The 110,482-nt window shown below is 33.1% G+C and carries 109 protein-coding genes, 1 tRNA gene, 2 pseudogenes and 1 riboswitch (1 of these 113 only partly in view); of the genes and pseudogenes, 60 read left to right on the forward strand and 52 right to left on the reverse strand.

The window, feature by feature from the left end; genetic code table 11:
* The 7 genes from UMM65_RS06540 to UMM65_RS06570 all read left to right on the forward strand — a co-directional run.
* A protein-coding gene (locus UMM65_RS06540; protein ID WP_321975690.1) for a RagB/SusD family nutrient uptake outer membrane protein crosses the window boundary here: on the forward strand, window positions 1-838 show its 3' portion. 698 nt of this gene lie to the left of the window's left edge; 838 of the gene's 1,536 nt are visible here — the last part of the coding sequence; its start codon lies off the left edge, out of view; it ends in the stop codon at window positions 836-838.
* A 207-nt stretch (window positions 839-1,045) separates the two neighbouring features.
* A complete protein-coding gene (locus UMM65_RS06545; protein WP_321975691.1) occupies window positions 1,046-1,759 on the forward strand; it encodes a FadR/GntR family transcriptional regulator in 714 nt (237 codons plus the stop codon).
* A gap of 188 nt (window positions 1,760-1,947) precedes the next feature.
* Window positions 1,948-3,252, forward strand: a complete 1,305-nt coding sequence (locus UMM65_RS06550) for an MFS transporter (protein ID WP_321975692.1) — start codon at window positions 1,948-1,950, stop codon at window positions 3,250-3,252.
* A gap of 57 nt (window positions 3,253-3,309) precedes the next feature.
* Entirely contained in the window at window positions 3,310-4,074 is a 765-nt protein-coding gene (locus UMM65_RS06555) for an SDR family NAD(P)-dependent oxidoreductase (protein ID WP_321975693.1), read from the forward strand.
* 24 nt (window positions 4,075-4,098) lie between these two features.
* Window positions 4,099-5,145, forward strand: a complete 1,047-nt coding sequence (locus UMM65_RS06560; RefSeq protein ID WP_321975694.1) for a sugar kinase — start codon at window positions 4,099-4,101, stop codon at window positions 5,143-5,145.
* Between the two features lie 13 nt (window positions 5,146-5,158).
* Window positions 5,159-6,376, forward strand: coding sequence for a 6-phosphofructokinase (locus tag UMM65_RS06565; protein WP_321975695.1), 1,218 nt, complete (start codon window positions 5,159-5,161; stop codon window positions 6,374-6,376).
* A 15-nt stretch (window positions 6,377-6,391) separates the two neighbouring features.
* Window positions 6,392-7,060: a bifunctional 4-hydroxy-2-oxoglutarate aldolase/2-dehydro-3-deoxy-phosphogluconate aldolase gene (locus UMM65_RS06570; protein WP_321975696.1), complete on the forward strand. Its 669-nt coding sequence runs from the start codon at window positions 6,392-6,394 to the stop codon at window positions 7,058-7,060.
* Window positions 7,061-7,437: 377 nt separating this feature from the next.
* Here the strand turns inward: UMM65_RS06570 and UMM65_RS06575 are convergent, their stop codons facing one another.
* From UMM65_RS06575 to UMM65_RS06605, 7 genes are all read right to left on the reverse strand, one after another.
* On the reverse strand, window positions 7,438-8,514 hold the full coding sequence (locus tag UMM65_RS06575) for a DUF5074 domain-containing protein (protein ID WP_321975697.1): 1,077 nt from the start codon (window positions 8,512-8,514) through the stop codon (window positions 7,438-7,440).
* Between the two features lie 112 nt (window positions 8,515-8,626).
* A riboswitch (cobalamin riboswitch) is annotated at window positions 8,627-8,837 on the reverse strand.
* Window positions 8,838-9,115: 278 nt separating this feature from the next.
* Window positions 9,116-9,189, reverse strand: a tRNA-Arg gene (locus UMM65_RS06580).
* Between the two features lie 229 nt (window positions 9,190-9,418).
* Window positions 9,419-9,658, reverse strand: coding sequence for a putative signal transducing protein (locus UMM65_RS06585; protein ID WP_321975698.1), 240 nt, complete (start codon window positions 9,656-9,658; stop codon window positions 9,419-9,421).
* A 34-nt stretch (window positions 9,659-9,692) separates the two neighbouring features.
* Window positions 9,693-9,848, reverse strand: coding sequence for an SsrA-binding protein (locus UMM65_RS06590; RefSeq protein ID WP_321975699.1), 156 nt, complete (start codon window positions 9,846-9,848; stop codon window positions 9,693-9,695).
* 67 nt (window positions 9,849-9,915) lie between these two features.
* On the reverse strand, window positions 9,916-10,794 hold the full coding sequence (locus UMM65_RS06595; protein ID WP_321975700.1) for a TonB-dependent receptor plug domain-containing protein: 879 nt from the start codon (window positions 10,792-10,794) through the stop codon (window positions 9,916-9,918).
* Window positions 10,795-10,868: 74 nt separating this feature from the next.
* The gene (locus UMM65_RS06600) at window positions 10,869-11,531 is read right to left on the reverse strand and encodes a M56 family metallopeptidase (RefSeq protein WP_321975701.1); all 663 of its coding nucleotides are present in this window, start codon (window positions 11,529-11,531) and stop codon (window positions 10,869-10,871) included.
* A gap of 4 nt (window positions 11,532-11,535) precedes the next feature.
* Window positions 11,536-11,898, reverse strand: a complete 363-nt coding sequence (locus UMM65_RS06605) for a BlaI/MecI/CopY family transcriptional regulator (RefSeq protein ID WP_321975702.1) — start codon at window positions 11,896-11,898, stop codon at window positions 11,536-11,538.
* 142 nt (window positions 11,899-12,040) lie between these two features.
* Here UMM65_RS06605 and UMM65_RS06610 point away from each other — a divergent pair, with 142 nt between their 5' ends.
* The 4 genes and pseudogenes from UMM65_RS06610 (at window position 12,041) to UMM65_RS06625 (ending at window position 16,437) form a co-directional block, all read left to right on the forward strand.
* Window positions 12,041-12,994: a calcium/sodium antiporter gene (locus tag UMM65_RS06610; protein WP_321975703.1), complete on the forward strand. Its 954-nt coding sequence runs from the start codon at window positions 12,041-12,043 to the stop codon at window positions 12,992-12,994.
* 127 nt (window positions 12,995-13,121) lie between these two features.
* A complete protein-coding gene (locus tag UMM65_RS06615; protein ID WP_321975704.1) occupies window positions 13,122-15,305 on the forward strand; it encodes a glutamine synthetase III family protein in 2,184 nt (727 codons plus the stop codon).
* 438 nt (window positions 15,306-15,743) lie between these two features.
* Window positions 15,744-16,052: pseudogene (locus UMM65_RS06620) on the forward strand (M20/M25/M40 family metallo-hydrolase); the annotation flags it as partial.
* A gap of 73 nt (window positions 16,053-16,125) precedes the next feature.
* The gene (locus UMM65_RS06625; protein ID WP_321975705.1) at window positions 16,126-16,437 is read left to right on the forward strand and encodes a rhodanese-like domain-containing protein; all 312 of its coding nucleotides are present in this window, start codon (window positions 16,126-16,128) and stop codon (window positions 16,435-16,437) included.
* A 101-nt stretch (window positions 16,438-16,538) separates the two neighbouring features.
* On the opposite strand, the gene UMM65_RS06630 is transcribed toward UMM65_RS06625, so the two are convergent.
* Both UMM65_RS06630 and alaS read right to left on the reverse strand, forming a co-directional pair.
* Entirely contained in the window at window positions 16,539-17,477 is a 939-nt protein-coding gene (locus UMM65_RS06630; RefSeq protein ID WP_321975706.1) for a GSCFA domain-containing protein, read from the reverse strand.
* Window positions 17,478-17,495: 18 nt separating this feature from the next.
* Window positions 17,496-20,135: an alanine--tRNA ligase gene (gene alaS, locus UMM65_RS06635; RefSeq protein ID WP_321975707.1), complete on the reverse strand. Its 2,640-nt coding sequence runs from the start codon at window positions 20,133-20,135 to the stop codon at window positions 17,496-17,498.
* A 122-nt stretch (window positions 20,136-20,257) separates the two neighbouring features.
* Here alaS and UMM65_RS06640 point away from each other — a divergent pair, with 122 nt between their 5' ends.
* From UMM65_RS06640 to UMM65_RS06685, 10 genes are all read left to right on the forward strand, one after another.
* Window positions 20,258-21,229 (forward strand): M23 family metallopeptidase, encoded by a 972-nt coding sequence (locus UMM65_RS06640; RefSeq protein WP_321975708.1) that lies wholly within the window; start codon window positions 20,258-20,260, stop codon window positions 21,227-21,229.
* Window positions 21,229-21,558: a MerR family transcriptional regulator gene (locus UMM65_RS06645; protein WP_321975709.1), complete on the forward strand. Its 330-nt coding sequence runs from the start codon at window positions 21,229-21,231 to the stop codon at window positions 21,556-21,558. The genes UMM65_RS06640 and UMM65_RS06645 overlap by 1 nt, the downstream gene beginning before the upstream one ends.
* Window positions 21,559-21,575: 17 nt before the next feature.
* A complete protein-coding gene (locus UMM65_RS06650) occupies window positions 21,576-22,190 on the forward strand; it encodes a LemA family protein (protein ID WP_321975710.1) in 615 nt (204 codons plus the stop codon).
* 190 nt (window positions 22,191-22,380) lie between these two features.
* Window positions 22,381-22,818 carry a TPM domain-containing protein gene (locus tag UMM65_RS06655; protein ID WP_321975711.1) on the forward strand — a complete coding sequence of 146 codons (438 nt, stop codon included), beginning with the start codon at window positions 22,381-22,383 and terminating at the stop codon, window positions 22,816-22,818.
* 55 nt (window positions 22,819-22,873) lie between these two features.
* The gene (locus UMM65_RS06660) at window positions 22,874-23,926 is read left to right on the forward strand and encodes a 2Fe-2S iron-sulfur cluster-binding protein (protein WP_321975712.1); all 1,053 of its coding nucleotides are present in this window, start codon (window positions 22,874-22,876) and stop codon (window positions 23,924-23,926) included.
* 18 nt (window positions 23,927-23,944) lie between these two features.
* Complete coding sequence (locus tag UMM65_RS06665; protein ID WP_321975713.1) at window positions 23,945-24,619, forward strand: LysE family translocator; 675 nt, start codon at window positions 23,945-23,947, stop codon at window positions 24,617-24,619.
* 270 nt (window positions 24,620-24,889) lie between these two features.
* Complete coding sequence (locus tag UMM65_RS06670) at window positions 24,890-26,677, forward strand: hypothetical protein (protein ID WP_321975714.1); 1,788 nt, start codon at window positions 24,890-24,892, stop codon at window positions 26,675-26,677.
* Window positions 26,674-27,510, forward strand: coding sequence for a hypothetical protein (locus UMM65_RS06675; protein WP_321975715.1), 837 nt, complete (start codon window positions 26,674-26,676; stop codon window positions 27,508-27,510). Before UMM65_RS06670 ends, UMM65_RS06675 begins: the two co-directional genes overlap by 4 nt.
* Window positions 27,511-27,620: 110 nt before the next feature.
* Entirely contained in the window at window positions 27,621-28,454 is an 834-nt protein-coding gene (locus UMM65_RS06680; protein WP_321975716.1) for a hypothetical protein, read from the forward strand.
* Window positions 28,451-28,600: a hypothetical protein gene (locus UMM65_RS06685; RefSeq protein ID WP_321975717.1), complete on the forward strand. Its 150-nt coding sequence runs from the start codon at window positions 28,451-28,453 to the stop codon at window positions 28,598-28,600. Before UMM65_RS06680 ends, UMM65_RS06685 begins: the two co-directional genes overlap by 4 nt.
* Window positions 28,601-28,620: 20 nt before the next feature.
* On the opposite strand, the gene dut is transcribed toward UMM65_RS06685, so the two are convergent.
* The 4 genes from dut to rplU form a co-directional block, all read right to left on the reverse strand.
* Window positions 28,621-29,052 (reverse strand): dUTP diphosphatase, encoded by a 432-nt coding sequence (dut, locus tag UMM65_RS06690; protein WP_321975718.1) that lies wholly within the window; start codon window positions 29,050-29,052, stop codon window positions 28,621-28,623.
* On the reverse strand, window positions 29,049-30,500 hold the full coding sequence (locus UMM65_RS06695) for a lipopolysaccharide biosynthesis protein (RefSeq protein WP_321975719.1): 1,452 nt from the start codon (window positions 30,498-30,500) through the stop codon (window positions 29,049-29,051). The genes dut and UMM65_RS06695 overlap by 4 nt, the downstream gene beginning before the upstream one ends.
* Before the next feature lie 291 nt (window positions 30,501-30,791).
* Window positions 30,792-31,052: a 50S ribosomal protein L27 gene (gene rpmA / locus UMM65_RS06700; protein ID WP_321975720.1), complete on the reverse strand. Its 261-nt coding sequence runs from the start codon at window positions 31,050-31,052 to the stop codon at window positions 30,792-30,794.
* Between the two features lie 40 nt (window positions 31,053-31,092).
* The gene (gene rplU / locus UMM65_RS06705; protein ID WP_321975801.1) at window positions 31,093-31,803 is read right to left on the reverse strand and encodes a 50S ribosomal protein L21; all 711 of its coding nucleotides are present in this window, start codon (window positions 31,801-31,803) and stop codon (window positions 31,093-31,095) included.
* A 250-nt stretch (window positions 31,804-32,053) separates the two neighbouring features.
* On the opposite strand from rplU, the gene UMM65_RS06710 reads away from it, so the two are divergent.
* Together UMM65_RS06710 and UMM65_RS06715 are read left to right on the forward strand one after the other, a co-directional pair.
* Window positions 32,054-32,434, forward strand: coding sequence for a heavy-metal-associated domain-containing protein (locus UMM65_RS06710; protein WP_321975721.1), 381 nt, complete (start codon window positions 32,054-32,056; stop codon window positions 32,432-32,434).
* Between the two features lie 88 nt (window positions 32,435-32,522).
* Window positions 32,523-32,807: a hypothetical protein gene (locus tag UMM65_RS06715; RefSeq protein ID WP_321975722.1), complete on the forward strand. Its 285-nt coding sequence runs from the start codon at window positions 32,523-32,525 to the stop codon at window positions 32,805-32,807.
* A 51-nt stretch (window positions 32,808-32,858) separates the two neighbouring features.
* Here UMM65_RS06715 and UMM65_RS06720 read toward each other — a convergent pair whose 3' ends face one another.
* The 5 genes from UMM65_RS06720 to mutY all read right to left on the reverse strand — a co-directional run bounded on the left by UMM65_RS06720 (window position 32,859) and on the right by mutY (window position 37,645).
* Entirely contained in the window at window positions 32,859-33,920 is a 1,062-nt protein-coding gene (locus tag UMM65_RS06720) for a COX15/CtaA family protein (protein WP_321975723.1), read from the reverse strand.
* A 121-nt stretch (window positions 33,921-34,041) separates the two neighbouring features.
* Window positions 34,042-34,608, reverse strand: coding sequence for a gliding motility lipoprotein GldD (gldD, locus tag UMM65_RS06725; protein ID WP_321975724.1), 567 nt, complete (start codon window positions 34,606-34,608; stop codon window positions 34,042-34,044).
* Complete coding sequence (locus UMM65_RS06730; RefSeq protein ID WP_321975725.1) at window positions 34,592-35,908, reverse strand: gliding motility-associated protein GldE; 1,317 nt, start codon at window positions 35,906-35,908, stop codon at window positions 34,592-34,594. Before UMM65_RS06730 ends, gldD begins: the two co-directional genes overlap by 17 nt.
* A gap of 21 nt (window positions 35,909-35,929) precedes the next feature.
* Window positions 35,930-36,382, reverse strand: coding sequence for a single-stranded DNA-binding protein (locus UMM65_RS06735; RefSeq protein ID WP_321975726.1), 453 nt, complete (start codon window positions 36,380-36,382; stop codon window positions 35,930-35,932).
* A 225-nt stretch (window positions 36,383-36,607) separates the two neighbouring features.
* Entirely contained in the window at window positions 36,608-37,645 is a 1,038-nt protein-coding gene (gene mutY, locus UMM65_RS06740) for an A/G-specific adenine glycosylase (protein WP_321975727.1), read from the reverse strand.
* A 146-nt stretch (window positions 37,646-37,791) separates the two neighbouring features.
* On the opposite strand from mutY, the gene UMM65_RS06745 reads away from it, so the two are divergent.
* Both UMM65_RS06745 and UMM65_RS06750 read left to right on the forward strand, forming a co-directional pair.
* The gene (locus tag UMM65_RS06745) at window positions 37,792-38,082 is read left to right on the forward strand and encodes an HU family DNA-binding protein (protein ID WP_117879720.1); all 291 of its coding nucleotides are present in this window, start codon (window positions 37,792-37,794) and stop codon (window positions 38,080-38,082) included.
* 264 nt (window positions 38,083-38,346) lie between these two features.
* Window positions 38,347-39,885, forward strand: coding sequence for a ribonuclease E/G (locus tag UMM65_RS06750; protein WP_321975728.1), 1,539 nt, complete (start codon window positions 38,347-38,349; stop codon window positions 39,883-39,885).
* Window positions 39,886-39,964: 79 nt separating this feature from the next.
* Here UMM65_RS06750 and UMM65_RS06755 read toward each other — a convergent pair whose 3' ends face one another.
* On the reverse strand, window positions 39,965-42,232 hold the full coding sequence (locus tag UMM65_RS06755) for a hypothetical protein (protein WP_321975729.1): 2,268 nt from the start codon (window positions 42,230-42,232) through the stop codon (window positions 39,965-39,967).
* A gap of 231 nt (window positions 42,233-42,463) precedes the next feature.
* Here UMM65_RS06755 and UMM65_RS06760 point away from each other — a divergent pair, with 231 nt between their 5' ends.
* Entirely contained in the window at window positions 42,464-42,937 is a 474-nt protein-coding gene (locus UMM65_RS06760; protein WP_321975730.1) for a regulatory protein RecX, read from the forward strand.
* Between the two features lie 4 nt (window positions 42,938-42,941).
* Here UMM65_RS06760 and UMM65_RS06765 read toward each other — a convergent pair whose 3' ends face one another.
* The 4 genes from UMM65_RS06765 to UMM65_RS06780 form a co-directional block, all read right to left on the reverse strand.
* A complete protein-coding gene (locus UMM65_RS06765) occupies window positions 42,942-43,436 on the reverse strand; it encodes a DUF6646 family protein (protein WP_321975731.1) in 495 nt (164 codons plus the stop codon).
* 284 nt (window positions 43,437-43,720) lie between these two features.
* Window positions 43,721-44,581, reverse strand: coding sequence for a cupin-like domain-containing protein (locus UMM65_RS06770; RefSeq protein ID WP_321975732.1), 861 nt, complete (start codon window positions 44,579-44,581; stop codon window positions 43,721-43,723).
* Between the two features lie 80 nt (window positions 44,582-44,661).
* Window positions 44,662-48,123, reverse strand: a complete 3,462-nt coding sequence (locus tag UMM65_RS06775; protein WP_321975733.1) for a T9SS type A sorting domain-containing protein — start codon at window positions 48,121-48,123, stop codon at window positions 44,662-44,664.
* 119 nt (window positions 48,124-48,242) lie between these two features.
* Complete coding sequence (locus tag UMM65_RS06780; RefSeq protein WP_321975734.1) at window positions 48,243-48,797, reverse strand: hypothetical protein; 555 nt, start codon at window positions 48,795-48,797, stop codon at window positions 48,243-48,245.
* A 147-nt stretch (window positions 48,798-48,944) separates the two neighbouring features.
* Here UMM65_RS06780 and UMM65_RS06785 point away from each other — a divergent pair, with 147 nt between their 5' ends.
* Together UMM65_RS06785 and UMM65_RS06790 are read left to right on the forward strand one after the other, a co-directional pair.
* Window positions 48,945-49,898: an NAD-dependent epimerase/dehydratase family protein gene (locus UMM65_RS06785; RefSeq protein WP_321975735.1), complete on the forward strand. Its 954-nt coding sequence runs from the start codon at window positions 48,945-48,947 to the stop codon at window positions 49,896-49,898.
* A gap of 77 nt (window positions 49,899-49,975) precedes the next feature.
* Complete coding sequence (locus UMM65_RS06790) at window positions 49,976-50,581, forward strand: thioredoxin family protein (RefSeq protein ID WP_321975736.1); 606 nt, start codon at window positions 49,976-49,978, stop codon at window positions 50,579-50,581.
* 22 nt (window positions 50,582-50,603) lie between these two features.
* On the opposite strand, the gene truB is transcribed toward UMM65_RS06790, so the two are convergent.
* From truB to mce, 5 genes are all read right to left on the reverse strand, one after another.
* Window positions 50,604-51,302 (reverse strand): tRNA pseudouridine(55) synthase TruB, encoded by a 699-nt coding sequence (gene truB, locus UMM65_RS06795; RefSeq protein WP_321975737.1) that lies wholly within the window; start codon window positions 51,300-51,302, stop codon window positions 50,604-50,606.
* Window positions 51,302-52,099 (reverse strand): undecaprenyl-diphosphate phosphatase, encoded by a 798-nt coding sequence (locus UMM65_RS06800; protein ID WP_321975738.1) that lies wholly within the window; start codon window positions 52,097-52,099, stop codon window positions 51,302-51,304. Before UMM65_RS06800 ends, truB begins: the two co-directional genes overlap by 1 nt.
* 2 nt (window positions 52,100-52,101) lie before the next feature.
* Window positions 52,102-52,353 carry a DUF3098 domain-containing protein gene (locus UMM65_RS06805; RefSeq protein WP_321975739.1) on the reverse strand — a complete coding sequence of 84 codons (252 nt, stop codon included), beginning with the start codon at window positions 52,351-52,353 and terminating at the stop codon, window positions 52,102-52,104.
* A gap of 5 nt (window positions 52,354-52,358) precedes the next feature.
* On the reverse strand, window positions 52,359-53,237 hold the full coding sequence (locus tag UMM65_RS06810) for a cell division protein FtsX (protein WP_321975740.1): 879 nt from the start codon (window positions 53,235-53,237) through the stop codon (window positions 52,359-52,361).
* A 125-nt stretch (window positions 53,238-53,362) separates the two neighbouring features.
* The gene (mce, locus tag UMM65_RS06815; RefSeq protein WP_321975741.1) at window positions 53,363-53,770 is read right to left on the reverse strand and encodes a methylmalonyl-CoA epimerase; all 408 of its coding nucleotides are present in this window, start codon (window positions 53,768-53,770) and stop codon (window positions 53,363-53,365) included.
* A gap of 160 nt (window positions 53,771-53,930) precedes the next feature.
* Between mce and rbfA the strand changes: the two genes are divergently transcribed.
* The 9 genes from rbfA (at window position 53,931) to UMM65_RS06860 (ending at window position 62,049) form a co-directional block, all read left to right on the forward strand.
* Window positions 53,931-54,323: a 30S ribosome-binding factor RbfA gene (gene rbfA, locus UMM65_RS06820; protein ID WP_321975742.1), complete on the forward strand. Its 393-nt coding sequence runs from the start codon at window positions 53,931-53,933 to the stop codon at window positions 54,321-54,323.
* A 1-nt stretch (window position 54,324) separates the two neighbouring features.
* Window positions 54,325-55,524 carry an ABC transporter permease gene (locus UMM65_RS06825; RefSeq protein ID WP_321975743.1) on the forward strand — a complete coding sequence of 400 codons (1,200 nt, stop codon included), beginning with the start codon at window positions 54,325-54,327 and terminating at the stop codon, window positions 55,522-55,524.
* Between the two features lie 120 nt (window positions 55,525-55,644).
* The gene (gene msrA / locus UMM65_RS06830) at window positions 55,645-56,139 is read left to right on the forward strand and encodes a peptide-methionine (S)-S-oxide reductase MsrA (RefSeq protein ID WP_321975744.1); all 495 of its coding nucleotides are present in this window, start codon (window positions 55,645-55,647) and stop codon (window positions 56,137-56,139) included.
* A 30-nt stretch (window positions 56,140-56,169) separates the two neighbouring features.
* Window positions 56,170-56,631 (forward strand): carboxymuconolactone decarboxylase family protein, encoded by a 462-nt coding sequence (locus UMM65_RS06835; protein ID WP_321975745.1) that lies wholly within the window; start codon window positions 56,170-56,172, stop codon window positions 56,629-56,631.
* Between the two features lie 52 nt (window positions 56,632-56,683).
* Entirely contained in the window at window positions 56,684-57,193 is a 510-nt protein-coding gene (locus UMM65_RS06840; protein WP_321975746.1) for a peptide-methionine (S)-S-oxide reductase, read from the forward strand.
* Window positions 57,194-58,339: an ergothioneine biosynthesis protein EgtB gene (gene egtB / locus UMM65_RS06845; protein ID WP_321975747.1), complete on the forward strand. Its 1,146-nt coding sequence runs from the start codon at window positions 57,194-57,196 to the stop codon at window positions 58,337-58,339.
* A complete protein-coding gene (locus tag UMM65_RS06850; RefSeq protein ID WP_321975748.1) occupies window positions 58,340-59,281 on the forward strand; it encodes an L-histidine N(alpha)-methyltransferase in 942 nt (313 codons plus the stop codon). It begins immediately after the preceding gene.
* A 138-nt stretch (window positions 59,282-59,419) separates the two neighbouring features.
* Window positions 59,420-59,638: a hypothetical protein gene (locus UMM65_RS06855; RefSeq protein WP_321975749.1), complete on the forward strand. Its 219-nt coding sequence runs from the start codon at window positions 59,420-59,422 to the stop codon at window positions 59,636-59,638.
* Between the two features lie 29 nt (window positions 59,639-59,667).
* On the forward strand, window positions 59,668-62,049 hold the full coding sequence (locus UMM65_RS06860; RefSeq protein ID WP_321975750.1) for a GAF domain-containing protein: 2,382 nt from the start codon (window positions 59,668-59,670) through the stop codon (window positions 62,047-62,049).
* Between the two features lie 4 nt (window positions 62,050-62,053).
* Here the strand turns inward: UMM65_RS06860 and UMM65_RS06865 are convergent, their stop codons facing one another.
* Entirely contained in the window at window positions 62,054-63,247 is a 1,194-nt protein-coding gene (locus UMM65_RS06865) for a Pycsar system effector family protein (protein WP_321975751.1), read from the reverse strand.
* A gap of 185 nt (window positions 63,248-63,432) precedes the next feature.
* On the opposite strand from UMM65_RS06865, the gene UMM65_RS06870 reads away from it, so the two are divergent.
* The 3 genes from UMM65_RS06870 (at window position 63,433) to UMM65_RS06880 (ending at window position 72,273) form a co-directional block, all read left to right on the forward strand.
* Window positions 63,433-67,128, forward strand: coding sequence for a metallophosphoesterase (locus UMM65_RS06870; protein ID WP_321975752.1), 3,696 nt, complete (start codon window positions 63,433-63,435; stop codon window positions 67,126-67,128).
* Window positions 67,129-67,386: 258 nt separating this feature from the next.
* Window positions 67,387-70,983 (forward strand): metallophosphoesterase, encoded by a 3,597-nt coding sequence (locus UMM65_RS06875; protein WP_321975753.1) that lies wholly within the window; start codon window positions 67,387-67,389, stop codon window positions 70,981-70,983.
* 84 nt (window positions 70,984-71,067) lie between these two features.
* Window positions 71,068-72,273: a Pycsar system effector family protein gene (locus UMM65_RS06880; RefSeq protein WP_321975754.1), complete on the forward strand. Its 1,206-nt coding sequence runs from the start codon at window positions 71,068-71,070 to the stop codon at window positions 72,271-72,273.
* 163 nt (window positions 72,274-72,436) lie between these two features.
* Here UMM65_RS06880 and UMM65_RS06885 read toward each other — a convergent pair whose 3' ends face one another.
* Entirely contained in the window at window positions 72,437-73,237 is an 801-nt protein-coding gene (locus tag UMM65_RS06885; protein ID WP_321975755.1) for an SdiA-regulated domain-containing protein, read from the reverse strand.
* Window positions 73,238-73,390: 153 nt separating this feature from the next.
* Between UMM65_RS06885 and UMM65_RS06890 the strand changes: the two genes are divergently transcribed.
* The 3 genes from UMM65_RS06890 to UMM65_RS06900 all read left to right on the forward strand — a co-directional run bounded on the left by UMM65_RS06890 (window position 73,391) and on the right by UMM65_RS06900 (window position 75,816).
* Window positions 73,391-73,993, forward strand: coding sequence for a DUF2652 domain-containing protein (locus UMM65_RS06890; RefSeq protein WP_321975756.1), 603 nt, complete (start codon window positions 73,391-73,393; stop codon window positions 73,991-73,993).
* A 114-nt stretch (window positions 73,994-74,107) separates the two neighbouring features.
* On the forward strand, window positions 74,108-74,992 hold the full coding sequence (locus tag UMM65_RS06895) for a DUF6268 family outer membrane beta-barrel protein (protein ID WP_321975757.1): 885 nt from the start codon (window positions 74,108-74,110) through the stop codon (window positions 74,990-74,992).
* A 5-nt stretch (window positions 74,993-74,997) separates the two neighbouring features.
* Window positions 74,998-75,816, forward strand: coding sequence for a phosphatase PAP2 family protein (locus UMM65_RS06900; RefSeq protein WP_321975758.1), 819 nt, complete (start codon window positions 74,998-75,000; stop codon window positions 75,814-75,816).
* A 13-nt stretch (window positions 75,817-75,829) separates the two neighbouring features.
* On the opposite strand, the gene dusB is transcribed toward UMM65_RS06900, so the two are convergent.
* Window positions 75,830-76,822, reverse strand: a complete 993-nt coding sequence (gene dusB / locus UMM65_RS06905; protein WP_321975759.1) for a tRNA dihydrouridine synthase DusB — start codon at window positions 76,820-76,822, stop codon at window positions 75,830-75,832.
* Between the two features lie 172 nt (window positions 76,823-76,994).
* Here dusB and UMM65_RS06910 point away from each other — a divergent pair, with 172 nt between their 5' ends.
* The gene (locus UMM65_RS06910) at window positions 76,995-77,906 is read left to right on the forward strand and encodes a YihY/virulence factor BrkB family protein (RefSeq protein WP_321975760.1); all 912 of its coding nucleotides are present in this window, start codon (window positions 76,995-76,997) and stop codon (window positions 77,904-77,906) included.
* Between the two features lies 1 nt (window position 77,907).
* On the opposite strand, the gene UMM65_RS06915 is transcribed toward UMM65_RS06910, so the two are convergent.
* Entirely contained in the window at window positions 77,908-78,339 is a 432-nt protein-coding gene (locus UMM65_RS06915) for an MgtC/SapB family protein (protein WP_321975761.1), read from the reverse strand.
* Between the two features lie 320 nt (window positions 78,340-78,659).
* On the opposite strand from UMM65_RS06915, the gene UMM65_RS06920 reads away from it, so the two are divergent.
* The 3 genes from UMM65_RS06920 to UMM65_RS06930 all read left to right on the forward strand — a co-directional run bounded on the left by UMM65_RS06920 (window position 78,660) and on the right by UMM65_RS06930 (window position 80,406).
* Window positions 78,660-78,899 carry a DUF7218 family protein gene (locus UMM65_RS06920; RefSeq protein WP_321975762.1) on the forward strand — a complete coding sequence of 80 codons (240 nt, stop codon included), beginning with the start codon at window positions 78,660-78,662 and terminating at the stop codon, window positions 78,897-78,899.
* Window positions 78,900-78,919: 20 nt separating this feature from the next.
* On the forward strand, window positions 78,920-79,936 hold the full coding sequence (locus UMM65_RS06925) for an AI-2E family transporter (RefSeq protein ID WP_321975763.1): 1,017 nt from the start codon (window positions 78,920-78,922) through the stop codon (window positions 79,934-79,936).
* Window positions 79,937-80,019: 83 nt separating this feature from the next.
* The gene (locus UMM65_RS06930) at window positions 80,020-80,406 is read left to right on the forward strand and encodes an arsenate reductase family protein (protein ID WP_321975764.1); all 387 of its coding nucleotides are present in this window, start codon (window positions 80,020-80,022) and stop codon (window positions 80,404-80,406) included.
* Between the two features lie 34 nt (window positions 80,407-80,440).
* Here the strand turns inward: UMM65_RS06930 and UMM65_RS06935 are convergent, their stop codons facing one another.
* The 11 genes and pseudogenes from UMM65_RS06935 to UMM65_RS06990 form a co-directional block, all read right to left on the reverse strand.
* The gene (locus tag UMM65_RS06935) at window positions 80,441-81,799 is read right to left on the reverse strand and encodes an NAD-dependent succinate-semialdehyde dehydrogenase (protein ID WP_321975765.1); all 1,359 of its coding nucleotides are present in this window, start codon (window positions 81,797-81,799) and stop codon (window positions 80,441-80,443) included.
* Window positions 81,800-81,803: 4 nt separating this feature from the next.
* Window positions 81,804-83,094: pseudogene (locus UMM65_RS06940) on the reverse strand (DUF2254 domain-containing protein).
* A gap of 76 nt (window positions 83,095-83,170) precedes the next feature.
* The gene (locus UMM65_RS06950) at window positions 83,171-83,572 is read right to left on the reverse strand and encodes a VOC family protein (protein ID WP_321975768.1); all 402 of its coding nucleotides are present in this window, start codon (window positions 83,570-83,572) and stop codon (window positions 83,171-83,173) included.
* Between the two features lie 24 nt (window positions 83,573-83,596).
* Window positions 83,597-84,133, reverse strand: a complete 537-nt coding sequence (locus UMM65_RS06955) for a DUF421 domain-containing protein (RefSeq protein WP_321975769.1) — start codon at window positions 84,131-84,133, stop codon at window positions 83,597-83,599.
* Window positions 84,134-84,150: 17 nt separating this feature from the next.
* Entirely contained in the window at window positions 84,151-84,453 is a 303-nt protein-coding gene (gene hpf / locus UMM65_RS06960; protein ID WP_321975770.1) for a ribosome hibernation-promoting factor, HPF/YfiA family, read from the reverse strand.
* A gap of 99 nt (window positions 84,454-84,552) precedes the next feature.
* The gene (locus UMM65_RS06965) at window positions 84,553-85,563 is read right to left on the reverse strand and encodes an App1 family protein (RefSeq protein ID WP_321975771.1); all 1,011 of its coding nucleotides are present in this window, start codon (window positions 85,561-85,563) and stop codon (window positions 84,553-84,555) included.
* Between the two features lie 172 nt (window positions 85,564-85,735).
* The gene (pdeM, locus tag UMM65_RS06970) at window positions 85,736-86,395 is read right to left on the reverse strand and encodes a ligase-associated DNA damage response endonuclease PdeM (RefSeq protein ID WP_321975772.1); all 660 of its coding nucleotides are present in this window, start codon (window positions 86,393-86,395) and stop codon (window positions 85,736-85,738) included.
* A gap of 4 nt (window positions 86,396-86,399) precedes the next feature.
* Complete coding sequence (locus tag UMM65_RS06975) at window positions 86,400-88,853, reverse strand: ligase-associated DNA damage response DEXH box helicase (RefSeq protein WP_321975773.1); 2,454 nt, start codon at window positions 88,851-88,853, stop codon at window positions 86,400-86,402.
* Window positions 88,850-90,439, reverse strand: a complete 1,590-nt coding sequence (locus UMM65_RS06980) for an ATP-dependent DNA ligase (RefSeq protein ID WP_321975774.1) — start codon at window positions 90,437-90,439, stop codon at window positions 88,850-88,852. Before UMM65_RS06980 ends, UMM65_RS06975 begins: the two co-directional genes overlap by 4 nt.
* Complete coding sequence (locus UMM65_RS06985; RefSeq protein ID WP_321975775.1) at window positions 90,436-91,452, reverse strand: ligase-associated DNA damage response exonuclease; 1,017 nt, start codon at window positions 91,450-91,452, stop codon at window positions 90,436-90,438. Before UMM65_RS06985 ends, UMM65_RS06980 begins: the two co-directional genes overlap by 4 nt.
* A gap of 213 nt (window positions 91,453-91,665) precedes the next feature.
* Entirely contained in the window at window positions 91,666-92,667 is a 1,002-nt protein-coding gene (locus UMM65_RS06990; RefSeq protein WP_321975776.1) for an endonuclease/exonuclease/phosphatase family protein, read from the reverse strand.
* Window positions 92,668-92,959: 292 nt separating this feature from the next.
* Here UMM65_RS06990 and UMM65_RS06995 point away from each other — a divergent pair, with 292 nt between their 5' ends.
* Window positions 92,960-94,033, forward strand: coding sequence for a DNA topoisomerase IB (locus UMM65_RS06995; RefSeq protein WP_321975777.1), 1,074 nt, complete (start codon window positions 92,960-92,962; stop codon window positions 94,031-94,033).
* Between the two features lie 140 nt (window positions 94,034-94,173).
* On the forward strand, window positions 94,174-94,626 hold the full coding sequence (locus UMM65_RS07000) for a ferritin-like domain-containing protein (RefSeq protein WP_321975778.1): 453 nt from the start codon (window positions 94,174-94,176) through the stop codon (window positions 94,624-94,626).
* 68 nt (window positions 94,627-94,694) lie between these two features.
* Here UMM65_RS07000 and UMM65_RS07005 read toward each other — a convergent pair whose 3' ends face one another.
* Window positions 94,695-95,723, reverse strand: coding sequence for a helix-turn-helix transcriptional regulator (locus UMM65_RS07005; RefSeq protein ID WP_321975779.1), 1,029 nt, complete (start codon window positions 95,721-95,723; stop codon window positions 94,695-94,697).
* A gap of 219 nt (window positions 95,724-95,942) precedes the next feature.
* Between UMM65_RS07005 and UMM65_RS07010 the strand changes: the two genes are divergently transcribed.
* Both UMM65_RS07010 and UMM65_RS07015 read left to right on the forward strand, forming a co-directional pair.
* Window positions 95,943-96,104 carry a DUF1328 domain-containing protein gene (locus tag UMM65_RS07010; protein ID WP_321975780.1) on the forward strand — a complete coding sequence of 54 codons (162 nt, stop codon included), beginning with the start codon at window positions 95,943-95,945 and terminating at the stop codon, window positions 96,102-96,104.
* 103 nt (window positions 96,105-96,207) lie between these two features.
* Window positions 96,208-96,393, forward strand: coding sequence for a hypothetical protein (locus UMM65_RS07015; protein WP_321975781.1), 186 nt, complete (start codon window positions 96,208-96,210; stop codon window positions 96,391-96,393).
* Between the two features lie 89 nt (window positions 96,394-96,482).
* Here UMM65_RS07015 and UMM65_RS07020 read toward each other — a convergent pair whose 3' ends face one another.
* Entirely contained in the window at window positions 96,483-97,022 is a 540-nt protein-coding gene (locus UMM65_RS07020) for a hypothetical protein (protein WP_321975782.1), read from the reverse strand.
* A 158-nt stretch (window positions 97,023-97,180) separates the two neighbouring features.
* On the opposite strand from UMM65_RS07020, the gene UMM65_RS07025 reads away from it, so the two are divergent.
* From UMM65_RS07025 to UMM65_RS07055, 7 genes are all read left to right on the forward strand, one after another.
* Window positions 97,181-97,741: a helix-turn-helix domain-containing protein gene (locus UMM65_RS07025; protein ID WP_321975783.1), complete on the forward strand. Its 561-nt coding sequence runs from the start codon at window positions 97,181-97,183 to the stop codon at window positions 97,739-97,741.
* A 9-nt stretch (window positions 97,742-97,750) separates the two neighbouring features.
* Window positions 97,751-98,194, forward strand: a complete 444-nt coding sequence (locus tag UMM65_RS07030; RefSeq protein ID WP_321975784.1) for a response regulator — start codon at window positions 97,751-97,753, stop codon at window positions 98,192-98,194.
* A gap of 6 nt (window positions 98,195-98,200) precedes the next feature.
* On the forward strand, window positions 98,201-100,369 hold the full coding sequence (locus tag UMM65_RS07035) for an ATP-binding protein (protein ID WP_321975785.1): 2,169 nt from the start codon (window positions 98,201-98,203) through the stop codon (window positions 100,367-100,369).
* Window positions 100,370-100,630: 261 nt separating this feature from the next.
* Window positions 100,631-100,768, forward strand: coding sequence for a hypothetical protein (locus UMM65_RS07040; protein ID WP_321975786.1), 138 nt, complete (start codon window positions 100,631-100,633; stop codon window positions 100,766-100,768).
* The gene (locus tag UMM65_RS07045; RefSeq protein WP_321975787.1) at window positions 100,768-100,938 is read left to right on the forward strand and encodes a lmo0937 family membrane protein; all 171 of its coding nucleotides are present in this window, start codon (window positions 100,768-100,770) and stop codon (window positions 100,936-100,938) included. The genes UMM65_RS07040 and UMM65_RS07045 overlap by 1 nt, the downstream gene beginning before the upstream one ends.
* Window positions 100,939-100,963: 25 nt before the next feature.
* Window positions 100,964-101,992, forward strand: a complete 1,029-nt coding sequence (locus UMM65_RS07050) for a helix-turn-helix domain-containing protein (RefSeq protein ID WP_321975788.1) — start codon at window positions 100,964-100,966, stop codon at window positions 101,990-101,992.
* A gap of 184 nt (window positions 101,993-102,176) precedes the next feature.
* Complete coding sequence (locus UMM65_RS07055; RefSeq protein ID WP_321975789.1) at window positions 102,177-102,347, forward strand: lmo0937 family membrane protein; 171 nt, start codon at window positions 102,177-102,179, stop codon at window positions 102,345-102,347.
* A gap of 103 nt (window positions 102,348-102,450) precedes the next feature.
* On the opposite strand, the gene UMM65_RS07060 is transcribed toward UMM65_RS07055, so the two are convergent.
* The 7 genes from UMM65_RS07060 to UMM65_RS07090 all read right to left on the reverse strand — a co-directional run bounded on the left by UMM65_RS07060 (window position 102,451) and on the right by UMM65_RS07090 (window position 109,701).
* Window positions 102,451-102,645 carry a hypothetical protein gene (locus tag UMM65_RS07060; RefSeq protein WP_321975790.1) on the reverse strand — a complete coding sequence of 65 codons (195 nt, stop codon included), beginning with the start codon at window positions 102,643-102,645 and terminating at the stop codon, window positions 102,451-102,453.
* 411 nt (window positions 102,646-103,056) lie between these two features.
* The gene (locus UMM65_RS07065; protein WP_321975791.1) at window positions 103,057-104,802 is read right to left on the reverse strand and encodes an FAD/NAD(P)-binding protein; all 1,746 of its coding nucleotides are present in this window, start codon (window positions 104,800-104,802) and stop codon (window positions 103,057-103,059) included.
* Window positions 104,803-104,820: 18 nt separating this feature from the next.
* On the reverse strand, window positions 104,821-105,639 hold the full coding sequence (locus tag UMM65_RS07070; protein WP_321975792.1) for an MOSC domain-containing protein: 819 nt from the start codon (window positions 105,637-105,639) through the stop codon (window positions 104,821-104,823).
* Between the two features lie 107 nt (window positions 105,640-105,746).
* Window positions 105,747-105,932, reverse strand: a complete 186-nt coding sequence (locus UMM65_RS07075; RefSeq protein WP_321975793.1) for a CsbD family protein — start codon at window positions 105,930-105,932, stop codon at window positions 105,747-105,749.
* 147 nt (window positions 105,933-106,079) lie between these two features.
* Window positions 106,080-106,838, reverse strand: coding sequence for a TIGR03915 family putative DNA repair protein (locus UMM65_RS07080; RefSeq protein ID WP_321975794.1), 759 nt, complete (start codon window positions 106,836-106,838; stop codon window positions 106,080-106,082).
* A complete protein-coding gene (locus UMM65_RS07085; protein WP_321975795.1) occupies window positions 106,838-108,094 on the reverse strand; it encodes a putative DNA modification/repair radical SAM protein in 1,257 nt (418 codons plus the stop codon). Before UMM65_RS07085 ends, UMM65_RS07080 begins: the two co-directional genes overlap by 1 nt.
* 59 nt (window positions 108,095-108,153) lie before the next feature.
* A complete protein-coding gene (locus tag UMM65_RS07090; protein ID WP_321975796.1) occupies window positions 108,154-109,701 on the reverse strand; it encodes a hypothetical protein in 1,548 nt (515 codons plus the stop codon).
* Between the two features lie 258 nt (window positions 109,702-109,959).
* On the opposite strand from UMM65_RS07090, the gene UMM65_RS07095 reads away from it, so the two are divergent.
* Both UMM65_RS07095 and UMM65_RS07100 read left to right on the forward strand, forming a co-directional pair.
* Window positions 109,960-110,121, forward strand: coding sequence for an SRPBCC family protein (locus UMM65_RS07095; RefSeq protein WP_321975797.1), 162 nt, complete (start codon window positions 109,960-109,962; stop codon window positions 110,119-110,121).
* 49 nt (window positions 110,122-110,170) lie between these two features.
* A complete protein-coding gene (locus UMM65_RS07100; RefSeq protein WP_321975798.1) occupies window positions 110,171-110,380 on the forward strand; it encodes a hypothetical protein in 210 nt (69 codons plus the stop codon).
* Window positions 110,381-110,482: the final 102 nt, after the last annotated feature.

Below are 110,482 nucleotides of genomic sequence, written 5' to 3' on the forward strand. Positions count from 1 at the left end.
TAAAGCTAAAGAAGTGATTACTAACAAGGGAACTTATGACGTAGATTTAGATCCTGATTTCCAGACTTTATTTAATGCTAATAAAATAGATGCTTCTAAAGAGCCAATCTTTGTGTTAGATTATAATAATGTCGAAGCTCCCGATAATGCTTATGACCAAACCGCTCCTATGACAGGTATTAGAGGTGATGATGATGGTGCTGGTGGAGGCTGGTCAGTTGCAACTCCCACCATGGCCGTGTACGACTCTTTTGATCCAGACGATTATAGAACGCGTGTTAGTTTCCAAACAGAGGCTTTAATAAATGATGTTACAGTAGATTATACTAATTTTCAAAGTAGCGGACACGAGCATGCTGTTAATTCACCGTACATAGCTAAATACTTACGTTTTCCAGGAGAATATGCTCGTGGAAATAAAAGAGCAACAAGCCATAATTATTCAATGTTACGTTATGCGGAGGTATTACTAATTGCTGCAGAAGCGGGTGTAGAAATTGGTGCGGCAGATGCAGTTAATTTCCTTAATGAAGTAAGGGGAAGAGCTAGAAATGGTGGCGAATCCACAAATGGAGGATATGTTCCAGTAACTGTTCCGCCAAGTGCAGTTCCTGCAGACCTTTCATCAATAACAGTTAACGATGTATTGGAAGAGCGTAGAATAGAACTCGCTTTTGAAGGTAAAAGATGGTATGATATAAAAAGAAGACAGTTAGGAGACGTAGTATTTAGTGCTTCTGGTTACGAAGGAGCAAAACCAGACTGGAATGCTTCGGTAGACTATGATACTCCAATTCCACAAGATGAGATAGATAGAAACCCTAATCTTGCCAACTAGTCATTAATAAATTTAGTTACTAGGGTATAATTAGGAATAGAAAATATTATTTGAGTTAGTTTAATTTAGGTTTTTACCGACTCCAATAGGGTCGGTAAAATCTAAATTTTAAAAGAAACTAATTAAACATTGATTAGCTGATATTTTTTTTATAAATTTAACTGGAAAAATTGGTTAACCAGTTTAAATAATAAAAATACACAATACATGAATTTAGAAGTAATTACTAAAAATGATAATCAAGAAGTTTTAAACACTATCATTTCTAAAATAAGGGATCTTATTAATTATAAAAATTTAGAACCTGGTGAGAAATTGCCATCAGAGAGAATGTTATCTGAAAAGTTCGGTGTAAGTAGAAGTAATGTAAGAGAAGCGATTCAGAAACTGGAATTTTATGGATTATTAAAATCCATACCTCAAAGTGGAACATTTGTAGCAAATATAGGTGTTACTGCTATGAACGGAATGATTGATGATATTCTAAGTTTGCAAGAACCAGACTTTAAGTCATTAGTAGAAACTAGGATTTTGTTGGAATTAAAAACGGCTGGATTGGCTTCGACAAGAAGATCTAAGAAAGATTTGGTAAAAATTAAAGAGGCATTAGATGCCTATTCCGAAAAAGTAATGGTAGGTGAAGATGCCGTTCAGGAGGATTTACTATTTCATTTAGCTATAGCACAGGCCAGTGGTAACAGTACGTTAAATACCTTAATGTTAATTATAACACCTGAGATTATCACCAATTTCGAAAAACATCATGTTTGCGATGAAAACCAAGCATTTTTAGGAATACAGGAGCATACAGATATTTATAACGCAATTAAAGATCAAAACCCAAAATTAGCAAAACAAAAAATGAAAGGCCATTTTAAAATGTTATATCAATATTGTTATAATGGCAAAGAAGAAATATAGCTAAGGCAAAATGCACGATTTGTCTTTAGAAAATATTTTAAATGGAAGTAGAGCATAGTTCGAGTTCTTATCAGAGTTGAGCTCTACTATAATATTGCTTATTTTTTCCGCAAGCTAAAAATTTAATTTAGAGTTTGTCAATTTATTATATAAAGTAATAATCGGTGCAAGAAAAAAAATAACTAAATATGAAACTAAAAGGATTAAGATGGTGGGTAGTAGGATTTGTAGCTTTGGCAGCAGTTATAAACTATATAGATAGGCAGGCTTTTGGAGCCTTATGGCCTGATATAGCTAAAGATTTATTTCCCGAAATGGATGCAGATGGTCATAAGGCAATCTATGGTACCATATCAGTTGTATTTATACTATCGTACGCTGGTGGTCAAGCCCTTTTCGGTAAAATTTTTGATTGGATAGGTACCAGACTTGGTTTTGCTCTTTCAATCGGTGTATGGTCTATAGCTACCATGTTACATGCATTTGCCCAAGGAGTACTCAGTTTTTCAATCTTTAGGTCAATATTGGGTATTGCAGAAGCTGGTAACTGGCCAGGAGCTGCAAAAGCCAATGCAGAGTGGTTTCCAACTAAGGAACGTGCACTTGCTCAAGGAATCTTTAATTCTGGAGCAGCGATAGGAGGTATAGTAGCTTATCCAGTAATTGGGTTGTTAGCTGTATATTTCGATTGGAAGGCTATATTTATAGTCGTTGCAGTACTTGGTTTTTTATGGCTTCTGCCTTGGTTATTCGTAGTAAAGGCACCGCCAAAAACACACCCTTGGTTGACAGATAACGAAAAAAAATATATTCTTTCGGGTCAAAGAAATCAAGATATTGATGAGGATGGTAATTATGATGAAGGTTATACGCCAGACACTAGTCAATTGCTTAAACATAAAGAAAGTTGGGGAGTAATCATAGCCTCTGCAGCCATTGACCCTATCTGGTGGCTTTTTATAGTTTGGATACCCATTTACTTATCGGAAGTTTTTGGAATGGATGTTAAACAAATTGCATTTTCGGCATGGGTACCTTATGTTGGAGCTATGATTGGAGCTATATTTGGTGGCTTACTTGCCAAAAATAGACTTTCAGCAGGATGGTCTGTTGACAAAACACGAAAAATGACAATCACTTTAGGTTGCTTAATTATGATTCCTTGTTTCTTTCTGTTAAAAGCACCAGCATCTGCAATGAGTGCGGTAATTATTATGGCAGTCTTACTTTTCGGATTTCAAATAGCAATCGGAAATATACAAACACTTCCTAGTGATCTTTATAGTGGAAAAATAGTGGGTACACTATCTGGTTTTGCAGGTATGGCGGCCAAACTTGGTGCAGCTGGACTTACCTACGTTGTTACGTTCATAACAGCAGGAGGAAACTATACACCTGCTTTTATAATAGGTGGGGCTCTAGCAGTAATTGCACTTTTAGCCGTTTGGGTATTATGCCCAAAAATAGAACCATTAAAACCTAAATCTGTGTAAAATTTAAAAAAGAATTCAAAATTAATAGATTATATATTTAAAATTAAAACAACAAAAATGAGTAAAAATAAAGGAAAAGTAGCCGTAATTACCGGGGCTACAGGCGGTATTGGTTTTCAAGTAGCAAAAAGATTAGGAAAAGACGGGTATACTGTAGTTTTAAACGGTATTGAAGATGAAGCCGGTGCTAAAAGAATTGAAGAACTTACTGCAGAAGGAATCACTGCTGAGTATTATGGATTCGATGTTACGAAAGAAGAAGAAGTAACCAAAAATATTAATAAAATTGGCGAAAAATACGGAAGAATTGACGTGCTGGTAAACAATGCCGGTGGGTTAGGTGGAAGATCAAGATTTGAAGACATGACCACCGAATTTTATAGATTCGTAATGGCACTTAATCTTGATTCTGTATTTTTTGCTTCAAGAGCTGCCATCCCTTTCCTTAAAAAAGGAGAAAATGCGTCAATCATTAATTATACTTCAAATGCAGGATGGAACGCAGGAGGACCTGGGGCTGGAATATATGGAACTTCAAAAGCAGGTGTTCACGCAATAACAAGAGCTTTGGCAAAAGATTTAGCTGAATATGGAATAAGGGTAAATGCAGTATCGCCTGGTACTATTGATACACCTTTCCATGCCCAAATCAAATCAACTAAGCCAGAAGTATTTGCCTCTTGGAAAAATAGTATTTTATTAGGTAGATTAGGGCAACCTGAAGAAGTAGCGTCTGTTGTTTCTTTTTTAGCAAGTGATGATGCATCTTTCTTGACAGCAGAAACTATTCAAATTGGTGGTGGACAGGCATTAGGAATATAGACATAGTATTTAAAATTAAACATTATGCAAAAAGTAGTTACATTTGGGGAGATCATGTTGCGATTAGCTCCAGAAGGATATTTAAGGTTTTCACAGGCTAACAGTTTTGATGTTGTATATGGTGGTGGCGAGTCCAACGTAGCGGTTTCACTTGCCAATTATGGTGTTCCGGTCGATTTTGTGACCCGTTTGCCAAAAAATGATATTGGAGAATGTGCAATGATGGAAATGCGAAAGAGAGGAGTGGGAGTCGACAAAATAGTTTGGGGCGGAGACCGCCTTGGTATCTATTTTTTAGAGACTGGAGCAGTTTCGAGAGGTAGTAAAGTGGTTTATGATCGAGCCCATTCTGCCATAGCAGAGATAAAATCGGGCATGATAGATTGGGATGCTGTTTTTGATGGTGTAAAATGGTTTCATTGGACAGGGATTACCCCTGCCATTTCTCAAGGAGCTGCAGACGTATGTTTAGAAGCTGTAAAAGCGGCAAGTGCAAAGGGAATTACTATTTCAACTGATTTAAATTATAGAGCCAAATTATGGACATACTGTGATAATGCAGCTAGAGAAAAGATAATGACAGAACTGACTGCATATTGCGATATTGTTTTGGGTAATGAAGAAGATGCCGAAAAGCATTTTGGTATCCATCCGGAAGGTTTGGATGTCCATAAAGACGGACATGAAGTAAAAGCGGAAGCATTTTTATCGGTCTGCAAACAGATGATGAAAAAATTCCCAAAGGCCAAAAAAGTAATTACCACGTTAAGAGGTTCAATATCCGCATCGCATAATACTTGGGCCGGTGTGTTGTACGATGGTAAAAAAATGTACGAAACCCGTCAATATCAAATTACAGATATTGTAGATAGAGTTGGTGGCGGTGATAGCTTTATGGGCGGATTAATCTATGGGTTGCTAAAATACCCAGAAGACGATCAAAATGCATTGGATTTTGCAGTGGCGGCATCCGCATTAAAGCATACTATAAAGGGCGATGCTAATTTGGTAACGGTATCAGAAGTAGAAAAATTAATGGGCGGTGATGCATCAGGACGGGTAGCAAGGTAACAACCATCTAATTGTGAAAGAATCAATAGCAATCATTTGTGGAGGGGGTCCTGCCCCTGGTATTAATACCGTTATAAGCACATTGGCTAAAACTTTTCTCAAGGATGGCTATGAAGTTATTGGTGTACATCATGGATATAAAGGTTTATTGGCAGACAACCCTGAAATAAAGATTTTTGATTTTCATCATGCTGATCGAATTTTTAGCCGTGGAGGATCTACACTCATTATGAGTAGATTCAAACCGAAAGGCAGCGATTTTAAGGCAGATTTTTTTAAAAAAAATAACGTAAAATTATTGGTTACTATTGGTGGTGATGATACAGCATCTACCGCCAATAGGTTAACCAAATATCTTCAAACCAAAGATTTAACAGTTGCTCATATTCATGTTCCTAAAACTATAGATAACGATTTACCTTTGCCAGATAGAAATCCAACATTTGGTTTTCATACCGCAAAAGATGAAGGTGTACGGATTGGTAATACTGTTTATGAAGACGCCCGAACAAGCGAAAATTGGTTTGTTGTTTCGGCCATGGGACGTTCTGCCGGTCATTTGGCATTTGGTATTGCCTCGGCTTGCCATTTTCAGATGATGATAATACCAGAAATGTTCAATAAAACCAACATTACTTTTGATAAGATAATCAATATGATTATATCTTCCATTGTTAAATGTAAAATAAAAGGGGTTGAATATGGTGTTGCATTGGTGAGTGAGGGCGTATTCCATTTTATGGATGAAGAAGAAATTATCAATTCAGGAATTAATTTCACTTATGACGACCACGGACATCCAGAGTTGGGTAATGTCAGTAAGTCGCATATATTCAATTATTTATTGCAAATTAAATTAAAAGAAATTGGACTGGAAGTGAAATCTAGGCCAGTTGAATTGGGTTATGAATTAAGATGTTGTAATCCGATAGCATTTGATTTAACGCTTTGTACTTTATTGGGTATTGGTGTTAAAAAATTATTTGATCAAGGCAGTACCGGGTGCATAGTAAGTGCAAATTCTAAGGGAGATATTACCCCGTTATTTTTAAAAGATTTTGAAGATGAAAATGGTAAAATTCCTCCTAGATTAGTTAACATAAATTCAGATATGGTTCAACTGTTCATTAACAATCTTTTCTTTATTCAAGAAAAGGATTATAAAGAGGCAAAACAATATTTATCAAATCCAGAGGAATATGATTTCAAAAAAATATTAAATTGGATTTAAAATTAAAACAATAATATGGCACAATTTTCAAGAATAGAAGTCGCAACAGCAATGAAAGAAACAGGAATGATTCCATTGTTTTTTCATAATGACATAGAACTAAGCAAAAAGGTATTAAAAGCCTGTTATGATGGTGGAGCAAGATTAATGGAATTTACCTCGCGTGGCGATTTTGCCCATGAGGTTTTTGGTGAATTGACCAAATACGCCATTAACAAACTTCCCGGAATGATTATGGGGGTTGGTTCAGTAACGGATGCGGCAGCAGCTTCGTTATATATGCAATTGGGGGCAAATTTTATAGTAACGCCTGTTTTACGGGAAGACATTGCCGTTGTATGTAACAGACGAAAAGTATTATGGTCCCCAGGCTGTGGTACATTAACGGAAATTACCAAAGCGGAAGAGTTGGGCTGTGAAGTGGTTAAATTGTTTCCTGGTGATATTTATGGCCCTCAATTTGTAAAAGGTATAAAAGGCCCTCAGCCTTGGACGAGCATTATGCCCACAGGCGGAGTATCGCCAACAAAAGAAAACCTAAAAGGTTGGTTCGATGCTGGAGTAACCTGTGTTGGAATGGGCTCCCAATTAATTTCAAAAGAGATAATTGCAAATAAAGATTTTAAAGGGCTGGAAAAAAAGGTCAAAGAAGCTTTAAATATTATTAAAGATGTTAGAAAATAACTCAGTTATTTTGGTTTTAATTTTTATAATTTAAGGATGTAATCCATTTATTGAGTCGTCCTGAAATAAGTTGTCAGTTTTTAAAATTAAATTAAACCAGAGAAGTTAATTTCTCTGGTTTTTTGTTGAACGAGTTTAAACTTAGAGTAATGATGCAACTTTAGTTCCTTTCAACACATTTTGTTGCATTTAATTATATGGAAAGAGCTCGCCCATAACACTTATACAACATCCTAGATTATGAATTACACTCCACTTGTCCGCTTATTCATGAGAAAAATCCGTTGCGTGGTCAAACTCCAATAATCCTTAGGTAACCTCAAAAGAGTGTTATTAATTAAAAAAGGAGCTAATAATTGATCATTTAGATTTTGCTTTTACGGTTGTTTACCTATATATTCTTTATCTGAGAAAATTATATCTATAGGTGAATTACCCACATTTTTAATTAATTTAGACCGTGTTTTATCTTCATTATAAATGACCAATACACTTTTTTCGGTATCTAAAAAGTCTTCAAGACCCAAAACGTAGACTTTTTTTGTCAATGGGTGTTCTTTAACTAAAGTGGTCAATAGCACATCGTTTAGCATTGGTGTGGAAAATTTTTCAATAGTTTTTGATTTTGTATTAAACCTATAGATTATACCTGAACTTGACTCGCTCCAATAGGCGTTATAACTATTTTTGCTCATAGTCAATAGGCTATTTGTATACAGATTAACATTGTCGTTTGTAATTGTTATGTTTTCAGCAATGGAATAGTCGAAATTTAATTTAATAAAGGAAGCCTTTTCTGTTCTTTTTTCCGTAGCAACCCATATAAAACCATCCGCATCTTTAATTATACCTGATATATGTTCTTTAAATTCTTGAAGAGCTGTAATTTTTTTAGATACAATATCCATAGCTTTTAACGTTTTGCCATCTGCAATTAAAACATTGTTGTTATCCAATAGCAAAGCCGAATTACTTGGTAGCATTTTTGTGGAAATAGTTTCTATGGGAGCACTGATGCCAGTATTTATATTGACATGGCCCAATTGATATTTTTTACGTCTTCCTCTGCCGGTTGAACCAACGATCAATCCTTCATCTTCAGAATACATTAAAAGATTACCAGGGTTATCTATATCGGAATTTGATACTATGCTTTCTTCTGATAATGTTTCTATATTTAGTTGAGAAATAAAATTTGGTCCTTTACGATTAACAATATAAATGCTTTCGTTATCATTATACATTGACGAAGCGTTACCGTTTACAGAGGTATAAACATCAGGAGTGAATGCAAAAGCGGTGTCCAAATGTCCCAAGGAGGTTTTGTCGGATTCAAATGTTAGAATAAAGGTATTATCATAGGTTTCAATAATTTTTGGATTATCAGAATCCGAAGAGCACGAGGCGATAATAAATGCAAATACGATTGCAGTGAAAAGTGTTGGTTTTTTCATTATAATTGTTTAAAAAGTTACAAAGTCAAACAGCCTTTAAGTACACTAGATTAAAGTATATTTAATGAAAAGGTGTTATAAATATATTTTCGCCTTTTATCCGAAAGCAGAAAATAAGAATGTAGTTTTGGCAGGTCTCCTGGCTCGCGTCTTGTTAAAACCTTCCCGTGTTAACAGTGGTGTAAGAATTTAACAAGCATCTTCTTAAAAAGATTTAGCTCACAGTTGCGGATACAGCTCAGGATTCTTAAAAATAAATCACCTGATTCCCTATTAATTTTATTTTTATCATAAAAATAAAAACCAAAACTCGAAAGCAAAGATACTTAAATTCGCTTTAGGAAAAGAGCTTCATTAAAAAAAATTAGGCATAACCTTAGATTTTATGTTTTCAGCTGCATTTACAGAAGCTGTAGCTTTTAACATTCGGTAAAACTAAAAAAATCCATTCCAAAAAAAAGGAATGGACTTTGTGCTTTAGGTGACCTAGGCAAGATTACTCCCTACGCTCATGATTCTGTAAAGCTCCGCTTTGAAAATTAAAAACCCTCAAAATCAAAAAAGCAAGCTTTATAATTTTGCTTGCTTTTTAATTTATTCGTGACCTCGACAGGATTCAAACCTGTAATCTCTTGAGCCGTAATCAAGTGCATTATTCAGTTATGCTACGAGGCCAATTTTTATTTGGAGTGCAAATATATTCCTTTTTTTTGAACTGATTTGAACTTTTTGCATTTTAGCGAAAATTAGTCAGTTTCTGTCCCGTTGAAGACTTTTTTGATTTTGCATAGCCGTGCTATGGAAAGATAAAAAGGAGAAAGTGGGCGTAAAGAGGCAATTTTTTAGCAAATGAGAAGAGTTTAAATCAGTTCATTACTTAAATAAAAGGATATGAGTAATAATTTTAAAGGCCTAGATCTTTTTTGAAATTCTCTAATATTGGTGTTGCTTTTTCTAAATCTTCTTGATAGATAAATAATTGAACTTGAGAGGGGGAACCTCCATAAAAACCTGAACGCAAACCCGATTCAAAATTATTTTTTACCAAAGATGGTATTTGTTGGTCGTCTAAATCTAATTGTAAGCGTTGAATTTCAATTAATGAACCTGTAAAAAATTTAATATGTTTAGAATTATCGTCCATATGATATAGTTTAAGGCAAAGATATAAAAGATTATTATGAGTCGAGACTGTTTTTGGTAACATAATACCGCCAACCTATTAAAGCCAATTGCAGTTTAGTAGCTTTACTCATGTCAAAATCTTTTTTTGATAAACTAGGGAGCAACCATTTGTTTAATTTTGCTAATATTTTGAAAAACTTTTTTTTCATAGTACTAAATTAAACAAAAAAGCTCTCTTTTTAAAGAGAGCCGTTCTGGTCGAGTTAGTATTTTATATTATTCCTTTTTTAAGGCAATTTCAACGACCCCATTTTTGCCTTTGTCGCCATACTTTTCTTCCGCTTTTTTGCCTTTAAAAACATTAATGCTTTCGATATTATCTGGGTCAATCTTGTCCATTTCTTCTTTTGTGATTTCTTTACCATTTAAAATGTATAAGGGTTGTTCTTCTCCAGAAGTTCGTATTTTAAATTTGCTTTCTTTTTGTTCATCACCCTCATCAGTTATAACTTCATATACATCTTCATGTTCACCATCTTCATCTTCTTCTATTTCAATAATTATTTTTTTGGTTTCGACTTTGGTGGTATCACCATCTTTTGTTACCCAAACTTTGGTAGAGGTATGTTCTTCATTCTCATCATCATCTGAAATAAATACATAACTTTTGCCTTTACCTTTTTGTTTTATAATTTTCTTTTTCCCTTTTTTAGAAAAGGCATAAGCATTAGTGTGTTTACCGTCTGAAGACCCAATACTTAAACTATTGTTTTTATTGTCATATTCTATTTTAATAGGGTTAATACCTTCGTTATCATCCGCGGCATAAGCAGCAGATGTTTTGCCGTTTCTTGCTTTAGCATCAATTCTAATGGCGGTTATTTCACCGTCATTATTTCTTTTAATTCCTTTAAATTCAACTTTAAGCCCTTTTTCGGCAAAGGATTTACTGATTTTATCTAATTCGTCGGAATTACTATTTTTTGCCAGAACCATTGCATGAATTTCAACTGTTTTTACAATTGTTTTATGCTCTTCTTTTTCTTGTTGAGCAATTGTTTTAGTATTAAATGCAAAGATAAAAGCTAAAAGTAGCGGTAGTATTAATGCAAATTTCCATTGAGATTTTCGATTTGATTTTCTTGTGTGTAACATAAGTATTCGTTTTTTGATGAATGAACTGTAAAAATTATTGGTGACAGCTTCGTAATGATATGTATTACAAGCTTTTAATAATGTAAATTGATATTGTTTCTGATTCTCTGTTTGTTTGCCGTAACATCCGCTAAAAATTCTAAATTTTGTTGAACAGCTTTTTTATATAGCCGAGCAAAAGGATTAAACCAAAATACAATATTTAAGATATAAGTAAGCAGAGTATCTATTGAATGCCATTGCTGTGCATGGGTTTTCTCATGTGCGATTATTTGATTTAGTTCTACCTCCGTAAACTGATTTTTATTATAAATGATATAATAAAAAAAAGAAAATGGTGAACTATTCTTATCCGTTTCAATTAGTTTGTATTTGTCTTTTCGGATTGCTTTATGTTGAATCAATAGCTTTCTTAGAGAAAGTAGCTGAAAAATAAATTTAAAGCTAAAGAAAACAACACCAATAAAGTAGATCGTCATGAATAGCAGTGACCAATCGAATGTTGGTTCTATAACCACATTAGTTGATGATGCTCCTTCTATGCCGTAAAAATTAAAATTCGATACAGCTTGTTCAACATAAATGGGAATTTCAATTAGTGGTATAGAAATAACAACTATCAATCCCAATAAAAAATAAACACGTATTGACTTAAAAAAGGTTTCATTTCTCAAAAAGGCATAATAAAACAGCCAAAATAAAATAATCAGTGCGTTTGCTTTTAAAAAGTAGTCCATAATGCTATTCTTTTTTAGATTCAATTATTTTTATAATTTCCCGCAGTTCATCTGCACTTATTTTTTCTTCTTTGGCAAAAAACGACACAACATTTTTATAAGAATTCTCAAAATAATTGTCAATTGCATTCAAAAAATAGCGTTTTCTATATTCTTCCTTTGAGACTTTAGGATAGTATCTATGGGTGTTACCAAAAGCTTCATGATCTATAAATTCTTTTTCTTCCATTTTACGGATTACTGTAGAAACGGTATTGTAATGCGGTTTTGGTTTGGGCATTTCAGCAACAACTTCTTTTACAAAAGCCTTTTCTAGTTTCCATAAAATTTGCATAATTTCTTCTTCTTTGGTGGTCAATTTTTCCATATTTTTTATTGTTTGGACAAAAATAAACTATTATTTTAGTTATGCAACTATAAAAATAGTTATTTAATAAATTTTTAACAGAGTTCATTTTAATTCGCTTTAAAAATAAAATCAAACACTATATTTGCCCTAAACAAGACCCATGAGTATTTTTTATTTAATAGTAGGATTAGTATTACTGGTGATAGGTGGTGAGTTTCTAGTAAGATCATCGGTTGGACTTTCCTTTAAATTGAAACTCTCCAAAATAGTTATTGGAATGACAGTGGTTTCTTTTGCCACTTCAGCACCTGAACTATTGGTTAGTTTACAAGCCGCTTTAGATGGTCATCCTGACTTGGCGTTGAGTAATGTTGTAGGTTCCAATATTGCAAATATTGCTCTGGTTTTGGGTATAACTGCTATAATATCTCCCTTAATGGTAGATAAAGATTTTTATAAGATGAATTGGCCTATGATGGTAATTCTATCCATTGCATTATACTTTTTTTTAGTAAACGATAATGTGCTTACACAAATAGAAGGTGGTATTTTATTTATTTCACTTGTGGTGTTCATTTATTTTATGATAAGAGCTTCAAGAAAATTCAACAAAAATGCCATTATTGAAGAGGTGGATGAATCTTTAAGTGAAACTTCTGGAACTAAAATTTTTATTTGGTTAATTATAGGTGGACTTGCACTTTACTTTGGTTCTGAGCTGTTGGTTAAAGGTGCAGTTGATATTGCTACAAAGCTAGGGGTAAGTGAGCGGGTTATAGGCGTAAGTATGGTAGCGTTAGGGACCAGCGTTCCAGAATTAGCGGCCTCTGTAATTGCTGCACTTCGTAAAGAGAAAGCAATTTCTTTAGGTAATTTAATTGGCTCTAATATTTTTAACATAGCTTCTGTGTTGGGATTAACAGCCATTATTACACCTATAAATGTTATTGATAAAGGTCTGCTTACCAATGATATTATATGGATGTTGGTTATTTCAATCATTTTATTGCCGTTGGTTTTACTACCAAAAAAATTAGAAATATCCAGATTTAAAGGATTGTTACTTCTTTTTGCATATATAACGTTTATATACCTTTCTTTTAAAGCATCTTAAATTTTAAAGGGCATATTTTAAAATATTTACAAAAGTGAAATTAATACCCCTAAAAAATTAGGGGTATTGTTTTTTTATATCATATTTTTTGTAGCTTTGGCACTCAAAATTAAAATTTTTATAAAAAATGGCAGTAATTAGATTCAATGCTTTAAAAGAAGCTTTAAATAGAAAACCTGTTGAGGTTGATGAAAGTATTAAACGTTCTGAGTTGTTTGGACAAAATGTGTTTAACGAAAACACGATGCGTCAGTATTTAACCAAAGAAGCCTATAAAGGTGTTATGAGTGCTATAGAACACGGAACTAAAATTGACAGAAAGATTGCGGACCAAGTGGCCGCTTCCATGAAAGATTGGGCCTTATCTAAAGGGGTAACACATTATACGCACTGGTTTCAGCCTTTAACAGGTGGAACTGCTGAAAAGCATGATGCATTTTTTGAAACTATTGGTAACGGCATGGCCATTGAAAAATTTGGAGGTTCTGAGCTGGTACAACAAGAACCGGATGCTTCAAGTTTCCCGAATGGGGGAATAAGAAATACTTTTGAGGCCAGAGGTTATACGGCTTGGGATCCTACTTCTCCTGCATTTATTTACGGTACAACATTATCAATTCCTACCATATTCGTTGCTTATACCGGAGAGGCTCTGGATAATAAAACACCTTTACTTAGAGCATTACAAGCAGTGGATAAATCAGCCACGGCAGTTTGTAAATATTTTGATAAAAATGTAAAAAAAGTAACTTCATCTTTAGGATGGGAACAAGAATATTTTCTAATAGACAAGTCCTTGGCTGCTTCAAGACCTGATATTACTTTAACAGGTCGCACCTTATTAGGACATTCTCCTGCCAAAGGACAACAATTGGACGACCATTATTTTGGGTCGATACCTACAAGAGCGATAAATTTTATGCGTGATTTGGAGACTGAATGTATGTTATTGGGTATACCAGTAAAAACACGTCATAACGAAGTAGCTCCAAATCAATTTGAATTGGCACCTATTTATGAAGAGTCAAATTTAGCTGTAGATCATAATTCTTTATTGATGGACGTTATGGGCAAAGTTGCTTCACGTCATCAATTAAAAGTATTGTTTCATGAAAAGCCATTCGCTGGTGTAAATGGTTCGGGTAAACACAACAACTGGTCACTTTCAACGAATACTGGAATCAACTTATTAAGTCCAGGTAAAACACCAATGAGCAATTTGCAATTTTTAACCTTTTTTGTTAATACGATTAAAGCCGTTTATGAGAATGAAGAGTTGCTTAGAGCTGCAATTGCTTCTGCAAGTAATGATCATAGACTAGGGGCGAACGAAGCTCCACCGGCCATTATTTCGGTATTTATCGGTGAGCAGCTTACAAAAGTTTTAAAAGAGTTGGAAGGTGTTACCAATGGTAAACTTTCTCCTCAAGAAAAAACAGAACTAAAGTTGAACGTTGTAGGTAAAATTCCAGATGTCTTATTAGATAATACAGACAGAAACAGAACTTCACCTTTTGCCTTTACAGGTAATAAATTTGAGTTTAGAGCTGTTGGTTCTACTGCCAATTGTGCTATACCAATGACAGTTTTAAATACAATCGTTGCCAAACAATTAAAAGATTTTAAAGTGGAAGTTGATTCTTTAATCAAAAAGAAAGATTTAAAGAAAGACGAAGCCATTTTTAATGTATTAAGAGAATATATTAAAGAATCTAAAAAAATATTGTTTGAAGGAAATGGTTATGGCGAAGAATGGGAAAAAGAAGCTAAAAAGAGAGGGTTAAGTAATAATAAAACCACTCCTGAAGCTTTAAAAGCTCAAATTTCTAAAAAAACCATTGCTTTATATGATGAAATGGAAGTAATGAGTAAGGTTGAAATTGAAGCTAGACATGAAATAGAGCTAGAAGATTACACCATGCGTATACAAATTGAAGGTAGAGTATTGGGTGATATTGCAAGAAATCATGTTATTCCAACGGCTATACAATATCAAAATACACTGATAGAAAATGTGAAAGGATTAAAAGAGATTTTTGAGCACGACTATAAAAAGGTTGCTGGTGAACAAATTGAACTTATTAAAGAAATATCTAATCATATTGCTGAAATAAATTCAAAAATCAATGCAATGATCAATGAGCGTAAAAAAGCGAACAAACTAGAAGGGCAAAAAGCCGCTGATGCTTATTGCAACAAGGTAAAACCTTATTTTGACGAAATAAGATACCATTGTGATAAATTAGAGATTATGATTGATGATGAGCTTTGGACTTTGACTAAATATAGAGAAATGCTTTTTACTAGATAGAAGGTCTTAAGTTAAAAATTTGGATAAAATAAAAAACTCCTCATGGTGAAGCCTTGAGGAGTTTTTTATTACCCCCCTTTTAGGGAGGTCGCAATTGTATTTCGCAATTGCGGGCGGGGTAAATAAAAAATTTCAGTTTTGTTACTGATAATAAATTGAAATTTGAATGACACAATGTTGTTATTTCATATTTTTCCTGTTCTAAGGAATTTTTTATTCCCGCCTTGAGCGGGATTTTTTTATATCTTTAGAGAAAATTATCGTAATATGAACAAACCAATTATCTTATTCTTAGCTATATTTTCTATTGGATTATATGCTCAAAACCAAAAAACTTTAAAGCTAATTGATGATATTGAACCTCAAATGATAGAATGGCGGAGACATTTTCATGAAAACCCTGAACTATCAAACAGAGAATTCAAAACGGCTGAAAAAATAGCTGAAGGATTACCAATTACTTTTAATGACCCAAAATTAACGGAACAAATGTTACCATCCCTTCAAAAATCAGCAGGGTTGGAAAATGTAAAATTGGTGAACGCCGTTACTGGTGCTGAAGATTTTTCATTTTTCCAAAAAGAAGTACCCGGACTATATTTTTTCCTAGGCGGTAAGCCTATGGATGTAAAACCAGAAGATGCTTCCGACCATCATACTCCAGATTTTTTTATTGACGAAAGTGGTATGAAGTTAGGCGTTAAAACTTTTGTAAATCTAACTTTAGATTATTTGAATAAAAAGTAAAGCGTTACTTCAGTTACTTAACAAAAAAAATAATTAATTACATTTGCATTCTTAAAATCTAAAAAATAGAACAATGGGATTATTTAATATGTTTAAATCGGACAACACAGATAATGTAAGTGAATATTTAGATAAAGGAGCAATTGTTATTGATGTAAGAACAGTTGCTGAATATAATGACGGTCATGTAGAAGGTTCAAAAAATATTGTGTTAGATACCATTGAAGACCATATTGATGAGATAAAAGCTTTTAACAAACCCGTAATAACCTGTTGTAGAAGTGGAGCTAGAAGTGGAAATGCTGCAGATATTTTAAATGAATATGGTATTGACTGTATCAACGGTGGTCCTTGGCAAAACGTAGCGAAACATATTGATTCTTAAAAGGTTTTATGTGAAGGTATCTGCCTGTCTTTTCGAGTGAATTTTCGAGGAACGAGAAAATTTGTATCGAGAAGTTCCATTACCAAACGAACATTTTGAACTTAAAATTTAATTGCAGGATATTTTTCCCTAAAGGCTAATAATTTCTTATTCGTTGCCACTATAAATTTTTTATGGTTCTCACTTTGCGGATGAATAGGTCTATGCCCCAACTCTTTTTGAAGTTGTTCAATTTCTGACATTGTTTTAATAGTATCTTCAGTCATAAAAGCATTGGTAAACTTTTCCCAAATATAGTTGATGGCCAATTTGTTAGGATGAACCATATCTTCTTTATAAAAGCGATAATCGCGTAAATCGTCCATCATAATTTCATATGCTGGAAAATAGGCAACATCATTGCCTTTTATTATTTTATGAATGGCAGTAAGCAAATGGGCTTTGCTCAATTGATTCTCCACAAATCCATCCTTTAAATGTCGAACAGGGCTCACTGTAAAAGTTACAGAAATGCTTTTATTAACGCTTTTTACCAATTCAAGAATTGAACCCAGACTTTTTTCAATTTCAGCTACCGATAGCAATTCTTTTTTAAATTTTTTTTGTGGAATTTTATGGCAATTGGCAACCACTTCATTTGTCTTTAAATACCTGTAAACCCAAGCTGTACCTAATGTTATAAATATATGGGTTACCTTTTTTAAAGCTTCATAAAATTCAATTACATTTTCGTTTTTCTCTTTTAATTCTGGTGTTGGGCCTGAAAATTTGGAATGGTGATTAAAACTATGCCATAAACCGTCATAGTGGAAAAGGTCATCTTCATGGTATTGTTTTTTATCTATTGCTTCTTTAATAACATTTTCAATCGAAACAGGATTAAACAAAATGCCATTGGGGTTCACAAAATTCTTAAACTTGTAATAGTTTAATTTATCACCAATATTATCTGAAAAACAAGAACCAATCATAATGATATTACTATCATAAGTAATTGGTTCAGGGTGTTTATTTGTCGGTATTTCGGTTTTCAGTTTCATTGAAATATTTAAATAAACTTATAAATACTCCTTCGCTTTCTCTAACGCGGCTGCAATCCCTTCAGGATTTTTACCACCAGCAGTTGCAAAGAATGCCTGTCCACCTCCACCACCTTGAATTAGTTTACCCAATTCTCGTACAATATTTCCAGCATGTAATTTGTCATTGGTAATACTTTTCGAAATATAAATGGTCAAAATAGCTTTTCCATCATTGTTTGAGCCTGCAATAAAGAACAAATCGTTAATTTCGCCACCGAGTTGAAATGCCAAATCTTTAACACTATTGGCATCTAAATTTACTTCAGTGCTTATAAAGTTTATACCGTTTATTTGTTCAAAATTTTGCTTCAATTCCTCTTTAAGGTTTGAAGCTTTGTCTTTTAATAAATTTTCAATCTGCTTTTTTAGATTGGTATTTTCTTCTTGTAAATTTTCTATAGCTTTTACGGGTTCTTTGTGGTTTTTTAATACTTGCTTTACGGCTTCGTAATTCTTATCAATGTTAACAAAATAATCGCCAACAACTGAATTTGTAATGGCTTCTATTCGTCTAATTCCCGATGCTATAGCACTTTCCGATTTTATTTTAAAATACCAAATATCGCCGGTTTGTTGCACATGAGTTCCACCGCATAATTCAATGGATTTTCCGAAGCGGATGGCTCTGACGCTATCACCATATTTTTCTCCAAATAACGCCATTGCACCTTCGTCCAAGGCTTCCTGCATAGGGATGTTTCTTTTTTCTACCAATGGTAAATTTTCACGAATCCTGGCATTTACAAAATCTTCTATTTCTTGCAGTTGATCAGGTTCGACTTTAGCAAAATGCGAAAAATCAAACCGTAATGATTTTGGTTTTACCAAAGACCCCTTTTGCTCTACATGATCGCCTAAAACTTTACGTAGAGCTTGATGCAACAAATGTGTTGCCGTATGGTTACTTGCTGACAATTTTCGATGCTCTTCATTGACCACAGCCTTAAATATTTCAGATGTGTTTTTCGGTAAGTTTTTAGCATAATGAACAATCAAATTGTTTTCTTTTTTGGTATCCAAAATGTAAATCACATCGCCATTGCTCATTTCAATATGACCTTTATCACCGATTTGTCCACCGCCTTCGGGATAAAATGGGGTCATATTAAAAACCAATTGATACATTTCGCCATCTTTTTTGGTGGTAACTTTGCGGTAACGGGTCAGTTTTACGTTGGCACTCAACGTATCATAACCGATAAATTCTTCTTCATCGTCTTCTATCAAAATTGTCCAATCGGAAGTTTCAACGGCAGAAGCTGCTTTAGAACGGTCTTTTTGCTTTTGCATTTCTACATTAAAACCATCTTCGTCAACGGTATAACCTTTTTCTTTAGCGATCAGCTGGGTTAAATCAAAAGGGAACCCATAAGTATCATAGAGTTCAAAGGCTTTTGCTCCAGAAATATTATTACTTTTTGCATTATCAATAATTCTATCTAACAACAAAAGTCCTTGGTCCAATGTCTTTAAAAATGAATTTTCTTCTTCTTTTATTACATTATGAATTAATAATTCCTGACTTTTTAATTCAGGGAAAACATCGCCCATTTGTTTGGCTAATGTTTTGGTCAATTTGTAGATAAATGGCTCTTTTTGGTTTAGAAAAGTAAACCCATATCGAATGGCTCTACGTAAAATTCTACGGATTACATACCCTGCACCCGTATTGCTTGGCAACTGTCCATCAGCAATTGAAAAAGCAACGGCACGCACATGGTCAACAATAACCCTGATTGCAATATCAATTTCCTCTCCCGAAGCGTCGGGATTTCCATAATTGTGATTTGTAATGGTTTCTACCTCTCTGATTAAAGGCGTAAAAACATCAGTATCATAATTTGAGGTAACGCCTTGCAATGCCATGCAAAGTCGCTCAAACCCCATGCCTGTATCAATATGCTTAGCGGCTAAATTTTCTAGAGAACCATCGGCTTTTCTGTTGTATTGCATAAAAACCAAGTTCCATATTTCTACAACTTGCGGATGGTCTTTATTGACTAAATCTTTCCCTGGAATGTTGGCTTTTTCTTCATCAGATCTTAAATCCACATGAATTTCAGAGCATGGGCCACATGGACCTTGTGCTCCCATTTCCCAAAAATTATCTTTTTTATCACCATTTATAATTCGGTCTTCGTCAATATGTGTTTTCCATAAATCAAAAGCTTCTTGATCAAAATCAAGTTTATCGGCTTTATCACCCTCAAAAACAGTAACATAAAGGTTGTTTTTGTCAATTTTGTAAACATCGGTAAGTAATTCCCATGCCCACGCTATGGCCTCTTTTTTAAAGTACCCGCCTGCCGGCGAGGCAGGATCACCAAAACTCCAATTGCCCAACATTTCGAACATTGTGTGGTGATAGGTATCAATACCCACTTCTTCCAAATCATTGTGTTTGCCAGATACGCGTAAACATTTTTGGGTATCGGCAATACGTTTATCTTTTATGGTTTTTTGTCCTAAAAAATATTCTTTAAATTGAACCATACCCGCGTTGTTGAACATTAACGTTGGGTCGTTTTTTAAAACCAATGGGGCAGAAGGAACTATTTTATGTTCTTTATTTTTAAAAAAATCTAAAAATTGTTGTCTGATTTTTTGAGAGGTCATGATGAATTGATTATCAACTAAAAAAATTAAGTACTTTTACTTTACAAAACATTTTGTAACTTTGTTTGTTATACAAAACAAGAATGTATTTTAAATGCTACAAAAATAGCATATTTTAATCTATGGCTAAAGTAAAATATTATTACGATTCAGATACTTTATCTTATAAAAAAGTAGTATTACGAAAACGCGATAAATTTAAAAAACTCCTTGTGTTTTTTTTAGGTGCAATTTCTTTTGGCCTAATTTTTATGTTTATTTCCTTTCAGTTTATAGAATCCCCTAAAGAAAAAGCCCAAAAACGCGAATTAGAGAATTTAAAATTACGTTATGGACTGTTGGATAAAAAAATGGCACAGATTGAAGATGTGTTAGAAGGTATTCAACATAGGGATAATGATATATACCGTTTGTATTTTGAAGCTAACCCCATACCTGAAGAACAAAGAAAAGCCGGTTTTGGCGGTGTTAACAGATATAAATCTTTGGAAGGTTTTGAAAATTCCGAAATGATAATTGATGTTACCAAAAAAATGGACATATTGTCTAAGCAGCTTTATATTCAGTCAAAATCTTTGGATGAGATTATTAAACTGGCGGAAGACAAAGAAAAACTATTAGCTTCCATTCCTGCAATTCAACCTGTTAACAATGAGGATTTAACACGAATGGCATCGGGTTACGGTTGGCGTTCCGACCCATTTACCAAAGCCAGGAAAATGCACAAAGGAATGGATTTTACCGCTCCGACTGGCACTCCCATTTATGCTACTGGGAATGGAGTTGTTGATAGGGCAGATAATAATGCTTCTGGTTTTGGTGAGCATATAGAAATAGATCATGGTTTTGGGTATAAAACCATTTATGCACATTTGAGCAAGTATAATGTAAAGAGAGGGCAGAAAGTAAAACGCGGCGATCTCATTGGTTTTGTGGGCAATACAGGTAGGTCTTCCGGACCGCATTTGCATTACGAGGTTCATAAAAACGGAAAACCCATTAACCCTATTAATTTCTATTATGGAAACTTAACACCAGATGAGTTTGAACAAATGTTAAAAATGGCTGCTCAAGAAGGACAATCTTTTGATTAATGAATATAAACTTACCAGATAAAAGATATTATAAAATTGGCGAAGTTGCCAAAGCTTTTAACGTAAATGCTTCCCTAATTCGATTTTGGGACAAAGAATTTGACGTTCTAAAACCTAAAAAGAATAAAAAGGGCAACAGGATGTTTACGCCCGATGATATTAAAAACCTACAAATGATATATCATCTGGTAAAAGAAAAAGGTTTTACTTTGGAAGGTGCTAGACAGAAATTAAAAACAAAACCCGATGAGATCAAAGACAATTTTGATATTATCACAAAATTGGAAGCGGTTAAAGGTGAACTCATAAAAATTAAAAACCAACTATAAAATTAAATACTCAAATCATGAAAAAATTACTTATTCCTATTATAATACTTGCCGTTATAGCATTTGGTATTTACCGTTGGGCGGTCGGGTTTAACAATACCGCTGTAGAATATGAGGCTAATGCAAAAACGGCTTGGTCTGATGTAGAAAGCTCTTATCAACGCAGAAATGATTTAATAGGTAATTTAGTGAAAACCGTGCAAGGTGCCGCGGATTTTGAAAAAGAAACGTTAGAAGGGGTTATACAAGCAAGGGCAGAAGCTACAAAAACAACCATAAATGCTGGTGATCTGACCCCAGAAAATATGGCACAATTTCAACAGGCTCAAAGTGGATTAACGGGAGCTTTAAGCAAATTAATGGTGGTGGTAGAAAGATATCCCGAATTAAAAGCAAATCAAAACTTTTTGGAATTACAAAGTCAGTTAGAAGGCACAGAAAATAGGATAAATGTGGCTCGTGACCGTTATAATGAAAAAGTCAATATTTACGATATTCATACAACTAAATTTCCTGGTAAATTATTGGCAGGATGGTTTGGATTTGATGAAATGCCTCGATATAAATCAGATCCTGGTTCTGAAAATGCACCAGACGTAGATTTTGATTTTAGTGGAGATAAGGAAGAGTGATCTAGTTATGAGTGCAGAGTTATCAGTTCGGAGTTTCCGAAACTAAGATTATTCTTTTTTTTGCGAAAATCAGCGAAATCAGCGGGAAATAATCATATTTCAATTTTCTAAGTTTGTTGTTTGCATTAAAAATTCTGAAATCGAGACTCGTTGTTCGTTAATCAATTTCAAAACCTCGTACCTTAAAAATATGTCAAAAGTAGAAGATTTTTTAACTATTAGTCAAGAGCAAGAGATAATTGAAGCTATTCGCTTGGCCGAGCAAAACACTTCAGGGGAAATCCGTGTACATTTAGAAACAACTACTGATAAAGAGCCTTTGGAAAGAGCAAAAGAAGTATTTGCTTTTTTAAAAATGGACCAAACAGCACAACAGAACGGGGTTCTGTTTTACGTAGCTGTTGACGATAAAAAATTCTCAATCTTAGGCGATAAAGGAATTGACGACGCTGTGCCAAACAATTTTTGGGATAGTATTAGAGATATTGTTATAAGCGAATTTAAAAAAGGGAACTACACCCAAGGCTTAAAACAGGGTATTCTAGAGACAGGGCTTAAATTAAAACATTACTTCCCGTATCAAAACAACGACAAAAACGAATTGCCAGATTCTATTTCTTTAAGTTAGGTACATTATTCTACATTGGTTTTATTAACTTTGTTGCTACTCAAAAAAGCAATTAATGTCAACATTTTATAAACTCTCTGTTAAAGAGATTCAACAAGAAACAAAAGATTCAATTTCCATTATTTTTAATATACCTCTAGAGCTTCAAGAAAAATTTAAATTTATTCCCGGGCAATATATAACCATCAAAAAAACATTAGAAGGTAATGAAGTAAGACGTGCCTATTCAATATGTTCTTCTTTGCAAAGTAATATTATAAAAGTCGGGGTAAAGGCAGCTGAAAATGGTTATTTCTCTAAATATGCCGTTAAAGAATTAAAAGTGGGCGATGTATTGGAAGTTTCCAGACCCGAAGGTCGTTTTGACCTTATGCCCAACAGTAAACATAAAAAAAACTATGCGGCTTTTGCAGCTGGTAGTGGTATAACCCCTATTCTATCCATGATTAAATCGGTACTAGAGACAGAAACAGAAAGTCAATTTATATTGATTTATGGGAACAAATCTATTGCGGATGTAATGTTTAAGTCGGAAATCGATGATTTAGCAAATCGTTATCCAACTCATTTTTCTGTGCAATATGTGTACAGTCAATACGAAGAAGAGGGTACACTTTTTGGAAGAATTGATACGGCTGTGCTGAACTTTATTTTAAATAATAAATTTAAAAATTTAAAATTTGATGATTATTTTTTATGTGGACCTGAGCCAATGATAAACTTGATAAAAGAAAATTTATTGGAAAAAGGAGTGGAAGAAAAGAATATTCATTTTGAATTATTTTCCACCAATGTTGACGATAAAATAGGCGATGCCAATATTGAAGGCAGAACTACCGTTAATGTATTATTGGATGATGAGGAACATACCTTTGAAATGGATAGGGGAAAAACTATTTTAGAAGTCGCCCTTAAAAATGGTTTAGACGCTCCTTACTCCTGTCAGGGTGGTATTTGTAGCACGTGTTTGGCTCAAATAACAGAAGGAAACGCAGTTATGGATAAAAACTCTATCTTAACAGACGATGAAATTGAAGATGGTCTTATTTTGACCTGCCAAGCACATCCAACAACACCTACTATAAATATTGATTATGACGATGTGTAAAAAAGATAATACTACTAAATGAATGATATTGTAAATGCAATACCCATCGGTATAGGTCTAGCATTTATGATTGGGCCTGTTTTTTTTGTGCTATTGGAAACCAGTGCCACAAAAGGATTCAGAGCCGCATTGGTTTTTGATATTGGAGTAATTATAGCAGATATTATTTTTATTTACTTTGCATATTTTGGAAGCCGTACATTATTGGAAAAAATCAAGGATGACCCAAGATTATTTTTACTTGGAGGTGGAATTCTATTTGTTTATGGATTGTTGATTTATTTTAAACGACGAAAACCCATTATTACCGATGATGATTTGGTTGTTGTGGAAAAAAATAATTATTTCGGTCTTTTTTTTAAAGGGTTTTTGTTGAATTTTATCAATATTGGCGTACTAGCTTTTTGGTTAGGGATGATTGTGGTCATTAGTCCTAATTTAGAAATGGACGACTCGCGAATTTTCACTTATTTTGCCACAGTTCTCCTAGCTTATTTTGTTACTGACCTGTTAAAAATACTTCTGGCCAAACAATTAAAAAACAAGTTAACACCTTTCGTTATCAGAAAAATTAAAAGAGGTATGGGCGTAGCTTTGATGGTGTTCGGACTTTTTCTTGCTGCCCAAGGCTTATTGCCTGATAAAACCATGCAGAAAATTGATAGTGTAATTGAAAGGGAGATTTCGGATTAACATTTTTGTTACTATCCTTTTTTTAATTTTATTAGTTGATTTTCTAATTAAAGAATCTAATTACGGTCTGAACCGTAATTTGTTACGGTTTCCCGTAATAAATTTTGCGGTAAACCGTAATCAAAAAGTAAAATATTATTTATAGTTTAGCACCAACTAAAATGGAGGGGTCGGAGTTTCTTTTTTTAGTTTGTACTATTTCCTTTCCATTTTATTCCATTTTTTTACTAACCTTGCCTGTCGGCAGACAGGTTTTAAACCTTATCTGTTATGAAAAAGACCCTTAAATTATTTACGCTTTTAGCCCTATTTGTTTTATTGACGAATTGCGAGAAGGAAACTATACTAGAACAGGAAACCCCACCAGTAGCTTCTGAGAGCCCAGCTAAAAATTTAATTGAAACGCTAAATTTTGACGAACTGTCGATTGACAATGAATTTTCTGAAATTTCAACGGCATTTAAAATAGACAAACCTTTTGAGACTGTTAAAAAATCAGGAAAAACGGAAGGTTCCATACATGAAGGTCTGGATATTGATTTTACCTCGGTTAAAAAAATAAGGGATAAGAATGGGGTTTCTTTTACCCTATTAATTAAAAGTGAAGAAAAAGAACCAACCATTTTTGACAATTTGGTTATTGAAAAAAGAAAAGATGGCGAAATCAGGGGCTATTTGATGCGGTACGAATATTCCAAGAATTATTTAGAAAGTTTTAGAAAAGGCATTTTACTTCCTTTTGAAGGTAAAATAAAAAGAACACTATATAGTAAGGATATAAAAGCGTTAAAAAAACTACTTAACAAAGCAAGAAAAGGTGTTACCAAAAAAATTGTAATTTGTACAGAAACATCGGTTCTGTTCAAGACTAGATGTCCTTATGGAGGGGGACATCTAACTGGAACATATTGCCATGTTTATGGAAAAGAGTGGGATGTTTATCGTAGTGGAAGCTATACTTTATGTCGATCTTCAGGATTCGGTTATTCTAATAGTTGGAGCGTAAGCCCATACTCATCTGGGCATCCAGATACAGGGCAGCCTTATACGGGACCATTTAATAATACACCTACGACACCCAACGCACCTTCAACTTATGATAGTGTAGAAGATATACAAAGTTTTATAAAAGAATATTCATTAACAGGAGCGGCGATAGAATGGGCCAGATATAGAGAAAATAGAAATTTAATTATAGATTTTAGAGAGGAAAATGGTTATAGTACGGAATCGAAGAATTTCGTTGAAAATGCTATGAAAATTATAAACAACAAAAGCTTAACAACATCACAAAAACTTGAACAATTTAGGGCAGCATACAATACTTTTGACCCAAAATTACCACAAGATGCTACTCAAGATGATTATGAGGCAAAAATTCGTGGATATGCTAATTATTTCAAACGAAGAGGTAATCAAGAGTTTGCAGATTATTTGACCAGCTTACTCCCTCTAGATAGTGATTATTCTAAAGAAGATTTTGAGGCTTTATATGAAACTATTAAAGAACAAAAACTAAATTATTTCTATGAGTTATTGTCAGAGATAGGGTTAGCAACTTTTGATGCTTTTGAACCTGTTATTGAGATGGCTCTTTGGGAAGTTGGCGGTGGTTTGGCACTTAAAGTTTTGAATAAGTTGCCTGTAAAGTATTTGACTACCCCTATTAAAAATGTAATTACTAGACTTAAAACTCCTAGTTCAACAGCTTTTTCGAAGTTAAAACAAGCTAAAAAATATGGTGTAAAATCGTATGCAGAACTGGAAAAAGTACTTAAAGACTTAGGTATTAAAAGATCTTTGGAAAAAATTGATATTCACCATTTATTTGAGCAACGTTTTAAATCTGTAATAGGGGGTAGCACTAGTAGTTGGAAATCAATAGTTTTAACAAAAGCAGAACATCAAATATTTACTAATGCTTGGAGAAAAGAAATAGGTTATATTTCAGATAATGTTTTATTAAACACGTCAAATGCTACAAAGCAACAAATACTAGATGCTGCCAAAAGAGTATATAAAGACTATCCAGAAATTTTAAAAGCTTTAGGACTATGATAAAATACCATAGAATTCATTCTTACTGGACTGATAAAGATGTTAAATATTTGTCAGATCATAATATTAAAATTGAAACTGGATATGATTCTTTTGATTTGCCAGAAGATAATAAATATTTAATTTTAAAGAACGATAATTTTGGGCGAAACAAGAATGAAATTATTTCTAAAAAGTTAATTATATCGGACTCAATAATTGGTATTATTTTTTCTACTGAGGAGCTTAAAAAGGCTAGTAATTATGTTTTAACAGGATTCGGAAAACCTTTAGGTTTTCCTTTGCCTAGGGACTCTTACATGGATAAAGTATATGAAAATTATTGTAAATCATGTCATATCCGTGAAAATCAAAATACCCCGTTTCAAATAGCAACCCCGAGATTGTCAAAAAAGCAAGTCAACTTTTCATTGAATTGGGTGTTTGATGCTATGTTTTTTAAAAAAGAATTTTTTTTAGAAGTATTAAAACCTTTGGGTTTAAAATCTATAAATGTAATTCTAAATAAAACTGGGAAAGTTTCCGAAGATATTGTTCAATTGGATATACCCGTTGCTAAAAGCAAATTATTAATTGACGGTACTGCTTATGATACTGAGAAAGCATGTAGTGCTTGTGGTATTAAAAAATACTCTCAACAAACATTGGATATTTTTCCGAAATTTGAAAGAGATTTTGATTTTTTAATTTGCAAAACCCAAGAGTTTTTTGGAGAAAGGGAAACAGAAATGGCGTATCGACGTATAATAATATCAAAAGAATTTTGCGATGTTCTATTAGGAAATAAAGTTATAAGATTTAATTCTTTTAATCTAATTCCAATGGAGTCATGAAATATTGATTTTAATTCTAGTGTTTATAGTTTCTTTTAAAATGAATTTTATTAACTCTAAAAAAGCATAATATACAAAGACTATCCAGAAATCATAAAAGCATTAGGATTATGACAAAATTATATTATTTTTATGCCAAATGGAGAAAAAAGGATGTGAGTTTTTTTAGTAATTTAGGAATTGATATTGAGCAAGGATATTATTCTTTTACAATCGAAGAAGGTGATGTTTATGATAAAATAATTAAGTATTATTTTAGAAAAGATTTATTTAATGTAGTTAAACCTAAAGAATTTTCGACTTTTCTAGCAAGAGTAGATTTCACCAAAGAAGAATTGAACGCCTCAAGATTATATGCATTGACTAATTTCGGAGCTCCTACAGGTTTTCCGTTGCCAAAAGACTCTTTCATGGATAAAGTGTATGAAAGTTATTGTAAACCATGTCATATCTACAAAAATCAAATTAATCCATTTCAAATAGCAACCCCGAAATTGTCAAAAAAGCAAGTCAACTTTTCATTGAATTGGGTGTTTGATGCTATGTTTTTTAAAAAAGAATTTTTTTTAGAAGTATTAAAACCTTTAGGTTTGAATTCTATAAATGTAATTCTAAATAAAACTGGGAAAGTTTCCGAAGATATTGTTCAATTGGATATACCCGTTGCTAAAAGCAAATTATTAATTGACGGTACTGCTTATGATACTGAGAAAGCATGTAGTGCTTGTGGTATTAAAAAATACTCTCAACAAACATTGGATATTTTTCCGAAATTTGAAAGAGATTTTGATTTTTTAATTTGCAAAACCCAAGAGTTTTTTGGCGAAAGCGATACGCAATCAGCTTTTAAAAGGGTTGTTATATCAAAAAAGTTGTGTATTATTTTAATAAAGTATAATCTTATTGAGTTCAATTCGCGTAATCTAATTCCAATGGAGTCATGAAAATAGTAATTTTAATTCTAGTGTTTATAGTTTCTTTTGGAATAGCTTTTATGAATTATAAAAACAAAAAGAAATCTAAAGAAATTAGAGATAAAATGAAAAGAAAATCAGATGAAGCAAAAAATAAAAAAAGTAAAAACCGTTAATTTTTTATCTAACTTAATATCTAAACCCCAGTACTGCCAAAACCACCAGCTCCGCGTTTAGTTTCATCCAAAACCTTAACTTCTTCCCATTTTGCTTGGGTATATTGTGCAATAATCAATTGAGCAATCCGCTCTCCATCATTAACAATAAAATCTTTGTTAGACAGATTAACTAAAATAACGCCTATTTCTCCACGGTAATCAGCATCAATAGTGCCTGGTGCGTTCAGTACCGTTATTCCTTTTTTTGCAGCCAGTCCACTTCTGGGCCTAACTTGTGCTTCATAGCCTACAGGTAAAGCAATAAAAAGCCCTGTTTTTATAATGGCCCTGCCCAATGGCTTTAAGGTAATTTGTTCGTTTAAATTTGCTCTAAGATCCATTCCCGCCGAAGCTGAAGTTTCATAATTGGGTAATAGATGCTTCGACTTATTAATAATTTTTACAATCATTTTTTTAAGATGGTTTTAATTTCGTTTTTCTCGTTTATTAATATAAAAGTTAAAAATGCAAGCACAAACAGCGTGGATATATAATAATTATCCTTAAATTGATAATAAGATAGTATTGATAACCCAAATGAAAGTACAACATAAAGCAGTACTTTATTCATTTTATAAGGGACGTTATAATACTTTTTACCATAAAAATAGGAAATTAAAGTCATGCTTGCATAAGCAATCAATGTTGCCCAAGCCGATGCCATAAAGCCGTATTTAGGAATAAAAATAATATTTAATACTATAGTTATTATTGCCCCAATAATTGAAAAATACATGCCATATTTTGTTTTATCGGTCAATTTATACCAAACCGATAAGTTATTGTAAACGCCCAATAATAGATTGGCCAACAAAATAATCGGAACAATGGCTAATGCTCCAAAATATTCTTTAGCTATTATGAAACTTGCAAGAAAATCAATATAAACAACTACAAGCAACATGAAAAGTGCTCCAATAATAGTAAACCAAGTTAAGATTTTTGCATAATTCTCCTTGGCATTTGCTTTTTCAGCTTGATTAAAAAAGTAGGGTTCTGCACCCAGTTTGAAGGCGGTAATATATAAGGTCATAAAAACGCCTAATTTATAACAAGCGGCATAAATGCCCATTTGGTCTTTACCGATTATATCGCCTAATAAAAGTTTATCTAAATTTTCATTGGTTACATACGCTAAGCCGCCAATCATGATGGGAATACCATAAGCCAACATTTTTTGCAGTATTTTTTTATCAAAATCAAAACCGAATTTAAACATTGATGGTAATAATAATATAAACGTAACAAAACTGGCAATTAAATTGGCTATAAAAATAAATACTACCGTTGGCGTAGATTGATAAAAATCAACAATAGATGATGGTAAAGCAATATTATTTTTTATAGCATGGGGTATAAACCATAAAAAGAACAGGTTGAAAAACGCATAAATAAGAATATTAGCTATTCTGTAAAATGCAAATTTTATGGGTTTGTTCGTGACTCTCAAATAGGCGTAGGGTATAACAACAAGTAAATCAAAAGCAGTGACAAAAGTTAATATTTTTAAATGTAGTGGATTGTCGAAACCAAGTAATTGCGATAATTGAGTATTGAAAGTCAATAAAATAATTAAGAATAAGACTGTTGATGTGATTAAGGTAATAAACGAAGTAGAAACTATTTTGCCTTTTTCCATTTCTTTTGAAAAGAACCTAAAAAAGGCGGTTTCCAATCCAAAAGTTAAAAATGCTATGAAATAGGCAGCAAAAACGAAATACCAAGTGTTTTCGGCAAATTTATCGGTTTCTAGCTTTTCTGTATGGAGTTTTGTTAAAAGTATATTGATAGCTTTGGGCAATACTGCCGCAACTCCGTATATAATTGTGTCTTTAAAAAAGCGTTGTAAAGAGCTCAATGTTTTTGGTTAATGGTTATATTTGGTTAATAAGAGGTTTATTAATACCTAATTGAGCATAAAACACACCCCTAACCCCTCTCAAGAGGGGAACTCGTACTTGGAACTCAAAACTTGAAGTTCTCAATTTTTCGTACCTTGTACCTCTAGCCTCGTACCTTTTTGCCCTAATACTTAATTCTCTGTACTTAATACTAATAAACTTACGAATGTAAAAAAGTTATTCCGTTTTAAAAAATAAAAAACCCTCACCAAAATGGCAAGGGTTTGTATAATGTATCAACTTAAATGTTAGGCTTCTATCGGATCAATAGAAACATAAGATCTATTATCTTTTTTCTTCGTAAATTTTACAATACCGTCAACTTGTGCGTGTAAAGTATGGTCTTTGCCCATATATACGTTTTCGCCCGGGTGATGCTTTGTACCTCTTTGACGAACAATTATATTGCCCGCAATAGCACCTTGACCACCAAAAATTTTAACGCCAAGTCGTTTCGATTCTGATTCCCTTCCGTTTTTAGAACTACCTACACCTTTTTTATGTGCCATGATCTATAGTTTTAATATTTAAATAATTTTTTTCCGGGTATTATTCTTCAATACCACCTTTGGTTTCGTCTTGCCATTTTTTTAGCTCGTCCCAATTACCTTCAGCAGCCATTTTAGCTTGCTTAGGCCATGAACCAGGATTTTTAGAAGCATACCTTGAACCTGCACCTTCTAAAATAGCCTTTAATTCTTTTTGAGAAGCTTTTGCTAATTTAGCAAAAGTATCAATACCAGCCTCAGCAAAAATTTCCGCAATTTTTGGACCAATACCTTCTATCTTTTTTAAATCATCAGCAGTAGCCGTTTTTACAGGAGCTTTTTTAGCCGCTGGTTTAGGAGCTGCTGCTACTTTAGGTTTAGCTTCTTTTTTAGGTTCAGCCTTTTTAGTCCCGACGCTTCGGGATTCCTTTTTTGGTTCTTCCTTTTTAGCTTTTTTAGCACCGCTTGCCACTATGGTTTCAATCTGAATTTCAGATAAATATTGGCGGTGTCCGTTTTTTACTTTGTAACCTTTTCTACGTTTTTTCTTAAAAACGATTACTTTGTCACCTTTTAGGTGCTTAAGGATTTTAGCAGTTACTGCTGCACCTTCTATAGCCGGGGCACCTAGGGTTACTTTACCATCATCCAATAAAAGAACATTGTCAAAAGTAACTTTTGACCCTTCTTTGTCTTGTAAACGATGTACAAATACCTTCTGGTTTTTAGCAACTTTAAATTGCTGCCCTGCTATCTCTACAATTGCGTACATATAATTAATGTTTTTATAAAAACCCATTTATAGGGTTTTACTTATTTGAAAATGAGCCTGCTTCGCAGCAAGCGGGTGCAAATATACTTCAATTTTGTAAATAATCAAGAAGTGGAGTACAAATTTTATTAAGTATTTGAATTCATCTATTTTTTAAGTAAAATTTTAGCCTTAACGGATTTAATTTTAAGATAACATTATATAAGCGGTGCTGATTTTTTCATTAATTTTACCGCTAAAATAAATAATAATGAAAATTTTAAAAGCTGTAATATTCCTTATTAGCATAGGTGTACTATTTTCTTGTGATAAAAACTCTAAAACGGATGGGGCAAAAAATGCTGATATTATTCAAAAATCCGATAGCGATTCTGAGAAAATAGTTGCAAATTTTGAGAAGGTTTCTTTAAAAATTGACGGAATGACATGTGAAATTGGTTGTGCAAGAACCATTCAATCTAAACTTTCCAAGGCAAATGGCGTTAAATTTGCCGAGGTAAATTTTGAAGATAAAACAGGAATAGTTGAATTTGACTCTAATAAAATATCTGAAAATCAGATAGTTAAAATTGTTGAAGAAATTGCGGGAGGTGACCTGTACAAAGTGGAAGGTGTTAAAAAATCCGAATAAAAAAAACGAAAAAAAACTTTTGTTCATGTAAAATATAATTAGTTATTTTGCGTTTCGTTAACGTATTAAAAAACTAAATTTAAAACAAATGAAATTAATTAAAGGATTATTCGCAATTGTACTAGTAAGTTTAATTGCTGTTTCTTGTAAAGAAGCAAAAGACAAGACTGACGAGGCTATTGATAAAGTAGAGGAGACAGCAAACGACGTAAAAGAATCTGCTGAAGAGGCGGTTGAAGACGTAAAAGACACAGCTGAAGAAGCTGTTGATTCAGTAAAAGCTAAAGCTGAGGACTTAAAAGAATCTGCTGATAACGCAGTAGAGGCTGTTAAGGAAAAAGTTGAAGAGGTTAAAGAAGAAGCTAAAAGCTAATTTTTTAAAAACAAAACACTATTTAAAGGCTTCCGATTCGGAAGCCTTTTTTTATACTTTATTTTTACTTCTCATTGAAAAGTAAAAAAAGAATAAACTAATAAAGAAAAGCAAACCTACCAATTGATGCAGCACTCCATAAACCAAAGGAATGCCCGGCTTTATATTTAAAACAGTAATTATTCCCAATACAAGCTGTAAGAAAATTAAAAGTGTAATTGTATTTAACCAAAATTGTGAAATTCTAGAAACGGCTTTCCTGTATTTGTAAAATAAATACACGGTCAGGGCAACTAATAAATAAGCAAATAAGCGATGTGTAAATTGTACCAATGCCGGGGCAAAAGTGAAAGTGTCGTAATTAGTAAGGTTGATTAACTTCCAATTGTCTGCTTCTTGCAATACTTCAGGTAAAAAATACCCGTTCATATCTGGCCATGTTGGATAATATAAACCTGCTTTCATGCCTGCCATTAATCCCGCAAATATCATTTGAACGAAAGTAACTAGAATTATAATTGGCAAAAGGGGACTATTTTTTTTGCGAGAAGTATCTTTATAGTTATAGACATCTGCAATGGTCTTTACCATAAATGCAATGCTAATTAATGCTAAAATAAAGTGCAATGTTAGTTTATAGGCATTTACCCAAGGCCTGTTTATCAACCCACTTTTTACCATAATCCATCCTGCCGAAGCAGTTAGTGCAGCAAATACCACAACAAGAAGCAATCTCTTTATTAAATAAAAATTAATTTTTTTCCTAATTATGAATATCACAAAAGGAATAAGAAAAATAAAGCCTAAAATTCTGACCCAAAGCCTGTGAAAATACTCCCAGAAATAAATAAATTTAAAGTCGGAAAGATCAAAATGCGAGTTTATTTTACGGTATTGAGGGGTTTCTTTGTAAAGGTTAAAAGCCTCCTGCCATTGCTCAGCATTAAGCGGCGGGATTGTTCCACTAATAATATCCCAACGAGTAATTGACAATCCAGAACCGGTTAACCTAGTAATGCCACCAAGCACAACCTGACCTATAAGCATAACCAAACCTATAATTAGCCAAATTCTAATTGTCTTTGTGTATTTATATTTTTTAATTGCAGTCAATTTTAAAATCTTTTACTATTATTTGCTCTCGCTAAACGAAGTTTAAATTACCTCCCCTTCGGGGGGCGGAATTGCATTTTTGCAATTCTGGTTGGGGGAAACTAAAAATTTTAAGAAATTTTTAGTTCCAATTTAGGGTTTCCATAATGTGTTCTATATCTTTCTCAATATGTTTTACCGCTGGCAAAATGGAATCGTAATTTGGTTTTGCCTCAAAATACAATGCTCCGGTAATAAAGTGTTTCGTGCTGTCAGTTATGTGGAATTGTAAAAGTGAAGCTGCGTTGCCAATTACTTCTCGCAAAGCTCCATATTTTTTGGAATTAATGTTTTCATAATCTTTAGAGATGATATTGTCAGCTTTTATAGTATGATTATATGTCAATTTTTCTGCTTCTCTCAATAATTCAGACAGGTTGTTCTCTACCGATCTGTAAGTAATGTTTAGTGACGCTTTTAGTTTTGGATATTTTATGTTGACCCAACATCTTTCGTTAAAATCGGCTTGAGCACCCTCGGGTATCTCAAATTCATAAGGGCAATCGGTTGATATTGCTTTATAATTGGCATCACTGTAGGCCAAACGCAAAAAGGCTTTTGGTTTTGGTAAATATTCCTCATTGGAGCATGAGGTAAGTATAGTTATTGTTAATGTTAAAAGAATTATACTTTTAATCTGTGGTAACATTTTGTACATCAGGTTTTGTTACTTTTATTTGTTTAATACGTTTTTTGTCTAATACCTCTATCTTAAATTTATAATCATTAAAGATAATTTGCTCGTTTAATTGAGGGAATTTTTCGTTTATTTCCAATATAAATCCTGCCAATGTTTCAGCCTCACCTTTGTTTTCTTCAAAAATAGAGTCATCTACCTTTAACACTTTATAAAAATCTTTTAAAGCGATTTTCCCTTCAAACACATAATTATTGATGTCGAGTTTAGAATAATTTAAATCGTTATCATCAAACTCGTCGCTAATATCGCCGACAATTTCCTCAATAACATCTTCTAAGGTTACAATGCCCGAGGTGCCACCATATTCGTCAACTACTATTGCTAGGTGATTTTTCATTTCTTGAAATTCTCTTAACAAATCATCTAGCTTTTTGTTTTCAGGCACAAAAAAAGGTTGACGGATTACTTTTTTCCAGTTAAATGTCTTTTTATTGAGATGCGGCAATAAGTCTTTAGAGTAAAGAATGCCAGTAATTTCGTCAATATTTTCTTCGTAAACTGGAATTCTGGAGTGCCCATTTTTGATGATTTTAGCAACTACGTCGGTAAAACTGTCACTTTCGGGCAAAGCAAAAACATCTGTTCTTGGGCACATAACATGTACTGTTTCCGTATTTCCGAAAGTTACTATACCCTGTAAAATTTTCTGTTCTTGTTTAGAGGAACCTTCCTCTGAAGTTAGTTCAAGAGCTTGAGATAGTGTTTCTACCGAGAAGTCCGAATTTTTTTTGCCTAGCCTTTTTTCTATAATACTGGTAAAATTTAACAAAGGAACGCTTAATGGGGTAAGCAACACGCTTAAAATGTTAATTGGTGTTACCATCAATGAGGCAAATTTTAAGGCATTTCTGTTGGCGTAAACTTTGGGCAGCACTTCGCCAAAGAGTAAAATTAAAAAGGTTACCAAAATTACCTCTAGTAAAAACCGAATCCCTAAATTGGTAATACCACTAAAGAAAAAATCGCCCAAATAGGCAAATAGCAATACTATTAAAATATTGATAAAGTTATTGGTAATTAATATGGTGGCCAGTAATTTTTTTGGACGCTCCAATAACGCAGAAACCAAAACTGTTTTCTTAGAATCTTCAGCTTCATTTAAAGCTGTTTTTGACAATGAAAAAAAGGCAACCTCTGATCCGGAAACCAATGCCGATATTAGTAGTAAGGAAAAAAGAGCAATTATTCCGATGGAAAATGACCAATCAATGGTTGTTAAGATAAATAAACTCGCGGGTTCGGGATCCAATATTAAATGGTTTAATTAAACTTAAAAAGGTAAATCGTCATCAATTTCCTTTGGAGCTTCATCACTTTTTGGCCGTGAAGTTTGATTAGCTGATGAGGTGGATGATGCGTTTTTAGATTGGCTACTTTCTAAATCTTTTTTAGTATTTAAAAATTGAACATCCAAAGCGTGAATTTCAGTAGTATATCTTTTATTGCCGCTCTGATCGTCCCATTGACGGGTTTTAATCCGACCTTCTACATACACATTATCTCCTTTGCTCAAATATTTTTCGCAAATTTCAGCCAATTTGTTTCTGACCACAATATTGTGCCATTCTGTGGTGGTTACTCTCTCGCTAGTTTGTCTGTTCGTATAAACTTCATTAGTTGCAATTGGAAATCTACCAATTGAGTTGCCTCCATCAAAATAGTGCATTTTAACTTCATCCCCCAAATTTCCGATCAACATTACTTTATTTAACGTACCTGCCATGATAATAGAATTGTGTGTCAAAGATAATGAAAATATAGATGAACTGATTTAAACTTTTTCCATTTGCTAAAAAATTGTTCTTTTTTGCCCACTTTTTGTCTTTTTTCAGTTCCATAGCCCTACTATACAACTCAAAAAAGCCTTCAATTGGTCAAAAAATTACTAATTTTCGCTAAAACGCGAAAAGTTTAAATCAGTTCAATCTTAAAATAAAGAATTGGAAAGTTAAAAGTATGCGTCGGCAAATTTGTGAATTAGTATAGGTACGGGGTATTTTTCAAAATCGCTAATTGAAATGCTGTTATCAATTTCTTCATCCGAATTTATCACCCAAAATTTTACTGATAGATGTTGATGCGTTAATTTATGTATAATAGGAATTTCGTTAAATAACGAGATGTTGCTTGTGTTAGCATTTACAGTTCGATGAAATTCGTCAATATTTATTAACTCTTTTATGTCAATTTCTTTAGAAGTTTCGATCAATGGAAATTGGTACAAGTTTTTCCAAATACCATTACCTGTACGTTGATTGAGTATAATACCATTGTTTTTGTCGATTACCACCAAATAATTAAAAAATCGGTTTCTAACTTTTACTTTTCTATTCTTGAAAGGTAAATCGTTAATTTCATTCTTTGCTAAAGCTTTGCAAGAATTTTGAAAAGGACAAACAGAGCAATCGGGATTTTTAGGTTTGCACTGTGTGGCCCCAAATTCCATAATGGCCTGGTTAAATGTTGCTGGATCTTTGTCATCCAACAGTTCTTGAGCCAGTTTTTTAAAGATTTTAACACCTTCTGTACTGTTAATAGCAGTTTCAATTCCAAAATAGCGAGCTAAAACTCGGTAAACATTACCATCTACAACAGCACATGGCTCGTTATAACAAATAGATGCAATGGCAGATGCGGTATAATCACCAACGCCTTTAAGTTTTAAAAGATCTTTATAGGTGTTTGGAAATTTTCCACCTAACTCATCAACTATATAGCGAGCTGAGAAATGAAGATTTCTAGCCCTTGAATAATACCCTAAACCTTGCCACAAGTTAAGCACTGCCTTTTCATCAGCTTTAGCGAGATGGAAAACGGTTGGAAAAGAGGTAATAAATTTTTCGTAATAGGTTAAACCTTGGTTAACTCGGGTCTGTTGTAAAATAATTTCAGATAGCCATATACAATACGGATCTTCGGTTTTACGCCAAGGTAGGTCTCGCTTATTTTGTAAATACCAGTTAATTAATACCTTAGAAAAATCCATAGTTTGAAGCAGCTCATCATTAAAACACGCAAAATTAAGGTTTTATCTCGTTAAATTTTAACAGATTGGCTAGTTAAAATTGATTTATTGTTTTATCTTTGCGACCCTAAAAAATACACTTATAACAATAATAAAATAAATTTAGCATGACAAAAGCAGAGATTGTAGCCAGTATTTCGGAAAAATCTGGTATTGAAAAGGTTGATGTATTAAGAGTGGTCGAAGACTTTATGAAAGAAGTAAAAGATTCGCTTGAAAATGACGAAAATGTTTATTTAAGAGGTTTCGGAAGCTTTATTATTAAAACTAGAGCCGAAAAAACCGGAAGAAATATTTCTAAAAATACCACAATCAAAATTCCGGCACATAACATTCCATCTTTTAAACCAGCTAAAGTTTTTGTAGAGGGTGTAAAAAAGAATGTACCGGTAAAATAAGTATTCACAATAAAAACAGATATAGATTATGCCAAGTGGTAAAAAAAGAAAACGCAGTAAAATATCTACTCACAAGCGTAAAAAAAGAAGTAGACAAAATAGGCATAAAAAGAAAAAATAGCTTAAGCTATTTTTTCTTTTGTTAGCACAAATCGTTCTTTGAAAAAGAAATTTGCAAAAACAAATTTCATCGGGTTATTTAACTCGTAAACATTTTTTTAATCCTTCTGTACCATTGTGGTGCGGATACAAAACTTATACAGAGTGAAAACAGAATTAATTATTAGATCAACTTCCTCTGATATAGATTTTGCCTTATTAAAAAATGGCAGACTTAATGAGTTACACAAAGAAACAAACGACAACAATTTTCATGTAGGCGATATATTTTTAGCCAAAATTAAAAAAACGTTGTCAGGCTTAAATGCAGCTTTTGTAAATGTAGGCAGTGAAAAAGATGCCTTTTTACACTATCATGATTTAGGACCGCAATTGTTATCTTTAACTAAGTACATTAAGTTGGTAAGCACGGGTAAACTAAAAGATTACACTTTAAAAGATTTCCATTTAGAAAAAGACATAAACAAGAATGGAGCTATTGACCAAGTTATAAAAGCTGGTCAAAATTTATTGGTACAAGTTGTTAAAGAACCAATATCAACCAAAGGGCCTCGTATAAGTTCTGAACTTTCAATTGCCGGTAGATATTTGGTGCTGGTACCTTTTTCCGATAGGGTTTCGGTGTCGCAAAAGATATCGAACAATAAGGAAAAAGCAAGGTTGAAACGACTTGCAAAAAGTATTAAGCCCAAAGGCTTTGGCGTTATTTTAAGAACGGTTGCCGAGGGGATCAAAGTTGCCGAACTGGATAAAGATTTGCAAAATTCTTTACAACGCTGGGTAAACTTAAGCAAACAATTGCCAAGGGCTCAAGCTCCGGCAAAAGTGCTATCTGAATTAAACAGGGCTTCTTCTATTCTTAGGGATATTTTTGATGACTCATTTACAAGTATTGTAACAGACGATGCTCAGTTATACGAAGAGCTCAAGGAATATTTAGAAGTAATTGCTCCTAAAAAAGTTTCAATAGTTAAACTTTACAGATCAAAGTTGCCGATTTTTGAAAAATACGGTATAGAGAAACAAATTAAAACAGCATTTGGTAAGACAGTGTCAATGCCAAAAGGAGCATATTTAGTAATAGAACATACCGAAGCGTTACACGTAATTGACGTAAATAGCGGTAATCGTTCAAATAAAGCAAATTCACAGGCCGATACGGCATTAGAAGTAAATTTAATTGCAGCATCGGAAATAGCACGTCAGTTACAATTGCGTGATATGGGCGGAATTATTGTGGTAGATTTTATAGACATGCACACCGCAAGTCATAGACAAAAATTGTTTGATCATCTAAAAAATGAGATGAAATCTAACAGAACAAAACACAAAATTTTGCCACCGAGTAAATTTGGTCTGGTACAAATTACCAGACAACGTGTAAGACCAGAAATGGTCATTAAAACGCAAGAAGAAAATCCAAACGTAAATGGCGAGGTTGAGGCTCCCATCGTTTTGGTAGATAAAATTGAAAATCATTTGGAAAGGATTATAGGTAAATCTAAAAAAGGACTGACGCTTCATGCACATTCTTTTGTAGAATCTTATCTTAAAAAGGGGATGCCCTCAATTCAACAAAAATGGTTTTTTAAATATAAAAAGTGGATCAAAGTTATACCAAGAGATGCTTACCAATATCTTGAATATCATTTTTTCGATAAAGATGGTAATGAGATAAAATAAGGTAGTATTATATCATAAAAAACCTATGGTTGTGGTAATGTTGCAATGCAACATCCATACTATAGGTTTTTTTTTGCTTTTATTTTGTCAAAATTATCTTTTTAGATAATGAGCTATTATCTTCAAAAAAAGTATTTACTATTAAAACTGAACCTTTTATCAATGATTGTGTATTTATGTTTACATCACTATTATTGACATTTTTTTCAATTAATAGCCTACCAGTAATATCATATATTTTTACAAAATCAATTGTGTTATTAGCTTTTATATTTACAGCGTTTTCATTATTAATAACTGAAAATTGGTTATTGGTTTTTATATCTTCAGTGGTTAAGGTAGCTTGTGTAAACTGTAATGTAAAACGGTTAGGATAATTACCTGCTTCTGCTACGGTAAAATTATAATTTCCCTGTTTTAAATCGTGAGTAATATTTAAAACATTATCAACTAAAAAAATGTCGCTATTTTTTAATTGCCCTTCAAATTTATCGATACTAATACTATATAATATAGAAGGATCATCAATATACGTTTGAAAGCCCAATGCTACTTTTTTATCAGAACTAAAACTGCTTAAACCTTGAATAGCATACTTTAGAGAATCAATTGCTGAGTACAAATTAATCCAACCTTCAGAGATTTTCTTTCCATCATAACCTTGGTCAACTCCGTCGGTTGCGTTTTCAAAAAAACCAACTAAAATTTGACTGAACGCTCCGCCATTATTACTTTCTACATTTAACCATATTCTATCCTTTTCTAAAGGAGCCGATTTTTTAGTATCTATACCTCTAAAAAATTGATTGTTGTTGTTTTCAACTCGCATGGAATTATTAAATTTTATAGAACTTACGGTAGGAAGTGTTTCTACCATAAAACCCTGACCAGATGCTATAAACTGATTTGGCGTAACCCCATTTGCCCCAGCTGAAGGAGCCGACGACGTGCCTCCTGTTAGGTTATAGGCAGCATAATCGTCGTTTGTATATTGTTCGCCTGACGTACTTCCGTTATTAGGTGTAGTATGTGTCCAAAACCAAAGCGTACCACTTATATCAGTACTATTTTGACTAATAAACTCATCTGCATCTATAGCTGAAGGGTAAGGATTGCCTACTAAATTCAAATCATCATTCGGGTTGCCAGGGTTATATACCGCTGAATTTCCTGTAAGTTCAATTTCACCATTATTGGGTTTTCCAGTAAACCTAACCCTTGCGTTTAAGGGATAAGTACCCGTTGTTGGCCCTTGCGAAATGTAACCTTTACCGGCCTGCATGGTTAGTCCCGCAGCGGGTATCCATTCACCTAATGCTTCACTTCCTCCATAGGGAATGGCGTTAACTGCTGATTGATCCCAATAGTAAAGACGGCCTTGATTATAATTTGGTGATGCAAAAACAGAGGAAATATTTATATTTTCTACTGGCGATGACCAATAGGTATAATCATTATTATCATTTAACGTTGTTGTGGTTTTATGAACTCTAAACGTACCGTTAACCGATATTTGGGCATCATCATCCGTCATCAGTAACGAACCTCTATTTCTAACCTGTACTGTTCCGTTTACCGTTAAATTATTATTTACCGTAATATGGGTATTGGGTCTTATATTAACTGTTCTTCCTGAATTTACGGTTAAGTTACAGCTTTCAAAACTGCCATTGGTATTTGTATTGTAATTACCATTTATAATTGCAGATGTATTGGCATTTGGTACTCCATTGCTCCATGATGAACCATTCCATGTAGTTGTATATGAACACGGTAAACTTAAAATTTCAATATTATCTATATACCATTCCCTATCCGTAAATGGGATAAAAAAGTTAAAACTATCGCCCACGTATCTAAAAGCAATATAAACATTTGAATTTGTTGGAATTTGACCTGAAATGGTTGTTTTAGTCCAGCTATTAGTAGCATTTGCAGAATTAATAACCGTCCAAGTGGCGGCATTTGGGTTTCCAGAACCGCTATAATTTGTTGAATACAATACTTGTTGTGTTGGGTTTAACGGTGCTGAGCCAGGACGGGTTCTATTCCTTTGAAAATAAGATAATTCAATATCTTCCGCTGATGATAAATTTAAACTAGGTGAAATTAACCAAACTTGATTGTTGGTTGTTCCAAAAAAACCAATTGCATTTGGTGTATATGTAAATTCTGAATAACTACCTGTATTAGCTTGTGCAGTAGTTCTGCTGAAAGGAATACTACCAGTAACTTGATATTGGGTCCATCCTGTTAAAGGGTTTTCAAAACCCTCTTGTAATATTTGAGTATACGCATTAACATTTAACAATAATATGCCTAACAATACTGCTACTTTACGGTTCATCTTCAAAAGTTTTACCGATTTTTTAGTCTATAATCAGACATTGTTTTAAATAAACAAGGTCGTTGTTATGCATTTTATTTAAATGCCCATATTGGGCTTTCGTAATAAAATATTATATTGGCTTGTTAATGGATTAAGCCCTAAAAAATCTAGTTATAAATAATTTCCACATTATTATAACAACTTAACGCAGTATTTTCCCATGTAGTATTAATTGATTCGCAATAAGTTATGATCAATAAAAAAAATTATTCGCTTGATGAGGCCAAAAGGAAACTGGAAAATTATTGTGCTTATCAAGAACGTTGTCATGTTGAGGTTGAAAGGAAATTATACGAAATGCATTTGTCACTTAAAGAAAAGGAAACAATTATATTACATCTGCTACAGCATGATTTTTTAAATGAAGAGCGTTTTTCGAAAGCATATGCAAGGGGCAAGTTCAATATTAAAAAATGGGGAAAAGTTAGGATTGTTAGAGAGTTAAAGTATAGAAAAATTACAAATTACAACATAAACCAAGCACTTAAGGAAATTGATGAAAAAGAATACTATAACACGTTTAATCAGTTAGCAGAGAAAAAACTTACTCAAATAACCGAAAAAAACATTCAAAAAAAGAAAAAAAAGTTGATTGATTATTTATTGTATAGAGGCTGGGAGACAAATTTAGTTTATGATAAAGTAAGAGAATTGATTTCTTAAAAAATCAGTTCAAATTAAATACCGTGCCAATACTAAATGTAAATTGGTTGTGTAATTTTTCCGCATCGGTCAATTCACCAGAATTGTATTTTGCAATGGGGAAATTAATTTCAGAAAAGACACCAAAACCATCACTAAAAAAATAACGGGCTCCTGCATGCCCACCGAAATTCTTTATGCTAAAATTCAAACCTGGGTAAAAATCGAAATTTTCATCAATATTCAATACAGAACCGATATTGGCATTAAATCTTCCTTTTAAATCGAAACGGTCGTCGAATTTTGCGTCTAATATTTCGGGTACACCTAAGGCGTAAGACGAAGTTACACCGATTGAAAAATTTTCGCCCAAACCATAATCATAAGCCACATTTATTGAAGTTGCGTTGTGCTGAAAATTAACACCTACTTGAAATTTACTGTCATCTTTTCCGTAAAACGCTTGTGCATTTGCATATAATGTACCTAATAAGGCCAGTAGTAGAATTGTTTTTTTCATTGGTTAGGACATTTTAAATGGCGGTTGCAAATATATTATAAGTAATTGAAAATATGGGTTTAAATCAAAAAGATTCCTCGATGGCTCCGCCACGAGGTTTCTGATTTACCTCTCCCCACCCGTCCGGCAGTCGGGCTTAGGAGAGGTCAGAACTGATACTAGTTTCGGCAGTTCTGGGTGAGGTAAAATAGAAAATTTCGATTTTTAGTCTCAAGCCAAAATGAAACTAGCGAAATACACCGATGGCTTTGCCTTGAGGATAGCCGGTTTCAAGAAATTTTTTATTATAAATACCTGTTCGTTCTTGTAATAGCTTGTTCGTTTTTCCAATCGATCCATTGCTGTCCTTTTAATTTCCGCATTGTATTATCGTAACTTCTCATAATTATAATGTTGTAAATCGCTTTGCCCAAATGCAACGGTTTCCTTGCTAAGGCCCTTAGACTCATAGAAAATCCAGGTGTTATGTATTGCATATAGTGCCAATAACCTTCGGGAATATAGAGCATGTTTCCATGTTCCAATTCCGTTACAAAGCCCTTAGCCTTTTTCAAAACAGGCCATTTTTCCAAATCAGGATCGGAAAAATTTATATCCTCTCTGGTGATAAGGGAACTTGGTATTTTATATAGGTATTTGCTCTCGGATTGTGGAAACAATATACATTTCTTTTTACCTTCAAAATGATAATGAAGAATATTTGCCAAATCAATATCGTAGTGCATAAAAGTATAGGAATCTTTGCCTCCAAAAAAAAGCATGGGTAAACTTTTAAGTAAACGCAAACCAAAGTCGGGATAAGAGAAATCGTTTTGAAGTTCAGGTACTTCTTTTAAAATGTTCCATAAAAAAATCCTATATTTTGTAGGCTCAGCTTTTAACAGGTCAATATAATCTTTCATCTTCATCCTTTTGTGAGGTTCGTTGAAAGCATCTTTATAATTTACGGGTCTATCGTCATAAAGTGGAACTATTTTGTTGCCTGCCTTTTCTCGTATATAGTCTAAGTTCCATTTGGTGTATGCTGGCCAATCGTTTATTCCTTGTGTAACAACAACAGGTTTTTGAGGTTTATAATAATATTTTATAAAATCCTTTTTTGATAACGTTTTAACGCTATCAATTTCTTTTAAATTCAATGTCATATCAAAAAAAAGGGCAATTTAAAAAAATAAAAAAAGCCGTCAATAATTGGACGGCTTCTTTAACAAAATTTTAAAAGGTATCACTGTAATATTAGTTTTTTGACCATATTTTTATTGTCAATATTTATTTTTAGAAAATAAATACCTTTGGCAACTCCGTTCATTTTCAGTTGATAGTTTCCATCAGCAATATTGGTTTTTTGTTTAATTAATTTTCCGGTAACATCAAAAATGTTGATATTCATATTTTGTCCAGCTGTATTTTTTCTTTTAATATTAAAAGTTGATGTAGATGGATTTGGATAAATTAAAAATTCCCCTTCTTCAAAATCGTCAACGGCTAAAATAGCTGTGGCGTCAATAACAAAATCATCAATCACCACTCCTTCATTATTGACTGCGGGGTCGGAAACAAAAGCAAATCTAAAAATTACGTTAGATTCTCCGTTCAAGGCTGATAAACTATAGCTGTATTCTTTTAACGTAGTATCAGTGCCCGTCCATTGGGCTCCAGGGCAATTTTGACAGTCGTCAGCAGCTCCAGAAGAAGCATTTGTTCTGTTGCTATTATACCAATTTGGGTCATTAGCTGTTCCCAACACTTGCCAATCAGCTCCTTGGTTGGTAGAATATTCTACGTAAACCACGTCCCAATTTTCTTCAAGGTCAAATACCATTTTAAATTTTAAAACAGGATTTTCCAAACGTGATAAATCATAACAAGGAGAAGTCAAATAACTTGTAGTTTGATCGGGATAATTTCCTGACGGGTTTGTTATATAGCCTGAAGCAACTTTGTTATTTAATAAAGATGTAGTCGGTGTTCCAATTTCCCATAGATTATTATCTGAAACTATCCATTTATCCGTATTCGCATCGTTAAAAGTATTAATTTCTTGACCTTGTGCTGTTGTATTAGTGCTAAAGGTTGTTGTTGCTGAATTGTTAAATATGTTTGCGTCATCAGCTAAAACAATTTCGGTTTGTAATATATGAGAGCCTTCTGTAGTAGCGGCAATGGTTGGCAATTCTATAGTGGTATTTGCATTTGAAGCAATAGAACCTGTCCAATTAAACGTTTGGTTAGCATCACCATCAACATTATAATTTACAGTAAAAGAAGTCAAAGTATTTTGCCCGTTATTAGTAATTAATAATTTGGGTGTTATTTGACCACATGTAACATTATTGTTAGGTGAACTTATTTGCGTCAATTCCACTTCATTAGCAGGTAACGTAATTGTAGGAATACTAGATTGCCATACACTTCTGCCATAAGTAGCGGCAGTAATTTTAGCATCGTATGGGTTAATTTCAATATCTGGTACGGCAACATTGGGTAAATTGGTAGAAAAAACTTCCCACGATGTTAGGTCATCATTTAAATGATACACGCCTAAGGCCGTACCCACATAAATTGAATTGTTTGTTGTAAAAGGATGGTGCCTAACTACAAATTTAGATTCGTTTGGTAATCCTGTAGAGATATCGGTAAATGTTAAACCACCATCTGTAGATTTATAAACGCCGCCACCGGTATGCCCACTACTTGGGCCAAAAGCATTACTGACTCCAGTAGTTGTTATCCAAACAATATTACTATTAGAATGATGAAATTCTATTGAGCTAATATTTATACCCGATATACCAGTTTGTGATGAGTTACGTGTTGTAAAGGTTTTACCCTTATTATTACTTATATAAATTGTATTACCTCTGGAAACTAATATATTATTACTATTACTCGGGTCTATTTCAATAGCATCAAGATCTGATCCAAAACTGTGATTAGAAACTTGAACCCAGCCGTTGTTTATCAATTGATACAATTGTCTATAACCTGCATAAATTTCTCCAGCCTTATTAATTACCAGAGGAGTAACCCAATTTCCACCACTATCATTAGTACCAGTCTCTGAAGCTGGAGCAAATGCAATGGCTGTGCTGCTTAAACCACCATCGGTAGTTTTAGTTAAGACACCACCATATTGAGTAAAGCCATAAAAAGTATTTTCATTATTTGGATCAGCAGCAGAATCCATACCATCACCACCATGAAAATTGTGCCAGTTGTTATTTATTAAAGAAAACCCACCATTATCTTGTAGACCACCGGACATTTTAGTAGAAGTTTGTTTGGATACAGAGAGTTTGTAAAATTGACTAATGGCTAAATTTTTAGTGAGATCAGTAAAAGTACTACCATTGTTGGTTGATTTATATACACCACCATCAGTGCCAGCGTATAAAATATTATTGTAATATCTTAAAAAATGAATATCAGCGTGGGTATAAGAGGGCGTCTGAAACCTCCAGTTATTAATTTTCGAAAAATTATCACCATCATTAGAGGATCTCCAAATATCCAGTACACCAACAAACATTAAATTTGCATCAGTTGGTGAAACGGCAAAAGCCAAATCAAACCAAGCTTGGCTACTTCCAAAAATATCATCATTCTCAGCAGTTTTTGTGAAATTAGAACCGCTATCGGTGGATTTATAAACACCCACAAAAGCATAACTATTATCCGTTGCTAAGACATAAACATTATCAGTTGCACCAGCTGCCGGAGTTACTTCAACTCTTAACCTCCCTGTAGAATTAGTATTTGATAAACCAGTAGCCGTAGAAGTAAATGCGGTACCGCCATTTGTGGATCTGTAAAATGTGCTTCTTGATACTGCATAAATAGTATTTGGTTCACCGGGCTTTAATTTAAAATCTCTAATATGAATCTTGGGAATTGTATTTCTCCATGAGGCACCCGCATCTGTCGATTTAAATAATCCATTTCCAGTTGCAACCCAAACAATATTTGAGTTGGTAGGGTCTATTAAAATTTCGTTGCTTGTAGGGTAGAAATTGTCCCCGTTTAAAGCACCTAAAGAGCCTGTCTGAGACCAAGTTGCACCACCGTTAGTTGATTTTAACACACCAACTGAGTAAGAATCTCCAGCATCATCATCACCTGTTGATATATAAATTATATTAGAGTTATTGGGGTCTACGGCAATTCCAGAAACCCCTATTTGAGGTAGGTCATCAGTTAAGGGAGTCCAGTTTACGCCAGCATCTATAGATTTCCACAAACCACCAGCTGGTGCACCAACATAAATTGTATTTGCGTTATTAGGGTCCACAAAAATTGCATTAATTCTTCCTTGACCACTGTTACTTGATTGTGAAAATGGACCAACGGCTGACCAATTACTTACCGCTTTAGCCGATTTTGTCATTTCTTGTTTTTGCTCCCAAGCATTCCATAAATGTTTAGAAGGAGCAATGGTTCCATCCGTTTGAAGATAACGACTCCAATGATATTCCCATCTTTTAAAAGGTTTATAACCGCTACCTTTTTTGGCTATATCTTTAGATGAGAAATAATTTTCATAAAGATTTACGGTATTTTCAAAAGTATTGTCAGCACTTTTACTTTTAAGAATGCCGTTAGGGTTATTTACATCTAAAGGTAATTCTTGCGTAAATACAGGATTAATCGTGAACAATAAAAATATAACGGGAAGTAATTTTTTAAACATATAGGAGAATTTGAATTAATGTAATTCATCAAATTTAGTAAAATTATTCCGTTTTATTTAAAAATGTTAATGTTGGAGGTAATTAGTAAGTTGGTAAAAATCTTATTTCATTAAATTTTCTAAATAGGTTGTTGCTCGGGAATTGAATCGGGCTTAATAACCTGATCACCGCCAATTTGAATTGGTGCGGTAAAGTTTTTCAACTCTTCTTCCAATTTTTCTTGTTTTGTCAAATTGTTTATTTTAGAGTTTAAAGCAGAAAAAGCATCTAAAATGTTTTGCGTTTCTTCTTGTACTTCTTCTACTTTTATGCTTGGTATGGTTGCCATGTCGGCCAAACGCAAAGCATAATTGTGAATTACATTAATTCTAATACTAACATCTGCTTGTTTAAACCTATCAATTTTTATGGAATCTTTAAGTTGTTTTGTAGTGTTAGCTAATTCTTTTGAAAGATTTAATGCCTCATTTGGCGAACTACTATAAAAATTATCTAAAAAATCATCTAATTGTTGGTATTCTTTCCAATCTTCAACCTTTTCTTTTGATTCAGGTGTCAGCGTTTCACCTATGGCTCTTATTATTTTTTTATCAGTATCGATAATTGAATCTAACTGTACAACATTTTGATCCACAACATTATTTTCATTGTTTTTGCAAGATGCAATTGACACGACAAAAATTAAAATGCAGAAAAGTTTTAAATAACCCATAAGCTATAATCCAAAATGGCTTTAGGCAAAGTTAAATAAATTAGTAACCTTTAGGTTAAATTAGGGATTATAATTTTATTAAGTTTGTAATCTTTTAAATTTAGATAAATGAGTGATTCTGCAATACTGGTCATTGGTGCCTGTGGTCAAATAGGTACTGAACTTACCATGAAACTAAGAGATATTTACGGCAATGACAAGATAATTGCTTCAGATATTAAAGAAGGCTCGAACGAATTGATGCAAAACGGTATTTTTGAAATATTAGATGCCACTTATAAAGGGTCTATTTTAAATATTATTAAAAAGCACAATGTTTCAGAAGTTTATTTAATGGCGGCCATGGTATCGGTTGTTGCTGAGAAATATCCTCATAGGGCATGGGATTTAAACATGAACAGCTTATTATATGTACTAGAATTAGCTCAAGAAGGATACCTAAAAAAAGTTTTTTGGCCGAGTTCTATTGCAGTTTTCGGTAAAAGTACACCCAACATAAATACACCACAAGTAACTGTTACTGAACCCTCTACGGTTTACGGAATAAGTAAATTGGCAGGAGAACGCTGGTGTGCCTATTATAAAGCAAAATACGGTATAGATGTAAGGAGTGTACGCTATCCTGGTATTATCAGTTGGAAAACCCCTCCAGGTGGTGGTACAACGGATTACGCGGTAGAAATTTACCATAAAGCCCTGGAAGATGGTACTTATGACTGTTTTTTGTCCGAAAACACCAGATTGCCCATGATGTACATGGATGATGCTATTGATGCAACCATTGGCTTGATGGGAGCTGATACACTAGAAAATTTTGCTGCGTATAATATTTCTGCAACTGATTTTACGCCCAAAGAAATAACTGAATCCATACGAAAACATATTCCCGATTTTAAAATAACCTATTCGCCCGATTTTAGACAGCAAATTGCCGATAGTTGGCCGCAAAGTATAGATGACAGCCAAGCCCAAAAAGATTGGAACTGGAAACCCAATTTTGATTTAGAAAAAATTACGCAGGTGATGTTGGGTAATTTAAAATCTATGTACAATTCAAAATAAATATTGCGTGTTTATGTAATGTTTCTAAGATTCTAAAGACTAAGGATGCCATAGTTTTACAGTTTAAAATAAATCATTTGGAAAACATTATAAAAAACAGCTTAGAAAAAGCAATTTCGTATCAAGAATATAGGAACTTAGTCACAGGTCTTTTAAAAGAGGGAAAATCCACTGGGCCAAATCAATCTGAAGATTTATTACATTACAGTAAGTTGAACAATAGCAGAATGAAAAGGTTGGATAAAACCTTTACCTTATCAGATAAAACAACTTCTTGCACTCAAAATTTAATCAAAAAATACACGTTTTTAGTAATTTCAGAAGGCTGGTGCGGTGATGCCGCACAGGTATTGCCTATAATCAATAAAGTTGCGGAATCTTCAGAAAATATTGATTTAAAAATTGTTTTGCGTGATGAAAACGAAGCACTGATGAATCTGTTTTTAACAAATGGGAGTATGTCAATTCCTAAACTAATTCTGTTAGAAACCGAAACAAATAAAGTTGTAAATTCGTGGGGTCCAAGACCAAGTGAAGCTACAAAAATGGTAGCCGAACAAAAAGAAAAGTATGGTGTACTTGACGCTGATTTTAAAGAGCGTTTACAAGTTTGGTACAATACCGATAAAGGACAAAATATTGAAGATGATTTACTAAAGCTATTAAATCTTAATTGTGCTTAACTAATATCACAAATTTGTGCAATCAATTAATTGTAGTATTCAATTCACTTAAAAAGACATCAATACTTGCAGCATTTTTAACATCAAATTTGCCGATTTTTGTACGTCTTAGTGATGATAAATGTGCACCGGAATCCAATGCTTTCCCAAAATCATACGCCAAGGAACGGATGTAAGTTCCTTTACTGCAAATTACTCTAAATTCGATTTCTGGAAGGTTTATTTTTGTGATTTCAAATTCTGAAATGTTGACGTTGCGTAATTTTATTTCTGTTGTCTCACCGGCTCTGGCCAAATCATACAATCGCTTCCCATCTTTTTTTAAAGCGGAAAAAATAGGTGGTTTTTGCTGTATATTACCAATAAATTGTTTTGTAGTATTATAGATAATTTTTTCTGTAAGATGACTGGTTTCAAAATGTTGGTTAATTTCAGTTTCCAAATCATAAGATGGGGTAGTGGCACCAACCGTAAATGTACCTGTATATTCTTTTATTTGAGCTTGAAATTCGTCAATTTTCTTGGTGAATTTTCCTGTACAGAGAATTAGTAACCCAGTTGCAAGTGGATCCAATGTTCCGGCATGACCAACTTTTATTTTTTTAAGATTAAATTTTTGTTTTATTGCCCAACGCAGCTTATTTACAACCTGAAATGAAGTCCATTTTAAAGGTTTGTCAATCAGTAAAACTTGTCCGTTTTTATAGTCTTCGGCAGTCATTATTTGTAGAATAAAACGTAACCAATGGCTATTAGCCCAACAATAGCACAATAAATGGCAAAATAAGATAATTTACTTTTTTTAACCAATGATATCATCCAAGTACAGGCAAACAATCCTGCAATAAAAGCGGCGGTAAAACCAACTGCCATTTGCCCAAACTGAGCACTTTCAAAATTTACATTACCACCCATTATATCTTTCGCTACTTTTCCGAAAATTAAAGGAACAACCATTAAAAAAGAAAAACGTGCGGCTTTGGTACGGTCAACACCTAATAATACCGAAGTGGATATAGTAGCACCAGATCTTGAAATTCCAGGTAACATTGCTATTGCCTGAGAAATTCCAATAATTAAAGCATTTGGGAACGAAACATTTTTTGTTGTATTTTTTGCTTTATCAGCAAGCAATAATAATAAAGCGGTAACTAATAGCATACAGCCCACTAACAGGATTTTACCGCCAAAAAAGGATTCTAGCTGCTCCTCAAATAGCAGTCCTACAATAACAGCTGGAACCATCGATAGGATAATTTTTAGAGAGAAAATCATTTCATCGTTCCATTTGAATTGGAACAATCCTTTAATAATTTGAAATACTTCTTTTCTAAAAATGATTATTGTACTTAATGCTGTGGCAAAATGTAAAATTACGGTAAAAGTTAGGCTTTCTTCCGGCAATGAATTATCACCGAACAAGGCTTTTGCGAGTTCTAAATGTCCACTTGAAGATACGGGTAAAAATTCAGTTAAGCCTTGAATAAGGCCTAAGATAATAGCTTCTAAATAACTCATTATTATTTATTCGGATTTGCCAAAATGGCATAAATTTCAATGGCTAAACCAATTATAACAAGGGTAGGAGCTAATCTAATTCTTTGGAAATTGTAGATTTCTTCGTTAAAAACCGCGGGATCATCGCTACCGCCACCGGCCATCAAAATAAAGCCCAAAGCAATTACGATGAGGCCAATGAGCATAATCATATAATTCTTTTTGCCAAAAAGGAATTCGTTGTTCTGTTTTTTAGGGGCTTCTTTTTTACTCATCTTATTTAATAATATAACTGATCTGTTCGTAAATTTAAAAAACGTTGTGTGGCAAAAAATGCACTTATCCATGAAATGATAATTCCTAAGAGAAAAATACCACCAAATAAGATAGCTAACAATTCAGTATTTTCTAAAAACCCGAATTCTGGAAAATTCATATTCAAATAATACATGGCAACTGCCAAAGCTATTAATGCTACCAGTGCACCTAATGCACCCAGTTTTATACTGCTCCAAACAAATGGTTTTCTAATAAAACGTTTTGTTGCACCAACTAATTGCATGGTTTTAATGGTAAACCTTTTGGAATACACGGACAAACGAATAGAATTATTAATTAAAAGCATTGCTATTAATACAAAAACACTACTGAATATAAGTACCCAAAGGCTGATACGTTTTATGTTTTTTGTCAATAAACCGATTAAAGGTTTGTCATAAGAAACTTCGTGGACAATATTATTTTTTATCAGTGATTTTTCAATTTCTTCCATTTTTTCGGGCGAAACAAAATCTGCTTTTACGTATAAATCTATGGCGTTTTTTAAAGGATTGTAGCCTAAAAATTCCATAAAATCTTCACCGTTTTCTTCGGTCGCTATTTTTGCCGCTTCTTCTTTGGAAATATAGACGATGGATTTTGTATAAGGCTCGCTTTCTAAAATTGTCTGAAGGTTTTTAACCTCTTGCTTGTCTGCAGCATCTTTAAGAAAAATTGTAATGGAAGATTGTTCCTTAAAATAATCGGAAATTTTTTTGGTATTTAGCACTAATAGCCCAAATAATCCTAATAGAAATAAAACGAAGGCAATGCTTAGAATTACAGAAAAATATGACGATTTTAACCGTCTTTTTTGATATTTTTCAAAAGAAGTGCTCATTGATAATGTAATTAAATTTCCCGATGATGGCAAAGCCTCGGGTTTCCTATTTACCTCTCTTTGGGAGAGGTCAGAACTTTTTTTAAAGTTCTGGGTGAGGCATTAAATTTTGCTTCGCAATATACTTATTTCTTCTTAATTTCTTGACACAATTCAATTAAAACCCCATTACTGCTTTTAGGGTGTAAAAAAGCTACTAATTTGTTGTCCGCACCTTTCTTTGGCTTGTCGTTCAATACAATAAAACCTTCTTCTTTTAACCTTTTTATCTCATTTTTAATATCGTCAACGGCAAAAGCAATATGATGGATTCCCTCGCCTTTTTTTGCTAAAAATTTTGCAATTGGACTGTCAGGGCTTGTCGCGGCCAACAATTCAATTTTATTGGGGCCAGACTTGAAAAATGAAGTAATAACACCTTCTGAAGCTACTTCTTCTAGCTTATAAGCTGGTTTTCCTATTAGTTTTTCAAACAAGGTATTGGAAGTGTCCAAATCTTTAACCGCAATGCCTATATGTTCAATTTTTTTCATGCTTTGTGGTCTTTTTTTCGGTTATAATGGAAATTATTGTTTGAATTTTGTTAATTGAATCTTCAGTTTCTGAACTAATCCTTTTCCCAAAAATAAACAATATTATCATTAAAATATATGCTAAAATAAAAAGTTCGGTTTTATACCCTATTTTTGCATAATGGAAACAAATAGACAGAAAAAAATAGCCAGTGTTTTACAGAAAGATTTGGTTGATGTGCTACAACATGCCGCACAAGACGGAATGAAGGGGGTAATAATATCGGTCACTAAAGTAAACGTTACTTCAGATTTGTCTGATGCCAAGGTGTATTTAAGCATTTTTCCTACTAATAAAGGTGCAGAACTAATTGAAGGAATAACATCAAACGCACCTTTAATTAGACATGAACTGGCCCAGCGGACTAAAAATCAATTACGCCGTATGCCTGAACTTACTTTTTACATAGACGATTCTTTAGATTATATTGAAGGGATAGATAAATTATTAAAGGGAGATGCGGAAAACCCTATAAAAAACCCAGATATTTTATCAAAAAGACAAAAACGGTAAATTGCAATTTCCTTTATACATAGCTAAACGGTATTTGTTTTCTAAAAGCAGTAATAATGCCATAAATATTATTACAATAATCGCCGCTACAGGTGTAGTAGTGGGTACAATGGCACTGTTTATTGTCTTGTCGGTTTTTTCTGGTTTAAAAGATTTTAGTTTAGATTTTATAAGGGTTTCCGACCCAGATCTAAAAATAAGTGCTACAAAAGGTAAATCGTTCTTTTTTTATGATTCAATTGCTTCAATTTTAGAAGATAAAAGTATTGCCGATTACACTAAGGTTGTTGAAGAAAGGGCTTTTTTCAGTTACAATGAAAAGTCTCATATTGCCAGTATTAAAGGTGTTGACGATAATTATTTGTCGGTAAATAATATTGATACAGCACTATATGTGGGAGATTGGTTGGAGAAAGAAATGATAAATACCGCTGTGATTGGCAATGGTATTTCCGCCATACTATCACTAGGAACTTATGATTTTAACGAGTCGTTAAAAGTTTCCGTACCTAAACCTGGCAAGGGCTATATTAGCAATCCTAAAACGGCATTTAACAGTCTTAATTTTCAGCCTGTCGGAATTTTTAGGTTAACGGAAGAATTAGATAAAAAATATGTATTCGCCCATTTGGAAATAGTACAAAGTTTATTGGATTATAAACCAAATCAGATTTCAGCATTGGAATTAAAATTAGCTGAAAATGCAAATAGAAATCAGGTTATAGAAATTTTAGGTGAAAAATTGGGTAGTGATTTTAAAATAGAAACTAGAGAACAGCTCAATGCTGTTTTTCATAAAATGTTAAATACTGAAAATTTGGTTTCTTATTTAATTTTTACCTTAATTCTAATAATTGCTCTGTTTAATGTTATTGGAGCCATCGTAATGATGATTTTGGACAAACGTGAAAATTTAAAAACCTTATTTAGTTTGGGGGCAAGTCTCAAAGAAATCAAGAAAATATTTATTTATCAAGGGTTCTTATTGTCTTTTTTCGGATTGCTGTTAGGGTTGATTTTGGCAATTACTTTTGTACTGCTACAAAACCAATTTGGTATTATAATGATAAACCAGTCACTGGCATATCCAGTAAAATTCACGTTATTTAATGTGCTGATTGTGTTTTTCACCATCCTAGCCTTGGGATATTTAGCTGCATTGATTGCCAGTTCTAGAATATCAAAGAAATTGATTGGTTAGTATCACTTTGTTTTCAATTTTTTTTCGATCTTATTCTCAATAAATAAGGTATTATTAAAATGTTATTAGAAAAACCTTTGAGAAAATTGAAGTATTATAAATTATAAAAAGTTAAAAATAATGAGCAATTATAAAAAAGCATATATAGCCGGAGGCTGTTTTTGGGGAATGGAAGATTTATTTAGGGATAGACCAGGAATAATTGATACTGAAGTTGGTTATTTAGGTGGGGAAAATGACAATCCCACTTACAGAAACCATCCGGGACATGCCGAAGGTATCGAATTAACATATGACCCCAATAAAACTAGTTTTAAGGATATTTTAGATTATTTCTTCAGAATTCACAATCCCACTACGGTAAATCAACAAGGAAATGATATGGGATCCAGTTACCGTTCGGCCATCTTTTTTCAAAATGAAGAAGAAAAAACAGTTTCAGAGGAAGTCATTAAATTAGTTAATGATTCCAACAAATGGGAAAGTGAAGTAGTAACTACATTAGAGCCGTTTGGTAAATTTTGGGCAGCAGAACCTGAACACCAAGATTATCTGGTTAAACATCCCAATGGATATACCTGCCATTTCGAGAGGTTTCAGGAATCTTTCATTTAATTTTCATTAATCAACATAGCAAATATAATTATGAGTAAAGTAACTTATGTCAATACAAGATTTAATCCTGCAATTACACCGTTTTTAGAATTGGCAAAACAAATGGCGGTTGCCTTTGGTTATACCGCCGATTTGCAAACGGATAAAAAATTAGCACAGTTATTGCGTTTAAGAGTTGCACAAAACAACGAGTGTGCCTATTGTATTATTTTACATGCAAAAACGGCTCGGGAAATTGGGATTTCCGAAGCTAAAACCGATAATATTTCTTCGTGGTGGAACAGTGAACTTTATACCCAAAAAGAAAAGGTAGCTTTAAAATATTGTGATGTTCTAACAAAAGGTACACATAAAAATTTCCAGAAATTTCATGATAGTATGACAAAATATTATACTGAAGTGGAAATAGCTGAAATAGCAGCTATTGTAATTAACATGAATGTTTGGACACGCTTAAAATTGGCACAGGGAGAAACACCAGTGCTCAAATAAATAACTTTAAGCTATTTGATTAATTCGGCACATTGATCGTAAATTCAGAAAAATGAAGTACGCACAAATAGCATTTGGCGGTGGCTGCCATTGGTGTACCGAAGCTATTTTTCAATCGCTAAAAGGGGTTAAAAGTGTTGAGCAGGGTTATGTAGCTTCTAATGGGAAAAACGAATCGTTTTCTGAAGCCGTTATCGTTAATTTTAATTCCGATTGCATTAATCTAAAAACACTGATTGAAATACATTTACATACGCATAAAAGTACCTCAGACCATTCTATGCGGACAAAATATCGGTCGGCGGTTTATGTTTTTTCTGAGGAACAACACGAGGAAGTCAATATTGTTTTAACGGATTTAAACAAAGATTTTAACCAAAAATTAATTACGAAAGTGTTGCCATTTATAAAATTCAAGGCTTCTCGCGAACAGATACGCAATTATTATTATAAAAATCCGACAAAGCCATTTTGTGAGGAATTTATTAATCCGAAATTGAAACTTTTAATAAAACAATTTAAAAAAACCGTTGACATGGACAAAGTGAATCATCTAATCTAAATGAATTTAAAAGAAAACTTTATAACTACCAGAAATCGTTTTGAAACCATTTGCAAATCTTTAAAAACAGAAGATTATTCGGTGCAACCTGCTGTTTTTGTGTCGCCCCCAAAGTGGCATTTGGCACACAGCACTTGGTTTTTTGAACAGTTTGTGTTGTGTCAATTTGTGGAAGGTTATCAAGTTTACAATGATGATTTTGCCTACCTTTTCAATAGTTATTACAATAATGCGGGTAAAAGGGTTTTACGCCCTAATCGTGGATTGATGACGCGGCCAACGGTAAAGGAAGTGTACGAATATCGCAGTTTTGTAACAGATAAAATAATGGATTTTTTAAAAAAAAACCCTTCAAAAGAAGCATTGGATATTATTGAGTTGGGCACCAATCACGAACAGCAGCATCAAGAACTTTTTTATTACGATATTAAATATATTTTAGGTAACCAACCTACTTTTCCTAGTCTCGATAATGACATTGATTTATTGGAAATAAATAGACCCTCAAAATTAATAAAGATTGAAGAAGGCATTTATGAAATTGGGCATCAAAAAGAAGGTTTTTGTTATGACAACGAATTAGGTAAGCACAAAGTATATCTAAACGAATTTGAAATAAGTAACAACTTAGTTTCAAATGTTGAGTTTATCGAATTTATTGAAGACGGCGGTTATCAAAATTTTAATTTATGGCATGCCGAAGGATGGGATTTTGTAAAAGAAAATCAATTGAAAGCTCCAATGTATTGGCACCAGGTAGATGGAAAATGGTATTATTACACTTTGAATGGTTTTGTTCCCATCGAAAAAAACAAACCTGTTCAACATGTTAGCTTATACGAAGCTTTTGCTTTTTCAGAATGGAAAAATATGAGATTGCCAACCGAATTTGAATGGGAAGTGGCTTCTGACAAATTCGAATGGGGTCAATTATGGGAATGGACAAACAGTGCCTACTTGCCTTATCCTAATTTTACAACTGCCGAAGGTGCATTAGGTGAATACAACGGCAAATTTATGGTTAACCAAATGGTACTTCGCGGAGCTTCTGTAGCTACTGCAAAAAACCATAGTAGAAAAACATATAGAAACTTCTTTCATCCGCAATTGCAATGGATGTTTTCAGGAATAAGACTTGTAAAATAAATGAACAAAACATTCGCCAAAGATATTCTTAAAGGTTTAACAACTAAAGAAAAAAAATTGCCATCTAAATATTTTTATGATGATAATGGCAGCCGCATTTTTCAGGAAATTATGCAAATGCCAGAATATTATTTGACGGATTGTGAGTTTGAAATTTTATCGCTCCAGGCAAAGCAGATTATTGATGCCGTTAAATTTAAACAACCTTTTAATATTGTTGAACTTGGTCCGGGTGATGGTCTGAAAACCTTTAAACTGCTTGAATATCTGGTAAAAAATAATATAGAATTCCATTATGTGCCTATAGATATTTCACAAGAGGCAATGGATTTATTGACTTCAAAATTAAAGAAGCAACTGCCCAACTTATCTCTGCACCCACGAGTTGGCGATTATTTTCAAATTCTTGAAAGGGAAAACACCAGTACCAAAATACCTAGTTTATTGCTTTTTTTGGGAAGCAATATTGGTAATTATCCACATAAAAATGCCGTTGGATTATTACAATTGTTTTATGATAACATGAAAGTGGGAGATAAATTGTTATTGGGAGCAGACCTAAAGAAGAACCCAATAATTATTCGAGATGCTTATGATGATAACAGTGGCATAACAAAGCGTTTTAATATGAATTTATTATTACGGATAAACAGGGAATTGGAAGGCGATTTTAACTTGGACAATTTTAATTTTTATTGTTATTATAATCCAGATAATGGTGAGGTAAAAAGTTATTTGGTCAGTTTAAAAAAACAATCTGTGTATTTAAAAAAGTTGGAAACAACCGTTGAATTTGAGCAAAATGAATTGATTTGGACCGAACTTTCCAAGAAATACAGTTTAAAGGAGATTGAAGATTTGGCTAAAGCATCAAATTTTATTGTGAACGAACATTTTTTAGACTGTAAACATTACTTTACAGACAGTCTTTGGGAGAAATAAACCTAATTTTTGGTGTAATTTTAAAAAATTAACATATTAACTATTGTTTAACGATAAAATTGCTTACATTGTTGGATTATAATGTATATTGTCGCCGACAAGACAAGTTTAAATTTTAAGATAAAAAGCGTTATTATTATGGGAAGACCAGCAACAAAGCCTAAGAAATTAAGAGACGGATATTATATAGAAATAAAGAATAAAAATCAAAAATCAGGTGGTATAAAAATTCACCGTGAAAATAAAAAACAGCTAATAATAGCTATACAAGAATACGAAAAAACCAAGGATGTAACCGTTTTGGGAAAATTAGAGAACGGAAAAATGAAAGAATTGGATATAGCTGAGTTAGTTTAAGTTTTCTTTTGGTTTTAAATTTCTAACCAATGAAAATTCAAGACTTAAATAATTTTGAACATAAAGAACTACCCTTAACTCTTCAGCTAAGCTTTGATAAGGTCTATACTTACATTAAAAAATACGCTGATGATAAAAAGCATATTTTTTATAATTCCGCAAATGAAATGCTGTTGGTATTTGACCAATACCCAGAGTTGTTAAATGGATTTACCGATTTATCTTTAGTACATAAATATCAAAAACAGATCGATCTTATTTTAGATCCTTTATTTCCCGAACCACTTCAAAGCAACGAAATAAAAGCAGCAAGCATTCCTTTTTTGTTTACATCCTTTAAATTTTCAAAACGATTTCAAACTATTTTAGAAAATGCTGGAGAGGATTATGAATTTAAAATAAGAAATATAGAGCAAGACGAACTTTATATCAGTTCTTGCCTTGCCATTTTAAATTATTGTTACGGATACCAAATCGATTATAAAAGACCGTTTTTTTTCGATATTCCTAATAAAAAGGCAAATATTATAAATCATTATCGGGTAGCCTATAATATTGATCTTGCCGAGATTATCCCTACCAAAAAAGCTCCAAAAATAACCGACGAAGATTATAGACTATTGGTCGATAATTTTGAAAATATAGCGGTATGGAAAGAAAAATTTCCCCCGTTCAGTTATATTTTTAAAGGTTTTGGTATAATGAATCTTTTTGATGTTACCGCAGAAGAGACGGTGTCATCATTAAAAGATAATTTATTGAGAAGCGATAAAAATCTTATTATAGACATTCAACAAAATCTTAGAAAATTTTATAACATTAACGATTTGAAAATTGGGTTTTCAATATTTGATGCTACCAACTTAAAGATTTGCGATACAAATGTCAAAAACTCCAACAGTTTAATTCTAAGTAGTAAAAACGAAATTATTTGTGACGAATATTTTTGTAATGATATAATTACTAAGGTTTTAATAAAACGTGAATCATTTACTATTTCTGATGTTGAGAAGTACGGAGAGGCAACCCATAAAAACCAATTTTATAGAAACCTAAAAAAGAACGGAATTCAAAGTATTTTGTTGATTCCAATAAAGGCTACCGATAACAATGATTTGGCTTTGCTTGAAATAGCATCCCCAAGGGTTTACGAATTAAATTCTGTAAATCAGAATAAATTAAAAGATATTATTCCTGTTTTTAAAGCCGCTGTAAAACGCACATCAGAAGAACGTCAGAATGTGTTGGAAGCTACTATTCAAGAACATTACACAAGCATCCATTCTTCGGTAAAATGGCGTTTTTACAAAGCAGCGGAAAATTATCAAGAAGCTATTTTAAAAGGTATTGAATCGCCTAAGCTAGATGATATTGTATTTAAAGATGTGTATCCTCTTTATGGCCAAACCGATATTAAAGATTCTTCGTTAGCTAGATCAAATGCAATTAAAGAGGATCTTGATACGCAATTAAATTTGGCTATTGATGTGTTGGAAAAAGCTGATGATATTGAAAAATTACCTATTTATGAAGAACTCATGTTTCGGGTGGCTTCTTATTTATCGGAAGTGAATTCAGGTTTGGATGCCGGAGATGAAATAAACATACTTGATTTTCTTAAATCTGAAATTTATCCGGTATTCAACCACATAAAAAAACTAAACACCGCACTTAAAGAAAAAGTTAATATTTATATGAACAGTTTAGATAAGGAGCTAAACGTTGTTTATGATAAAAGGAAAGCCTACGAAGAGAGTGTTACATTTATCAATGAAAAGCTAGCAGATTATTTAGACAGAAAACAACTGGAAGCACAACAGATGTTTCCACATTATTTTGAGCGTTATAAAACCGATGGTGTTGAGTTTAATATGTACATCGGCCAATCTCTGGTAAACAATAAAGAATACAACTCTTTATATTTATTCAACCTCCGTTTGTGGCAATTGCAAGTAATGTGTGAATTGGAAAACATTGCTTATCAACTTACTGACGAATTAGATTACAAGTTACGCGTTGCTTCTTTAATACTTGTACAAAGCAACCCGATGGCCATTAAATTTAGAATGGACGAAAAGCAGTTCGATGTTGACGGGGCTTACAATATTCGTTACGAAATAATAAAAAAACGGATAGATAAAGCACATATTAAAAATACTAAAGAGCGTTTAACCGTTCCGGGAAAAATTGCCATAGTTTATACCCAAGATAAAGATGCTTTAGAGTATAAAAAATATATAAAGTACCTCCAATCAAAAAAATACCTAGGTGCTGTTGAAGATTTGGAATTAGAAGATTTGCAAGGTGTTTCTGGTTTAAAAGCCTTGCGTGCTGAGATTATTTATACTGCTGATTTTGATGAAAAAACAACGATGACCATAGATCAGTTAATTGAAGGAATTAACGCCTAAACGCTTACCTATCTATAAAGCGAAATGAAATTATAAACGCTATTACCGAAACAATAATACCGAACATAAACACATTGTACGTAATTCGTAAAATACGATATTTTCTATCCAATACTTTTCCCAAAAAATATAAATCTTTGGTCAATGAGCTGTAAACGTAGTCTTTGTCTTTTAAAAGTTCGTCAATTGCCCATTCAAACTCTTCCAATTTCATTTTATGAAAGTTACCAAAAAAAGTAAGGTTTACACTTTTGTTGGCTACATCTTCCTTGGTAAATTCTCCACGTGTTATATTTGGTCGGGTAGCAATTATAGATAGTATAATGGCAATAGTACAAAATATTGCAAAAATCAAAGTAGGTATAATTAAATAATCATTTGACGGGCTATCTAATTTTGAAACCAGATTTGATAGTACCAAAGAAATTATTATAGCATTGACCGATAACAAAATATTAGCTTTGGTATCGGCTATATCGCTCAGTTTTATATGGTTTCTCAATGCAACCCTATAAAATGTCTGAATACCGCGTTCAGGGCTTTCATTTTTGTATTTTGCTTTATATTTTGCTTTTAACTTTTCAGTATTTAATTTCTTTTTTAGTTTTCTTTTGCTCTTTATTAATTTAGCAAGATTGTCATCTTTAACCGATTGCCAGTTTTTAAGGGCATACTCTGTATAAAAAGTGTGTTTTTCAGCTAATACTTCAATATTTTCATCAATCCACTCAGATGGACTGTACTTTGCTACATCTTGTATTTCCAGTTCTTTTCTTAAAAATTCGCTTGCTTCTTGAAAATACTCTTTTCCAAAATGAGAAGCATCGGCATCGCGTATCATTTTCTCCAATTCAGAATGTGGCGTATCCTTGAATTTAGTGGCCATAATACAATCGTTGACCGCCGCAATTGTTTCTTTATCTACATTTTCAGATTCTAAAAATTCTGTGGCTATTTTAACGCTTTCCTCTTCATGGCCAATTCTGGTTTTTGTATATCCGGTATCATGCAGTATTGCCGCCAATTGCAAAATTTCCGCATCTTTTTTGCTAACTTCTGAGTTCTCTATAATTTCCCTAATACTTCGCAGTACACGTTTGGTGTGTTCATAATTATGGTAGATAAAGGAATTTGGCAGTCTTTCCTTAAATAGATCAAAAACAAAGTTATCTGCTTTTTCAATTAATGATAGTGGCATAAGCTTAACTAATTTGACCACCAAATTACTAAAAATTGATGAAGTAAAAGATTATCTTTTTAATAGAGCCAATAATAATATCAATCGGATTAATTTTATTAATGGCTTATAGGCTAATTTACATCTCAATAATTTTGTTGAGCGAAGATGTTCGTATATTGTCTAAAATTAATTAGAAGTACTTTATGAAAATTTTTATAAAATCGTTAATAATATCTTTATTGTTTACGGCCTGTGCCACTTATAAAGCACAATACAAAGACCCGAATGACAAGCAAAATATTTTTCCAAACAAAGAAATAGACAAAACTTTTTATTTATTGGGAGATGCAGGGTGGTCTCCAATGGACAGCTTATCAAATGGTTTAAGGGCATTTAAAGCACACATTGCAAAGAAAAATACTAAAAATGACTATGTACTTTTTTTAGGTGACAATATTTATCCGGCAGGTCTTCCTAAAAAAGAGGATAAAAAACGATCAATAGCTGAAAATAATTTGAACGCTCAAATAAAATCCATTGAAGGCTTTGAGGGAGAAGTAATTTTTATTCCAGGAAACCATGATTGGTATGCAGATGGGGTAAAAGGACTTAAAAGAGAAGAAAAGTTCATTGAAGATGCTCTGGGCAAAGATACTTTTTTACCCGAAAATGGTTGCCCTTTAGAGAGCATTGACGTTAGCGATGAAATTCAACTGATAATTATAGATACCCAGTGGTATTTGGAAAATTGGAACAAGCACCCCACTATTAACGATGAGTGCGAAATTAAAACAAGAGACCGGTTTTTTATTGAAATTGAAGGCGAACTTAAAAAAGCACAAAATAAAACCATAGTTTTTGCCATGCACCATCCTATGTTCACTAATGGTATCCATGGAGGGCAATACGCATTGTCTAAGCATTTATTTCCCACGCAAAAAAACATTCCGTTACCAATATTATCTTCATTAGCTGCCCAAATTAGGACACAAGGTGGAATATCTATTCAAGATCGATACAACGAGAGCTATAATAATTTGATGAACAGACTGCAAACTTTAGCTACTGACAGTAAACGAACTATTTTTGTTTCGGGCCATGAGCATACGTTGCAGTATATAGAAAATGATAGTATAAAACAAATTGTATCCGGTTCAGCTTCTAAAAGTTCGTATGCCACATTAAGCAACGATGGTATCTTTTCTTATGGCAAGTATGGTTTTGCCGATTACACCGTTTTTAAAGATGGCAGTTCTTGGGTTCGGTTTTATGGTGAAGAAAACGGAAAACCAAAATTGTTGTTTCAAAAAGAGGTGTTTGAAGCTGATAAGGATTATGATGTTTCTACATTGCCCGATAGTTTTCCGAATGAAGTTGAAGTTTCTGTTTATACCAAAGAAGAAACGGATAAATCCGATTTTTTCAAGTCGGTATGGGGAGATCATTACCGAGATATTTACAGTACAAAAATTAAAGCTAAAGTGGCTACATTAGATACACTTTATGGCGGATTGGAAATTGTCAGAAAAGGAGGTGGGCATCAAACAAGATCGCTTCGGTTAAAAACCAAAGATGGTAAAGAATTAAATATGAGGGCTTTGCGTAAAAGTGCTACGCAATATTTACAAACCGTTCTATTCAAAGACACCTATGTAGAAGACGAATTTGAAAAAACAAATGTTGAGGGGCTGATCTTGGATTTTTATACCGCCGCACATCCTTATGCCTTTTTGGTCATTCCAGATTTGTCTGAAGTTGCTGGTTTATATCACACCAATCCTAAAATATATTTTATTCCAAAACATAAATATTTAGGCAAATATAATGCCGAGTATGGAGGTGAGCTTTATATGATCGAAGAACGCCCAGAGGAAAATTATACAGGAGAACGCACTTTTGGTTATGCCGATGATATTGAAAGTACGCACGATATTATTGAAAAAATAAGGGAAGATGAAAAGTATAAAATCGATGAAACCGCCTATATCAAAGCTCGACTTTTTGATATGTTGGTAGGCGACTGGGATAGACACCAAGACCAATGGCGTTGGGCACAGTTTGACCAAGAAAATGGTGATAAATTATTTAGACCCATCCCTAGGGACAGAGATCAGGTTTTTGCTAATTTTGATGGAGCTTTGTTAGATATTGTTCGTGTTATGGCGGGCTTGACCAAGCAATTACAAGTTTATGATGCCGAGCTAAAAGATGTGAAATGGATTAACAGTGCGGGAATTAAATTGGACAGAACGCTGATTCAGCAATCTGATAAAGAAATTTGGATAAATGCGGCCAAATTTTTACAAGATAATATTACGGACAATGTAATCGAAAAAGCATTTAGTAAAATACCCGAAGAGGTTCAAGATAAAACATTACAGGATATTAAAGATAAACTGAAAGGGCGACGCGGTAATTTAGTAGATATTGCCGAAAGATATTACAATTACCTCAATGAGTTGGTCATTTTAACTGGTACCGATAAGGATGATTACATTGAAGTTATCCGTTCTGGCAATAAAGAAACTACGGTTAAAATTAGCCGGATTAAAGGTGGTAAAAAGAGCGATGTTTTGGTAAATCGTGTGCTTAACAGAGATGTTACCAAAGAAATTTGGATTTACGGATTAGATGACAAGGATGTATTTGAAGTAACAGGAAAAGCAAACAATCCTATTAAAATAAAAATTATCGGTGGACAAGAAAATGACAGTTACATTATAAATAATGGACGTGCTATTACGGTCTATGACCATAAAACTAAGAAAAATACGGTTGAAAAAAACAAAGGAGCAAGGTTAAAATTCACCGATGTTTATAACAACAATATTTTTGATTATCAAAAGTATATAAATAAGTTCACGGTAACCACACCGAATATAGGTTTTAATCCAGATGATGGGTTTTTATTAGGTCTTTCCATTGCAAAAACTGTGAAGGGTTTTGAACAAAATCCGTTTTCAAGAAAACACAATCTAAAGGCAGGCTACTATTTTGCAACTAAGGGTTTTGATTTAAGATATCAAGGTGAATTTGCCTTTATGGGCGAATGGAATTTACTTTTAGGAGGTGTTTTTACTACCGAAAATTTCACAAATAACTTTTTTGGTTATGGTAATGAAACGGTTAATAAAGATGATGAACTAGATAAGGATTATAATCGTGTAAAAACCAGCATTTACCAAGCAAATGCAGGTTTTATAAAAAGATCGGCTTTTGGTAGCGATTATACATTTAAGGCTATTGTTGAGGGGATAGAAATTGACAACACCGAAGACAGATTTATAACGGAATTCATGCCCTTGTCTAATGAGGATTTTTACAGCAGACGATACTTTACGGGTTTGGAGGCATCATATAATTACCTTAGTTATGATAACAAAATAAATCCTACTAGGGGCATGGATTTCTTGCTAAATATCGGTGGTAAGACTGAAATTGAAGACACTAAAAATACACATGTTTATATCAATTCACATTTAGGGTTTTATAATGCTTTGTCAAGAAATAGAAAGTTAGTGTTAAAATCTAATGTAGCCACGCAATTACGATTTGGAGATGAGATTCCATTTTATCAAGCTGCACAATTGGGTGGTAGAAATGGGCTAAGGAGTTTTAGGGCAGAACGTTTTACGGGTCAAAATTCGTTTGTAGCCAATGCCGATGTTAGATATAGTTTTAAATCGTTCAAAACTAAAACACTGCCTTTGCAAATTGGTGTTTTTGGCGGTTTTGATCTAGGACGTGTCTGGGTTGAAAATGATTCATCTAAAAAGTGGCACAATGGCTATGGTGGTGGATTTTGGATATCTTCTGCCGAATCCATTTCGGGCACTTTTAACTTATTTACTGGTAACGAAGGGTTACGGTTCTCATTTGGTTTTGGGTTAAATTTTTAAAAAACACATGTTTAACTTGAATCAATATAAAGAAATTGTTTGGAATCATAAATTAACATTTGCAAAAATCAATATTAGTAGGAAATTTTTTTATCAAGTAGGATTCAGCATTTCAAATCCGATTACTATCTATTGTAGGTATTGGTACGTTAATATATTTAGGACATGATTAATTCAATAGTAAAAAGCTCATATATAAAGCCTGTTGGTCTTCTGATTCTGATTTTTTTTATTAGTAGTTGTTCGACTAAAAAATCATTGTATAAAAAAAATCAGGATATTGAAGTAAACCAATATTCAAAGTCGTATAATAAGAGTGGTTCTTACAAAAGCTTTATGCTTTTAGGCAATTCTGGCACAAAGGAAAGAGGATTACAAAAAGATTTACAGGAGCAAATTGTTAAGAAACTCAAAACATATACTTCAGATGATTACCTCATTTTTCTAGGTGATAATATCAAGAACAACGTTATCAAGAAAGATGCGATAAAAAACCAATTGAAAGGGCTCACAAAGGTGTTGATGAGTTTTGATGGTAACAAACTCATTATACCAGGAGAACGAGAATGGAAAGAAAAAGGAACCAAAGGTTTAAAAAACGTTGAGGAATTTTTCGAAGATAATTTGGAAAGTGATGAGTATTTTCAACCTGAGAAAGGCTGCCCCATAGAAACTATTGACGTGGATGAAAGGACAGAGCTAATCATTATTGACTCCCAATGGTATATTCAGAATTGGGACAAACTTCCTAAAATTAACGATAAATGTGAAATTAAAACTCGAGATCAATTTATTTTAGAGCTGAAAGATAAAGTAAAAAAAGCAAGTCATAAGACGGTAATTCTTGCTATGCACCATCCTTTATATACAAATGGTCTCCACAGCGGTTATTTGCCTGCTTCAATACTTTTAAAACCAATTTCTGAAAATGCTTTTATTCCAATGCTTGGTAGTATTTGGACATTGATTAGAGCACAAGGTGGAGTTTCTAAGCAAGACAGGTATAATCCTATGATGAATGAATTGATGGCAGAGGTAAAAATTGCGTTGAGCCAAGCCCCCCGAGCAATTATATTATCTGGTCATGAGCAGGCTTTACAATATATAGAACAAGATCATATTCGTCAAATTATTTCTGGTACTTCAAGTACATCTATTGGAGCCACCTTAGCCAAGAATGGGCTTTTTTCATCGGGTAGTATTGGGTTTGCAGAATTAAGAATTTACGAAGATGGTACTGCACAAGTACATTATTACGGACTAGATGATAACAATAATTTAATTCGGTTGTATCAAAAAGAGGCTTATCCCGCTAAAACTAATTATGATATAAGCAAGTTGCCCACAGAATTTCCTACCACGTTTATAAGTTCTATATTTCCTCCAGAAGAAGTAAATGTCGATGCCAAATACGAAGAGAAATGGGGGAAACATTACCGTTATGTTTACGGTGTAAAAGTTGAGGCACCTGTTGCTATTCTTGATACCTTGTACGGAGGGTTAAAAGTAGAACGGGCAGGAGGGGGAAATCAGACGCTATCACTTCGACTTGTGGATGCTACTGGAAAAGAGTATAATATGCGTGCATTAGCAAAGGATCCGATATCCTTTTTACAGGCATCCGGTTATAACGATCTTGATGCTGAATCTTACTTTTCAGGTACGTTGCCCGCTGAGCTAATCGCAGATTTTTATAATGCCGCCCACCCATATGGGGCATTTGTAATTGCCAGTCTTTCGCATAAAATTCAAATAAAGCATACTCATCCGAAACTGTATTATGTTCCAAAACAAAAGGCTTTAGGTAACTTTAATGAAGAACATGGCAATAAATTGTATATGATAGAAGAGAAACCAGAAGAAGATTTCAATGATTCGCATATGTTTGGTAGAAGCGATGAGGTTATTAATACAGTAGAACTTTTAGAAGAACTTAGGGATGACGAAGAAAATCAAGTGGACGAAAAAGAATATATCAGGGCTAGGATTTTTGATATGCTTTTGGGCGATTGGGACAGACATGAAGGACAATGGAGTTGGGCTAAACGCAAGGAAGGTAATCTAAATATTTATTCTCCAGTACCTAGAGACCGTGATCAGGTTTTTGCAAATTTTGATGGAAAATTTTTGAAAACGCTACAAAAGTTTGTGGGACGTACCCGTCAATTCGGCGAATATGGTCCTAATATTAAGTTCATTGAAAATTTCAGTGAAAGTGCCATTAATTTAGATAGGGCAATTTTACAACGTTCAGGCAAACAGGTTTGGTTTGATCAAATTAAATTTATTCAGGAACGATTAGATAAAGAAGTCATAAAAAAGTCATTTTCCAAAGTACCTCATGAAATTCAGGACGTTGTTTGGGAAAAAATCCAAAATGATTTTTTACTGAGAAAGGAAAATTTGGAAGATATAGTGGGCAGGTATCTAAATTACTTTTTGAAATTTCAAATCTTAAAAGGAACCGATAAAGATGATGTTTTTATAATTGAGCGGAAGAAAAACGGAATTACCAATGTAAAGGCATACAGGATAAAGGATGGCGAAAAAGGTAGTCTTTTATTCGATAGGACCTTCAATGATTTGGAAACAAAAGACCTGTGGATTTACGGATTGGATGACAAGGACATATTTGAGATATCGGGAGAGGGCAAAAACAAAACAAATCTTGTAATTATAGGAGGTCTTGATGGTGATAGCTTTGATATTCAAAATGGGAAGGGCATACGTATATATGATCAAAACGATAGCAACGGAAAAATTATAAAACGAGGCGGTGCCAAAATAAGGAGCGGTAACAATTATACGAACAGGATTTACAATGCCGAAATACGACCTAGTAAAAGTAAAATAGTAGGCTTGAAATTTGATTTTAATCCTGATGAGGGCTTGGTGCCACAATTTACATTTGGTAGTAAAAAGATGGGCTTTGAGCGAAATCCATTTACAACGAAGTTTGCTTTGAGTGCTAAATATATATCGCTTACACAAGCATTTGATATTAGGCCCGAAGCTCATTTTGCAAATATTTTTGCCCGTTGGAACTTGAAGTTGGAAGGTAGAATTACTAGTAATAATTACACGGAGAATTTTTTTGGTTTTGGAAATAATTCCCCCAATCTTTCTGGTAATTTTGATTTTAATCGGATTTTTATGCAACGCATAAATATAGGATTATCAATATATCGTGAGGGCTCTTATGGTAGTACATTTCAATATGGTATTTATTACAACCATATTTCAACAGACGAATCTGAGTTTGTTGATATTGGTAATGCCATTGGAAAACGGAATTATCTTTCCGCTAAAGGATCCTTTGTGTTTAAAAGTATAGATAATAATTATTTTCCTACTAGAGGGCTAATGACCACTATGCAGGCAAGTGTTTCTGATAATCTAGAAAATATAACCACCATCTGGTCGTTAGATCCGAAATTTGCAATGTGGAACGCCATAGATTCTCAAAGAAAATTAGTTCTAAAAAATTCAGTAATGGGTCAATTCAGGTTCGGTGAAAATATACCTTTTTACCAATCTGCTACTTTAGGTGGAGATTCAGGTTTACGCAGTTATAGACAGGATAGATTTTCTGGCGATAAATCTCTTGTTACTTCTACAGACATATCTTATAAGTTCAAACCACTTAGAACAGCCTTATTTCCACTTCGCATAACTTCTTTTTTAGGGTATGATTTGGGTAAGGTTTGGTACAATGGTGATTCTTCTGGAAATTGGCATAGTAGTTATGGGGGAGGAATAAAAATGGGAATGTCCGGGATAGCGAATTTTGGCATCAACTATTTTTCTGGACATGAAGGGGGGCGGTTGTCATTTTCATTTTTATTAGGGCTCTAAAAATTTAATGATTAACCCATAACATAATTATCATAAATAATAAGTACAATTCTAAAAAAATAACAATAAAAAAAGTTTATACTGATGAAAAAATTACTAATCGATTCTAAAAAGTACGTAACAGAACTTTTATCAACTAAGCTAGACGAAGATTACTTATATCACAATGCTAATCATACGCTTCAAGTTTTGGAAACAACAAAAGAGTTGATAAAAAACAACAAGGACAAGTCTGTAAATGAAGAAAACCTTTTATTGGCTGCCTTGTTCCAGTTTACAGGATTTACCGTAAAATATGATGGATACGAAACAGCGAGTTGTGACATAGCAAGAAAATTTCTTGAGAATAAAAATGTTAAAGGAGAATCTATTGAAAACATCTGTGAACTAATTCTAGCTGCAAAAAGTGGCAAGGAACCAAAAAATACAGAAGAAAAGATTTTAAAGGATGCTACAAACTATTATTATGCCCATGAAGAATTTTTATCACAAGCGGAGTTATTACGTATAGAAACTGATCAAAAAGGGAAGAAAAAGTATTCTGTTGCTGAATGGCGAGAAAAAAACCTCCAAGATTTTCAAACCGAACACCGGTTCTATACCAAGTATGCTCTTGAAAACTGGCAAGATAATAAAATGGAGAATTTAGCTAAAGTTGTCGGTAAAATAAAAAAAGGAGATAAAACGATTAAAAAAGAGCGATTAAAAGTAAGATTAAAGAATGAAAGCCCTGAAAGAGCCATTCAGTCTATGTATAGGGTTGCTCTAAGGAACCACTTAAAATTGAGCGATATAGCCGATACCAAGGCCAATATTCTTCTTTCTGTAAATGCCATCATAATTTCTCTGTTAATGGCTAATCTAATCCCTCAATTGAACCAACCCCAGAAGGAATATTTAACTTATCCAACTGCTATATTTGTATTGTTTAGCGTAGCTTCAATGATTATGTCTGTTTTAGCCACACGTCCAAAGGTGGACAATGGAGAATTTTCAGATGATGATTTAGATTCCAATAAGGCCAATTTGCTATTTTTTGGAAATTTTCACTCCATGGAGCTTAATGATTATAAAAATTCCATGAGGAATTTGACCAAAAATAAACAAGATATTTATGACTCCCTCAGTGCGGATTTATATTTTCTTGGCAAGGTTCTCAATGAAAAATACAAATTATTGCGGTTGACCTATACTATATTTATTACGGGAATCATTTTTTCTGTCATTGCATTTGCAATAGCGTTAAAATTTTACAGTTCAGTTGATATTTTGGAAGCGGTTACACCTTAAACGGTATTTTCTAATTTCAATCAATTAATTATTTGAGTGCATAACTAATTTTAATAAGCATTGCTTGAAATTCAGGAAGAGAAATATCTTTTTTCCTTGTAAGAATCTTGACTTAAAAACTAGATTATAGCCTCTTATCAATTAATAATTATAGAAGCTACAATTATTTCAGATTTAAAAGATATATATTACCACCGCTACTTTTATTACGTTCGTCAGTAATGAATAGGTTCTTATTTTTGGCAAAGCAAATTCCTTCCTTTTGCGAATTATGTTCAAAATCAATCGAAGTTGATTTTCCGTTAAAAAAATTATCATCGGTAAAGTTTGTAAGTTCCCACACCTTATCATGATTCAATAAAATAATGGTTTTACCGTCTTCGCTTATGTCTGCAGAAGTAACTTTATTGTTTTTTTTAGGTAAGTTAAATGTAGTGATTAATTGTGCGGTATGATTGCCAATGACGTTCGGCACTTTTAATAGAGCTTCTTTCTTTCTTCCTTTACTAAAGAGGTAAAAATTGTTGTTGTGTAAAAAAAATGCTTCAAAATTTTTTGATTTTATGTCCTTTGGCAGTACAAAATTTATAATTTCAGCATTTGCTTTTTGATCAGACTGTTCAGGGTTTTTTATCTTATAAATGGTAAACTCATTTCGTTTACCAGAATTATTGCCAAAATCGCCAATGTAAATATTCCCATCCTTGTCAGATGTTAAATCCTCCCAATCTCTGTTCTTAGCATTTGTTATGGTTAATTCTTTAATAATTTTTCCTTGTTGGTTTAAACCGTAAAGAATATTTTTATTGCCAGCATCTTCAATAACCCAGATCAAATCTGATTTAGAAGTTATTTCAATGGCAGATACTTCTTTTAAATTACTAGGCAAATTGCCTGTTACAGTAAGCTCACCTGTTTGGCAAGATAGGGAAATCAATAAAAATATAAAGATTCTGGACAGCATTATCAAATATTAAATTTATGGTCAAAACTAAGACTTTAATTTATTTTTGGGCAATAATTTATTAATCCAAATACAATTATCTTTAACCTATATGTGCTAATATTGGTTTGCATAATCAATATTAGATTATATTTACTCTCTAAAGTAAAATATATGGCTTCTACACCAACATTGATATGTATACCGGATATTAGCGGTTTTACCGAGTTTATGAGCAATAGCGAAATTGAATTAAGCACAAAGGTAATACCTACATTGCTCAATAATATTATCTACTCTAACGAAATCGGTCTCAAAGTTTCAGAAATTGAGGGTGATGCTGTTTTGTTTTATAAGTCTGGAACGCTTCCGGGTATTGAAATTTTGGTAAATCAATGTCGATATTTTTATACCGAATTTTACAAACAATTAAAAAAGTTGAGGAAGCAATACGCCCATATGGAGGATAGTGTTAAAATTCCAGAAATACTTGGGCTAAAAATTATTCTTCACTATGGCGAAGAAGTGAGTGTAATCCCCATTGGTAAAAGTATTAAGTTGATAGGCGAAGATGTTATTATTGCCCATAGATTACTTAAAAACGAAATAAAAAGCGATGAATACCTATTACTGTCATCTAGCCTTTTAGACCAGTACAATGGTAAGCTCGAAGGGGAGACTTTTAGTTGGGGCAAACTCAATTATCACCAAGAAGAATACGATCATATAGGTTTGGTAAAATATGCACACATTGACCTGAAGCCATTGGTTGATTAACTTTTCTATTTTCCTACCGCATCTTTACATTAAATTTAATGAGTTAACAAAATTCCTATATAAGCCAAGCTGAAATGGCAATTATATAGATATTTGAACTGTAATAAATTATCTATGAATAAAAAAAGAGCTGTAAATCTATTATTTCTTCTTTTTATTGGTGTTTTTGCTTTTGCACAACCATCGGATTTAGCTAGAATAGATTATACCACATTGCCAAAAAACGATGCCAATTTAAATTATGAGCGAACGCGTTTTGTACTTAATTACCCTATAAAATTAAATGAAAACAAATCTTATTTTGTAGTCGGTGTTGATTATAGTAAAATTAATCTAGACCTTGAAGATAACAATCCATTTATGGAAAACACTGACCAATATCAGCTACTGGATTTCACTTTGGGTTATACTTTTAAAATGAACAATAACTGGCGATTTGCAATGACAGCAGTGCCTAGATTAAGTGGTGAATCAAAAATAAAAGATTTTAGCTCAGACAATTTATCGATAAGAAGTGAAGTATTCTTTATAAAGGACGAACTTGATAACGAAGATTTAAAGAGGCCTTACCGACTAATTCTAGGACTTACTTATTCGTCCATTAGCAGTATAAGGTTTCCGCTTCCTACTATTAATTATTTCAGAAAGTTTAAACCAAATTGGTCCTATAATCTTGGTGTGCCAAAAACAAATTTACAATATTGGTTTTCTGAAAAAAATCGCTTAAAATTATTCGCACAACTTGACGGGTTTAATTCTAGGGTCAATCAAAGTTTAACAAGTAATGGTACTCTAAACTCAGAGCAAATTAATATGACCTTGGGTCTTAGTGGTCTTCAATATGAATACTATATTACTAAGCACCTACAATTATATGCCAGGGCCGCATATATTTTTCATGAAAAAGTTAATGTAAGGGACAACAATTGGGATAAAATTTATACTCTAAAAGGTGACAATCATTTGTATTTGCGAACCGGCATAAGATTTAAAATTTAATTGTGATGATGAAAAAAAGTTTAATAAGTTTAGTATGTATTTTAAGCACATTATGTTTAAATGCACAAAAGAGTGATTCACCTTACGAATGGAAGTGGGTTAAAGATGGAATTTGGACCGGTGTTGGACTCGGGGGGAGTGCCTATGGGCTGCATTTAATTAAAAATAAAAAAGACATTTCCATTGAAAAATTGAACTCGTACGATAAAAATGATATTAATTTTTTAGACAGATGGGTTGCGGGCAATAGCTCGGAAAAGGCCAATGCCATTGGAGATATTCCTTTTGCCATTTCTTTTGCTACACCTTTTGCTTTACTTATAGATGGAAACATAAACGACCATACAGGTCAAGTTATGGGACTTTACTTGGAGAGTCTTGCCACTACGGCTACGTTCTATACAATTACGGCAGGTTTGGTAAACAAGGCGAGACCTTATGTATATGATCAAGATGAATCTTTAGATAGGCGAACCAGTAAAAATGGTCAGCGTTCTTTTTATTCCGGTCATGTGGCCGCCACCGCAACAGCCACGTTTTTTGCAGCAAAAGTATTTAGCGATTTTAATCCAGACTCTAATGCGAAAATATATATCTGGGCAGGGGCAGCAACAATTCCTGCTGTTGTGGGTTATTATAGATTGCAAGCAGGCCAACATTTTTTAACCGATATCTTGTTGGGTTATGGAATGGGAGCGGCAGTAGGAATATTGGTGCCAGAGCTACATAAGGTAAAGGTTGAAAATGTAAAATTATATCCTAGTTCTGGACGTACTTTTTTTGGTGATGAATATTCGGGGGTTACGTTAAGATACTCTTTTTAGACCAGTTCTAACCCTATACAAACTGATAATCGCCAAATTGTTCGATTACTTCATCAAAAGCTTTAAAAACACCTTCAGCATCATCGGTCGTCACCATTTTTAGGCGGTATTCTTTAAAGTGTGGAATGCCTTTAAAATAATTTGTATAATGTCTTCTTGTTTCCACAATGCCTAAGCGTTCGCCTTTCCAGTCGATAGCCATTTGTAAATGCCGTCGGGCAACTTCTACACGTTCGGCAATAGTTGGTGGAGGCAAGTGTTCGCCTGTATTAAAAAAATGTTTTACTTCTTTAAAGAACCAAGGGTAGCCAATTGTGGCCCTGCCGATCATGGCTCCGTCCAGTCCGTATTTGTCACGCATTTCCATTGCTCTTTCGGGCGAGGAAATATCTCCATTTCCAAAAACGGGAATATGCATTCTTTGATTATTTTTTACAGCTGCAATCGGTTTCCAATCTGCGTCGCCTTTGTACATTTGGGCACGCGTTCTTCCGTGAATGGCAATTGCCTTACACCCTACATCTTGCAATCGTTCTGCAACTTCTACAATTTTAATAGAATTGTGATCCCAACCCAAACGTGTTTTAACCGTAATCGGTAAATGCGTGCGTTTAACCATTTCAGCGGTCAACTTAACCATTAAATCTATATCTTTTAAAATACCTGCTCCTGCACCTTTGGATACTACTTTTTTAACGGGGCAACCAAAATTAATATCGATAATATCGGGGTTTGATTTTTCAACAATATCAACAGTTTGCAACATACTATCCAGATTGGCTCCAAAAATTTGAATACCAACTGGCCGCTCTTTTTCGTAAATATCTAATTTCATTGTGCTTTTTGCAGCATCACGGATTAGACCCTCACTAGAAATAAATTCAGTATAAACAACATCTGCACCCTGTTCTTTGCATAATGCACGGAACGGCGGATCACTAACATCTTCCATAGGTGCCAAAAGCAAAGGAAAATCAGGTAGCTTTATATTGTCTATTTTTACCAAGTCTTATATTTTCTGCAAAAATACATTTTTTAGTTTTATTTAATATTTATCAATCTGATATTAGTAAATAAAACTCTTTCACATTTTACGTTCGCGTTAAAAATAAAATGGATTAGGTTATCTAAAAATAAAGAAAAAATTATATTGCCATTGTTTTTTAACCTGAATTATATTGGAAAATACAACCACATTTACTAAATTCAAGATTGCCGACCTGCCCTCTTTATTGGTTACGACTTATAAAGCTTGGGATGCTGAAAATCCCTTTCGGTTGAGTGCGGTTGTGGCATATTATGCCATTTTATCAATGCCGGGTTTATTGGTAATAATTGTAAATCTTGTTGGTTCTATATGGGGGCAAGAAATTGTACAGGGTGAACTAACCAACGAGATATCTAGTGCACTGGGCAGAGATGCCGCAAGTGCTATTGAAACTATGATTGCCGAAACCCAAGAAGGGGACAAAAATTTAATTTCTACAATCATAGGTATCGGTACGTTAATTTTTGGTGCATCTGGTGTGTTTTACCATTTACAACTTTCTTTGAATCAAATTTGGAGAATAGATTCGGCACCACAACAGACATTTTGGCGAATGTTAATTAATAGGGCAAGGAGTTTTACTTTTATTTTGGTGCTGGGGTTTTTATTATTGATTAGTTTTATCGTCACGACAGGCATCTCTGCACTTACTAATTTTTTGAGTCGAAATTTTCAGGATATTGTTGTTTATATAGCTTATTTTTTGGACATTTTGCTCTCTTTGAGTATGATTACCGTTCTGTTTGCTTTAATGTTTAAATATTTGCCTAATGCCAAAATAAAATGGAAAACGGTTTGGATAGGTGCTATGATAACTGCGGTACTATTCGTGTTGGGCAAGTTTTTAATGGGAATGTATTTTGGACGAGCAGATTTTGACTCTACCTATGGTACTGCCGGAACTATTGTTTTAATATTGCTTTGGGTTTCATACTCTTGCTTGATATTATTCTTTGGAGCTGAATTTACTTATATATATGCTGAAAAATATGGATATGGGATTGAAGCGACACGACATTCGAAGGCAATTGGAAAGGAGTAATTTATTTCTCTTTTGAAATTTGCATTTTAGAATTGATAAACCCAAAAAGTAAGTTGATAATGATAATTGTAAGCGTTAAAAAACCGAGTTCAATATACATGCCCACGGCAGCTAAGCAACCTACGGCAGCACTGCACCAAACAGTAGCAGCAGTTGTTAAACCTTCAATATTATTCTCTCTTTTTATAATTACGCCAGCTCCCAGAAACCCGATACCAGTAACTACCTGACTTAACACACGTGTTATATCAGCATACTCTTCCCCTCTAAATTGTAAAGAGATAAGAATGAAAACTGCAGATCCAATAGATACCAACGCATTAGTTTTAAGCCCCGCTTCTTTTCCCTTATATTCACGTTCAAGGCCAATGAGCAATCCTGCAAATGCAGCAATACCTATTTTTAAAAGAAATGAAAAATGTTCGGGATCCATTATTAACAGAAATTAAAATAAAGGGCTGTTAACGAGGCAATTTTATATTGAACTATTTTATCAAGTTTTAAGTAAGCTATTAACCAGAAACTAATAAATTAACGATTACTTTTGATGTTCTCGTTTAAAACAAGCCCCTTATTGTTTATAATAATAATTTCAAATATAAATTCAAACATTTATTTTTTTTAACTGTTTTAAACGGAATGTTAACACAAAAAAAATTAAACCAATTTACATTACAGTTAATATATTCTTTGAAAAGAGCAATAATTTAGTGGACAAGAGCATAATTTTGGATAAATTTTAAATTAAAGAAAATGCCAGATCCGAGAATAAAAAACGAAGAGCAATATGAAGCTCTTAGAGATAAAGGTTACAGCAAAGAAAAATCCGCCCGGATTGCCAATACGCCCAATGCGGGCAAAAAAGGCGGAAAGGCGAAACCTTATGAGGAGTGGACTAAAGATGAACTTTACGATCAAGCCAAAAACGTTGGTATTGAAGGGAGATCTGCTATGAACAAAAAGGAGCTGATAAATGCTTTAAGAAATAATTAATAATTAAATTTTCAATTCTAGTGAAGCATATTAGCCATAAAATTATCAACCAACTTTTTTTATTGCTTGTAATAATCTGTATTGCGGCTCTCATACTCTTTGAGATGATACCCTACTTGTCAGGTGTGTTGGGTGCAATAACGGTTTATGTATTGTTGCGAAAACCTATGAAGAAACTGGTGAAAAAAGGTTGGAACCCGAAACTTGCAGCTATAGTTTTGTTAATGTTATCTGTAGTTTGCATATTGTTGCCCGTGGCGGGTATTGTGCTTATGTTGGGGAACAAGGTCAGTAATGTGGCTAACAATTCTGAACGTGTAATAAATGCCTTAAAGATTCAATTGGAAAAAATTGAGAATTATGTAGGGTTCGATTTAAACTCACAAATAGATACTTCTCAAGTTTCTTCTATTGTTTCAAGTAAATTACAAAGTATAGCTGGCGGCACTTTTGAAATTATATTGGCCGTTTTTATTATGTACTTTTTGCTGTACTATATGTTAACCAATAGAAGAAAGTTAAGAGAAAGCCTGTATGAATATATTCCTTTAGATAAAGCGAATTTAAAAATAATTGGTGAGGATGTTAATGTTATGGTGCGTTCCAACGCGTTGGGAATTCCACTTGTAGCTATTGCACAGGGTATTGTAGCTCTTATCGGGTTTTTTATTTTTGGTATAGAAAACCCTATATTTTGGTTCGTAATGGTTACCATTGGCTCTATGATTCCTTTTGTGGGCGGATTGTTGGGTATAGTGCCTGCCTTTATATTAACCTATGCAAATGGCGATGTGTTTCAAGCTTGGGGAATTTTATTATACGGGGTAATAATCGTAGGCTCTACCGATAATCTTATTAGGCTTTATGTATTAAAAAAACTGGACAATGTACACCCTTTAATTACATTGATAGGGGTAATTATAGGTGTGCCTTTGTTCGGGTTTATCGGATTGATTTTTGGGCCACTTTTATTAAGTTTATTTCTAGTAGTAATAAAAATTTACAAGAAAGAATACAGCGAGAAAAAACTTATATAAATTGTAAAAAGAATGCAAAAACCTTACTTTTGATGAGTTAGAGTTCAATATTGTATCAAAATGTGATTTTAAATTAAAAATAAATGGGTGTGATTTCAACGGATAACCGACAAATAAAATTGTATTATAATTCCGAAACTTCATTGGGCAAACAAACTTTGCCATATATTGAGGCTTCCGAAAAGCAAATATTGGCCGTTGACATTTCAAAAACTAATGTTACCGGAACACAATGGGCAGAAATTGCAGATAAATTAAATTTGCACATTTCCGAATTGGTAAATCAAGAACATCCTGATTTTGTTAAAATTTATGGGGATAAGGATGTTGATTTAGATGAAAATGACTGGTTAAAAGTTATTGAAAAACACCCGATAGTGGTAAATAAACCGATAGTTATCTACGGAAACCGATTTATGCAAATAAAAACCCCATCAGATTTTGCAAAATATTTGGATTTGGAAAATTAACTATAAATCATGTCTGGTTGATGGCTTTTGATGCTTATTTTATATAAACGGTTTTTTTATTCAAAAATTCCAACATTCCTTCTTTAGAAAGTTCTCTACCGTAACCTGAAATTTTTGTACCGCCGAAAGGCAATCGTGGATCTGATTTCGTCAGTTCGTTTATAAAGAAGGAACCATCGTCAATATTTCCTATTTCCATTCTTGCCTTTTCAATATCTTCGGTAAAAAGCATGGTACCCAATCCAAATTTGGTGTTGGAAGCAACTTTAATAGATTCTGACCGATCTTTTACTTTGATAATAGCGGCCACTGGACCAAAAACCTCTTCGTCAAACAATGGCATTCCTTCCTTCACATTTGTTATAATGGTTGGCTCGTAAAATGCATTGTCACAAGTGTTTCCAAGGTGTACTTCAGCTCCTTTTATAAGCGATTCGTTAACCTGTTCTTGTACTTTTTTTGCCAAATCCGGTCTGGCCAAAGTTGCAATATCGGTATCTTTATCCATAGGATTTCCAGTTTTTAATAGATTAACTTTAGCAGTAAACATCTCTAAAAACCTGTCATAAATAGCTTCAGCTACAATAAACCTCTTTGCCGCAATACAACTTTGCCCAGCATTTGACATTCTGGAATTGACCATAGCGTCAATATATGTTTCAAGATTGGCATCCTCCCAAATAATACATGCGTTGTTTCCACCAAGTTCTAAAACAGTTTTCTTTAAATTTTCACCAGCAATCGATGCAATTCTACGTCCCGCTTTTTCGCTACCCGTTAAGGTAACCGCCTTTATAATATCATTTTCTATTATTTTTTCAATTTTATTATGATCAGCCAAAATGGTTTGGAAGCAACCTTTGGGATAACCTACTTCTTCAAACAAATTTTGAATGGCAATTGCACAACCCGTCGTATTAGAGGCATGTTTTAAAATAGCGGTATTTCCTGCCGTAACCGTTGGTGCGGCAAAACGGAAAACTTGCCAAAAAGGGAAATTCCATGGCATTACTGCTAATATACATCCCAAAGGGTCATAGCTTATAAAACTTTCTTGTGCTTCGGTTTCAATAAGTGCATCTGCTAAAAAATTATCCGCATTTATGGCATAAAAATCGCAGGCCCAAGCACATTTTTCTATTTCTGAAATACTTTGTTTTATAGGTTTTCCCATCTCGGTAGTAATTAACTCAGCTAGTTCCTCTTTTTTACGGATTAACAAATCACTAAGGCTTTTTAGGAGTTCTACTCTATCCGAAATTTCCTCTTTTTTCCAAACTTCAAAAGTTTGTTGAGCATTTTCGAGTTTTTGATTAATTTCTTTACTCGAATGTTGGTCGTATTCGGCAATTTGTTTTCCGTTATAGGGATTTATTGTTTTAATTTTTTCCATAAGTTTAGTTTTTATTTTGGTACAATTGCATTAAATGTTCTCTGTCCAACTTATTGTTAATATTTTTTTCGATATCACATTTTAAAGCTTCTAATTCTGTTTTTACAACGGTTTTGTTTTCGTTGGAGATGTGCGGGCTATTTTCAATAAATTGCAATGATTTTACAAGCACATAAAGTACGGAATTATCTTGTTTTGAGTATAAACGGATAGGCTGAATTATAATCCGCATCAGTTCTTCCGCAGAAATAGTGTGCTCGGTAATAATTAGTTTATTGTCAAAGATGGATCTGGAGGTAATGCTTGGAAGTTGAAGAAATTCACTAATTAGTTGCCCGATTTTATTAATGGCATCGATAGCCGTTCCAGGATCGTTAATACCGGGCGACATAGCTTTTACCGCAATTTCCATTAGCTTTATCATGCCCGTTACTCCTCGGTCGCCCTCGTGTCTGTCCGATGAAATATTTAAACAAAAAATCAGGTTATCACGCTCATTATCAGAAACAGTCTCCTTAATTTTCAATACGGGCATACCTTTCCAAATGTGTTGATTTATATAAGGGATGATCTCTATCTGATTTCCCTTTTCCTTTAAAGAATCTTTCATCAAAGAAATATCAAAATCTCTATAATATCCTGTTTTATCGATTTTTATAGTTGTCCAATTATCGGTGTTTATTGACCTGACCACTACTTTGTTTTCTTTTTGATTTTCCAATCTTTTTTCAAGATAGCGGTTACTAGATTCATAAATTCTATCAATAATATTGTGTATTTGTATGGCTTTGGAAATACTGTGGATAAAATAAACAAACAGGCCTATACAGACTAAACTTGATATAGCGGCAGCCATTGTGGACAGACCAAGAGATTTTGAATCAATACCGTAAGCTCCTAATGAGATTAAAATGATAATACAATACAGTAAGGTGCCAATGTATATTCCCAATATAATGATGTTTTTTATTGGAAATTAGATTTGGCAATAACCTTGGAGAAAAGTTTGAGGAAGCCTGATTTAAAACCACCATTACCATGGTAAAACTAAATACGGTGAGCGATAAAATACCCCCAATAATGGTCGATAAAATGGAACGTGCCGTTTCGTAATCTTCTATAAAAATATAAGGAATTTTTTTCTTTAGTGAACTTATGAGTTCTAGATTTTCTACCTGTAAACCTCCTATGGCCAACAACAAATAAGTAAGACTTATCAACACAGGATAAAACGCAATACTGTGTACAACGTCCTGAGATTGTTTTTTGAAAAATTTTAAAATAGTCTTGAACATTTTAAAAGTGTTAAAAGTGGCAATTCCGTATTATTGGAAGAACCACTTTATTGATGATAGATAATTAAAGGAAAACCTATAGATCGCAATTGACCATCCAATGAATGCCGAATTTATCGGTACACCTGCCGTACATGGCACCCCATTGCTCTTCGGTAAAAGGATTATTAACTTGTCCACCTTCTGATAATTTTTTAAAAATATTTTTCGCTTTGTCGGCATCATCCAAATCTATACTCATGTGCATTTTATTACCACCGTTCAAAGGGGTATCAGGTGAAGCATCATAAGCTAAAATATGTACGCCATTACCTTTTACTTCTGCGTGTTGTAGGTTTTTCCTATAAGATTCTGGAATGTCCATTTTTGCATCTTCATAGGTTATTCTATTAGTTACGTTTGCATCAAAACAGTCTGCATAAAAATTAATTGCTTCCTGGCAATCGCCTGAAAAGGCTAAATATGGTTTTACTTTCATAATTTTTGTTTTTAGATTAATATTCTATTCTTTTACGCCTTCTAAGAGCCAATCTTCAACTTCAAGATTTTCTTTATCGGAGTGTAATACACTAATATCTCCCGTGGCCTCAAAAACTACTGCTTTCACTTGAGAAATGTTCAAAACATTGGCCTCCCTCAATTTACTTATCAAATCTTCTTTTGTTACTCTGGCTTTTTTTAAATTTTCATAAAGTATAGTAGACTCATCCATTAAAAGCAAAGGTTGGTTATCTACCATTGTTTTAAACCAATCGTATCTTCTAGCAAAGGCAGCGGTGAGTTGAATCAGATAAACGGCCCCTAAACCTATTATGCCTTGCACCAGTGTAACCGATGATGAAACCACAGTAGTTGCTATAATGGAACCAATAGCAACTGTCATTGAAAAATCAAAGCTTGACATTTTAGAAAAGCTTCTTTTACCAAAAATTCGGGTATAAACCATCAAGGCTACAAAAGTGCCCAAAGCTGTTAAACAGATAATTACAAATGAATCTGAGCCGAGGTCAAAAAGCTTCTTGCTAATTTCAGAGGTCATAATTATAAATTATAAGATTAGTAATTTCTCATTTTTTCTTTATGTTTTCGCAATTGCCTCTCTAAATCGCTAACGGATTCTGAAATTGATTCTTGAAAACTATCATGTGTAGCTTCGGCAAAGAGTCTTGGTCCGGGCATACTCAACCGTATATTGCAAATCAGACCCGTTTCATCAGAAGTTGTATTTTCTTTTTTAAAAAACACATCGGCCCTGTGTACAAAATCGTACTTTTCTTGTAAGTCGTTGAGTTTTTTTGTGGCAAAATCTTCTAAATGGTCGCTGGTGTTAACATCGTGATATTCAAATATTATCTGCATTTTTTTAGTTTAGAATACAATAATATAGAAACTAGAGCTAAAACCTTAACTCATTTAAATATCTCATTGACTGATATAAGCTATAACTATAATTCTATGCTACGAAGCTATATATCCATTAGATTTTGCATGTTCAAGTATTTGTTCGGTACTTTCGGCGAGCAGTATTTCAACATGTGTAGTTTGACTGATTAATTGGACAACTCTCTTTAATTTCTTTGGTTTTTTGACACTTCTAATATAAATACAAAGAATTCTGCTGGGAAATTGTTGTGCTATTTCTAAATAAATTTCTGGATCTAAATCGTGAGCATCGCCAATAAGGATAAATGACAGAGACGGATAAGTCTCTAAAATATGCTTAATTTTTATGTATTTGTTACCTTCCAAAAAAGATTTCTTCTTTTTGTTTTCCAAGCCTATATCTCGCAGCAATAATGTGCCTTTAGGAAAATTATTTTTCTCTAAAAATGCTTGCAGATAATCGTATAAATTCCATGGACTATTGGAAAGATAGAAAAACGGATTCTCGTTATAGCCTTTACTTCCACCATAAAGTTGCGAACACAATTCTTGTGCACCTTCAATGGATATTCTCTGCTCATCGTGCTTTATAAAAGTATTTACGAGTACTTTCCATTTCAATAGGGAATAAAGACCTGTGTCAAGAATGGTTTCGTCAACATCACTAATAACACCATATTCGGCCTTGGGCGAGGGTTTCATAACCGGGTGTGTAATTGTGAAAATGGTTTCATCGCTTTCCATTAACGTATAAGTTATTGGAACCCAAAGTGTTTTCTGATGGTTTAAGTCCATTCCGTGTTCTGTGTTTAAATATATGTAGCCCTCTTCATCTGAAACCAAAATTTTCTCTTTACCTTGCCATGTAACCTTAACTGAAACATTGGGTTTTTCATCCGTTTCAAAACGTTTAAATGAGCGGATTATATTTTTTGAAAAAGAACTTTCAACATCTTCGTTGATGCCTTCATCTTCTAATACACGTGCTTGTGCATATATTTTTTTATCGTTTGAAAATCCTCCAAAGGGGATGACGATTACAGGATCTGGATCGTCTATTAATTCGGAAATATATTTGAATATCATTTTACTATTTTATGGTTAACTACGAACTGGTTTAAACTTTTTTCATTTGCTAAAAAAAATGTCCTTTTTCACCCACTTTTTACCTTTTTAGGATTCCATAACGATGCTATGCAACCCAAAAAAGTCTTCAATTAGGCAAAAAATTACCAATTTTCGCTTAAACGCGAAAAGTTTAAACCAGTTCTACTTTAAAAATTTCTTCATCGGTAAAAGCGTAATTTATAAAATCGGCTGAATCTTTAGTTGTATTTAAGCCTGTAAATAAACTAAACGCGGGCAAAATCAACTGGTTATTATTTACTTGATAACTAGGCAATTTAATACGTTGTTTTCCATTCCCTTTTATGAGTACCCCAGGGTGTGTATGTCCAGATATTATAAACGAATTTTCGTCTTTTGTCCAAGGATGATGAACAAACCGAAAAGGGCGTATGGTTAAATTACTTACTATGTAGATATTGTTAAATAGTTGGGAAACGTGTTTCGTAATTTTATCATGGTTTCCTTTCACTAAAATAATTTCTATTAAAGCATGATTTTTTAACCATTCTTGAAAAAAAAGCAAATCGTTATTGGCTTCGGCATGGAATAAATCACCTACGATTATTATTTTTTCCACGTTAAAAAGACTGATTAAATCACTTAATCTATTCAAATCTTTTTCTAGAATATCTTTGGGGATCGGTATGCCATTTTTTCTAAAATGAGCAGTTTTTCCTATGTGCAAGTCTGATAAAATTAACGCACTTTCACGCTCCCAAAATATGGCTCTTTGGTTGGTTAACGTCAAGGCCTCTTCAGAACACATAATTATTTTTGTAACAACATCCATATACTTATACTTTTAATGCTTGTTGTTGAATGCGTCTAATTCGTTTTTCTAAACTTTCATTGCTCAATAAATTCCGTAAACTATCCACTTTTATTGGAAAACTCAACGGCGTAAACCCCTTAGCTCTTTTTAAAACTATTTTACTTTTTTCAATTCTGCTAAAAGCTTCACGTAAACGGACCTCTTCCAATTGCTGATTAAATACTTCGGTATAGGCTTGTTTTAGCAATAAATTTTGAGGTTCGTGATCTTCCAATACTCTAAAAATTAACCCTGATGAGGATTGTAAACTTTTATTATTTTGACGATTTCCAGGTCTTGATTGTACAACTAATCCAGAAATTACAGCAATATCCCTAAATTTTCGCGATGCCATTTCCGAAGCATTTATACTTTTAATGACATCATCCATTAAATTGGTTTTTGACAAGATAGCTTTTATGTTATTTTCATCCAAAGGTACTTTCTGATCACTAAGCAGTTCAAATCCATAATCGTTCATGGCAATGGTAAAGGTGAGCGGTTTAAGTTGACTTAATCTGTACGCAATTAAAGTTGCCATAACTTCATGCACCAATCGTCCTTCAAAAGGATACATAAAAATATGAAAACCTTCTTTGGTTTCAATCAGCTCAACTAAAAACTCATCACTTTTAGGAATATGTGAGTGATTATTCTGTCTTGAAATGAGCGGATTTAAAAATTTCAGCTCACGCTCTCTTGTACCAGGAGATAGGGCATCTGCTAATTTCAATCGCATAAAATGGCTCAAGTGAGATGTCAGCGGCAACCTACCGCCAAGCCAGCTAGGCGTAATGGCATTTTTGGCTTTGCTTAATCGAACAAAAACAGTCATGTCTTTAATGTGAATCATTTCTAAAACCCTACCTGCCAGTACGAAGCTGGATTTCGGTTTTAGTTTGGAGATAAAATATTCCTCTATCATACCAATATAACCGCCCGAAATAAATTTAACACGGAGCATGGCATCGCTAACAATAACACCGATATTCATGCGATGTAGCATGCTGATACGTCTACTTTTAACGCGATAAATATTATCCTCACCTAACTCAACTTTATGGAATTCTTCGTATGCTTTTAAGGTTGATCCACCTTGGGTGATGAATAATAAAGCCCAGTTAAATTCTTCTTGGTTAATATGGGAATAAGCATGTGTCCCTTTAATCAAATTAAAGGTTTCGTCAGCAGTAAAACCTTCACCAACTGCTAAGGTAACCAAGAATTGCACCAATACATCAAAACATAGCACTAAGGGATATCGTGATTCGATTTGCTGTTGCTTGATAGCTTCCTTAAGTGCTGAAACCTCTACAAGTTCCAACGAATGTGTGGGTACAAAATAAATTTTTGAAGTCTCGTAAGGTGAATGACCGCTACGTCCGGCACGTTGCATAAAGCGGGCGATACCTTTTGCCGAACCTATCTGTATCACACAATCTACAGGTTTAAAATCGACACCAAGATCTAACGATGAGGTGCAGATAACCGCCTTTAGTTTGCCTTCTGAAATGGCCTCTTCAATCCAATTACGTAATTTAAAATCGATAGAACCGTGGTGAATGGCCAGTTGACCTGCCAAATCGGGTGCTTCATCCAATAAAATCTGATACCATAATTCACTTTGGCTTCGAGTATTTGTAAAAATTAGCGTAGTTGTATTTTCGTAAATTATGGGAATAATTTTTGAACTCATAGATTTACCCAAATGTCCAGCCCATGGCAACACTTCTACCTTGTCAGGAAAAACGGATTCTACTTTTATTTTCTTTTTTTCCTTGGCCTTAATCATAATGGTTTTGGCGTTCAAATAGGGAATCAAAACGTTTTTTGCCTCTTCCAAATTTCCGATAGTTGCCGTTATGCCCCAAATTTGAAGTTTTTTGGATATTGATTTTAACCGTGCAATAACTAATTCCGTCAGTACACCTCTTTTATTTCCCAACAACTCGTGCCATTCGTCAATGGCAACACATTTAAGATTTTTAAACCAACGCGAATTGTTTTTTTGTGAAAATAACAAATGCATGGTTTCTGGTGTGGTCAAAAGAATGTCTGGCATTAAACGTTCTTGTTGTCTTCGTACTTTCGTAGGTGTATCTCCGTTTCTGACTTCAACAGTCCAATCTAAACCGATATCTTCAACAGCAATTGACATGGCTTTTGCCAAATCTTTGGCTAACGATCGTAATGGACTTATCCAAAGTAGTTTTAGTCCTTTTTTATAATGTGTAGGGTTGTTCAAATAATCAATAACCACGGCCAAAAAAACGGAATAGGTTTTGCCAAATCCAGTAGGTGCAACAACAACACCGCTGTAGTTTTGTGCATATTTTTTCCAAGTCTTTAATTGAAAAGAAAAAGGCTGATGCCCATTGTCCGATAAATGTTTTTCAACAATTTTATAACCTTCGTTATTTAAAAATTGGGTACTCATTTAGCTTCGATTAATGCTTTTACCGATTCAATGGTATCAATATCCGCCACGGTTTTGTCGCGTCTCCATCTTTTAATTCTAGGAAAACGCAAGGCAACGCCAGATTTATGTCTTTTACTAAGTGCAATGCCTTCAAAGGCAATTTCAAAAACCAATTCAGGTTTTACGGTTCTTACAGGTCCAAATTTTTCAATGGCATTTTTATTTACAAACCGAGAAATTTCGGTAATTTCTTTATCGGTTAAGCCGGAATAAGCTTTAGCCACGGTTACTAATTGGTCTTCATTTTTTACAGCGAAAGTGTAATCTGTATATTTTGAGCTTCGTCGTCCACTTCCTTTTTGGGCATATATCATTACGGCATCTATGGTCAATGGGTCAACTTTCCATTTCCACCAATCTCCCTTTTTTCTACCAACGTGGTATTCAGATTCCTTTTTCTTAAGCATCAAACCTTCACTATTTATTTTTCGTGCATCATTTCTAATAGTATCTAATTCTGACCATTTTTCAAACTCAATTAACTGAGGAATTTCGAGCTGATTATATTTTGCAGTATCAGCAAATAAAGCTTCAAGTAACTGCCTTCTTTCTGCCATTGATTTTGTTCTCAAATCTTTCTCATTGAGTTCTAACAGATCATAAACATAAAAACCAACTGGAATTTCTTCTAATAATTTTTTAGAGATATTTTTCCGATTCAATCGTTTCTGTAAATCATTAAATAATAATACGCTACTATCTTTAAGGGCAAGAATTTCTCCATCAACTACAAAATCATCTTCAAATTGCTCAAATATGGAAACAATTTCAGGAAATTGTACAGTAACCAACTCTTCGCCACGAGACCAGATATAAATTTCCTCATTGCGTTTTACTACCTGACCTCTAATACCGTCCCATTTATATTCTACTTGCCATTCATCAGGATTTCCAATGTCTTTCAAATCTTTTTCCAATGCATATGCCAAGCAGAACGGGTACGGTTTGGAATTGTCGTAATTGATATGTTCACCACTTAATAAATCATCAAATGAAATGCTGTCTATATTCCAGTTGCCAATGATGCTGTGCATGAGTTGATTGGCATCAATACCCGAAAGTTTAGCCAACGCATTCACCAATGTTTTTTTTGAAACGCCAATCCTAAAACTACCACCAATTAGCTTGTTGAACAATAGTCTTTCTTGCATCTGCAAACCCGACCAAGAATTTAGAATATATTCTTTTTTCTCTCGGTCAGATTTCGCTTTTAAAGCGATAATTTCTTCCATCCATTCATGTAATGGTTTTTCTATGTGATGATCAGGATCTGGAAGTAATAGTGCTAAGGTTTCTCCAAGATCTCCAACAGTACTGTAGGATTCTAAGAATAACCATTCCGGAAGCTGAATGATTTCCAAACACCATTCCCTCATTAATGTAGTCTTTACTGGTCTAGGCGGACGTTTTCCCGTAAAAATAGCAATCAACCATAATTTATCCTTGTCTGACGCGGTCTTAAAAAAATCGACCAAGGCATCAATTTTAGCATTGGTTTTATTTGTAATTTCTATGGTATTTATTAAAGTTACAAAATCTTTCATAATGCTGTTTCTTTAGCTTCATCAGCATTTAATTCTTCTTCTCCGTATTCGGTTTTAACCTCAGCTGCCCAAATTCCAATTTCATTTAAATACTTAGAAAATGTGGCTTGTGATCCATGTGTAACGTACACTTTTTCGGCTTCTGAAGCTTTTACGGCGTACAACAATCCATTCCAATCAGCGTGATCGCTTACGGCAAAACCAGCATCGACACCTTTCCAACGTCTGTTTCCTCTTATTTGCATCCAACCAGAACAAATTGCCGTGGCCGCATTCGGAATCCGTTTTAATAATCTAGAGCCCAACAATGCTGGTGGTACAATCACTATTTTATTTTCAACATCCTTTTTGATGAAATCATTTGTAATGAGTGCGGTTTCGGGTAATCCAATTCCAGAAGCTTTGATGGCGTTATTGAGATTATGTATGGCATTATGTACAAAAATCTGATCCACACCTTCAAGCAATTTCATGATGCGTTGGGCTTTACCAAAAGAATAGCCAATAAATACACTTGTCCTGTTATGCGATTTATTGGTGTTGACCCAATCGATCATTTGCTGTTGCAGTGTTGCTTCGGGCAGCCAATTATAAATGGGTAATCCAAAAGTACTTTCTGTAATAAATTGATGACATTTAATCGGCTCGAACGGAATGGTCAAAAAATCAGAACTTGTCTTATAATCTCCTGTAAAAACTACAACGTACCCCTTGTATTCCAAACGAATTTGTGCAGAACCAATAATATGACCGGCAGGATGAAAACTAACTTTTACACCATTAATCAATAGTGGTTCGTCATACCCCAGACTATCAATATTAATATCTTTACCAATGCGGTGCTGTAGAATGGCTTTTGAGTGGTTGTGGCATAAGTAATTTTTCATCCCCCAACGTGCATGGTCGGCATGGCCATGTGAAATAATGGCATAATCTACCGAATACCAAGGGTCTAAGTAGAATTTCCCTGGAACACAATAAATTCCTTTTTTGGTAAATTTTATAATGTTCAAATATAGTAGTTGTTGAGCGTTAAAATTTAGTCTATAAAATTAAGTAAACCGTGAGTTATGTTTAACCCGATTACGATTGTTTTTAATACTATTGAAAAATGCTAAGAATTAACAGCGTAACATTTAAAAATTTGAATTAACAAATCTTCATAGGTAATACCTTTTCTAAATGGAATAGTTTAGATAATACTTTTAGTTAACTTTTTTGTGAATTTATTCTTTTAAAACCAGTTCTACGTATATAGGAAAATGATCCGAACCGATTTTCGATAGTCGTTCTAATTTTTTCAATTCAAATTCTTTAGTTACTAAGACATGATCTAAAGGCCATTTCATAAGGAAATTATGAGCGTTATAGCTGTTATAGAACCCCCTTCCAACTCTTACATCATAGAAAACATTTTTTGTGTCTGTTAATTCATCGGCATAAGACCAAACTACATCATTAAAGTCTCCAGCTACTACTGTCGGAAGCCGTTGTTCTTCAACTTCCCTTCCTAATTTGATTAAAGAGGTCTCTTCTTGCCCTGCATTGTCTGGTAGATTTTTAAAATGTGTTGGTGGCACAGGATGAATACAATATAAACTAAAACTTTTATCATTTTCGAGAGTAATAGTGCTTTTAAACGATGGGACTTGATTATTATTAAAGTAATTAATTTCGGTTTCTTTAAATGGGAATTTACTGTATAATACCATTCCGTAAGTAACTTCATTTATGGAATGTTGGGAATAAGGATAATCGTTTTTCAGGATATTGAGGTTTTTATACCACCATTCATCTACTTCCATTGCCAAAATCAAATCTGGTTTTTGCAATGATATTAGCTTTATTAATGGCTGTGCTTTTTTATTGGACATTTTTACGTTAGCCATCAAAAGACTAAATTGAGAATCAGAGCTATCTAAATTCTCAACGGTAGGCACCGCTACCGGTACTAAAACGGTATAATTTATTAAAAAAACAGAATGTATTATCAACCCAATCAACAATCCTATAGTTATAAGATAATTATACCACTTCCACTTTTTAATAACCATAATAAGTACTATCAGTATGATTATGATAAGGATAAAGAATTGTATCCGTGGAAAATCAAGCATTTTCAAATAACGGATTTCCGCATTTCTAAATAATGAAAGTACAGAGCCTAAAACTAAAAATATAGCAGCCAGATAAAGAATCATATTTAAAGCCTTTTTAAGTTTTTCCATAATTCTAGGTTATTTAAGAAATAGATTTATTTGTAGCGGATTTATTCAAAATATTTAAGAACAGCATTTTAAAGTTGTTTAAGAGAATAGTATAAAATAGTTTCTAAAGGTATGAATTAAAATGGGCCGTTTAGAAAACCCTTTCGAAAACCTCTATTAGCAGTAAAACGAATGAATAAATTTTCATTCGCATTAATTATTTACCTGTTAGAGATAATTTTGCAACCACTCGCATTTTAAATTTACAATTCTGTATGGCATACAAGTGATATGCTAACTAAAGTTAAAAGCCATGTCCACTTCAGAATTAGTAATAAAAAAACTTTTAAAAAATCCTGAAAAAATTATAAAGGACTATAACCTGATTTACGTCAAGGATAAAGATTTCCCTATCATTAGAAAGAAATGGGGAAAAGGTTTTACCTATTCTTATAACGGTAAAACATTAAAGGATAGGAATGAGTTAAAAAGGATAAAAAGTCTGGTAATTCCGCCAATGTGGAACGAGGTTAAAATAACACATCTTAAATCGGGTCATTTACAGGCTATGGGGCGTGATGCCAAACAACGAAAACAATATAAATATCACCCCAAGTGGATAAAAATACGCAATCAGACAAAATTTTATAAAATGTCGGCTTTTGGTAAACAGCTACCACTAATTAGAAAGCAAGTGGATGCTGATTTGGATCAAAAAGGATGGCCGAAATCAAAAGTAATTGCATTGGTAATTCGGTTGATGGAAGAAACCCATATAAGAATAGGTAACGAGCAATATGCAAAACGCAACAAATCTTATGGGCTATCTACACTTCGTAAAAGACATGTAGAAGTCAATAAAAGCAAGCTAAAATTTGAATTTGTAGGTAAAAAGGGGAAAGAACATTCTGTAACCGTACGAAATAAAAAACTAATAAAATTAGTGAGCCGATGCGAAGAAATTCCAGGATGGGAATTATTTAAATATTATGACGAAAACGGAGAAAAGCAATCTGTAGAAAGTAGTATGGTCAATGAATATCTGCACAAAATAAGTGGAGAATTTTTTTCGGCAAAAGATTTTAGGACATGGGCGGCATCTGTTATTTTTTTTGAAACTTTAATGGAACTGGAGAAACCATCAACTGATAAGCAAAGGAATAAAAATATATTGGCAGGCATTGATGCAGTGGCACAGCAATTGGGAAATACTAGAAATGTCTGTCGCAAATATTATGTACATCCAATGTTGGTTTCAGCTTATGAAAAGGAAACCCTTGCTACATATTTTGAGTTAGCTCAAAATAAATTTAAAAACGAAGACTACCTCACTGCTTCTGAAAAAGCAATTCTACAGTTGATAAATAATTATTCACCAAAATTTTAAGGGCATAATTTTTTTTGAATCAATAATCAATTTTATTGGATTAATAAACTAATTAGTACCAATGTAATTTTACACCAGAATTGATGCCATTTGGTTTAGCATCTCAAAAAATAAACCAATAACTTTAAAATTTTAAAATTATGAGTACCACATACACAGAAAAAGTAGGTAATAAATTAAACGAACTACTTGAAAAGAGCTACGATGCTGAAAAAGGCTATCATAAGGCTGCAGAAAATGCTAAGAGTCCAGATCTTAAAGGCTATTTTGAAAGAAAAAGTAAAGAGCGTAACCAATTTGGACATGCGTTAAAATCTGAAATTAGAAATTACGGACAAGAAGTTGATAAAGGCGGAAGTGCCGCTGGATCTATGCACCGAGCTTGGATGGACGTAAAAGCTTTCTTTTCAGCTGATAATGACGAGTCAATGCTAGAAGCTGCCATTACTGGAGAAAAAGCAGCTGTTGACGATTATGAAGATGTTTTAAAAGAAACAAACTTACCGCCTAGTACGGCAACACTATTAACAAGTCAAGTTAGTCAGATCAAAAACGATCTGGCTACTATAAAAAGTTTGGAAGATTTAGCATAGTTTGTTAGTTATTTAAATTGTTTTGTAAAAGAAAAAAATCCTATGGAATATCAATTCCGTAGGATTTTTTATTTGTCTTTGACCCTTAATTGGCTGTGGTATTTTTTGGGTGATTGTCCATATTTCTCCTTAAACAGTTTGGAAAAATAGCTTCGGGAATTTAATCCTATTTCATAAGATATTTCCGTTATGTTCAGTTCTGTCGTTTCTAAAAGTTCTTTTGCTTTTTCAATTCTTACATCTCTAATGTACTCATTTACGGACATTTTATATAGTTTTTTAAAACCCAGTTGCAATGTGTTTTGACTAAGCCCGACCCTTTTGGCCAATGCAACTACGTTATCTACCTTGCTTAATTCTTGCTTTATGATTTCTGTTGCTTTTTCTATTTTTTCAAGGGTAACTTGCCTTAGCAGTTTTCGCTCCCCATCTTTGTTTAGGTCATCTATATACTGCTGAAGCTGCTGTGATAATATTTCATAAGCTTTGCCTTCTTGATATACTGTTTTCATAAAATCATCCAATTCGCATTCAGAAAATTCTTCTAAAAATTTAGCGGTATCGAGGCTATAATAATCTTTATGGTAAAAAAGGTTAGTACCGTTTACATCTCTAAAAAGCTTCATCAAATCATCGTTCATATCCTCAATAAAACCTTCTATTTTCTCTTCGAACAATTTTCGGTTGATTTCTAAACTTAAAATACAGATTGGCTGATTAGCAGGTAAATTAAATATATGATTGTGCTGCGGTGTGCTAGATATAATGGCACTTTCCAGCCGATTGATTTCATGAAGCTCTTCAATCTCATCAAAATGGTGCACGATGGTAGATTCACGATTAAAAAGTATTTTTAATGGATGTACCAAACCTTTTTTAAATTCTAAAGTCAATGGCTCGTTCAGTAGGCAGTCAAATTCCAGCACACCAACCCCATCAGAAAACGAAGTACATTTTATAAAGCCTGAACCTATATTTTTGGGAATCCTAACACAGTATTCGTCATTGTTTTTTTCATGGCTTACGTCAAATTCTTCAGCTATATCTAAAACAATATGTTTGGTGTCTGAATCTCTAACCTCTATGGTATAGCTCATTTTTTAAAAGTTGATTTTTGAGTTGGAAAGATAGTACAAATATTTATAAAAAAATAACACCATTTATAGGTTTAAAATAGGAGTTTAATAAACATACTTATTTTTAATGCGTTAATAATTATTGTATTAGCGTTAAGGCATTTGTTAAGATTTATGGACTTTTGTTAATGAAAGTTGATTAAAACTCAACTACTATTATTAACTTAAAAACAGAATATTATGCTACGTTGGACAGTAATCTTTGTAATTTTAGCGATAATCGCTGCAGTATTTGGTTTTGGTGGTATCGCCGCTGGAGCTGCAAGTATTGCTAAAATATTATTTTTCATTTTTGTTGTGCTTTTTATAGTCTCTTTGATTATGGGCAGAAAAAAAGTGTAAAATTGACAAATTTAAAAACACTAAAACATTAAAAAATACCATAATTAACAATTGTGGAATTTAACAAATCGGTCTGCTATGACAGGCACTAAAAACTAAAATTATGAAACGAATATCTTATTTATTTCTTGTACTTTTTATAAGTGCAATGTCATTTGGAACAGCAACAAGTTGTAAAGAGAAAAAAGAAGATCCAGGTGAAAAAATCGAGGAAGCTGCAGAAGAAGTAGGTGATGAAATAGAGGACGCTGCTGATGAAGTTGAAGATGAAATTGATGATAACAGTTGATTTTAATTTACAATCCGATTAATTACATACGTTAATGGGTTTAGAACGAGTATTTAGCAATAAATGCTCGTTTTTTATTGCTTCAAATCCTATTCTTCTTTAAGATCTTCCTCTTCATTTAAAGCCAAAGGATGGTCTTTAATTCCCAGTCCAACTATTTTAATAATACTTACCACTGTATTATATAGCATAAGTACCACAACGATAAGACCTGCACTTAAAATACTAGAAATTGCCAGTGATATATAATAAAGCATATTAAACCAATTAGCAGGAACGTTATCCGATTCCGTTATCGGTAAATTAAACAATAGAAACGTAATGACCGATGCTATGAAAACTGTGGTATCTAATTTAGCAATTTGCAATACATGGTTGTAATGGTCTTTTTTTAGTTTTGATTTTGAATTGGAACTCAAACTCAACAATGTAAGCAGTAATGCCAATATAGTGGCGGATGCCAACGCTATTGTATTACACAGTGTATTCATACCATCTAAGGAATTTTTTATGAGTATTTTAGCTTCATATCCACTTAGCTTTCCCAATAGTATAGTTCCTAATAAAATAATGACCATTGAGATAATGCCTCCTAAAATGGCTCGTTTAGTGTATTTGCTTAATTTCATGTGTTTTTAGATTTAAAAAAGTTGTAGTCAATAAAATTCAATACTGTTTAAAATAATTTTTTTTTGTTAAAAAAGTGCTGTCAAATCGCTTATCTTTGATGTTTCAATTTAATTATCCATGCGTCAACTGCTGGATAATGTAAAGTTAATGGTGGTTTATGAAAATTTATGTAACATTTGATATGAATATTACCCGAAATGCAATTCTCAAAGAGCAATTGGATAAATTAGGTGTTCAATATTCCATTAATGGTGCAAGAGAGATTGTGTTTAATGAAAAATTAACCGCTGAACAGGAGTTGGAATTAGCAGAATCATTGAATAAGTACGGAGTAACCATTATAGACAATCAAAAAACTGAATTGGTGCAACGTATTAAAGATACTATTAACGAAATGCTGAAAGACGATGAAGCAAATTTGTATAAAATATCGGCATATTTGGCGGATAAATTAAATTATTCTTATGCCTATTTGTCCAATCTTTTTTCAGAAAGTACTTACACGTCCATTGAAAATTTTGTAATTCTGAAAAAGGTAGATCATGCAAAGGAGCTAATGGCAAATACTGATTTAACGTTAACTGAAATTGCCTATAGGCTAAAATACAGTAGTGTTGCACACTTATCCGGTCAATTTAAAAAAATTACGGGCTTAACGCCTTCTACATTTCAAAAAATAATCAAAAAACGTAAAATAGTTGATTTTAATAAATTATAATTTATCTTTATGTCGTTAAACAATTTGAATGTTTTTCTTGCTGATGATGATGAAGACGACAGATCGTTGTTTGAGCAAGCATTGAGCGGGTTAAAAATAAAAACCAACCTTTCCCTTTTTAAAAATGGAAAAGAACTGATGGATTATTTAAAAAAGCAGGATAACAAACCGCATCTTATATTTTTAGATTTGAACATGCCCATAAAAAACGGAATGGAATGTTTAAAAGAAATGAGACAAAACGGTAAACTGAAGGACATACCTGTTGCCATTTATTCAACATCATCTTCTGAAAAAGATATTGAAGATACTTTTATAAATGGAGCAAATATCTATATTAACAAGCCCAATAATTTCACAGCATTAAAAAAAGTGATAGAGAAAATATTACAACTAAATTGGCAATACCAAACATCAAATTTAAATAAAGACAATTTTTTATTCAGAATTTAATCAAATATGGATTTTAGGAGAATAATATCTTCAACAAAATCATATAAAATAGCATTGGTTGTTGCTATAGCTTTGCTATTGCTGCTTTCTAGTATTTCGTACAGACAGATCAACAATATGAGAAAATCTGCCGATTTGGTTTCTACTTCATTAATGGTGGATAGAGAAATAAACAACCTATTTTCTAAGTTCAGTTCAATTGAAGCTTCTGGATATAAATCTTTAATTGTTAACGATTCTACATTTTTCGATACCTATAAAATCACCAAACGTGAGACAGAACAGTCGTTTTTGAGTTTATCTGAACTTACAAAAGACATTCCCGACCAACTAAAGTATTTAGATAGTGTTAACGAATGGAGAGACAGTTTGGATATTACGATAAACAATCTGAATAAGTACCGAGGCTTGCTGGAAGATGATGTGGAAGAAAAACTAATGGCGGAAATCGGTAAAATGACTTCGATTTTTCAGAAATTAAATGCTTTTAAACTGGGGATGTCTAAAAAAAAGGAAGCACTCTTTAAAGAGCGGATGATCGCTTATAAAACAGAAACATTTTTTACCCCTTTTATCTCGATAATACTGGTGGTGTTCTCATTGTTGGTGTTTTGGCTTGCCTTTAGAAAGATAAACAATGCCCGCAAAGAGCTGATAAGAACTCAAGCTTTTGTTGATAATATTATAGCCAATAGCGACAATCTGATTACCTACTTTAAACCCATTAGAGATGAGAACGGAAAAATTATTGATTTTACTTTTGGATATGCCAGTAACAAAATAGAAGATTTTACGGGCAAATCGGTTAAAGATATTGCTAATAGAAAGCTGTCAGAAACGTACCCGGAAACATTTATAAACGGAACTTTTGAAATGTACGTTAATTGTATGGAAACAGGGAATTCCGATGACATTACAAATAAGTATAATTTTGGTAATGGTGAGAGATGGTTAAAAAGTATTGCTTCAAAATTAGAAGACGGGGTTAACGTTACCACCATTGATGTTACTCAAGAAAAACTAAGGAATAAAAATTTAAAAAAGTTAAATGAGAATCTGTTTGTTAAAAACGCCATTTTAAACAATGCGGAGGTTGTTGCTAAAATAGGAAGTTATAGTTGGTACCCAGATACGGACACCTCTGAATTGTCAGACAATTTTTATAGATTGCTGGGTTGTAAGCCAGGTGAATTTGAACCTGGATTCGAAAATTTTAAATCATTCGTTCACCCAGAAGATTTAGCGGACTATGAAAAAGCAGCATTGGACGGATTAGAGTCAAGACAAATAAAGGAGTATATCTACAGGGTTATTGATAAAAAGGGAGCTACGAGGCATTGGAGAACTGCCGGCGTGATGATAAGTGAAGACGGGAAAGATAAAATGATAGGCATTGTACAAGATGTTACAGAAAATATCAGAAAAGATAAAAAATTAAAAAAGAGAAATAAAGCCCTAAAACGTTCTAATGCCGAACTCGAATCTTTTAACAGGGTGGTGAGTCACGATCTGCAAGAACCTTTGCGGAAAATACAGATGTTTATTTCTTTACTATCCGAGTCGGAACAAAAGAATTTGTCCGAGAAAGGAGCCGCTTATTTTGATAAGATCGACAATGCAGCAAGCCGTATGCAATTATTGATAAAAAATTTATTGACCTACTCCAAAATAGACAGTACGCATGAAGATTTTGTAAAAATAGACTTGAACAAAAAACTTGAAAAAGTTGAAGACAATCTTTCAGAAAGACTTAAAGAAGCTAATGTAACTTTAATTAAAAACGATTTGCCCACCATTAAGGGTATTCGTTTTCAGATGGAGCAGTTGTTCAATAATCTAATTTCTAACGCTATTAAGTACAGAAATTTAAAAGAAGATGCTAAAATTTTAATAGATGCTTCCATAGTACATAAAGACCAAATAACTGTTAATTTTACAAAGACTTCTAAAAACTATCATAAAATTGTAATTAGCGATAACGGTATTGGTTTTGATCAAGAAAATGCCGAAAAGATATTCGATATCTTTGAACGCCTACACCAAAAAACCGAATATTCAGGAACCGGCATAGGTTTAGCCATCTGCAAAAAAATTGTCGACAACCATCACGGGTTTATTCATGCTACTAGTGAGCGGGGCAAAGGAACTACTTTTTATATTTATTTGCCTGCTTAGTTTTTGATTTGATGGTGATGTTTTAATAATAAGTCCCACTTCTTATAAGAAATGCCATTCATAGCTCAGGTGCTATTTCGAATATTTTTCGGGGTGATAACCACAAAAGAAATGCATTTAAAAGCGTTTTTCACTCCTTATTCATTATAAACCAATAATTATATAACTAAATCCAAAAACTCTGTAAGACGATAGGGTGGTTGTTGTTGCATCTTTGTAATGTAAAATCAAGATATTATATAAGCCTCAAAAAAAATTACAATGAAAAATAGAAGTTCAAGTTTAAAACAATTTGCTCGGGTAGGAAAGATATTTCCGAAAGAAATTGTAAACACTGTACATAACAAGTCAACTGTTTTGTCGGGTTCTGCTAATTTTTCTAAAAATTTAGACAAGTAATGCAACCAGAAGCACAATTTGATATGTCAAAAATACTATACGGTTTAGCAATTTTATTCTTAACGGTATGGGCAGTAGGTTTTTTTATATACGGACTGGGAATGATTATACATTTTTTACTCTTGGCCGCAGTTACCGCTGTTATTATTAAAGTTATCAAAGAACACTAAAGAACATTAACATAAAACAACTATCATGAAAACCACATATATCAAAACAAGCAAAATAGGAAAAATATTTAATGAATTGCATAAAAATTTTGGAGGAAAATTAAACATTTCTTCTAACGAGTATAATCTAGACCTCAACGGTCAATTAGGTTCTGGAAATATCAAAGGATTTTCTTTTAAAAACGGAATTTCTTATTTGGAATTTGATATTACGTTAAACGATAATTTTACATTAAGCATTAATGCCACTGAGAGATTGCCCATTTATTTTGCTTATTGTGCAAAAGGTAGCTTATCGCACAGGTTTGGTGCCGGCGGCAAACAAAACACGCTGAAAAAATATCAGACAGGTGTTTTAACCTGCAAAAGAGCCGAAGAGAATGTATTGACATTTAAAAAAGATGAACCTACTAAAATTTCTCTAATTGTTGTAAATACCATTACCTCTGAACTGGCAGAAGGTGTTGGCTTAAATCAAAAACTGAGAGATACTTTTTTTGAAAATAGCGATACTAAAGAGAGTTCTGTATATATAGGTTCGTATAATTTAAAAATCGGTGAAAAAATTAAGGAATTAAGTGCTATTAAGCAGACAGGTATTGTCAGAAATTTAATGATAGAAAGTACTGTACATATGATTCTTGCATTGGAAATTCAACAACGCCTTGATGATTTAAGAAATGTAGAGAACCCAACAGGTAATTTAACTACTAGAGAAATGGATACCATTAAAGAACTGTCAGAGTTTATAATTAATTACCCAGAAAATGATTATACACTTAAAACTTTGAGCAAAAAATCAGGACTCAGTACCAGTAAATTGCAAGAAGGGTTTAAGATATTGCACAACAGAACCGTAAGGGACTTTATTATAAACGAAAGAATGAAAAAATCTGAAAGATTGATTAGAACTACGGATTTGAATATTTCTGAGGTTGTTTATAGTATAGGGTTTACCAGTAGAAGTTACTTCTCTAAAATATTTAAACAAAAATATAACTGTAGCCCTAAATTTTATAAAGACAATCAAAATTCGATAGCTGTAACAGCCTAATATATATGTCACTTTTAACCCAAATGAAAAACCGGTCCGTGGGGATTGGTTTTTTATTTTAAAAAATTGAAAATCAGTCTATTAAAAAAATATTATCGATTTTTTTCTTGATTTTTCATTACATTTTTGTATATTTAAATTATTAACCTTGCCTATCGGCAGATAGGCTTAAAAACCATTTATTATGAGAAGTTTACTTTGGCTTGTTGCCGTTATTTGTATAGTGATATGGCTTTTAGGTATGTTAGGAGTTGTTCCTGGTATTGCTACCAGCAACTTATTGCACATCTTAATTGTTATTGCTGTAGTAGTTATTTTGTACAATGTCATTTCAGGAAGACGACCGCTGGACTAATTAAAATAAAAAAATCTGTCTGGACACAATGCTCAGACAGATTTTTTTATTTAATAGCCAAACTTCTTATAAGGTTATAAGGCATATCAATTTACAAAACTTGTTATTCCTCTTCTTCGTAGCGTTGCTTAACATTGCTTTCTAAAGGACGTTCACCACGGTTATATTCACTTTTAACATTTCCCTCTCTCCGATCTAAACGGTTTCTATTGTCCTCAGGAAGATGAATCACATTGTCTTCGTTTTGTTCGCTTACATTTCTGTCGTATCTTTTTTCTTTATTTTTAGTATTTTCCATAATATTTAGTTTTAAAATCTACCCTGATTTTTTTTGATGATTTATAGCGATTTTTAAATCAGAACAGATATGATTAATATTGTATTTCACAATAAAGTTACACTGACCTTTCCGTAAGTATTGATGCAATTAATAAAATTTGTATTCCAAAAGATTATTTAGTAATGAAAGAAATATTATAACAAAATCAAAAAATTATATAATTATTTAATGGTTGTTTTAAATGATATTTGTAGTATAAATTATAATTCAAAAATTTGCTAGCAATAGTATTAGCTAAATTTATATTATACTTTCTCCCTTAGATAAAACCAGCTTCTATAAAGTTGGTTTTTTTCATATATATACCATCTCATTTTAATTCAATAAATTCTATTTGAGAGTTAATGACGAGAAAAATATATCTTGAATCTAATTCTTTAATCTGAGCAGCACTCCTTTTGCCCAATAAGCTGATTGATTTCCAAAGCATTCAGCTATTGCATCAACCCCAATAAGCGTTCCTTTAGCCAATCTTCCAAGAACGGCAAGTTGTGTTTTCGTTTTACTATTCTTTTTTGCTACTGTACCATCTTTATCAGTACGAATACCTAACTCGTCGTGTAGGGGTTCAACAGAAGAGTCCTTTATTAGGTTTTTGGGTAACGGACTTGCAACCTTTAAAATTTCAGGAGGGGGCAAAACAGAATTGATCATAACATTGGCAATATTTGAAATATCATCTTTTGCCATATGCCAACCATCTTCTTCTAGGTTAATATCAGGGTCGTTCACAAGTTTTAATGAAACTTTGCCTACTTTAACTAGGCTCAAAATCTGCTGAATACTATCAACGGGTGGGCCATAAGAGTATCGTTTAAGACGTTCGTCCAAATCTACTATTTCAGAAATAAGCTTATCGGGCAATGGGGCAAAAGACAATAATTTATACATTGAGGGCTGACAGTGTCGCCATACATGTCCTATACAAAAATCAAGGCTTGGTTCTACATGTCCCGTTGCCATATTTACAAACTTTTCCATCATTTTTACTTCCGGTAGCTTTTTTGATAGGATTAATTCATGTTCAAATTCTCCGTCAGATAGCCAACTGATTATAATTTCGTGCAACTCGTCATCCGAAAATGACTGACTCAGGGTTTCATCTCGTAATAGTTTAAATTTTATCACTATTATTGGGGCTATTGCTTCCATTAGAAATCTTGGCGACGATAAATCGGTTTTTGAATGGATTGAACTTTTAATCTGCTCGTTGTATTCTTTTAACTCTTTTTTTGAAGGGAGATATTTTTCGTCTATCTTCTCATTTAATGGTTTTGGTGCCATGGGAAGACCATCTAGTGAAAAGGGGATAATAGTTTTAGGTTCTTTTCCACTTTCAGTATAAACCATTTCTCTTGTTTTCTCATCAATAATTTCAAATTTGCCACCAAACCCTTCGGTTAATCCACGAACAACATCTATCATTGCTAGCCCGAAACCCCTTACAGCAACAATTGTATGAGAATTTAGTATTTGAGATTCCAATATTTTTGAAATAGGATAAGGTTGCGTATAAAGAACAATATTATCCAAATTTGTAACCCGATTTTGCCATTCGGCTAGTTGCTCATCCAATTCAATGGGTTGATGACCTACAGAGACAACGGCCTCTTGGGCAGTAAACCTTTCCCCTCCAATAATATCAATTTGAATGACTTCGTTTTCAACATCAACTTTAATTACTTCTTTATTGATATATTTCATTAGTCCTTTTTTTAAAAGAATGTTTGCAATGCTTTCAAAACGCTCATTCAGATATTTGCCCAAGTGTGATCTCAATGGAAATCTATCAACAGTAAATTTACCATCATCACCATCGTGATAACCACACCACTCTTGGTAGTCAGGAAAGGGTAAAATAGTAAAATTTTCAAATGAAATTTCCTCTCGACAAGGTATATCCACTGCCCTTTCACTCACATTCAGCCAATTGCTATCGGGCTGATTTGGATGGTACACTGGCCCAGCACCAGGAAATTCTGATTTTTCAAATACTATTGCTTTCACTTTTTTGTTCTGTGATGCTGCCTCTTTAAATAGAGATTCTAAAGCTGATAAGCCTCTTGGTCCACAACCAATAATAGCGACGGTTGGTATTTTATTTTGTATTTTCAATTTTATCGAATTTAATAATTAATTCCCGTCAGTATTATTGACAGTGATTTTATCACCAATTGAAATCTCACATTCTGATATTGGGATTAAATTAATTCCGAAAGTATGACGTTCCCCTTTTAAAAGTCGTATTTCAGATATGGTCATTAAGGGTTGTAAATGAGTATCTTTTTCTTGGGTATGAGGGTCGATGGTTGTAAAAATACACCTTTCGGTACGTTCTTGTACTCGGAATCGACAGCCATTTATTGTAATTTCTGACCAAAGGTCTTCCTGGTAAGGTTTTACTCCATCAATTACAATATTGGGCCTAAAATTTAAAACGGACACTTTCTTATCCAATTTAGAATTAAGATGTTTTAATGTATTTGTATTAATAAGATGTATTGGTGCAGAATCTGCATAGCCAGTAAAATCACCAGATTTACCTCCACGTTTTTCAAGCACCTCTCTATAATTATCAGCAATGTAAACCAATCGAAGATCTTCGTTTAAATAAGATGAAATAAATTCGTTGGCTTTTACGTCGAAAATTTTGCCCGTAATTTTATTTCTAAATAAGCGGATTTCAATAGTATCTTTAGAAGCCGGTAGGGCAAAGGAGCTTTCTAATTTTTCTGATAAGGTTAATGATAAAAAGCCGTCGTTAATTTCTGACGAAATGGTCAGCAATTTTGGACACTCGCGTCCTGTTACAACTTTATTGTTTGTATTGATAACAGCGACAATTCTATCATTTTTAAAACCAGTAGTCAATACCTTAACGGTATTCAACAATTGCCCTTTAGTAGATTTTAATGGATAATTAAATAATTGTGTAATTTGTATTTCATCCATGGTTTATTCTATTTTATAATCCTTTTTCAGGACGACTCAATAATTTTAAATCAAAAGCCCCCAAACTTTGGAGGCTTTTTCTTAGTGTTTTTAAATATAAAAGAGTTTTAGTACCTGTCTATCTCTTCTTTTAACTGTTCTTTGGTCTTACCCGTTTTTTCTTGGATTCTACCCAGCATTTCGTCGAATTTTCCTTCGGCATAAGTAAGATCGTTATCGGTTAAGTTACCATATTTCTGCTTTAATTTTCCTTTGGCCTGATTCCACTTGCCCTTTAATTGTTCTGTGTTCATAATTTTATGTTTTTAAACCTGTATTGAAACAGGTGAGATTAATATTATTCTTTATTAACTCAAATATAAGGCGGAAGCAAGTGGTATATTAATCCAAAAAATTAAAGTTTTAACCTTATTGAAAATTTAATTTTAAAGCTAGAATAGCTATTTTTTTTCGATCAGGTATTTCCAATATCTTTTAGGGACATGCTGAAGATGTAACTTCATGTTTTTTCTTGAAAGAATGTTTGTACTTTTAAAATAAGATTTCCATAGTTTTTGAAACTCTATTTCTGAAGTATCTAGGTTAATATTTAACCTTTTTTCAGATTCTTTTATACTATCTTCCAATTGTACCATTTCAACTTTTTGCAGATTGTAAAAGATTCCCTTATTTCTTTTTAAATCATAAATTAACCATTTTTGATCTGCATACCTCGATTTGAAGTGATTGCTGATTAAGGGCAACACATCAAAATCAGGTTCTATAAAAGCGTAATATAAACCATCGTTTGCAAGCTTAAAACGTACGAATGCATTCATTCTGTGTCGCTCTCTACTTAGTTTTTTTAAAATTTGCTGAATTTCCAAAACCGCAGGATGGCCAAAATCATTTAAAACATTCTCATTAGTTTTAATGGCATAACGGATTACATCTAGAATACTATCTTCTATAGTATCCATTTCGCTCAAAAGGGATTTTAACAATGATTGAAAACCTTGTTTTCCTAAAATAGCAATAATTTTATCAGCAACTCTTTTGGCCTTATCTTTATTGGTTATTACTGGTATGGTTTCTCCAAACAACTGTGGGATCTCTACGTTGTTTTTCCTAATGGCTACTCTTTCCAACTTAAGTTCATACACCTCAAAAACCGCGGTTAAAAATCCTTCAAAGCTAGTATCATAAACAAGGTAGGTCATTAAAAGAGTGAAAGTTGGTTTGAAAAGTTCTTTTTGTATTTACTATGACCAAATCTTAAAATTTCATTTCTTAATCTGTTCTGGTCAAAATCATGTGTTGAGTAATAGTTTTTGCAGATTATAAAATATTTAGCCCTGTTTAAGGCAATACCAAATTTTTTCAGCTGGTCAAAATTTAAATAAGCATGTTTGCGTGCCGCAATAATTTTTTGTGCTGATCTAACACCAATGCCAGGTATTCTTAGTATCATATGGTAGTCGGCTGTATTGATGTCAACTGGAAAATGATCCATATTTCTTAATGCCCATGACAATTTAGGGTCAATTTCCAAATCTAAATTAGGATATAATTCATTTACAATTTCTTGAGGCTTAAACTGATAAAATCGAAACAACCAATCCGTTTGGTATAACCTGCTTTCTCTGACCATTGGTACTGGGGTATGTAAAGCAGGTAATTTATTATCGGACAATACTGGAACATAACCCGAATAGTAAACACGTTTTAAATAATATTTTTTATATAAAAAAGTTGAGGTTTTAACAATATCTAGGTCGCTCTCATTGGTAGCACCGATTATCATTTGACTAGACTGACCAGCAGGTGTAAATTTTGGGGACGACTTGATAAGTTTTTTTTCCTCTTTATAAATTTGAATACCTTGCTGAATGGTGCTCATGGGAGCCAACATTGTTTTATGATCCTTATCTGGTGCTAATAGTTTCAACCCTGATTTTGTGGGTAATTCTATATTAACACTCAATCTATCGGCATATAGCCCTGCCTCGTGCATTAATTCATCGCTTGCCCCAGGTATTGTTTTTAAGTGGATATAACCATTGAACTTGTGCTCTAATCTTAATTTTTTAGCTACAAGAACAAGTCTTTCCATGGTAAAATCTGGGTTTTTAAAAATACCAGAACTTAAAAAGAGGCCTTCAATATAATTTCTACGGTAAAAATTTAGAGTCAGGTCAACTACCTCATCAACTTTAAAGGCTGCACGTTTAATATCATTGCTTTTTCTAGATACGCAATAGAGACAATCGTAAATACAATAATTGGTCAAAAGTATTTTTAATAAAGACACACAACGACCATCTTCGGTATAACTGTGGCAAATGCCCACACCAGAAGAATCACCCAAATTTTTACCTTTATTTGCACGTTTACTTCCGCTTGATGAGCACGAAACGTCATACTTTGCGGCATCTGCTAAAATGGATAATTTTTCTTTTATTCTGTCCCAGTTCATTTATTTTTTTCCTTGATTTACTTTTCCCTCAATTTTCTACGTTTGTTCATGCTAAGTTTTTAATTTTTTTCACCATCACCAGTCAGCGTACTTATTAATCCGTCTTCTACATTTATCCATAAATAATTAAAGAACGATTTGTTTTTATTGCGTTCTACTTCAATATTTCCATGTCTAAATCCATCTTTATCCGCTTTAGAACCATCTTTCACAAAAATATTACCAATTGCGGTCAACAATTTGTTAACACGGTTTTTTTTGTTCAATACCTTAAATTTAAAATTTCTATACTTCATTTTTAAATCACCTTTTGAACTGAAATTATTTCCGTTAAAGGTAAAAAATATTTGCTCTATTTCCCCTTCGGCTTTAGCATTTAAATTCGATTCAAAAAATGAATTTGCCATTTTGACATCAAAGTTTTTAAATTGACCCGAAGCCAAAAACTCATCTTGATTATTGTTAACATCAAAACTAAGATCTAAAGTCATCGGTGCTTTTCCCATAAAATTAGAACTGGCTGAAATTTCTGTTTTTTCTCCATCTTCATAAGTGTTTGAAAGATTGATTATTGAAGCATTTACGTCATTAAAAAATATTTTACCAGCTTTACTATCGTTTTTGACCCGTTCGGAATAGCTTATATAGCCTTGGCCGATTTTAAATTCAGAAATATCAAGTTTAAATGAAAGTTCACGCAACATTTTACTATATAATTTTTTAATGGTCATGTCATCGGCAATTCGTTTATCACGATACATAATAAGTTCAGGTTTAGTCAACGTTCCTGATTTTGTTAAAAGATAGAACCTACTGTTATTAAAACCAAAGTATAATCCGTCAAATGCCAATTCAGGGATGTGGAGTTGAATATGATCTCGCTCAACTACTATTTTTGTTGATAGTTCTTGTGGTGTGAATTTTGGTTTTATATATAGGTTTTGTAACTTAAGTTTACCCTTACCGACATTTAACTTTTCTATTTTTAAATGCTCGAACTGGTTCATGTTCATAAAGATTTGCTCACAGCTAAAATTATAGTCTCTATAATCGAAAGGTATTTTTTCCTTTAGTTTGTAAGCATCTGTGCTTAATCCAATCAGATTAAAACTGATACTGTCCATATTAAAATAAAGGCTGTCTTCTTTACTTTCTTTAATTTTAAACGAACCGTTTTTAAACGAAATTTTATCAATTTTTATGGACTTATCAAATCTTTCATTTTTAGTAGAATCTTTAGGCCTTTCTTTACTTTGCTGGTTTGAGTAGTAAAGTAAATCTGGATTTTCAAAAATTATGTTGTTGATAGAAATAGTATTATTGACCAAAAATTGCCATACGCTAAAACCTGAAATATTTAAACTATTGGCGTTTAATGAGGTTATTACATTTTTGTTATCGTTTAATATTTTTGCTGAAAGACTATCAAATGCAACAGTACCGCTAAACACATTTGCGTTTAGCTGAGTATAATCGATTTTAATGTTTTGAGGTAATTTTTTATCTATTGCATTGGTAATTTCACTTTTAAATTTATATTGAAGAAAAACCAAGCTTCCTGCAATTAGAACCAATACAATGGGTATTATTTTTTTAATCAAATTCATGGCATAGTTAATAAGGTGTAAAATCCTTTAAAAATCCCACTATTTATGACGGTATTGAATTAATGATTAACCCATTTGATTTTACCCAATAACTTTTGTAAAATAATTATTTAAATTGGTATTACGTAGGTTAGGGTAAACATTATTTATTGCCATATGGCAAACTGTAATAGCGTTTTTAGAATTAATTTAGCAACTCAAATCAGTGGTAAGCTGTAATGTTAATTTTATTTAGATTGGCATTAAAAACTTAATATAATGGAACGAAAAGAATTTAATATTTATATAGACGCATCACAAAAAAAAGTATGGAAAGTGCTATGGAGCGATGAAACCTATCCAAAATGGGCAGCTTCTTTTGCTGAAGGTTCCCGAGCTGAAACTGATTGGAAAGAAGGAAGTAAAGTTCATTGGGTCTGACGGTAACGGTATGGTAAGTAAAATAAAGAAAAAGATTTCGAATAAATTCATGTCCATCGAACATCAGAGCTTTATTAAAAATGGCATAGAAGATTACGAAAGTGATAAGGTAAAAGAATGGAAAGGGGCACAAGAAAATTACACACTCGAAAATGTAGGCGAAAAGACGCAACTTCTGATTCAAACGGATATTGCTGAATCGTATTTGGAAGAATTTGGTAAAGCATGGGGAAAGGGATTATACCATTTCTCTTGTTAATTTACTCAATTATTTGTAAATTGCCTTATGGCAAAACAAATAGACTTACACATTAAAGAGAGTGAATCAGAACTAAAGGCTCTTATGAATGCTCAAAGCAAG

The sequence above is a fragment of the Aureibaculum koreense genome, assembly GCF_034296135.1.
Taxonomy (GTDB): domain Bacteria; phylum Bacteroidota; class Bacteroidia; order Flavobacteriales; family Flavobacteriaceae; genus Aureibaculum.

Excerpts from the sequence above, each read along its gene's own strand:
- msrA (WP_321975744.1), top strand. The coding sequence starts at position 55,645 with ATGAGCAATTATAAAAAAGCATATATAGCCGGAGGCTGTTTTTGGGGA.
- UMM65_RS07055 (WP_321975789.1), top strand. The coding sequence starts at position 102,177 with ATGAGAAGTTTACTTTGGCTTGTTGCCGTTATTTGTATAGTGATATGG.
- rbfA (WP_321975742.1), top strand. The coding sequence starts at position 53,931 with ATGGAAACAAATAGACAGAAAAAAATAGCCAGTGTTTTACAGAAAGAT.
- UMM65_RS06805 (WP_321975739.1), bottom strand. The coding sequence starts at position 52,353 with ATGAGTAAAAAAGAAGCCCCTAAAAAACAGAACAACGAATTCCTTTTT.
- UMM65_RS07045 (WP_321975787.1), top strand. The coding sequence starts at position 100,768 with ATGCAACCAGAAGCACAATTTGATATGTCAAAAATACTATACGGTTTA.
- UMM65_RS06660 (WP_321975712.1), top strand. The coding sequence starts at position 22,874 with ATGTCAACATTTTATAAACTCTCTGTTAAAGAGATTCAACAAGAAACA.
- UMM65_RS06920 (WP_321975762.1), top strand. The coding sequence starts at position 78,660 with ATGCCAGATCCGAGAATAAAAAACGAAGAGCAATATGAAGCTCTTAGA.
- egtB (WP_321975747.1), top strand. The coding sequence starts at position 57,194 with ATGAATTTAAAAGAAAACTTTATAACTACCAGAAATCGTTTTGAAACC.
- UMM65_RS06610 (WP_321975703.1), top strand. The coding sequence starts at position 12,041 with ATGAGTATTTTTTATTTAATAGTAGGATTAGTATTACTGGTGATAGGT.
- UMM65_RS06625 (WP_321975705.1), top strand. The coding sequence starts at position 16,126 with ATGGGATTATTTAATATGTTTAAATCGGACAACACAGATAATGTAAGT.
- dut (WP_321975718.1), bottom strand. The coding sequence starts at position 29,052 with ATGATTGTAAAAATTATTAATAAGTCGAAGCATCTATTACCCAATTAT.
- UMM65_RS06860 (WP_321975750.1), top strand. The coding sequence starts at position 59,668 with ATGAAAATTCAAGACTTAAATAATTTTGAACATAAAGAACTACCCTTA.
- UMM65_RS07075 (WP_321975793.1), bottom strand. The coding sequence starts at position 105,932 with ATGAACACAGAACAATTAAAGGGCAAGTGGAATCAGGCCAAAGGAAAA.
- UMM65_RS06800 (WP_321975738.1), bottom strand. The coding sequence starts at position 52,099 with ATGAGTTATTTAGAAGCTATTATCTTAGGCCTTATTCAAGGCTTAACT.
- UMM65_RS06595 (WP_321975700.1), bottom strand. The coding sequence starts at position 10,794 with ATGTTACACACAAGAAAATCAAATCGAAAATCTCAATGGAAATTTGCA.
- UMM65_RS06915 (WP_321975761.1), bottom strand. The coding sequence starts at position 78,339 with ATGGATCCCGAACATTTTTCATTTCTTTTAAAAATAGGTATTGCTGCA.
- UMM65_RS06950 (WP_321975768.1), bottom strand. The coding sequence starts at position 83,572 with ATGAAAGTAAAACCATATTTAGCCTTTTCAGGCGATTGCCAGGAAGCA.
- UMM65_RS06585 (WP_321975698.1), bottom strand. The coding sequence starts at position 9,658 with ATGGACGATAATTCTAAACATATTAAATTTTTTACAGGTTCATTAATT.
- rpmA (WP_321975720.1), bottom strand. The coding sequence starts at position 31,052 with ATGGCACATAAAAAAGGTGTAGGTAGTTCTAAAAACGGAAGGGAATCA.
- UMM65_RS06935 (WP_321975765.1), bottom strand. The coding sequence starts at position 81,799 with ATGGAAAAAATTAAAACAATAAATCCCTATAACGGAAAACAAATTGCC.
- rplU (WP_321975801.1), bottom strand. The coding sequence starts at position 31,803 with ATGTACGCAATTGTAGAGATAGCAGGGCAGCAATTTAAAGTTGCTAAA.
- gldD (WP_321975724.1), bottom strand. The coding sequence starts at position 34,608 with ATGTTACCACAGATTAAAAGTATAATTCTTTTAACATTAACAATAACT.
- hpf (WP_321975770.1), bottom strand. The coding sequence starts at position 84,453 with ATGCAGATAATATTTGAATATCACGATGTTAACACCAGCGACCATTTA.
- UMM65_RS06665 (WP_321975713.1), top strand. The coding sequence starts at position 23,945 with ATGAATGATATTGTAAATGCAATACCCATCGGTATAGGTCTAGCATTT.
- UMM65_RS07030 (WP_321975784.1), top strand. The coding sequence starts at position 97,751 with ATGTCGTTAAACAATTTGAATGTTTTTCTTGCTGATGATGATGAAGAC.
- UMM65_RS07090 (WP_321975796.1), bottom strand. The coding sequence starts at position 109,701 with ATGAATTTGATTAAAAAAATAATACCCATTGTATTGGTTCTAATTGCA.
- UMM65_RS06810 (WP_321975740.1), bottom strand. The coding sequence starts at position 53,237 with ATGAGCACTTCTTTTGAAAAATATCAAAAAAGACGGTTAAAATCGTCA.
- UMM65_RS06865 (WP_321975751.1), bottom strand. The coding sequence starts at position 63,247 with ATGCCACTATCATTAATTGAAAAAGCAGATAACTTTGTTTTTGATCTA.
- UMM65_RS07035 (WP_321975785.1), top strand. The coding sequence starts at position 98,201 with ATGGATTTTAGGAGAATAATATCTTCAACAAAATCATATAAAATAGCA.
- UMM65_RS06650 (WP_321975710.1), top strand. The coding sequence starts at position 21,576 with ATGAAAAAATTACTTATTCCTATTATAATACTTGCCGTTATAGCATTT.
- UMM65_RS06590 (WP_321975699.1), bottom strand. The coding sequence starts at position 9,848 with ATGAAAAAAAAGTTTTTCAAAATATTAGCAAAATTAAACAAATGGTTG.
- UMM65_RS06640 (WP_321975708.1), top strand. The coding sequence starts at position 20,258 with ATGGCTAAAGTAAAATATTATTACGATTCAGATACTTTATCTTATAAA.
- UMM65_RS06615 (WP_321975704.1), top strand. The coding sequence starts at position 13,122 with ATGGCAGTAATTAGATTCAATGCTTTAAAAGAAGCTTTAAATAGAAAA.
- UMM65_RS07025 (WP_321975783.1), top strand. The coding sequence starts at position 97,181 with ATGAAAATTTATGTAACATTTGATATGAATATTACCCGAAATGCAATT.
- UMM65_RS06630 (WP_321975706.1), bottom strand. The coding sequence starts at position 17,477 with ATGAAACTGAAAACCGAAATACCGACAAATAAACACCCTGAACCAATT.
- UMM65_RS07070 (WP_321975792.1), bottom strand. The coding sequence starts at position 105,639 with ATGGATGAAATACAAATTACACAATTATTTAATTATCCATTAAAATCT.
- UMM65_RS07050 (WP_321975788.1), top strand. The coding sequence starts at position 100,964 with ATGAAAACCACATATATCAAAACAAGCAAAATAGGAAAAATATTTAAT.
- UMM65_RS06895 (WP_321975757.1), top strand. The coding sequence starts at position 74,108 with ATGAATAAAAAAAGAGCTGTAAATCTATTATTTCTTCTTTTTATTGGT.
- UMM65_RS06605 (WP_321975702.1), bottom strand. The coding sequence starts at position 11,898 with ATGGAAAAATTGACCACCAAAGAAGAAGAAATTATGCAAATTTTATGG.
- UMM65_RS06835 (WP_321975745.1), top strand. The coding sequence starts at position 56,170 with ATGAGTAAAGTAACTTATGTCAATACAAGATTTAATCCTGCAATTACA.
- UMM65_RS07040 (WP_321975786.1), top strand. The coding sequence starts at position 100,631 with ATGAAAAATAGAAGTTCAAGTTTAAAACAATTTGCTCGGGTAGGAAAG.
- UMM65_RS06735 (WP_321975726.1), bottom strand. The coding sequence starts at position 36,382 with ATGGCAGGTACGTTAAATAAAGTAATGTTGATCGGAAATTTGGGGGAT.
- UMM65_RS07100 (WP_321975798.1), top strand. The coding sequence starts at position 110,171 with ATGTCCATCGAACATCAGAGCTTTATTAAAAATGGCATAGAAGATTAC.
- UMM65_RS06965 (WP_321975771.1), bottom strand. The coding sequence starts at position 85,563 with ATGATATTCAAATATATTTCCGAATTAATAGACGATCCAGATCCTGTA.
- UMM65_RS06600 (WP_321975701.1), bottom strand. The coding sequence starts at position 11,531 with ATGGACTACTTTTTAAAAGCAAACGCACTGATTATTTTATTTTGGCTG.
- UMM65_RS06855 (WP_321975749.1), top strand. The coding sequence starts at position 59,420 with ATGGGAAGACCAGCAACAAAGCCTAAGAAATTAAGAGACGGATATTAT.
- UMM65_RS06975 (WP_321975773.1), bottom strand. The coding sequence starts at position 88,853 with ATGAGTACCCAATTTTTAAATAACGAAGGTTATAAAATTGTTGAAAAA.
- UMM65_RS06980 (WP_321975774.1), bottom strand. The coding sequence starts at position 90,439 with ATGAAAGATTTTGTAACTTTAATAAATACCATAGAAATTACAAATAAA.
- UMM65_RS06885 (WP_321975755.1), bottom strand. The coding sequence starts at position 73,237 with ATGCTGTCCAGAATCTTTATATTTTTATTGATTTCCCTATCTTGCCAA.
- UMM65_RS07010 (WP_321975780.1), top strand. The coding sequence starts at position 95,943 with ATGCTACGTTGGACAGTAATCTTTGTAATTTTAGCGATAATCGCTGCA.
- truB (WP_321975737.1), bottom strand. The coding sequence starts at position 51,302 with ATGACTGCCGAAGACTATAAAAACGGACAAGTTTTACTGATTGACAAA.
- pdeM (WP_321975772.1), bottom strand. The coding sequence starts at position 86,395 with ATGGATGTTGTTACAAAAATAATTATGTGTTCTGAAGAGGCCTTGACG.
- UMM65_RS06990 (WP_321975776.1), bottom strand. The coding sequence starts at position 92,667 with ATGGAAAAACTTAAAAAGGCTTTAAATATGATTCTTTATCTGGCTGCT.
- alaS (WP_321975707.1), bottom strand. The coding sequence starts at position 20,135 with ATGACCTCTCAAAAAATCAGACAACAATTTTTAGATTTTTTTAAAAAT.
- UMM65_RS06850 (WP_321975748.1), top strand. The coding sequence starts at position 58,340 with ATGAACAAAACATTCGCCAAAGATATTCTTAAAGGTTTAACAACTAAA.
- UMM65_RS06655 (WP_321975711.1), top strand. The coding sequence starts at position 22,381 with ATGTCAAAAGTAGAAGATTTTTTAACTATTAGTCAAGAGCAAGAGATA.
- UMM65_RS06575 (WP_321975697.1), bottom strand. The coding sequence starts at position 8,514 with ATGAAAAAACCAACACTTTTCACTGCAATCGTATTTGCATTTATTATC.
- mutY (WP_321975727.1), bottom strand. The coding sequence starts at position 37,645 with ATGGATTTTTCTAAGGTATTAATTAACTGGTATTTACAAAATAAGCGA.
- UMM65_RS06545 (WP_321975691.1), top strand. The coding sequence starts at position 1,046 with ATGAATTTAGAAGTAATTACTAAAAATGATAATCAAGAAGTTTTAAAC.
- UMM65_RS06710 (WP_321975721.1), top strand. The coding sequence starts at position 32,054 with ATGAAAATTTTAAAAGCTGTAATATTCCTTATTAGCATAGGTGTACTA.
- UMM65_RS06995 (WP_321975777.1), top strand. The coding sequence starts at position 92,960 with ATGTCCACTTCAGAATTAGTAATAAAAAAACTTTTAAAAAATCCTGAA.
- UMM65_RS06775 (WP_321975733.1), bottom strand. The coding sequence starts at position 48,123 with ATGTTTAAAAAATTACTTCCCGTTATATTTTTATTGTTCACGATTAAT.
- UMM65_RS07060 (WP_321975790.1), bottom strand. The coding sequence starts at position 102,645 with ATGGAAAATACTAAAAATAAAGAAAAAAGATACGACAGAAATGTAAGC.
- UMM65_RS06760 (WP_321975730.1), top strand. The coding sequence starts at position 42,464 with ATGATCAATAAAAAAAATTATTCGCTTGATGAGGCCAAAAGGAAACTG.
- UMM65_RS06745 (WP_117879720.1), top strand. The coding sequence starts at position 37,792 with ATGACAAAAGCAGAGATTGTAGCCAGTATTTCGGAAAAATCTGGTATT.
- mce (WP_321975741.1), bottom strand. The coding sequence starts at position 53,770 with ATGAAAAAAATTGAACATATAGGCATTGCGGTTAAAGATTTGGACACT.
- UMM65_RS06715 (WP_321975722.1), top strand. The coding sequence starts at position 32,523 with ATGAAATTAATTAAAGGATTATTCGCAATTGTACTAGTAAGTTTAATT.
- UMM65_RS07080 (WP_321975794.1), bottom strand. The coding sequence starts at position 106,838 with ATGACCTACCTTGTTTATGATACTAGCTTTGAAGGATTTTTAACCGCG.
- UMM65_RS07085 (WP_321975795.1), bottom strand. The coding sequence starts at position 108,094 with ATGAACTGGGACAGAATAAAAGAAAAATTATCCATTTTAGCAGATGCC.
- UMM65_RS06840 (WP_321975746.1), top strand. The coding sequence starts at position 56,684 with ATGAAGTACGCACAAATAGCATTTGGCGGTGGCTGCCATTGGTGTACC.
- UMM65_RS06770 (WP_321975732.1), bottom strand. The coding sequence starts at position 44,581 with ATGACATTGAATTTAAAAGAAATTGATAGCGTTAAAACGTTATCAAAA.
- UMM65_RS07000 (WP_321975778.1), top strand. The coding sequence starts at position 94,174 with ATGAGTACCACATACACAGAAAAAGTAGGTAATAAATTAAACGAACTA.
- UMM65_RS06765 (WP_321975731.1), bottom strand. The coding sequence starts at position 43,436 with ATGAAAAAAACAATTCTACTACTGGCCTTATTAGGTACATTATATGCA.
- UMM65_RS06870 (WP_321975752.1), top strand. The coding sequence starts at position 63,433 with ATGAAAATTTTTATAAAATCGTTAATAATATCTTTATTGTTTACGGCC.
- UMM65_RS07015 (WP_321975781.1), top strand. The coding sequence starts at position 96,208 with ATGAAACGAATATCTTATTTATTTCTTGTACTTTTTATAAGTGCAATG.
- UMM65_RS07020 (WP_321975782.1), bottom strand. The coding sequence starts at position 97,022 with ATGAAATTAAGCAAATACACTAAACGAGCCATTTTAGGAGGCATTATC.
- UMM65_RS06570 (WP_321975696.1), top strand. The coding sequence starts at position 6,392 with ATGGCACAATTTTCAAGAATAGAAGTCGCAACAGCAATGAAAGAAACA.
- UMM65_RS06645 (WP_321975709.1), top strand. The coding sequence starts at position 21,229 with ATGAATATAAACTTACCAGATAAAAGATATTATAAAATTGGCGAAGTT.
- UMM65_RS06785 (WP_321975735.1), top strand. The coding sequence starts at position 48,945 with ATGAGTGATTCTGCAATACTGGTCATTGGTGCCTGTGGTCAAATAGGT.
- UMM65_RS06685 (WP_321975717.1), top strand. The coding sequence starts at position 28,451 with ATGAAAATAGTAATTTTAATTCTAGTGTTTATAGTTTCTTTTGGAATA.
- UMM65_RS07005 (WP_321975779.1), bottom strand. The coding sequence starts at position 95,723 with ATGAGCTATACCATAGAGGTTAGAGATTCAGACACCAAACATATTGTT.
- UMM65_RS06880 (WP_321975754.1), top strand. The coding sequence starts at position 71,068 with ATGAAAAAATTACTAATCGATTCTAAAAAGTACGTAACAGAACTTTTA.
- UMM65_RS06550 (WP_321975692.1), top strand. The coding sequence starts at position 1,948 with ATGAAACTAAAAGGATTAAGATGGTGGGTAGTAGGATTTGTAGCTTTG.
- UMM65_RS06555 (WP_321975693.1), top strand. The coding sequence starts at position 3,310 with ATGAGTAAAAATAAAGGAAAAGTAGCCGTAATTACCGGGGCTACAGGC.
- UMM65_RS06675 (WP_321975715.1), top strand. The coding sequence starts at position 26,674 with ATGATAAAATACCATAGAATTCATTCTTACTGGACTGATAAAGATGTT.
- UMM65_RS06755 (WP_321975729.1), bottom strand. The coding sequence starts at position 42,232 with ATGAACCGTAAAGTAGCAGTATTGTTAGGCATATTATTGTTAAATGTT.
- UMM65_RS06670 (WP_321975714.1), top strand. The coding sequence starts at position 24,890 with ATGAAAAAGACCCTTAAATTATTTACGCTTTTAGCCCTATTTGTTTTA.
- UMM65_RS06680 (WP_321975716.1), top strand. The coding sequence starts at position 27,621 with ATGACAAAATTATATTATTTTTATGCCAAATGGAGAAAAAAGGATGTG.
- UMM65_RS06930 (WP_321975764.1), top strand. The coding sequence starts at position 80,020 with ATGGGTGTGATTTCAACGGATAACCGACAAATAAAATTGTATTATAAT.
- UMM65_RS06900 (WP_321975758.1), top strand. The coding sequence starts at position 74,998 with ATGATGAAAAAAAGTTTAATAAGTTTAGTATGTATTTTAAGCACATTA.
- UMM65_RS06560 (WP_321975694.1), top strand. The coding sequence starts at position 4,099 with ATGCAAAAAGTAGTTACATTTGGGGAGATCATGTTGCGATTAGCTCCA.
- UMM65_RS06890 (WP_321975756.1), top strand. The coding sequence starts at position 73,391 with ATGGCTTCTACACCAACATTGATATGTATACCGGATATTAGCGGTTTT.
- UMM65_RS06955 (WP_321975769.1), bottom strand. The coding sequence starts at position 84,133 with ATGACCTCTGAAATTAGCAAGAAGCTTTTTGACCTCGGCTCAGATTCA.
- UMM65_RS07095 (WP_321975797.1), top strand. The coding sequence starts at position 109,960 with ATGGAACGAAAAGAATTTAATATTTATATAGACGCATCACAAAAAAAA.